At 64.1% G+C, this 115,343-nt stretch carries 63 protein-coding genes (2 of these 63 cut by a window edge); 37 read left to right on the forward strand and 26 right to left on the reverse strand.

Annotation, left to right across the window (positions count from 1 at the left end):
* Together P7C00_RS14900 and rnhA are read left to right on the forward strand one after the other, a co-directional pair.
* Positions 1–481: the 3' portion of a methyltransferase domain-containing protein gene (locus tag P7C00_RS14900; RefSeq protein WP_404939703.1), read on the forward strand. It extends 278 nt beyond the left edge of the window; only the last 481 of its 759 coding nucleotides appear in the window; the start codon falls outside the window, past its left edge; its stop codon occupies positions 479–481.
* Between the two features lie 108 nt (positions 482–589).
* Positions 590–1,039 (forward strand): ribonuclease HI, encoded by a 450-nt coding sequence (rnhA, locus tag P7C00_RS14905; RefSeq protein WP_346632771.1) that lies wholly within the window; start codon positions 590–592, stop codon positions 1,037–1,039.
* A 5-nt stretch (positions 1,040–1,044) separates the two neighbouring features.
* Here the strand turns inward: rnhA and P7C00_RS14910 are convergent, their stop codons facing one another.
* Positions 1,045–1,368, reverse strand: coding sequence for a DUF2388 domain-containing protein (locus P7C00_RS14910; RefSeq protein WP_404939705.1), 324 nt, complete (start codon positions 1,366–1,368; stop codon positions 1,045–1,047).
* 180 nt (positions 1,369–1,548) lie between these two features.
* On the opposite strand from P7C00_RS14910, the gene dnaQ reads away from it, so the two are divergent.
* From dnaQ to P7C00_RS14925, 3 genes are all read left to right on the forward strand, one after another.
* Positions 1,549–2,298, forward strand: a complete 750-nt coding sequence (gene dnaQ, locus P7C00_RS14915; protein WP_346632773.1) for a DNA polymerase III subunit epsilon — start codon at positions 1,549–1,551, stop codon at positions 2,296–2,298.
* A gap of 172 nt (positions 2,299–2,470) precedes the next feature.
* Complete coding sequence (locus P7C00_RS14920) at positions 2,471–4,726, forward strand: Orn/Lys/Arg decarboxylase N-terminal domain-containing protein (protein WP_404939707.1); 2,256 nt, start codon at positions 2,471–2,473, stop codon at positions 4,724–4,726.
* A 14-nt stretch (positions 4,727–4,740) separates the two neighbouring features.
* Complete coding sequence (locus P7C00_RS14925) at positions 4,741–5,319, forward strand: GNAT family N-acetyltransferase (RefSeq protein WP_346632775.1); 579 nt, start codon at positions 4,741–4,743, stop codon at positions 5,317–5,319.
* 5 nt (positions 5,320–5,324) lie between these two features.
* Here P7C00_RS14925 and P7C00_RS14930 read toward each other — a convergent pair whose 3' ends face one another.
* Both P7C00_RS14930 and P7C00_RS14935 read right to left on the reverse strand, forming a co-directional pair.
* A complete protein-coding gene (locus tag P7C00_RS14930) occupies positions 5,325–6,218 on the reverse strand; it encodes a LysR family transcriptional regulator (RefSeq protein WP_346632776.1) in 894 nt (297 codons plus the stop codon).
* A 74-nt stretch (positions 6,219–6,292) separates the two neighbouring features.
* Positions 6,293–6,529, reverse strand: coding sequence for a hypothetical protein (locus P7C00_RS14935; protein ID WP_346632777.1), 237 nt, complete (start codon positions 6,527–6,529; stop codon positions 6,293–6,295).
* Positions 6,530–6,744: 215 nt separating this feature from the next.
* Here P7C00_RS14935 and P7C00_RS14940 point away from each other — a divergent pair, with 215 nt between their 5' ends.
* Entirely contained in the window at positions 6,745–7,302 is a 558-nt protein-coding gene (locus tag P7C00_RS14940) for an NADPH-dependent FMN reductase (RefSeq protein ID WP_296410717.1), read from the forward strand.
* 124 nt (positions 7,303–7,426) lie between these two features.
* Positions 7,427–8,713 (forward strand): arsenic transporter, encoded by a 1,287-nt coding sequence (locus tag P7C00_RS14945; RefSeq protein WP_404939709.1) that lies wholly within the window; start codon positions 7,427–7,429, stop codon positions 8,711–8,713.
* An 87-nt stretch (positions 8,714–8,800) separates the two neighbouring features.
* On the opposite strand, the gene P7C00_RS14950 is transcribed toward P7C00_RS14945, so the two are convergent.
* The gene (locus P7C00_RS14950) at positions 8,801–9,754 is read right to left on the reverse strand and encodes a DUF1853 family protein (RefSeq protein WP_404939711.1); all 954 of its coding nucleotides are present in this window, start codon (positions 9,752–9,754) and stop codon (positions 8,801–8,803) included.
* A gap of 162 nt (positions 9,755–9,916) precedes the next feature.
* Between P7C00_RS14950 and P7C00_RS14955 the strand changes: the two genes are divergently transcribed.
* From P7C00_RS14955 to pepN, 6 genes are read left to right on the forward strand one after another with little or no spacing between them, the layout of a single operon-like run.
* Positions 9,917–10,807 carry an NAD(+) kinase gene (locus tag P7C00_RS14955; RefSeq protein WP_007920913.1) on the forward strand — a complete coding sequence of 297 codons (891 nt, stop codon included), beginning with the start codon at positions 9,917–9,919 and terminating at the stop codon, positions 10,805–10,807.
* A complete protein-coding gene (locus P7C00_RS14960; protein WP_185073803.1) occupies positions 10,804–11,778 on the forward strand; it encodes a metallophosphoesterase in 975 nt (324 codons plus the stop codon). The genes P7C00_RS14955 and P7C00_RS14960 overlap by 4 nt, the downstream gene beginning before the upstream one ends.
* Entirely contained in the window at positions 11,775–12,644 is an 870-nt protein-coding gene (locus P7C00_RS14965; RefSeq protein WP_346632780.1) for a rhomboid family intramembrane serine protease, read from the forward strand. The genes P7C00_RS14960 and P7C00_RS14965 overlap by 4 nt, the downstream gene beginning before the upstream one ends.
* 15 nt (positions 12,645–12,659) lie before the next feature.
* Positions 12,660–12,920: a DUF1315 family protein gene (locus tag P7C00_RS14970; RefSeq protein WP_346632781.1), complete on the forward strand. Its 261-nt coding sequence runs from the start codon at positions 12,660–12,662 to the stop codon at positions 12,918–12,920.
* Positions 12,917–13,747, forward strand: a complete 831-nt coding sequence (locus P7C00_RS14975) for a DUF2797 domain-containing protein (RefSeq protein ID WP_346632782.1) — start codon at positions 12,917–12,919, stop codon at positions 13,745–13,747. The genes P7C00_RS14970 and P7C00_RS14975 overlap by 4 nt, the downstream gene beginning before the upstream one ends.
* 12 nt (positions 13,748–13,759) lie before the next feature.
* Complete coding sequence (gene pepN, locus P7C00_RS14980; RefSeq protein ID WP_404939713.1) at positions 13,760–16,417, forward strand: aminopeptidase N; 2,658 nt, start codon at positions 13,760–13,762, stop codon at positions 16,415–16,417.
* A 260-nt stretch (positions 16,418–16,677) separates the two neighbouring features.
* On the opposite strand, the gene P7C00_RS14985 is transcribed toward pepN, so the two are convergent.
* On the reverse strand, positions 16,678–18,342 hold the full coding sequence (locus P7C00_RS14985; RefSeq protein ID WP_404939715.1) for a SulP family inorganic anion transporter: 1,665 nt from the start codon (positions 18,340–18,342) through the stop codon (positions 16,678–16,680).
* Positions 18,343–18,753: 411 nt separating this feature from the next.
* On the opposite strand from P7C00_RS14985, the gene P7C00_RS14990 reads away from it, so the two are divergent.
* The 6 genes from P7C00_RS14990 (at position 18,754) to P7C00_RS15015 (ending at position 24,691) form a co-directional block, all read left to right on the forward strand.
* Positions 18,754–19,803 carry a YCF48-related protein gene (locus P7C00_RS14990; RefSeq protein WP_346632785.1) on the forward strand — a complete coding sequence of 350 codons (1,050 nt, stop codon included), beginning with the start codon at positions 18,754–18,756 and terminating at the stop codon, positions 19,801–19,803.
* 32 nt (positions 19,804–19,835) lie between these two features.
* Positions 19,836–22,211, forward strand: coding sequence for an RND family transporter (locus tag P7C00_RS14995; RefSeq protein ID WP_346632786.1), 2,376 nt, complete (start codon positions 19,836–19,838; stop codon positions 22,209–22,211).
* A gap of 204 nt (positions 22,212–22,415) precedes the next feature.
* Positions 22,416–22,709, forward strand: coding sequence for a DUF5629 family protein (locus P7C00_RS15000; protein WP_346632787.1), 294 nt, complete (start codon positions 22,416–22,418; stop codon positions 22,707–22,709).
* Entirely contained in the window at positions 22,696–23,871 is a 1,176-nt protein-coding gene (locus tag P7C00_RS15005) for a lactonase family protein (protein ID WP_346632788.1), read from the forward strand. Before P7C00_RS15000 ends, P7C00_RS15005 begins: the two co-directional genes overlap by 14 nt.
* 155 nt (positions 23,872–24,026) lie before the next feature.
* A complete protein-coding gene (locus tag P7C00_RS15010; protein WP_123727238.1) occupies positions 24,027–24,206 on the forward strand; it encodes a hypothetical protein in 180 nt (59 codons plus the stop codon).
* A gap of 359 nt (positions 24,207–24,565) precedes the next feature.
* The gene (locus tag P7C00_RS15015) at positions 24,566–24,691 is read left to right on the forward strand and encodes a hypothetical protein (protein ID WP_256674552.1); all 126 of its coding nucleotides are present in this window, start codon (positions 24,566–24,568) and stop codon (positions 24,689–24,691) included.
* A gap of 72 nt (positions 24,692–24,763) precedes the next feature.
* On the opposite strand, the gene P7C00_RS15020 is transcribed toward P7C00_RS15015, so the two are convergent.
* Positions 24,764–27,862: an efflux RND transporter permease subunit gene (locus P7C00_RS15020; protein WP_346632793.1), complete on the reverse strand. Its 3,099-nt coding sequence runs from the start codon at positions 27,860–27,862 to the stop codon at positions 24,764–24,766.
* Between the two features lie 10 nt (positions 27,863–27,872).
* Positions 27,873–29,027 (reverse strand): efflux RND transporter periplasmic adaptor subunit, encoded by a 1,155-nt coding sequence (locus tag P7C00_RS15025; protein WP_404939717.1) that lies wholly within the window; start codon positions 29,025–29,027, stop codon positions 27,873–27,875.
* Between the two features lie 202 nt (positions 29,028–29,229).
* Between P7C00_RS15025 and P7C00_RS15030 the strand changes: the two genes are divergently transcribed.
* The 4 genes from P7C00_RS15030 to nudC all read left to right on the forward strand — a co-directional run bounded on the left by P7C00_RS15030 (position 29,230) and on the right by nudC (position 33,207).
* Positions 29,230–29,931 carry a response regulator transcription factor gene (locus P7C00_RS15030; RefSeq protein WP_221808158.1) on the forward strand — a complete coding sequence of 234 codons (702 nt, stop codon included), beginning with the start codon at positions 29,230–29,232 and terminating at the stop codon, positions 29,929–29,931.
* Between the two features lie 4 nt (positions 29,932–29,935).
* On the forward strand, positions 29,936–31,240 hold the full coding sequence (locus P7C00_RS15035; protein WP_346632795.1) for an ATP-binding protein: 1,305 nt from the start codon (positions 29,936–29,938) through the stop codon (positions 31,238–31,240).
* Between the two features lie 317 nt (positions 31,241–31,557).
* On the forward strand, positions 31,558–32,370 hold the full coding sequence (locus P7C00_RS15040; protein WP_346632797.1) for a crotonase/enoyl-CoA hydratase family protein: 813 nt from the start codon (positions 31,558–31,560) through the stop codon (positions 32,368–32,370).
* Positions 32,371–32,376: 6 nt separating this feature from the next.
* Positions 32,377–33,207, forward strand: coding sequence for an NAD(+) diphosphatase (gene nudC, locus P7C00_RS15045; RefSeq protein ID WP_346632798.1), 831 nt, complete (start codon positions 32,377–32,379; stop codon positions 33,205–33,207).
* Here nudC and P7C00_RS15050 read toward each other — a convergent pair.
* Together P7C00_RS15050 and P7C00_RS15055 are read right to left on the reverse strand one after the other, a co-directional pair.
* Complete coding sequence (locus P7C00_RS15050) at positions 33,175–33,954, reverse strand: TSUP family transporter (protein WP_346632799.1); 780 nt, start codon at positions 33,952–33,954, stop codon at positions 33,175–33,177. The two genes, nudC and P7C00_RS15050, sit on opposite strands and share 33 nt — an antisense overlap.
* Before the next feature lie 206 nt (positions 33,955–34,160).
* A complete protein-coding gene (locus tag P7C00_RS15055; protein WP_346632800.1) occupies positions 34,161–35,396 on the reverse strand; it encodes an acyl-CoA dehydrogenase family protein in 1,236 nt (411 codons plus the stop codon).
* A 391-nt stretch (positions 35,397–35,787) separates the two neighbouring features.
* On the opposite strand from P7C00_RS15055, the gene sfnG reads away from it, so the two are divergent.
* Positions 35,788–36,882: a dimethylsulfone monooxygenase SfnG gene (gene sfnG / locus P7C00_RS15060; RefSeq protein ID WP_404939719.1), complete on the forward strand. Its 1,095-nt coding sequence runs from the start codon at positions 35,788–35,790 to the stop codon at positions 36,880–36,882.
* A 406-nt stretch (positions 36,883–37,288) separates the two neighbouring features.
* Here the strand turns inward: sfnG and P7C00_RS15065 are convergent, their stop codons facing one another.
* Positions 37,289–37,768 (reverse strand): nuclear transport factor 2 family protein, encoded by a 480-nt coding sequence (locus P7C00_RS15065; protein WP_346632802.1) that lies wholly within the window; start codon positions 37,766–37,768, stop codon positions 37,289–37,291.
* 58 nt (positions 37,769–37,826) lie between these two features.
* Positions 37,827–38,390 (reverse strand): TetR/AcrR family transcriptional regulator, encoded by a 564-nt coding sequence (locus P7C00_RS15070; RefSeq protein WP_346633058.1) that lies wholly within the window; start codon positions 38,388–38,390, stop codon positions 37,827–37,829.
* Positions 38,391–38,625: 235 nt separating this feature from the next.
* On the opposite strand from P7C00_RS15070, the gene pssA reads away from it, so the two are divergent.
* Complete coding sequence (gene pssA, locus P7C00_RS15075) at positions 38,626–39,969, forward strand: CDP-diacylglycerol--serine O-phosphatidyltransferase (RefSeq protein ID WP_346632803.1); 1,344 nt, start codon at positions 38,626–38,628, stop codon at positions 39,967–39,969.
* A 79-nt stretch (positions 39,970–40,048) separates the two neighbouring features.
* Here pssA and P7C00_RS15080 read toward each other — a convergent pair whose 3' ends face one another.
* The 8 genes from P7C00_RS15080 to P7C00_RS15115 form a co-directional block, all read right to left on the reverse strand.
* The gene (locus P7C00_RS15080) at positions 40,049–41,254 is read right to left on the reverse strand and encodes an MFS transporter (protein WP_346632804.1); all 1,206 of its coding nucleotides are present in this window, start codon (positions 41,252–41,254) and stop codon (positions 40,049–40,051) included.
* Positions 41,255–41,563: 309 nt separating this feature from the next.
* Complete coding sequence (gene efeO / locus P7C00_RS15085; protein ID WP_346632805.1) at positions 41,564–42,388, reverse strand: iron uptake system protein EfeO; 825 nt, start codon at positions 42,386–42,388, stop codon at positions 41,564–41,566.
* Between the two features lie 35 nt (positions 42,389–42,423).
* Positions 42,424–43,737 carry an iron uptake transporter deferrochelatase/peroxidase subunit gene (gene efeB / locus P7C00_RS15090; RefSeq protein WP_346632806.1) on the reverse strand — a complete coding sequence of 438 codons (1,314 nt, stop codon included), beginning with the start codon at positions 43,735–43,737 and terminating at the stop codon, positions 42,424–42,426.
* 15 nt (positions 43,738–43,752) lie between these two features.
* Positions 43,753–44,952 carry an iron uptake system protein EfeO gene (gene efeO, locus P7C00_RS15095; RefSeq protein ID WP_346632807.1) on the reverse strand — a complete coding sequence of 400 codons (1,200 nt, stop codon included), beginning with the start codon at positions 44,950–44,952 and terminating at the stop codon, positions 43,753–43,755.
* A gap of 9 nt (positions 44,953–44,961) precedes the next feature.
* The gene (efeU, locus tag P7C00_RS15100; protein ID WP_346632808.1) at positions 44,962–45,810 is read right to left on the reverse strand and encodes an iron uptake transporter permease EfeU; all 849 of its coding nucleotides are present in this window, start codon (positions 45,808–45,810) and stop codon (positions 44,962–44,964) included.
* 221 nt (positions 45,811–46,031) lie between these two features.
* Positions 46,032–46,937: an AraC family transcriptional regulator gene (locus tag P7C00_RS15105; RefSeq protein WP_346632809.1), complete on the reverse strand. Its 906-nt coding sequence runs from the start codon at positions 46,935–46,937 to the stop codon at positions 46,032–46,034.
* A 180-nt stretch (positions 46,938–47,117) separates the two neighbouring features.
* The gene (locus P7C00_RS15110; RefSeq protein WP_404939721.1) at positions 47,118–48,416 is read right to left on the reverse strand and encodes a glycosyltransferase; all 1,299 of its coding nucleotides are present in this window, start codon (positions 48,414–48,416) and stop codon (positions 47,118–47,120) included.
* 85 nt (positions 48,417–48,501) lie between these two features.
* Positions 48,502–48,861, reverse strand: a complete 360-nt coding sequence (locus P7C00_RS15115; RefSeq protein ID WP_346632811.1) for a response regulator — start codon at positions 48,859–48,861, stop codon at positions 48,502–48,504.
* A 254-nt stretch (positions 48,862–49,115) separates the two neighbouring features.
* Between P7C00_RS15115 and P7C00_RS15120 the strand changes: the two genes are divergently transcribed.
* The 5 genes from P7C00_RS15120 (at position 49,116) to P7C00_RS15140 (ending at position 55,689) form a co-directional block, all read left to right on the forward strand.
* Entirely contained in the window at positions 49,116–52,610 is a 3,495-nt protein-coding gene (locus P7C00_RS15120; protein WP_346632812.1) for a response regulator, read from the forward strand.
* Complete coding sequence (locus P7C00_RS15125; protein WP_011061533.1) at positions 52,610–53,425, forward strand: protein-glutamate O-methyltransferase CheR; 816 nt, start codon at positions 52,610–52,612, stop codon at positions 53,423–53,425. The genes P7C00_RS15120 and P7C00_RS15125 overlap by 1 nt, the downstream gene beginning before the upstream one ends.
* A complete protein-coding gene (locus P7C00_RS15130) occupies positions 53,422–54,027 on the forward strand; it encodes a chemotaxis protein CheB (RefSeq protein WP_404939723.1) in 606 nt (201 codons plus the stop codon). The genes P7C00_RS15125 and P7C00_RS15130 overlap by 4 nt, the downstream gene beginning before the upstream one ends.
* Positions 54,021–55,205, forward strand: a complete 1,185-nt coding sequence (locus P7C00_RS15135) for a hybrid sensor histidine kinase/response regulator (protein WP_346632814.1) — start codon at positions 54,021–54,023, stop codon at positions 55,203–55,205. Before P7C00_RS15130 ends, P7C00_RS15135 begins: the two co-directional genes overlap by 7 nt.
* 106 nt (positions 55,206–55,311) lie before the next feature.
* A complete protein-coding gene (locus tag P7C00_RS15140; RefSeq protein ID WP_011061530.1) occupies positions 55,312–55,689 on the forward strand; it encodes a response regulator in 378 nt (125 codons plus the stop codon).
* A gap of 8 nt (positions 55,690–55,697) precedes the next feature.
* On the opposite strand, the gene P7C00_RS15145 is transcribed toward P7C00_RS15140, so the two are convergent.
* The 7 genes from P7C00_RS15145 to mexE form a co-directional block, all read right to left on the reverse strand.
* A complete protein-coding gene (locus tag P7C00_RS15145; protein ID WP_404939725.1) occupies positions 55,698–57,368 on the reverse strand; it encodes an ATP-binding protein in 1,671 nt (556 codons plus the stop codon).
* Positions 57,365–58,867 carry an ATPase domain-containing protein gene (locus P7C00_RS15150; protein WP_346632816.1) on the reverse strand — a complete coding sequence of 501 codons (1,503 nt, stop codon included), beginning with the start codon at positions 58,865–58,867 and terminating at the stop codon, positions 57,365–57,367. Before P7C00_RS15150 ends, P7C00_RS15145 begins: the two co-directional genes overlap by 4 nt.
* A 131-nt stretch (positions 58,868–58,998) precedes the next feature.
* On the reverse strand, positions 58,999–60,054 hold the full coding sequence (locus P7C00_RS15155; protein ID WP_346632817.1) for a tetratricopeptide repeat protein: 1,056 nt from the start codon (positions 60,052–60,054) through the stop codon (positions 58,999–59,001).
* 74 nt (positions 60,055–60,128) lie between these two features.
* Positions 60,129–61,028, reverse strand: a complete 900-nt coding sequence (locus P7C00_RS15160) for a bestrophin family protein (RefSeq protein WP_346632818.1) — start codon at positions 61,026–61,028, stop codon at positions 60,129–60,131.
* 332 nt (positions 61,029–61,360) lie between these two features.
* Positions 61,361–62,782, reverse strand: coding sequence for an efflux transporter outer membrane subunit (locus tag P7C00_RS15165; protein ID WP_404939727.1), 1,422 nt, complete (start codon positions 62,780–62,782; stop codon positions 61,361–61,363).
* Complete coding sequence (locus tag P7C00_RS15170; RefSeq protein WP_346632820.1) at positions 62,779–65,958, reverse strand: efflux RND transporter permease subunit; 3,180 nt, start codon at positions 65,956–65,958, stop codon at positions 62,779–62,781. Before P7C00_RS15170 ends, P7C00_RS15165 begins: the two co-directional genes overlap by 4 nt.
* 15 nt (positions 65,959–65,973) lie before the next feature.
* Positions 65,974–67,221 carry a multidrug efflux RND transporter periplasmic adaptor subunit MexE gene (mexE, locus tag P7C00_RS15175; RefSeq protein ID WP_404939729.1) on the reverse strand — a complete coding sequence of 416 codons (1,248 nt, stop codon included), beginning with the start codon at positions 67,219–67,221 and terminating at the stop codon, positions 65,974–65,976.
* Between the two features lie 833 nt (positions 67,222–68,054).
* Between mexE and fabD the strand changes: the two genes are divergently transcribed.
* The 7 genes in view from fabD to P7C00_RS15210 are tightly spaced (at most 55 nt apart) and all read left to right on the forward strand, a layout consistent with a single transcriptional unit that may run on beyond the window.
* Positions 68,055–69,935 (forward strand): ACP S-malonyltransferase, encoded by a 1,881-nt coding sequence (gene fabD, locus P7C00_RS15180; RefSeq protein ID WP_346632822.1) that lies wholly within the window; start codon positions 68,055–68,057, stop codon positions 69,933–69,935.
* 3 nt (positions 69,936–69,938) lie between these two features.
* Entirely contained in the window at positions 69,939–75,308 is a 5,370-nt protein-coding gene (locus P7C00_RS15185; RefSeq protein WP_404939731.1) for an amino acid adenylation domain-containing protein, read from the forward strand.
* Positions 75,308–79,222, forward strand: a complete 3,915-nt coding sequence (locus tag P7C00_RS15190; protein WP_404939733.1) for a beta-ketoacyl synthase N-terminal-like domain-containing protein — start codon at positions 75,308–75,310, stop codon at positions 79,220–79,222. Before P7C00_RS15185 ends, P7C00_RS15190 begins: the two co-directional genes overlap by 1 nt.
* A 55-nt stretch (positions 79,223–79,277) precedes the next feature.
* Positions 79,278–87,647, forward strand: coding sequence for an amino acid adenylation domain-containing protein (locus P7C00_RS15195; protein ID WP_404939735.1), 8,370 nt, complete (start codon positions 79,278–79,280; stop codon positions 87,645–87,647).
* Entirely contained in the window at positions 87,644–105,889 is an 18,246-nt protein-coding gene (locus P7C00_RS15200) for an SDR family NAD(P)-dependent oxidoreductase (protein WP_404939737.1), read from the forward strand. The genes P7C00_RS15195 and P7C00_RS15200 overlap by 4 nt, the downstream gene beginning before the upstream one ends.
* Positions 105,873–113,012, forward strand: coding sequence for a beta-ketoacyl synthase N-terminal-like domain-containing protein (locus P7C00_RS15205; RefSeq protein WP_404939739.1), 7,140 nt, complete (start codon positions 105,873–105,875; stop codon positions 113,010–113,012). Before P7C00_RS15200 ends, P7C00_RS15205 begins: the two co-directional genes overlap by 17 nt.
* Positions 113,012–115,343: the beginning of a beta-ketoacyl synthase N-terminal-like domain-containing protein gene (locus P7C00_RS15210; RefSeq protein ID WP_404939741.1), read on the forward strand. The gene runs 9,158 nt beyond the window's last position; 2,332 of the gene's 11,490 nt are visible here — the first part of the coding sequence; its start codon is at positions 113,012–113,014; its stop codon lies beyond the right edge, outside the window. The genes P7C00_RS15205 and P7C00_RS15210 overlap by 1 nt, the downstream gene beginning before the upstream one ends.

Consider the following 115,343-nt stretch of genomic DNA (forward strand, 5'->3'; position numbering starts at 1 on the left):
CGAACATGCTGCCGATGTGGTGGTGCTGCAGCACGGTCTGGATTTCTGCCTGTCACCCCACGGTCTGCTGCGAGAGGCGGCCAGCAGCGTAAGGCCCGGTGGCCACTTGCTGATTATCGGTATCAACCCCTGGAGCACCTGGGGCCTGCGTCATGTTTTCGCCCATGACGCCTTGCGCCAGGCCCGTTGCATCTCGCCGTCGCGGGTGGGCGACTGGCTCAACCTGCTGGGGTTCGCGCTGGAGAAACGCCGCTTCGGGTGCTATCGTCCGCCGCTTGCGTCGGCAGCATGGCAGGCACGACTGGCGGGCTGGGAGCGCAAGGCCGGGCAGTGGCAACTGTCTGGGGGCGGCTTCTATCTATTGGTGGCTCGCAAGATCGTCGTAGGCCTGCGCCCGGTGCGCCAGGTCCGGCGCGAACCGATGGGCAAGCTGGTACCGCTGCCCATGGCCAAGGTCAATCGCCGTAACAGCGAACCTTGATGACCTGTTGATACCTTCTTTTTATATGGACCGGCCGGGTTTTCCCGGCCCTGGGCATTGTCGATTCCAAGCGGCGGGCCACTGGCAATTTTCTGATGGAAGGCGTGGATGAGCGATAGCGTAGAAATCTTTACCGACGGTGCCTGCAAGGGCAATCCAGGCCCGGGTGGCTGGGGCGCTTTGTTGGTATGCAAGGGTGTCGAGAAGGAACTCTGGGGCGGCGAAGCCAACACCACCAACAATCGCATGGAACTGATGGCGGCGATTCGTGGCCTGGAAGAACTCAAGCGTGAATGCGATGTGTTGCTGGTCACCGACTCGCAGTATGTGATGAAGGGCATCAACGAGTGGATGGCCAACTGGAAGAAGCGCGGCTGGAAGACCGCGGCCAAGGAGCCGGTGAAGAACGCCGACCTGTGGCAGCAACTGGATGAACAGGTCAACCGCCACAACGTGAGCTGGAAATGGGTGCGCGGTCACACCGGCCATCACGGCAACGAGCGTGCCGACCAGTTGGCCAACCGTGGTGTGGACGAGGTCCGCGGCTACAAGGGCTGACGGCGTTACAGGGTGAGGATCGCCGCAGCCAGTTGGGTGTCGCTGTAGGGCGGGTTGTGCAGCACCTGGCGGATCCGCTGTAGCGCCGATGTCAGGCGCGCGCCGTGAATTGCCCCGTCGCTGGCGACAAAGGTCGCGGCATCGCTGCGGGCCTCCAGCACCAGTTTGTCGTCCTTGAAGGAACTACTGATTTTCGCTGTCCGCTCGCTGCTGGTCAGCAGGCCGCTCATGCTCAGATCGGTGCTGATCACCAGGCCGGTGGCGTGGCTGGCGCTGCTGAACAGGGCGATACACAGCAGGCATTGCAGGCGGCGAAGACCAGTCGACATGAGGCAGCGCGTCCAGAAGAAAGAAGGCCGGCACCCTAGCAGCCGGCCCCTGGGCGATCCTCATGAGCTTTGCAAACAACTGTTAAAAAGTGCGTGGCAGCGACATGACCGGTGCGCACACAGTCCATGGGTTGGGCATGCTAAAATCCCGCCCTTTGCCAGATTGAGAACGGACCACTGATGGCCAACAGATCTGTTGTACTCGATACCGAAACCACCGGTATGCCGGTGACCGACGGTCACCGGATCATTGAAATCGGTTGCGTCGAGTTGATCGGTCGGCGCCTGACCGGGCGGCACTTCCACGTTTACCTGCAACCGGATCGCGAGAGCGATGAAGGCGCCATCGGCGTCCACGGCATCACCAACGAATTCCTGGTGGGCAAGCCGCGTTTCGCCGAAGTCGCCGACGAGTTCTTCGACTTTATCCAGGGCGCGCAGCTGATCATCCACAACGCGGCGTTCGACGTTGGCTTCATCAACAACGAATTCGCCTTGATGGGTCAGCACGAGCGGGCCGACATCACCCAGCACTGCACCATCCTCGACACCCTGATGATGGCCCGTGAGCGGCACCCGGGGCAGCGCAACAGCCTCGACGCCCTGTGCAAACGCTACGGTGTCGACAACTCCGGCCGTGAATTGCACGGCGCCTTGCTCGACTCGGAGATCCTGGCCGACGTCTACCTGACCATGACCGGTGGCCAGACCAGCCTGTCCCTGGCGGGCAACGCCTCGGACGGCAACGGCTCCGGCGAGGGTGCCGGCCGGGCCTCGGAGATCCGCCGCTTGCCGGCCGATCGTCCGCGGGGGCGGATCATCCAGGCCAGCGAAGCCGAGTTGGCCGAGCACCAGACGCGCCTGGAGATCATCGCCAAGTCTGCCGGCGGCCCGGCACTGTGGACCCAATTGCTCGAAGCCCAGCAGTAAACCCCGCACCCCTGGCCTCTGCTGCAGGCTGTTGCGCTGCAGCCAGGGGCCAATTGTTCCAGTGCGACGTTTTGTTACACCGTGCCCCTGCCTGGGATGACACGAAGCGGCAGGAGCTTCTACCCTGAGTCCATTGGCGGGACCCATCCGCCGTCTCAGGACAGCCTGCCCCATGTATAAAGACCTGCAGTTTCCGATCCTGATCGTGCACCGCGATATCAAGGCCGACACGGTGGCGGGAGACCGGGTGCGGGGCATTGCCCGGGAGCTGGAAAAGGATGGATTCAGCATCTTTTCCGCGGTCAACTACGCCGAAGGGCGGCTAGTGGCCTCTACCCATCATGGCCTCGCCTGTATGCTGATCGCTGCCGAGGGCGCTGGGGAAAACACCCATCTTCTGCAAAACATGGTGGAGCTGATCCGCCTGGCCCGGGTGCGCGCGCCCTTGTTGCCGATCTTCGCCCTGGGGGAGCAGATGACCCTGGAAAACGCCCCCGCCGATGCCATGAGCGAACTCAATCAGCTACGAGGCATTCTCTACCTGTTCGAGGACACGGTGCCCTTCCTGGCCCGGCAAGTGGCCCGGGCCGCGCGCAATTATCTCGACGGCCTGCTGCCACCCTTCTTCAAGGCCCTGGTGCAGCACACCGCCGACTCCAACTATTCCTGGCACACCCCGGGGCACGGCGGTGGCGTGGCCTATCGCAAGAGCCCGGTGGGTCAGGCGTTCCACCAGTTCTTCGGAGAGAACACTTTGCGTTCGGACCTCTCGGTGTCCGTGCCGGAGCTGGGCTCGCTGCTGGACCACACCGGGCCCCTGGCGGAAGCCGAGGCCCGGGCGGCGCGCAATTTCGGCGCCGACCACACCTTCTTCGTGATCAATGGCACCTCCACCGCCAACAAGATCGTCTGGCATTCCATGGTGGGGCGCGATGACCTGGTGCTGGTGGATCGCAACTGTCACAAGTCGGTGCTGCACTCGATCATCATGACCGGGGCCATCCCCCTGTACCTGTGTCCCGAACGCAATGAACTGGGGATCATCGGGCCGATTCCCCTGAGCGAGTTCAGCCCCGAGTCGATCCAGGCCAAGATCGACGCCAGCCCGCTGACCCGCGGTCGGCCACCGAAGGTCAAGCTGGCGGTGGTTACCAACTCCACCTATGACGGGCTCTGCTACAACGCCGAGCTGATCAAGCAAAGCCTGGGCAACAGCGTCGAGGTGCTGCATTTCGACGAGGCCTGGTATGCCTATGCGGCCTTCCACGAATTCTTCGCCGGGCGCTACGGCATGGGCACCTCGCGCTCCGCTGACAGTCCGCTGGTGTTCACCACCCATTCCACCCACAAGCTGCTGGCGGCTTTCAGCCAGGCGTCGATGATCCATGTGCAGGACGGCGGTGCCCGGCAACTGGATCGGGACCGCTTCAACGAAGCCTTCATGATGCATATCTCGACGTCGCCCCAGTACAGCATCATCGCGTCCCTGGATGTGGCCTCGGCGATGATGGAAGGGCCGGCGGGACGTTCGCTGTTGCAGGAGATGTTCGATGAGGCCCTGAGCTTTCGCCGGGCCCTGGCCAATCTGCGGCAGAACATCGCCGCCGATGACTGGTGGTTCTCGATCTGGCAGCCGGAGCGGGTTGAAGGCATCGATCAGGTGCGCACCGGTGACTGGTTGCTGGAGCCGGAAGGCGAGTGGCACGGTTTTACCGGAGTCACCGACGATTATGTGCTGCTCGATCCGATCAAGGTGACCCTGGTAATGCCTGGTCTGACCGCCGGCGGGGCCTTGAGCGAACACGGGATTCCCGCTGCGGTGGTCAGCAAGTTCCTCTGGGAGCGCGGACTGGTGGTGGAAAAGACCGGGCTCTATTCGTTCCTGGTGCTGTTCTCCATGGGCATCACCAAGGGCAAGTGGAGCACGCTGCTCACCGAACTCCTGGAGTTCAAGCGCAACTACGACGCCAATGTCAGTCTGGCCAGCTGCCTGCCCAGCGTGGCCGGGCAGGACCCGCAGCGCTATCAGGGCATGGGGTTGCAGGATCTGTGCGACCAGTTGCACGCCTGCTACCGCAGCAACGCCACGGCCAAGCACCTCAAACGCATGTACACGGTGCTGCCGGAGGTGGCGATGAAGCCCGCCGACGCCTATGACCATCTGGTGCGCGGTGAAGTGGAGGCGGTGTCCATCGATCAACTGCAGGGGCGTATCGCGGCGGTGATGCTGGTGCCATACCCGCCGGGCATCCCGCTGATCATGCCCGGTGAGCGGTTCACCGAATCGACCCGCTCGATCATCGACTACCTGACCTTTGCCCGAGCCTTCGACAGCAGTTTCCCGGGGTTCGTCGCCGATGTGCATGGCCTGCAGCATGACGATCAGGGCAATGGACGGCAGTACACCGTCGATTGCGTCAAGGCATGAGGAGTTTTCCCGCTATGCAGCCTGTTGTGAATCCCAAGTATCCGGGGCTGGCGATCCGTGTGGCCGACGAGGGTTTCGCCGCCTACATCTGGGGCAGCGACTTCAGCTTCGAAGTCAGCGCCTACGCCGAGGCCGGGCGGGGCATGCCGGTGGCGGACTGGCCGCTGCGCAGGATAGTGCCTTACCGCAAGTGCTACGGCATCGATCCCGAAGAGTTCAGCAGTTACCGCAACGCCGCGGACAGCGAAATTTTCATGGCCTACCTTGACGACCAGCCCGTGGGGCATGTGGTGGTCAGCACCAATTGGAACGGCTACGGGCATATCGACGAGTTGGCGGTGCATGCGCCGGCCCGACGGCATGGCGTCGCCAAGGCGCTGCTGGAGGTGGCGCAGTTCTGGAGTCGCAAGAAGCAGTTGCCGGGGGTGATGCTGGAAACCCAGAACAACAATCTTGGGGCCTGTCGCCTGTATGAGCGCTGCGGCTACGTGGTGGGCGGGGTGGATCACCTGCGTTATCGCGGCATCGATCCGAACACTTGCGAAGTGGCGATCTTCTGGTACCGGCTGTTTGCCGATGAGCCTCAGGGGTAACGGTCCTAGCCGGCCAGCAGCGCCTCGGCCTGTTCAGTCAGCAGTTCCAGCAGGGCGCTGAGCAGGGGCGAGACCTCGCCGGCACTGCGGCGCAAGGCGTACAGCGTGACACTGATGGGGGGCGATAAGGGGCAGGCATCGAGCCCGGCGCTACGGGCGCCCACGGCTGTGAAAGGGTCGACGATGGCCAGGCCTTCACCGGCTTCCACCAGGCTGCGCATCATCTGATAGGTCTGTACCCGGGTCTGGATCACCGGGCTTGGCCGCAGATTCTGCAGCTTGCTGGCAAGTATCACGCTCAGCGGGTCCTGGCCCTCCAGGCCAACCATGGCCTGGCCGGCCAGTTCCTGCAGGGCCACGTACTTCTGTTTGGGTTGCAGCCAGCCATGGGGCGCCAGCAGGAACAGCTTGCCCTGAGCCAGGGCCTGGCTGTGGATGTCCGGGTGTTCGGGGTCATGCAGGCTCAGGCCCAGGTCACAGTCGTGCAGCAGCAGGCTGCGGACCATGTCGCGGGTGCTTTGACTGAGGAGGCTGCAGGGCGTATCGGCGAAGCGCCGGCGCAGGGCCGCGATGCACTGGGGCAACAGTTGCTGGACCAGAGGGGGCGTGCCGACGATGCGCAAAGGTGGAGCCTGATGAAACCTCAGGCTGTCGGCCAGGCGTTGTACCGGCTCGAAAGCGTCGTACACCCGGTTGATTGCCGGTTGCAGTTCCCGGGCTTCGCGGGTGGCCTGCAAGCGCCCGCGAACACTGGCGAACAGCATGAACCCCAACTGGCTTTCGGCATCGCGCAGCAAGGCCTCGACTTCAGCCACCGAGAGTTGCAGCAGTTCGGCGGCGGTGCCCAGGTGGGCGGTTTGCAGGAGCGCCTGAATCACTTCGATATGACGTAAACGCATGCTTGAAGTCCATGTCCAGCCGGTTAGGGAGTCAAGCGTTGAATCCTACCCCAAGTCCGGGCCGGCGGGCATGATCACTCACTTACATAGGTTTCCGGCTCCCGCACGATGGTGACGTCCGATTGCACCAGCAGGAACTGATTGTCATCGAGTTTCTTGACCCGGTCGCCAATGGCCAGGCGGTAGGTGGTAACGGGCTCCGAGCTGGCCAGGTCGCCCTCTGCGGGCATGGATTCCTGGAACTCGTGCACTGAGTACACCCGTCCCTCGGCATCTCTTGCATGGAATTGTCCGACAAGTACTGCAGCCATCTTTAGAGCCTCTGGAGATAAAACACGCAAATTCGGTGCTGTAGACCCGACGTGTGCAAGGTAAGTTTTGCTGGCCGGAAAAAATAATCCGCCTTCGCGGCAGACGGCGCCTCAGGTCCCGCAGGTTATGCCGGGAAATGGCGGGTGTGGGGTAGCAGGCGACCCCCAGGCTCATCTATAACTAACACCTTCTTCAAGCCAAGGGTTGGAATGCAATGAGCAATGTCTACAAAGTCGCAGTGCTGGTCGGCAGTCTGAGAAAACAATCCCTGAATCGCAAGGTGGCCCTGGCGCTGGCCGAGCTGGCGCCGGCGAACCTGCAGTTGAGCATCGTCGAGATTGGCGATCTGGCGCTGTACAACGAAGACATCGACGTGACGCCTCCTGCGGCCTACACCCGCTTTCGCGAGCAGATCGGCGCTGCCGATGCCGTACTGTTCGTCACCCCGGAATACAACCGCTCGGTACCGGCAGCCCTGAAGAACGCCATTGACGTCGGTTCGCGTCCCTATGGCAAAAGTGCCTGGAGCGGCAAGCCGGGAGCGGTGATCAGCGTTTCCCCGGGGGCCATCGGCGGCTTCGGTGCCAACCACCATCTGCGCCAGTCTCTGGTGTTCCTCAATGTGCCGTGCATGCAGCAGCCTGAAGCTTACCTGGGCGGTGCCGGCTCGGCATTCGACGAAGCGGGCAAGCTGTCGGACGCTACCCGGCCGTTCCTGCAGAACTTCATCACGGCCTACGGCCAATGGGTCGAGCAGCACAAGAAAGCCTGACACCCCAACATCCCCCAGCTGTCGTAGGAGCCGGCTTGCCGGCGAACAGGCCCTTGAGTCTGGTGGCGCCCTGTGGGGCGCCTTCGCCGGCAAGCCGGCTCCTGCATAATCAAGAACCGCGCTCATGTTGATTGCAGTATCGATTTTCTTGCTGACCATTACCCTGGTGATCTGGCAGCCCAAAGGCCTGGGCGTCGGCTGGAGTGCGATGTTCGGCGCGCTCCTGGCGCTGCTCTGCGGCGTGGTGCAACTGGCCGATATCCCGGTGGTGTGGCAGATCATCTGGAACGCTACCGGCACCTTCGTCGCGCTGATCATCATCAGTCTGCTGCTGGATGAAGCCGGATTCTTCGCCTGGGCGGCCCTGCATGTGGCGCGCTGGGGCCGGGGCAGGGGGCGACGCCTGTTTGCCTTCATGGTGCTGCTGGGAGCCCTGGTGTCGGCACTGTTCGCCAACGACGGCGCGGCGCTGATCCTCACGCCCATCGTCATCTCCATGCTTCTGGCCTTGCGCTTTTCTGCCGCCACCACTCTGGCTTTCGTCATGGGTGCCGGATTCATCGCCGACACCGCGAGCTTGCCGCTGGTGGTATCGAACCTGGTGAACATCGTCTCGGCGGATTTTTTCAAGATAGGTTTCAACCGGTATGCGGCGGTGATGCTGCCGGTCAATCTGGTGAGCGTCGCCGCGACCCTTGCGGTGCTGCTGTGGTTTTTTCGCCGGGACATCCCCGAACAATACGATCCGCATCAATTGGCCGAACCCGACAGCGCCATCCATGACCGGGCAACCTTCATCGCCGGCTGGTGGGTGCTGCTGATCCTGCTGCTGGGCTGTTTTGCCCTGGAGCCTCTGGGGATTCCCATCAGCGCCATTTCTGCCGTTTGTGCGACCTTGCTGCTGGTGATTGCGGCTCGCGGACAGCGGATTTCCACCCGCAAGGTGCTCAAGGAGGCACCGTGGCAGATCGTGATTTTCTCCCTGGGCATGTATCTGGTGGTTTATGGCTTGCGTAATGCCGGGCTGACCGGGCACTTGGCAGGATGGCTCGACGGCTTTGCTGCTGGCGGGGTCTGGGGGGCGGCGCTGGGCACCGGATTGCTCACGGCGGGGCTGTCGTCGGTGATGAACAATTTGCCCACGGTGCTGATCGCTGCCTTGTCCATCGATGCCAGCCAGGCCACGGGGGTGGTCAAGGAGGCGATGATCTACGCCAATGTGATCGGCAGCGACCTGGGACCGAAGATCACCCCCATCGGCAGCCTGGCAACCTTGCTCTGGCTGCATGTGCTGGAGCGCAAGGGCATTCATATCGGCTGGGGGTATTACTTCCGGGTCGGCATCGTGCTGACACTGCCAGTGCTGCTGGTCACCTTGGCGGCGCTGGCGCTGCGCCTGTCTCTGATGTAGGAGCCGGCTTGCCGGCGAAGAGGCCTTCACGCCTTGTGCCGCCCCCGGCATCGCCTTCGCTGGCAAGCCAGCTCCTACCGTAGCTTGTCAGGGCTGCTGCGCGGGGACATGGGGCCAGAGATCGGCCACCAGAAACAGCCGCTCGACTTCTTCCCAGCCACCTTCAGGGGTTTCCTCGAGCCGCACCAGCAACTGCGCCGGTGCCTGGGGATCAAGCTCCGCCAGCCATTGCTGCAATTGCACGGCGGTCCAGGCCTGCTCCACCGAGTAGTGGGCGGGCGCCAGCCAGGCGTGGCGGGGCAGGGGCTGCCAGCGTCCGAGTGCGCTCTGGGCGATGAAGGCGGGCCAGTCCCGCTGATGCAGCCAGCGCCCCTGCAGGTGTTGTGGATGAGCGCCTTGGGGCGGTTCGGCGTGGCCCGGCCAGGGATAAAGCAGGTAGCCCCCCAGCCACAGGTGGGCGCTGAACTGCTGGATATCCAGCGCTGCCAGGGCTTCGCGGCTTTCGGCCCGGGCGGAAATCGGCAGTTGGTGCTCGTCCAGGTGCGCCAGCTTGCGGTCCAGGCGGTCGTGGCAACCCGGGCCAAGCCATTGTGCGCTGTCGCTGCCGTCGCCGTGCTGCGGGCCCAGGTACAGCTTGATCGCCAGTTCCAGGTGATGCACGCCTTCGCGGTCGCGCAGCAGCATGTCCAGTTCACCGAGGGTGTGCCCCTCACGGCGGATCGGCAGATTGGCCGCCAGCAGCTCCACTCCCGGCGCATGCTGCACGGCAAATTGCCAGAGGCGTTCGTAGTACAGGCCCAGGCGCCGGGTCCGACCCTGAGTCAGCCAATGGCGCAAGGCGCGGCTGTCCAGATCCTGGCATCGCAGCCAGTGGGCCAGCAGTTGCGGCGCCTGCACCCAGTCGCTGCCGGCCAGGGGGTGGCGCTGTGGCCAGGGCGTCTGGCTGAGCATCGGCGGCGCGAGGATGACCCAGGCGAGGTCGCGGACTTCAGGTTGACGCAACTGGCGGGGGAGGCTGAGCAAATCCGGGAACAGGAGCATCTTGCGAGCATAGACGCAAACCTGTGCCGTTCGCGATAAATGCGTGCCACTCGCAGTTGCGTCGGCTGCTCCCAAGCGCCCGTGGCTGAAAGGATTTTGTCTAACGCCGGGTTTCGCCCATAATCCTCCGTTTCGCCCGTACCCGAATTCCGCAGGAGCCCCATGGAGCAGTTTCGCAATATCGGCATTATCGGTCGCCTGGGCAGTTCCCAGGTGCTGGACACAGTTCGCCGACTGAAGAAGTTTCTGCTGGCGCGCCACCTGCACGTGATCCTTGAAGACACCATCGCCGAAGTCCTGCCGGGCCACGGTCTGCAGACCTCCTCGCGCAAGCTGCTGGGCGAGGTCTGCGACATGGTGATCGTGGTGGGCGGCGACGGTAGCCTGCTGGGCGCCGCGCGGGCCCTGGCCCGGCACAATATTCCGGTGCTGGGGATCAACCGCGGCAGCCTGGGCTTTCTCACCGACATCCGCCCCGATGAGCTGGAAGTCAAGGTCGCCGAGGTGCTCGACGGCCACTACCTGGTGGAAAACCGCTTCCTGCTGCAGGCCGAAGTCCGGCGCCATGCCGAGGCCATCGGTCAGGGCGACGCGCTGAACGACGTGGTGCTGCACCCGGGCAAGTCGACGCGGATGATCGAGTTCGAGATCTACATCGACGGCCAGTTCGTCTGCAGCCAGAAGGCCGACGGCCTGATCGTCGCCACGCCCACCGGTTCCACGGCCTATGCGCTGTCCGCCGGCGGACCGATCATGCATCCCAAGCTCGATGCCATTGTGATTGTGCCGATGTACCCCCATACCTTGTCTGGAAGGCCGATCGTGGTCGATGGCAATAGTGAGCTGAAAATCGTCGTGTCCAAAGATATGCAGATCTATCCGCAAGTCTCCTGTGACGGGCAGAACCACTTCACCTGTGCCCCGGGCGACACCATCACGGTCAGCAAGAAGGCGCAGAAGCTGCGCCTGATCCATCCGCTGGACCACAACTACTACGAGGTCTGCCGGACCAAACTCGGCTGGGGCAGCCGACTGGGTGGTGGAGGCGACTGATGCTCGATCCCGCGCGTAGCTACGACCTGATCGGTGACGTGCACGGTTGCGCCCTGACCCTGGAGCACTTGCTGGATCGGCTCGGTTATCACAAGCAGGGCGGCGTCTGGCGGCACCCGTCGCGCATGGCCGTGTTCCTTGGCGATATCATCGACCGCGGCCCGCGAATCCGTGAATCTCTGCATATCGTCCACGACATGGTCGTGGCCGGCCAGGCGTTGTGCATCATGGGCAACCATGAGTTCAACGCCCTGGGCTGGAGCACCCCGGCGGCGGCTGGCAGTGGCAAGCAGTTCGTGCGCGAACATACTCCGCGCCATGCCCGGCTGATCCACGAAACCCTGACCCAGTTCGAACAGCACCCCGGCGACTGGCACGACTTCCTCGAGTGGTTCTATGAACTGCCGCTGTTCGTCGACGCCGGCCGTTTCCGTGTGGTGCACGCTTGCTGGGATGCCGGCCTGATCGCGCCCCTGCGCCAGCAGTATCCGGACGGTTGCATCGATCGAGCCTTCCTCCAGGCTTCGGCGCTGCCCGACAGTTTTGCCAGCACGGCTTTCGATCGCCTGCTGCGGGGCACGGACATGCGTTTGCCCCATGGCCTGACCATGACCAGTGGCGACGGCCTGACCCGGGCGTTCTTCCGCACCAAGTTCTGGGAAGACGACCCGCAGACCTACGGCGACATCGTCTTTCAGCCCGATGCCTTGCCCGATCCGGTGGCGCGCACGCCGTTGTCCCCGGCCGAGAAAAACAGCCTGCTGCGCTACGGCGCCGACGAACCGATGTTGTTCGTCGGTCACTATTGGCGCAGCGGCAAGCCGGCGCCGATCCGTCCCAACCTGGCGTGCCTGGATTACAGTGCGGTGCTCTACGGCAAGCTAGCCGCGTATCGGCTGGACCAGGAAACCCGCCTGGACCCGAATAAATTTGTCTGGGTCGACGTTGAGCGCCCCGAGGTATTGCGATGAGCGCGGTAGCGGTTTTGCGTCTGCCCCTGGCCACGGATCTGAGTGGTTTCGTCAAGCTGCTGCAACGGATGCAGGTGCCCCACCGGGTCAGTGAAGAGGCCGGCGAGCAGGTGCTCTGGGTGCCGGAATCCATCAGTGAGGATGTGCGGGGCCTGTACCAGCGCTTTCCCCAGGGCGATCCCGAACAGCAACTGGACATCCCGCAACCTGCGACCCCGGCCCGCGTCGGTCTGGGGCAACAGTTGCGCCGCAGCCCGATTACCGCGCTGATCCTGCTGCTGAGCCTGGCGGTGTGCGGCATCACCCTGCTGGGGGACAACCTGCAAACCCTGAGCTGGTTCACCTTCCTCGAGTTTCGCGTGGTCGGCGACTACATCCAGTTCAGCTCCCTGGCCGACAGCCTGGCGGCGGGGCAGTGGTGGCGCCTGGTGACACCGATGCTGATCCACTTCGGCATCCTGCATATCGCCATGAACGGCATGTGGTACTGGGAACTGGGGCGGCGCATCGAGTTGCGCCAGGGCAGCATCAACCTGCTGGGCTTGACCCTGCTGTTCAGCCTGGTGTCCAACTACGCCCAATACTATTTCAGTGGCCCGACCCTGTTCGGCGGCCTGTCCGGGGTGCTCTACGGTCTGCTCGGGCATTGCTGGATCTACCAATTATTGTCCCCCAACCCCATCTACCGCCTGCCTCGGGGCGTGCTGGTGATGATGCTGGTGTGGCTGCTGCTGTGCCTGTCCGGGCTGGTGTCGATGATCGGTTTCGGCGAAATCGCCAACGCCGCCCACGTCGGCGGGTTGCTCGTCGGTTGCCTCACCGGCTTGTTGGGCGGCTTGTACAGTCGCCGTAAACTGACCCTTTAAATGCTGGAGTCTTGTATGTCGTCCTTTGTCGAAATGATCGAAAACATCACCCCCGAGATCTACCAGAGCCTGAAACTGGCGGTAGAGATCGGCAAATGGTCCGATGGCCGCAAGCTCACCGCCGAGCAGCGCGAACTGTCCCTGCAGGCGATGATCGCCTGGGAAATGCACAACCTGCCCGAGGAACAACGTACCGGCTACATGGGCCCGCAGGAATGCGCCTCGAAGTCGGCGCCTGTGCCGAACATCCTGTTCAAGTCGGATGCCATCCATTGATCGAGATTGGCCGCGGTTCCATCAGCAAAATGTCGGCACGCCTGGACGGGCCGAATGTTCAGTACGCTTTTCGCCTGGGTGACACCGAGGTGCCGGTCAATCCCATGATCGGCACCCAGGTGCGCCTGGAATACCTGGGGGCGATCCACTGCACCCACTGCGGACGCAAGACCAAGACCAGTTTCAGCCAAGGCTACTGCTATCCCTGCATGACCAAGCTGGCCCAGTGCGATATCTGCATCATGAGTCCGGAACGCTGCCACTACGACGCCGGCACCTGCCGCGAGCCGTCCTGGGGCGAGCAGTTCTGCATGACCGATCATGTGGTCTATTTGGCCAACTCCTCGGGGATCAAGGTCGGCATCACCCGTGCCACCCAGTTGCCCACCCGCTGGCTTGACCAGGGCGCCAGCCAGGCGCTGCCAATCATGCGCGTGGCGACCCGCCAGCAATCGGGCTTCGTCGAGGACCTGTTCCGTTCCCAGGTGGCCGACAAGACCAACTGGCGCGCCTTGCTCAAGGGCGATGCGGTGGCGGTGGACCTGGTCCAGGTGCGCGAGCAACTGTTCGAATCCTGCGCCGAGGGCCTGCTGGCCCTGCAGGAACGTTTTGGCCTGCAGGCCATCCAGCCGGTGCGTGATATCGAGCCTCTGGAGATGCGTTATCCGGTCGAGCAGTACCCGGCCAAGATCGTCAGCTTCAACCTGGACAAGAACCCGATTGCCGAAGGCACGCTGCTGGGGATCAAGGGCCAGTACCTGATCTTCGACACCGGCGTGATCAACATTCGTAAGTACACGGCCTACCAGCTCGCCGTGCATCAGTAGAAGGAATTCGTCATGCGCACCGATCAACCGAAGATGATCTACCTGAAGGACTATCAGGCCCCCGAGTACCTGATCGACGAGACCCACCTGACCTTCGAGTTGTTCGAGGACCACAGCCTGGTCCATGCGCAGCTGGTGATGCGGCGCAATCCGGCTCGTGGCGCCGGGCTGCCACCGCTGGTGCTGGATGGCCAGCAGCTGGAACTGCTGTCGGTGAGCCTCGCCGATCAGCAACTGAGTGCTGATGACTACCAGCTCGACGACAGCCACCTGACCCTGCACCCCACCAGTGCCAGCTTCACCCTGGATACCAGTGTGAAGATCCACCCGGAAAGCAACACCGCCCTGGAAGGCCTGTACAAGTCCAGCGGCATGTTCTGCACCCAGTGCGAGGCCGAAGGCTTTCGCAAGATCACCTATTACCTCGATCGCCCGGATGTGATGAGCAAGTTCACCACCACCGTGGTGGCCGAGCAGCACAGCTATCCGGTATTGCTCTCCAACGGTAACCCGATCGCCAGCGGCCCCGGTGAAGACGGCCGGCACTGGGCGACCTGGGAAGACCCGTTCATGAAGCCGGCCTACCTGTTCGCCCTGGTGGCCGGTGACCTGTGGTGCGTCGAAGACAGCTTCCGCACCCAGAGCGGCCGCGATGTGGCGCTGCGCATCTATGTCGAGCCGGAAAACATCGACAAGTGCCAGCACGCCATGAACAGCCTGAAGAAGTCCATGCGCTGGGACGAAGAAACCTACGGCCGCGAGTACGACCTGGACATCTTCATGATCGTCGCGGTGAACGACTTCAACATGGGCGCCATGGAAAACAAGGGCCTGAACATCTTCAACTCCAGCGCCGTGCTGGCCCGCGCCGAAACCGCCACCGACGCCGCCCACCAGCGGGTCGAGGCCATTGTCGCCCACGAATACTTCCACAACTGGTCGGGCAACCGCGTGACCTGCCGCGACTGGTTCCAGCTGTCGCTCAAGGAAGGTTTCACGGTGTTTCGCGATGCCGGTTTCTCCTCGGACATGAACTCGCGCACCGTCAAGCGCATTCAGGACGTGGCCTACCTGCGGACCCACCAGTTCGCCGAAGACGGCGGGCCCATGGCCCATGCCGTGCGCCCGGAAAGCTTTATCGAGATTTCCAACTTCTACACCCTGACCGTGTACGAAAAGGGTTCGGAAGTGGTGGGCATGATCCACACCTTGCTCGGGGCTGAAGGTTTCCGTAAGGGCAGTGACCTGTACTTCGAACGCCATGACGGTCAGGCCGTGACCTGTGACGACTTCGTCAAGGCCATGGAAGACGCCAACGGTGTCGACCTGACCCAGTTCAAACGCTGGTACAGCCAGGCCGGGACCCCGCGCCTGGTGGTCAGCGAGTCCTACGACGCCGCCGCCAAAACCTACAGCCTGACCTTCCGCCAGAGCTGCCCGCAGACCCCGGACAAGGTGGAGAAACTGCCGTTCGTGATCCCGGTGGAGCTGGGCCTGCTGGACTCCAAAGGGGCAGGCATCGCCTTGCGCCTGTCCGGCGAAAACGCCGCCCAGGGGACTTCCCGGGTGATCTCGGTGACCGAGGCCGAGCAGACCTTCACCTTCGTCGATATTGCCGAACATCCGTTGCCATCGCTGCTGCGGGGCTTCTCGGCGCCGGTGAAGCTGAGCTTCCCCTACAACCGCGACCAACTGATGTTCCTCATGCAGCACGACAGCGACGGTTTCAACCGTTGGGACGCCGGCCAGCAGTTGGCCGTGCAAGTGCTGCAAGAACTGATTGCCCAGCATCAGCAGGGTCAGGCACTGGTGATGGACAAACGTCTGGTGACCGCCCTGGGCACCGTGCTGGCGGATGACAGCCTGGACCAGGCCATGGTCGCGGAGATGCTGTCCCTGCCGGGCGAGGCCTATCTGAGCGAAATCAGCGAAGTGGCGGATGTCGAGGCGATCCACGCGGCTCGCGAGTTTGCCCGTCAGCAACTGGCTGACAGCCTGTTTGACGCGCTATGGAAGCGTTATCAGGCCAACCGGGCAGTGTCCAAGGCCACGGCCTATGTGGCCGAGTCCGAGCACTTCGCCCGTCGTGCGTTGCAGAACATTGCCCTGTCGTACCTGATGTTGACCCGCAAGCCCGAAGTGCTGGCGGTGGCCATCGAACAGTTCGACAGCGCCGACAACATGACCGAGCGTCTCACCGCCCTGGCGGTCCTGGTCAACTCGCCGTTCGAGGCCGAGAAGGCCCAGGCCCTGGCAGTGTTCGCCGAGAACTTCAAGGACAATGCCCTGGTCATGGATCAGTGGTTCAGCGTCCAGGCCGGCAGCCCGTTGCCGGGCGGCCTGGAGCGGGTCAAGGCGCTGATGCAGCACCCGGCGTTCAACCTCAAGAACCCGAACAAGGTGCGAGCGTTGGTGGGGGCGTTTGCCGGGCAGAACCTGATCAACTTCCACGCGGCCGACGGCTCGGGTTATCGCTTCCTGGCGGATCTGGTGATCCAGCTCAACGGCTTCAACCCGCAGATTGCCTCGCGGCAACTGGCGCCGCTGACTCGCTGGCGCAAATACGACAGCGCCCGCCAGGCGTTGATGAAGGGCGAACTGGAGCGCATCCGCGCCTCCGGCGAGCTCTCCAGCGATGTCTTTGAAGTGGTGAGCAAAAGCCTCGCCTGAGGCTTGTACCGCCCCCGGCATCGCCTTCGCTGGCAAGCCAGCTCCTACGGTGGCCCAAACCACCGCACACCCCGTGTAGGAGCCGGCTTGCCGGCGAAGCGGCCCTCAAGCCTTGTACCGCACCGGCATCGCCTTCGCTGGCAAGCCAGCTCCTACGGTGGCCCAAACCACCGCGCATCCCGTGTAGGAGCCGGCTTGCCGGCGAAGAGGCCCTCAAGCCTTGCACCGCCCTCGGCATGCCTTTGCTGGCAAGCCAGCTCCTACGAGAACGGTGGTGGTGTGGGGGCGGGGGGGATTTCGCTCTGTAGCGCTTCGCTCAAGTCGCGGTGATAGTTCTGCGCGCCAATGGCGTGCAGGATGCCCACTCGCTCAAGCTTGGCGTGAACCTTCAGGTTGGCTTCGCACAGTTTCACCACGATGCTGCGCTTGTGCAGCTGGCCTATCACTTCCTCCAGGGTCTGCAGCCCAGTGATGTCCATGAACGGCACATGCTTGAGGCGGATGACCAGCAGCCTCGGATCGCTGTGGGTCTGGGCCAGGGCCCGTTCAAAGGTTTCTGCCGCGCCAAAGAACAGAGGGCCTTCGATGGTGTAGATCAGCACCCCCGGTGGCAGGTGCCCGCGCCCTTTGTCGCGCAGTTCGTTTTCCAGATCCTCTCCCACCACCTGCTGCACCTCCACCGAGGAGGCCATGCGCCGCAGGAAATGCAGCATCGCCAGGATCACTCCGATGTTCACCGCGATCACCAGATCACTGAACACCGTCAACACAAAGGTACACAGCAGGATCGCCACATCCGCCCGGGGCGCACGTTGCACCATGCGCTTGAAGTGGTGCAGTTCACTCATGTTGTAGGCCACCACGAACAGGATCGCTGCCAGGGCGCATAACGGGATATCTGCCGCCAGTGGCGCAAGAAACAGAATGATCAGCACCAGCACCGCGGCGTGGGTGATGCCGGCCAGCGGGCTGCTGCCGCCGTTGCGGATGTTGGTGGCGGTGCGGGCAATGGCGCCGGTGGCGGCGAACCCGCCAAACAGCGGCGTGGCCAGGTTGGCGATGCCCTGGCCGATCAGTTCCTGGTTGGAGTCATGGCGGGTGCCGGCCATGCCGTCGGCCACCACCGCCGACAACAGCGATTCGATGGCTCCGAGCATGGCGATGGCGAAGGCCGGGCCTATCAGGTCGAGTATTCGTGGCAGGCTGATGTCGGGCAGTTGCAGGGTCGGCAAGCCCTGGGGAATACCGCCAAAGGCACTGCCGATGGTGGCCACGCCCTGGAACTGGAACAGTGACTGCAAGGCGGTGGCCAGGATCATGGCCACCAGCGGCGCCGGCAGGCGCTTGAGCGCCGGGATTTTCGGTACCCACAACAGCAGCGCCAGGCTGAGCAGGGCCAGCAAGGTGGTGGCCAGATGCAGGTCGGGCAGGGCTTGCAGCAGGTGCCAGAGCTTCTGGTGGAAGTGTTCGCCCTGGACGGCGGGCAGGCCAAAGAAGTCTTTCCACTGGCTGACCCAGATGATCACGCCGATCCCGGCGGTGAAGCCGAGAATCACCGGGTCGGGAATGAACTTGATCAAGGCGCCCAGGCGGCTGATGCCCAGCAGGAACAGGATGATCCCGGCCATCATGGTGGCCAGTTGCAGGCCGTCGACTCCGTACTTGGCGGTGACCCCGGCGAGAATCACGATAAAGGCCCCGGTGGGTCCGGCGATCTGCAAGCGGCTGCCGCCGAACAGCGACACCAGCAGGCCACCGACGATGGCGGTGTAGATGCCCTGTTCCGGCTTGACCCCGGAGGCAATGGCAAACGCCATGGCCAGGGGCAGCGCCACCACGCCGACAATGACCCCGGCCACCAGATTGCGGCCCCAGTGCCGGGGGCCGAGCAGGCCAGCCTTCCACGCCTCGCGTATGGCAATCATGCGTCACTCCTGAAGGTCATCGGGCTCGCCACCCACGCCGCTCATCATAGTCAACGGCGGGTAGCGGCGGCCTATGCCCTGGATCAGTCTTTGGTCGTGTGCCGGCGGCATTCAGCTAAATCGGCGAGGTTTTCGTACCCGTCTCAACGACTCACGGCCCGCTGCATACGAGTATCGATCAGCCCAGCGAATGCCCGGGCATTCAGGGGCTTCGCTGTGGGCGGTGATTAACAAAAGATAACGTGGCGTTGATTGTCAGACCTTTCGAAAGCCCGATAGGATAGCCCGCAGCCGAAGGGGCTCTAGATTGCAGGTTTCAGGACGATCGTCGCGATCGATCCAGGCATCGCAAACCCCTGAAGGCGCCCTGAGAGGTCAAGTGACCTGACAATAATAATGGGGGAATGGTCTATGAGTGAGCCTGTCATGGGTGTGGTTGTTGGCCGCCCGCCGGCACTGCGCACGTTCGCATTGCTGGCTACAGCGCTCTCGCTGTTGGGTGTCGTGACGCTGTCGACACCGGTACTGGCCGCTGCCACCGCAGCGGATACTGTCTATTCCATCGAATCGCCCAAGGCGGCGAAAAGCCTGATGCTCGATGTAGTCCACGCCGGCAAGCGCCTGGTCGCGGTGGGCGATCGCGGGCACATTCTCTATTCCGACGATCAGGGAGCATCCTGGGTCCAGGCCAAGGTGCCGACCCGGCAGTTGCTGACCGCGGTGTATTTCGTCGATGACCAGCACGGCTGGGCGGTGGGGCATGATGCCCAGGTCCTGGCCAGCACCGATGGCGGCGTCACCTGGAGCCAGCAGTTCCAGGACCTCAAGCGTGAAGCGCCCTTGCTCGATGTGTGGTTCAAGGACACCCGCAGCGGCTTCGCCGTCGGTGCCTATGGTGCCTTGCTGGAAACCACCGACGCTGGCCAGCACTGGGAGGATGTCAGCGACCGCCTGGACAACGAAGACCAGTTCCACCTCAACGCCATTGCCGAGGTCAAGGGTTCCGGGTTGTTCATCGTCGGCGAGCAGGGCAGCATGTTCCGCTCCACCGATGACGGGCAGACCTGGGAGCGCCTCGAAGGCCCCTATGAAGGCTCGCTGTTCGGCGTGATCGCTACCGGCCAGCCGGCGACCCTGCTGGTCTACGGCCTGCGGGGCAATCTCTATCGTTCCACGGATTTCGGCAGCACCTGGGAGCAGGTGGAGTTGAACGCTGCCCGCGGCGCCCTGGAGTTCGGTCTGTCCGGTGCCACCTTGCTCGATGACGGCTCGTTGGTGATTGTCGGCAACGGCGGCAGCGTGATCCGCAGCAGCGATCACGGCCAGACGTTCAGCGTGTTCAACCGCCAGGACCGCATCTCGCTGTCGTCGGTGGCCGCTGCCGGCAATGGCAACCTGATCCTGGCCGGGCAGGGCGGGGTACGGGTCTCTGCGGCAACCGGCGCTGAAGTCGGCAAATAAGCCGGGCACATAATAAGAAGGTGGGGAATTCCATGAGCAGTCATCACCAGGACAAGGCGAACTTTCTCGAACGCCTGATTTTCAACAACCGCCCGGCAGTGATCTTCATCTGCCTCTTGGTCAGCGCTTTCCTGTTCTGGCAAGCAACCCTGATCCGCCCGTCCACCAGTTTCGAAAAGATGATCCCGCTCAAGCACCCGTTCATCGAACGGATGATGGAGCACCGCAACGACCTGGCCAACCTGGGCAATACCGTGCGCATCTCGGTGGAGGCCCGCGACGGCGACATCTTCACCCAGGAGTACATGGAGACCCTGCGGCAGATCAACGACGAGGTGTTCTACATCTCCGGCGTCGATCGCTCCGGGCTCAAGTCGCTGTGGAGCCCCAGCGTGCGCTGGACCGAGGTGACCGAAGAAGGCTTCGCCGGTGGCGAGGTGATCCCCCAGAGCTACAACGGCTCTGCCGAAAGCCTCGACAAGTTGCGCAACAACGTCCTCAAGTCCGGCCAGGTCGGGCGTCTGGTGGCCAACGATTTCAAATCCAGCATCGTCGACATCCCGTTGCTGGAGTCCTACCCGGACCCTCAGGACCAGGGCAAGCTGCTGGCCCTGGACTACCAGAAGTTCTCCCACCAGCTGGAAGAGAAGATCCGCGACAAGTTCGAGGCGCAGAACCCCAATGTGAAGATCCACATTGTCGGCTTCGCCAAGAAGGTCGGCGACCTGATCGATGGCCTGATCATGGTGGTGATGTTCTTCGGCGTGGCCTTCATCATCACCCTGGTGCTGCTGTACTGGTTCACCTGGTGCATCCGCAGCACCATCGCGGTGCTGATCACCACCCTGGTGGCGGTGGTCTGGCAGTTGGGGCTGATGCACGCCTTCGGCTTTGGCCTGGACCCGTATTCGATGCTGGTGCCGTTCCTGATCTTCGCCATCGGCATCTCCCACGGGGTGCAGAAGATCAACGGTATCGCCCTGCAGTCCAGTGATGCCGACAACGCCCTGACCGCGGCGCGGCGTACCTTCCGCCAACTGTTCCTGCCGGGGATGATCGCGATCCTCGCCGACGCCGTGGGTTTCATCACCTTGCTGATCATCGATATCGGGGTGATCCGCGAGCTGGCCATCGGTGCCTCCATCGGCGTGGCGGTGATCGTGTTCACCAACCTGATCCTGCTGCCGGTAGCGATTTCCTACGTCGGTATCAGCAAGCGCGCCGTGGAGCGCAGCAAGAAGGACGCGTCCCGCGAGCATCCGTTCTGGCGCCTGCTGTCCAACTTCGCCAGTCCCAAAGTGGCACCGATCTCCATCGCCCTGGCCCTGGTAGCCTTTGGCGGCGGCCTCTGGTACAGCCAGAACCTGAAGATCGGCGACCTCGACCAGGGCGCACCGGAGCTGCGTCCCGACTCGCGCTACAACAAGGACAACAACTTCATCATCAGCAATTATTCCACCAGCTCCGACGTGCTGGTGGTGATGGTCAAGACCGCGTCCGAAGGCTGCTCGCGCTATGAAGCCATGGCCCCCATCGACGAGCTGATGTGGAAGATGCAGAACACCGAGGGCGTGCAGTCGGCGATCTCCCTGGTGACCGTGTCCAAGCAGATGATCAAGGGCATGAACGAGGGCAACCTGAAATGGGAAACCCTGTCGCGCAACCCCGACGTGCTCAACAACTCCATCGCCCGGGCCGACGGCCTGTACAACAACAACTGCTCCCTGGCGCCGGTGCTGGTGTTCCTCAACGACCACAAGGCCGCGACCCTGGACCGTGCGGTACATGCAGTGCAGGAGTTCGCCACCGAACACAACAAGGACGGCCTGGAGTTCATCCTCGCCGCCGGTAACGCCGGGATCGAGGCGGCCACCAACGAAGTGATCAAGGAGTCCGAGCTGACCATCCTGATCCTGGTGTACATCTGTGTGGCCGGCATGTGCATGATCACCTTCCGCTCCTGGGCGGCGACCCTGTGCATTGTCCTGCCGCTGGTGCTGACTTCGGTGCTGGGCAACGCGCTGATGGCCTTCATGGGTATCGGCGTCAAGGTCGCGACCTTGCCGGTGGTAGCGCTGGGGGTGGGGATCGGTGTCGACTACGGCATCTATATCTACAGCCGCCTGGAAAGCTTCCTGCGGGCCGGACTGCCATTGCAGGAGGCCTACTACCAGACCCTGCGTTCCACCGGTAAGGCGGTGCTGTTCACCGGCCTGTGCCTGGCCATCGGCGTGTGCACCTGGATCTTCTCGGCGATCAAGTTCCAGGCCGACATGGGGTTGATGCTGACCTTCATGCTGCTGTGGAACATGTTCGGCGCTCTGTGGCTGCTGCCGGCTCTGGCGCGGTTCCTGATCAAGCCGGAGAAGCTGGCGGGGCAGAAGGGCAACTCGCTGTTCGCTCACTGATCCCGTTGCGTGAATACCCAGCCGCACCCTCGGGTGCGGCTTTTTCATGCCCGGCGTGCAGAGGGAAAAGCCGGTGGTGCTGAAGAACCGGGCGGCCCCGGCGGAGGGTGTACTTGGGACAGTCGCCTGCGCGGCGCAATGCTGGCCCAACCCGCTTGCGCCAATCAGCTATCATTGCGCCTTTCCAATTGATGATTGATCGCTATGACCGCTGCTACCGACACCTTGCTCACTGCCCTTGAAGCCTGCGACATGCTGGAAATCGACGGCCTGCACGCCTTCGATTTCGCCCTCGACGAGCAGCGCCTGCTGATCGAGTGCATGGATGGTCGCGCCGCCAAGCGCTGGAGCTTCACCCTGGCCCAGGTGCAGGCCGCGACTTTTGATCAGGCGCTGCAGAGCTGGACCCTGGTCGGTGACTCCGGTGAGCACCGCCTGGTATGCATGAGCGCGTTCAGTGCCCGTGACGAAGAGGAGAGTGAGCATGAAGATGCGTAATTTCTGGCCGCTGTTGATGGCCGGCAGTGTCGGCGCCATGGCGGTCCAGGCCGCTCCGGCGGATACCCAGGAACTGCTGGTGGGCTCCTACACCCAGGGGCAGAGTCAGGGCCTGTATCGCCTGCATTTCAACGAGCGTACCGGGCAGATCGATGCCAAGCCGCTGCAAGTGGTGAAGAGCTCCAACCCGTCCTGGCTGACCCTGTCCAAGGACCAGAAATTCGTCTTCGCGGTGAATGAAAACAGCCCGGGGCAGGTTGACCCCATCGGTCGGGTTAGCAGCTACAGCCTGGCGCCCAAGACCCATCAACTGAACCTGATCAACCAGGTACAGAGCCAGGGCAACGAGCCCACTCACTCCAGCCTGAGCGCCGACGGCAACTACCTGTTCGTCAGCAACTATTCGGTGGATGTGGACCCGGGCGGTAGCCTGGCGGTGGTGCCGGTCAGCGCCGACGGTCACCTGTCGCCGGTGGTGCAACTCACCAGCCATCCGGCCAGCCGGGTCGATCCCGAGCGCCAGCAGTCGGCCCACGTGCATTCGTCGGTGTCGTCCCCGGACGGCCGGTTCGTGTTCGCCAACGACCTGGGGGCGGACAAGATCTTTGTCTACCGCTATGACCCCAAGGCCAATCCGGAGCACCCGCTGGTACCGGCTGACCCGGCCTTCGTCCAGTTGCCTGCGGGCAGCGGTCCGCGCCACTTGCTGTTCAGTGCCGATGGCAAACATGCCTACCTGACCATGGAAATGAGCGCCCAGGTGGCGGTCTTCGACTATCAGGACGGCAAGCTGACCCAGCGTCAGCTGGTGGATCTGGCGGCCAACGGCTCCAGGGAGAAAAAGGCCGCTGCGGCCCTGCATGCCTCCAAGGACGGTCAGTACCTCTATGTCAGCAACCGTGGCACCGCCAACCAGTTGCTGGTGTTCGCCATCGATCAGAGCAATGGCCAGCTCAAGGAGATCCAGCGCCGTTCCGTGGAGGGCGATCACCCCCGAGAGTTCAGCCTGGACCCGAGCAACCGCTACGTGCTGATCGGCAACCAGAAAAGCAATGAAATCGTGGTGATCGAACGCGACGCCAAGACCGGTTTCCTGGGCAAGACGGTGCAGAAACTGCCCTTCGAAGCCCCCAGCGACATCAAGTTCCTGGTGCGTCAATAAGCCACAGGCCCCGTCGTTCGGGGCCTGACTGCTTCTATCAATGACGCTGATAATGGCTACTGCCGCAAAGAATTTTTTCCCGCCAACCCTCGGGAGTAAGTTTGCTTCACGGCCCACACGGGCAAGCAAGCCAACTGAATCCGAGGGTTATACCGATGAACTTCAATCTCTTCTCCGTGATCGCAGCCTCAGCCATTTCCGCCAGCGTGGTTCTGCCAGCCAGTGCCAACGTGGAAATCAGCCAGAAGAAATCCTCCACCAACACCTACACCCAGAAATACCTGCAACAAAGCGCCAACTTCTACGCCGCCCTGGACCATAAGGCCCAGCACTGAACCCGTAATAGCCGGCCGGGCGGCATTGCGCCAGCCGGCGAAAGGGCCCCTGGCCTTCTATCGGCCATGACGCCGCCTTCGCTGGCAAGCCAGCTCCTATGGTCCGCCTGAGATATCGCCAGGCTGTAGGAGCCGGCTTGCCGGCGAAGAGGCCCCTGAGTCTTGCGCCAGGCCAGTCAGTTCCAGCGCAGGGGAGGTGTTCGCGCGCGAGCGGCTTCTGCGCGGGAGATGTCGTTGCTGCGTTGTCTGTTTGCGACGCAATCCACACACCAGGCAAATTTTACTTGGTAGTGTCACATAGCCATGTGTTTAAATTTGACGCTGAATTATTGACTCTTTCCCGAGCAAGGATCGATAGCATGGTGATGCGTCTGGCCGTGGTTCTGCTGTTGCTCTATTCCACCCCCATCCTGTCTTCTGCGCAGCCTGTCGAAGGTGAGCCAGAGACCTCTCGTGAGCGTTTGACCAGCCTGTTGCAGGACTGACGCTCGAGGCTGGATTCAGCGTGGCAAGCAAGGAAGGAACGGGCCCCGGAACCGGGGCCCGTGTGCCTGGGTTCAGTTCTTGGACGAACCGCGTCTTACCAGTTTCATGACTACAACGAAGAACACCGGGACGAAGATCACCGCCAGGGTCGCTGTGATCATGCCGCCGATCACGCCGGTACCGATGGCCTGCTGGCTGGCGGAACTGGCACCGGTGGCAATGGCCAGGGGCACCACGCCGAGGATGAAGGCCAGGGACGTCATGACGATCGGTCGCAGACGCAGGCGTGCTGCCTGCACCGTGGCGTCGATCAGGTCGTGGCCTTCGTCGTACAGGCTCTTGGCGAACTCGATGATCAGGATCGCGTTCTTCGCCGACAGGCCGATGATGGTGATCAGGCCCACCTTGAAGAACACGTCGTTGGGCATTCCGCGCAAGCTCACCGCCAGCACCGCACCCAGCACCCCGAGGGGCACCACCAGCAGCACCGAGGTCGGAATCGACCAGCTCTCGTAGAGCGCCGCCAGGCACAGGAACACGATCAGCAGCGACAGGCCCAGCAACAGCGGCGCCTGACTGCCCGAGAGGCGTTCCTGCAAGGACAGACCGGTCCACTCCAGGCCCAGGCCGGCCGGCAATTGGCTCACCAGGCGCTCGACTTCCTGCATCGCTTCACCGGTGCTGTGGCCCGGAGCCGGCTCGCCGGAAATGGCGATCGCCGGGTAGCCGTTGTAGCGGGTCAGCTGGGCCGGCCCCAGGCTCCAGGTGGCGCGGACGAAGGCTGACAGCGGCACCATCTTGCCGGCGCTGTTGCGCACGTTCATCCGCAGCAGGTCCTCGACCTGGCTGCGTTGATCGCCTTCAGCCTGGACCACCACCCGCTGCATACGTCCCTGGTTGGGGAAGTCGTTGATATAGGCCGAGCCCAGGGCGGTGGACAGCAGGTTGCCAATGTCGGCGAAGGACACGCCCAGGGCGTTGGCCTGCTTGCGGTCAACTTCCAGCTGTACCTGGGGTGCCTCGGCCAGGGCGCTCTCGCGGACGTTGGCCAGGATCGGGCTCTTCTCTGCATTCTTCAGCAGCTCGGTTCGGGCTTGCATCAGGGCCGCGTGGCCGACGCCACCACGGTCCTGCAGGCGGAACTCGAAGCCGCTGGAGGTGCCCAGGCCATCGATCGGCGGCGGCAGTACGGCGTACACCACGGCGTCCTTGATCGCACTCAGGGCGCCGTTGGCGCGGTCGGCGATGGCCATGGCCGAGTCGTCGCTGCCCCGTTGCGACCAGTCCTTGAGGGTGGTGAAGGCCAGGGCGGCGTTCTGTCCACTGCCGGAGAAGCTGAAGCCGAGGATGATAGTGCTGTCGCCCACCCCCGGTTCGCCGGCGTTGTGTGCCTCGATCTGCTCCACCACCTTGATCGTGCGGTTCTGGCTGGCCCCGGGTGGCAGCTGGATATCGGTGATGGTGTAGCCCTGGTCCTCCACCGGCAGGAACGAGGAGGGCAGGCGGCTGAACAGCAGCGCCATGATCGCCAGCAGTGCGGCGTAGATCAGCAAGTAGCGACCGGTGCGTTTGAGGGCATAGCTCACGCCACCCTCGTAGCGGTTGCTCAGGCTTTCGAAACGCCGGTTGAACCAGCCGAAGAAACCTGTGCGCTCATGGTGCTCGCCCTTGGCAATGGGCTTGAGCAGGGTGGCGCACAGGGCCGGGGTCAGGGTCAGGGCGAGGAACGCCGAGAACAGGATCGAGGTGGCCATGGACAGCGAGAACTGCTGGTAGATCACCCCCACCGAACCGGGCATGAAGGCCATGGGAATGAACACGGCGACCAGCACCAGGGTGATGCCGATGATGGCCCCGGTGATCTGCTTCATGGCCTTGCGCGTGGCCTCCTTGGGCGACAGGCCCTCGGTGGCCATGATCCGCTCGACGTTCTCCACTACCACAATGGCATCGTCCACCAGGATGCCGATGGCCAGCACCATGCCGAACATGGTCAGCACGTTGATGGAGAAACCCAGGGCCAGCATGGTGGCGAAGGTCCCCATCAGCGCCACCGGCACCACCAGGGTCGGGATCAGGGTGTAACGGATGTTCTGCAGGAACAGGAACATCACCAGGAACACCAGGGCCATGGCTTCCAGCAGGGTGTAGATCACTTTGGTGATCGAGACCTTGACGAAGGGCGAGGTGTCATAGGGGATCTTGTATTCCACGCCGGCGGGGAAGTAGCGCGACAGCTCGTCCATCTTCGCTCGGATCAGGGTCGCGGTATTCAGCGCGTTGGCCCCGGGGGACAGCTGCACGCCGACCGCGGTGGAGGGCTTGCCGTTCAGGCGTGTGCCGAACTGGTATTCCTGGCTGCCGACTTCGACCCGCGCCACATCGCCGATGCGCACCGTGGAGCCGTCGGGATTGGCCCGCAGGACAATGTCGGCGAACTCTTCGGGGGTGGTCAGCTGGCCCTTGACCAGGATGGTGGCGGTGATTTCCTGGCTGGACGGATTGGGCAGATCGCCGATGCTGCCTGCCGGCACCTGGGCGTTCTGCGCGCTGATGGCAGCATTGACGTCCGCCGGGGTCAGGTTGAAACCGATCAGCTTCTGCGGGTCGAGCCAGATGCGCATGGCCCGCTCGGCGCCATACAGCTGGGCCTTGCCGACCCCGTCCACGCGGCGGATCTCGTTCATCACGTTGCGCGCCAGGTAGTCGCTTAGGGCCACATCGTTGAGGCGCCCGTCATTGGAGGTCAGGGTGATCAGCAGCAGGAAGCCGGCGGAGACTTTCTCCACCTGCAGGCCTTGCTGGGTCACGGCCTGGGGCAGGCGCGGCTCCACCGCCTTGAGGCGGTTTTGCACGTCCACCTGGGCCAGCTCCGGGTTGGTGCCGGGCTGGAAAGTGGCGGTGATGGTCGCGCTGCCCAGGCTGCTCTGGGAGGAGAAGTACAGCAGGTGGTCGGCACCGTTGAGTTCCTGCTCGATCAGGCTGACCACCGACTCGTCCAGGGTCTGCGCCGAGGCGCCCGGATAGACCGCGTAGATCTCGATCTGCGGCGGCGCCACGGTGGGGTACTGCGCCACCGGCAGTTGGGGAATCGCCAGGGCGCCACCCAACAGGATGAAGAAGGCGACCACCCAGGCGAATACCGGGCGGTCAATAAAGAATTGCGGCATGTCGTACTACCTACTGGCCAGGATTCTGGGCGAGCGGAAGGGGAGTGTCGTCGATTTCCACTGGCTCGCCCGGACGGGCGTGCTGCAGACCTTCGACGATGATGCGATCACCGGGCTTGAGCCCTTCGGTCACGATCCAGCGGTCTTTCTGTACCCCACCCAGTTGCACCGGGTGTTGCACCACAAGGTTTTCGGCATTCACCAGCAACACCTGGGCGATACCGGCGCTGTCACGCGCGATGGCTCGCTGCGGCACGCTGATGCCCTGCTGGTTGACCGCCTGCTCCAGGCGCACGCGCACGAAGCTGCCGGGCAAGAGGTCGAGATCCGGGTTGGGGAACTCGCTGCGCAGGATGATCTGCCCGGTGCCCGGATCGACGCTGATATCGGCGAACAGCAGTTTGCCCGGCAACGGATAGAGGCTGCCGTCGTCCTGGATCAGGGTGGCCTTGGCCTGGTCCTTGCCCACCTGTTGCAACTGTCCGGCCCGGAAGGCGCGGCGCAGTTCATTGAGCTCACGGGTGGACTGGGTCAGGTCGGCGTGGATCGGGTTCAGTTGCTGGATCAGCGCCAGGGGCGTGGTTTCGTTCTGACCCACCAGGGCGCCTTCGGTCACCAGGGCGCGGCCGACGCGGCCGGAAATCGGCGCGGTAACCGTGGCATAACCGAGGTTGAGCTTGGCCCGCTGTACCGCGGCCTGGTTGGCGGCGACGTCGGCGCTGGCCTGGCGTGCGGCGGCCCGGGCATTGTCGTATTCCTGGCCACTGATGGCCTGGTCGGCGATCAGCTTGGAATAGCGCTGTTCCTGCAGCTGGGCCTGGAAGGCAGTGGCCTCGGCCTTGCGCAGACTGGCCTGGGCACTGTCCAGGTCAGCCTTGAACGGCGCCGGGTCAATGCGGAACAGCACGTCGCCCTGCTTGACGTCGGAGCCTTCGCGGAAGGTCCGTTGCAGCACCACCCCGGCCACCCGGGCACGGACTTCGGCGATCCGCGGTGCGGCGATGCGCCCGCTGAGTTCGCTGGTGATGGACAGGGCCTGGCTCTGGATCGTCTCGATCCGCACCTTGGCGGTCGGTGGTGTCTGTTCGCCTTCGGTTTTGCCGCAGGCGCTCAGCGCCGCTGCCAGAACCATCAGGCAGAGTGGCGCAAAGAGTTTATTCGACATGCTGATACCCCAATAATGACCTCGGCATGCTAAGGGCATGGGTCAAGGCCCGCTGTGAAGCTGTGTAGGTGCTGTGTGAAAAAGTGTGAAGCAGGCGCGCCCGGGCTGCCGCTGTTGTATATCCTTGGCGCCTTGCTGGTTGTGCCCGGTGCTCTATAAGGAACGCCGGTACTCTGTATTTCTTCAATAAAGACCTCAGCTCATGCCCAATATTCTTCTCGTCGAAGACGACTCCGCGCTCTCGGAACTGATTGCCAGTTATCTGGAACGCAATGGCTATCAAGTCAGTGTGATCAGTCGTGGCGATCAGGTGCGGGAGCGGGCCAAGGCCAATCCGCCGGACCTGGTGATCCTCGACCTGATGTTGCCGGGGCTGGACGGTTTGCAGGTCTGCCGTTTGTTGCGCGCCGACTCGGCGACTTTGCCGATCCTGATGCTGACCGCGCGCGATGATAGCCATGATCAGGTCCTGGGTCTGGAAATGGGCGCCGACGACTATGTGACAAAACCTTGCGAACCGCGAGTGCTGTTGGCGCGGGTGCGAACCTTGTTGCGCCGCAGCAGCCTGAGTGAACCCCAGACCGCCAGCGACCAGATCCTCATGGGCAACCTGTGCATCGACCTCTCCGAGCGCACCGTGACCTGGCGCGAGCAGTTGGTGGAACTGTCCAGCGGTGAGTACAACCTGCTGGTGGTGCTGGCCCGACATGCCGGTGAAGTGCTGAGTCGCGATCAGATCCTTCAGCGCCTGCGGGGCATCGAGTTCAACGGCACCGATCGCTCGGTGGACGTGGCCATCTCCAAGCTGCGACGCAAGTTCGACGACCACGCCGGCGAGGCGCGCAAGATCAAGACCGTGTGGGGCAAGGGCTATCTGTTCAGCCGTTCCGAGTGGGAATGCTGACCCCATGCTGCGCATCCTGATCCGGCTGTACCTGATCACCATCGTCGCCTTCAGTGCGGCGATCTACCTGATTCCCGATCTGGTGATCAAGGTCTTCCACGAGCGTTTCCTGGACTACAACCTGGATCAGTCCCGGGGCCTCCAGAGCTTGATCGTCAAGCAGTTCCGCGCCTTGCCGCCGGCCCAGTGGCCGACCCTGGTCAAGGAAATGGACGAGGAGTTCCACCCGCTGCAGGTGGCCCTGGTGCGTATCGACGACCCGGACTTCAGCCTTTACGAGCGTGAGCGCCTGGAACGTGGCGAGAAGGTCGTGCGCCTGGGGGATTGGGGCTGGCGCACCCTGGCGGTGTCGCCGCTGGATGACCAGCTGGCCGTGAAGCTGGTGGTGCCCCCGGACCCCCTGGACGTCAACCTGCTGTACTGGAGCATCAACGTGCTGATCGTCGCGGTGCTGCTGGCCTGCCTGCTGCTTTGGGTCAGGCCCCACTGGCGTGACCTGGAGCGCTTGAAGCGCACCGCCGAACGCTTCGGCAAGGGTCACTTGAGTGAGCGCACGCAACTGCCCGGCAGCTCCAACATCGGTAGCCTGGCCCATGTGTTCGACACCATGGCCGGGGATATCGAGAAACTCCTCAACCAGCAGCGGGACTTGCTCAATGCGGTGTCCCACGAGTTGCGCACGCCGTTGACCCGACTGGATTTCGGCCTGGCCCTGGTGCTCTCCGACGACTTGCCTGCCGCCAGCCGCGAGCGTCTGCAGGGGCTGGTGGCGCATATTCGTGAACTGGATGAACTGGTGCTGGAACTGCTGTCCTACAGCCGTCTGCAGAACCCGGCCTGCCTGCCGGAGCAGATCGAAGTGTCCCTGGACGAGTTCATCGACAGCATCCTCGGCAGCGTCGACGATGAACTGGAATCGGACATTGTCATCGATGTCCTGCTGCACGGCGCCCTGGAGCGTTTCACCCTGGACCCGCGGCTGACCGCCCGTGCCCTGCAGAACCTGCTGCGCAATGCCACCCGTTACTGCGAGAAGCGCATTCAGGTGGGCGTGCTGGTGAGCGAGCAGGGTTGTGAAATCTGGGTCGACGACGACGGCATCGGCATTCCCGATGATGAGCGCGAACGGGTGTTCGAGCCTTTCTATCGCCTGGACCGCAGCCGCGATCGTGCCACGGGTGGTTTTGGCCTGGGCCTGGCCATCAGCCGCCGCGCCCTGGAAGCCCAGGACGGCACCCTGACGGTCGAGGCCTCGCCACTGGGCGGCGCGCGCTTCCGTCTGAGCCTGCCGCCCCCGCCCAGGGCCTGAATCCACGGCACACGCCCGTAGGAGCCGGCTTGTCGACGAAGAGGCCCTTGAGTCTTGCACCGAACCTGCGGATGTCTTCGCTGGCAAGCCAGCTCCTACAGTTTCCCTCCGAGCTTGTGGCCTGACCCGTAGGAGCCGGCTTGCCGGCGAAGAGGCCCTCAATCCGGCAAAGGACCAGGGCCCTGTGCGCCCGCCAGCCGGCTCCCGCCGGGACCGGTGCTCCAGTCCCGCTTTTGGCCAATGCGCTGCCTTACGGGGCGGCGCCGCCACTTGCTATAGTTCGGCCCTCATTTTTCGCCCAGTAAAGGATCACTGCCATGTCCGAATACCAAGCCTTTCGCGTCGAACTCGCTGACAACATCGCCCATGTGCAGATCAATCGTCCGGAAAAGATCAATGCCATGAACGCCGCGTTCTGGAGCGAGATCGTCGAGATCTTCCGCTGGATCGATGACACCGATGCGGTGCGGGTGGTGGTGCTCAGCGGCGCCGGCAAGCATTTCTCTTCGGGCATCGACCTGATGCTGCTGGCCGGCGTGGCCAACGAACTGGGCAAGGATGTGGGCCGTAACGCCCGTCTGCTGCGGCGCAAGATTCTCCAGCTGCAATCCTCCTTCACTGCCGTGGACAACTGCCGCAAGCCGGTGCTGGCGGCGATCCAGGGCTACTGCCTGGGGGGCGCCATCGACCTGATCAGTGCCTGCGACATGCGCTATGCCGCTGACGATGCCCAGTTCTCCATCAAGGAAATCGATATCGGCATGGCGGCGGATGTCGGCACATTGCAACGTTTGCCACGTATCATCGGCGACGGCATGCTGCGTGAGCTGGCCTACACTGGGCGCACCTTCGGTGCCGAGGAAGCGCGCAGCATCGGCCTGGTCAATCGCACTTACAGTGACGCCTCCAGCCTGCTGGACGGGGTCATGGAGATTGCCCGGGAGATTGCCGCCAAATCGCCGATCGCGATCAGCGGAACCAAGGAAATGCTCAGCTACATGCGCGACCACCGGATCGATGACGGCCTGGAATATGTCGCTACCTGGAACGCCGCCATGCTGCAGTCCAACGACTTGCGTGTGGCCATCGCCGCCCATATGAGCAAACAGAAACCCGAATTTCTGGATTGATTGAAGATGATTGCACGCTGGACCACCGCAGTACTGGATACCGAACTTCCCGGCGGCTGGGCCGTGGCACGCGGCCCGGACGGTTTTCTCTATGACGACAACGGCGCGCTGTTTCCCCGGCACTGGCTCAAGGGCCAGGACCTGCCGCTGCTGGCCGAGCACGGCATTGGCCACCTCGATGGTGAGCCGGTGTACCTGCTGGAGCTGAGTGGCCGCGCCGAGGTGCCGGGCTGCGGCTGGAAAGGCCTGCGGGCCTTCATGCTGGAGGGCGATCACACCCTGTACAAGGTGCTGGGCTATGCCGCACAGATCGGCACCTGGGCCCGGGAGCATCGTTTCTGTGGCAGTTGCGGTCGGGCCATGGTGCAAGTGCCGGGGGAGCGAGCGATGTATTGCGAACCCTGCGATCTGCGGGCCTATCCGCGCATTTCACCAAGCATGATCGTACTAATCACCCGGGGCGACGAGATTCTCCTGGCCCGTTCACCGCGCTTCGTCACCGGGGTCTACAGCACCCTGGCGGGTTTTGCCGAGCCGGGCGAGTCGGCGGAGGATTGCCTGATCCGCGAAGTGCGGGAGGAGGTGAGCATCGAGGTCAGGAACATCCAGTACGTGGGCAGTCAGTGCTGGCCGTTCCCGCACTCGATGATGCTGGGCTTCCATGCCGAATACGCCGGCGGCGAGATCATCCCCCAGGAGGACGAGATCGAGGATGCCCAGTGGTTCAACGTGCACGCACTGCCGCCGTTGCCGGCCTCGCGCTCGATTGCCCGCTACCTGATCGACCTCTACGTGGCGCGCCGCTTAGGTCACGCTGAACCAGTGCTGCCAGGCTAGGCGCACCGTCAACCCCAGGACCACGGTGATGAACACCGGGCGAATGAACTTGGCACCACCGCTGATGGCGGTGCGTGCGCCGAAGAACGCCCCGACCATCACCGACAGGCCCATGCTCAGGCCGATGATCCAGTCCACCTGCCCGGAGAACACGAACACCGACAGCGCCGCAATGTTGCTGACGAAGTTCATGCTGCGGGCCACACCGCTGGCCTTGACCAGGTCGATGGGGTAGAGCAGCAGGCTGCTTACGGTCCAGAACGCTCCGGTACCCGGCCCGGCCACGCCGTCGTAGAAGCCCAGGCTGAAGCCCTGGCTCGATTGCCACTTCTTCTTGATCGGTGCATCGCTGTCCAGGGGAGCCTTGGGGGTGCCACCGAACAGCAGGTACAGGCCACAGGCGAAGACGATCACCGGGAGCATCTTGTTCAGCCATTCCGCCGGCAGGTAATGGGCGACGATGGCCCCGGTCAGTGCCCCCACCAGCGTGCCGACAATGGCGTGTGTCCATTGCCGGGGGTGGAACAGCTTGCGGCGATAGAAGGTGAAGCTGGCAGTGGCGGAACCGAAGGTCGAACTGAGCTTGTTGGTGCCCAGCACCAAGTGCGGCGGCAGTCCGGCGGTCAGCAGGGCCGGAGTGGTGAGCAGCCCGCCGCCGCCGGCGATGGCGTCGATGAAACCGGCGACGAAAGCCACGAGGGCGAGAATGGCGAGGGTGGTCAGGTCTACGCTGAGTTCGAAAGGCATGGATTCGGCTTATTGTTCGGCGGGAAGCGCAAAGGGGGCTGCGCGAAAGACCGCCATCTTACCCGTAACCCCGCCCGCTGCGCGACCGCCTCGACCTTGGTCTGATGCCGCTTGAGCCGAGCGCCCGTGCGGAAAACGCCTTCGCTGGCAAGCCAGCTCCTACAGAACGGTACAGCGCAGATTCATTGCAGGAGCCGGGCCTGAGGTCAGCGCCGGGGGCCGTTGCCGATCTGCCAGACAAAAGGCGGTTCGCTGCCGTTGATACGCCAGTCACCGACAATCCGTGCCTTGTAGATCACCGGGTTGTGCGACGACACGGTCCGCGCATTGCGCCAATGCCGGTCCAGGGCCTTGCCCTGGCGTATGTCCGAAGCCCCCAGGGCATTGAACAGTTCGCTGGTGGCGCGCTGGATCAGTTCAGTCACCGCGACCTGGGCTGTGGCCGATTCGATTTCCGCGGCCACATTGGCTTCACGCTCCTGCACCTCATCGCCGGCAAAGCGTGCCAGGTATGCCCGTTGCGCCGGCGCCGCAGCTCGTACAGTCGCCGCCTCGGCGGCATACACCAGAGCCGCAATCTCGCCCACCACCTGCTGCACCTGGGCGTCGGCACTGACCTGCTGCGCGTTGCCATGGCTGTAGATGCGCTTGCGCACCCGCACTTCGTGAGCCACGTCGCGTAGCGCAGCGCGGCCGATCCCGGCCAGGGTCGCCAGCAGCACCAGTTGGTAGAACGCGGTCTGGTACTTGAAGCGGGTGGCGAAGTCGATGAGGTTCTCGGCCTCCACTTCGGCGTCGGTAAAACGCGAAGTGCCACTGCCGGTGGTGCGTTGGCCGAAACCGTCCCAGTCATCGCTCTGCTGGATGCCGCTCTGGCGAGTACGAACGGCGGCGATCACATCGCCGCCGGTATCGCTGCGCTGGGCGTAGACATCGATCCAGTCGGAAAAAATGCTGCCGGTGCTGTAGAACTTCTCGCCGTTGAGGCGCCATTTTTCGCCGTCCGGCGTCACCTTGGTAATGACCTGGCCAATCTCCACCGCGCCGATTTCAGTCCAGGCGCAGCCGACGATATCGCCCTCGACAAAGCGCTTGAACCACAGGTCCCGGGCCGGGCCGGGGGGAGCATTGAGGCGATCCTCGGCAAAGGCGAAGTGCCCGCGCAAGGCCTGGGGCACATTGGCATCGGCTTCGGCCAGCTCGATCAGCAGTTGAAACAATTGGGGCAGGGAGGCGCCGCCGCCGCCGTATTCCACCGGCACCCGCAGCGCGCCGAACCCCGACTCCTTGAGCCACTGGATAGGTTCATAGGGCAGGCTGCGGCTGTGCTCGCGCTCCACGGCACCGGCGGCGATCTTCTGGAAGATCGGCCGGAACCGTTCGGCCAGGGCCTCGTAGTCGACGCCTACGGACAGCGGATTGATTACCTGATGTTCGGTCATGGTGTTGCTCCTGGGGTCGGCATAAAAACAGTCGGCAGAAAAAACAGTCAGTGCCGAGGCTGATTGCACACAGCATGCCGAAGTCCCGAGTGCCGGTTTGCCTGGGCATGGGCGGGGGCGAGCGTCTGGCAACTGTTGTCCGGGCAACAGTTCATCAACAAATCGCCTGATTGCGGAGTTTTCGAGCCCCCTGTAACCGCTGTTGCAAGCGGCGCTCGCGGGGGGCAGGGAGGCAACCCTTGCGACCCCGGCAAGCGGCTGCGAGCCCGGCCCAGCGCTGCCGGCCAGTACCTTGCCCAGCCGTCGGTGCGAGGTTTGCGCCGAGGGTGCCGGGCGCTGGCACGCTTGCTGCTCTGGTCCTTGCACCTTTACCTGTCCCGAGGACCGAACCATGAGTCAGCAAGCCGTCAAATTTGCTTATTGGGTGCCTAACGTCAGCGGCGGGCTGGTGGTGAGCAAGATCGAACAGCGCACCCACTGGGGCATCGACTACAACCGTAAGCTGGCGCAGATCGCCGAAGCGGCGGGCTTTGAATATGCCCTGACGCAGATCCGCTTCACCGCCGGCTACGGCGCCGAATACCAGCATGAATCGGTGGCCTTCAGTCACGCGTTGTTGGCGGCTACCGACAAGCTCAAGGTGATCGCAGCGATCCTGCCCGGGCCCTGGCAACCCGCCCTGGCGGCCAAGCAGCTGGCGACCATCGATCAACTGACTAATGGCCGCATCGCGGTGAACATTGTCAGCGGCTGGTTCAAGGGTGAGTTCCAGGCCATCGGTGAGCACTGGCTCGAACACGATGAGCGCTATCGCCGCTCCGAGGAGTTCATCCGGTCCCTGCGCGGGATCTGGAGTCAGGACCACTTCACCTTCAAGGGTGACTTCTATCGCTTCGACCACTACAGCCTCAAACCCAAGCCCCTGGGGCAACCGGAAATCTTCCAGGGCGGCAGCTCGCGGGCGGCCCGGGACATGGCCGCCAGGGTGTCGGACTGGTACTTCACCAATGGCAACAGCGTGGAGGGCATCAAGGCCCAGGTTGACGATATCCGTGCCAAGGCCGCTGCCAACCAGCATTCGGTGAAAGTTGGGGTGAATGCCTTTGTGATCGCCCGGGATACCGAGGAAGAAGCCCGGGCGGTGCTGGCAGAAATCATCGACAAGGCCGATCCGGAGGCGGTGAATGCCTTTGGCGATGCGGCCAAGCAGGCCGGCAAGGCCTCACCGGAGGGTGAGGGCAACTGGGCCAAGTCCAGCTTCGAGGATCTGGTGCAATACAACGACGGCTTCAAGACCAACCTGATCGGCACCCCGCAGCAGATTGCCCAACGGATTGTCGACTTGAAGGCAGTGGGGGTGGACCTGGTCCTGGCGGGCTTCCTGCATTTCCAGGAAGAGGTGGAGTATTTCGGCAAGCGCGTACTGCCCTTGGTGCGCGAACTGGAAGCCCAGGCCCGGCTCAAGGAGCAAGACGCCGCGGCTTGAACGGCGCGTTGCTTGCCGGCGAAGAAGCCCACAAGCCTTGCATCGCCCTCAAGGACGCCTTCGCTGGCAAGCCAGCTCCTACAGGCAGACAGACGAATTCCATGTAGGAGCCGGCTTGCCGGCGAAGAAGCCCACAAGCCTTGCATCGCCCTCAAGGACGCCTTCGCTGGCAAGCCAGCTCCTACAGGCAGACAGACGAATTCCATGTAGGAGCCGGCTTGCCGGCGAAGAGGCCCGCAAGCCTTGCATCGCCCTCGAAGACGCTTTCGCTGGCAAGCCAGCTCCTACAGGCAGGCAGACGAATTCCATGTAGGAGCCGGCTTGCCGGCGAAGAGGCCGGCAAGCCTTGCATCGCCCTCGAGGACGCCTTCGCTGGCAAGCCAGCCACTACGGTGGGGCGGGTGGGTTACAGGCCCAGGTCACTGAGGCCCGGATGATCATCCGGGCGCCGGCCCAGGGGCCAGTGGAATTTGCGCTCGGTTTCCTTGATCGGCATGTCGTTGACGCAGGCAAAACGCCGGGCCATCAGTCCCTGCTCGTCGAACTCCCAGTTCTCATTGCCGTAGGAGCGGTACCAGTTGCCCGAGTCGTCATGCCATTCATAGGCGTAGCGCACGGCGATGCGGTTGTCGGTAAAAGCCCAGAGCTCCTTGATCAGGCGGTAATCCAGTTCCTTGGCCCATTTGCGGGCGAGGAAGGCCTTGGCTTCTTCGCGGTTGTGGGCGAACTCGGCGCGGTTGCGCCATTGGGTATCCAGGGTATACGCCAGGGATACCCGCTCCGGGTCCCGGGAGTTCCAGCCATCTTCGGCCAGCCGGATCTTTTCAATCGCCGACTCGCGAGTGAAAGGCGGAAGAGGCGGGCGCACTTGAGCGTTAGACGACATGATCTGTCTCCAATGAAAGTTGCTGTTCAAACAAAGAAGTTGCTCTTGTTTAAAACAATCAGAGGTCCAATAACTTTCGCGCCATGCATTGCGCATTATCAGCAGCACTGTGATCGCCCATGACAAGGGCAACGGTAATGGCGCCATCGATCAGGATCAGCAGTTGCGCTGCCCGTTCCTCGGGATGTTGCACGCCATGTTCCTGGCAAAGCTCGGTCACGTAGTCGAGCAGTTTCTGTTTATGTTGTTTCGCCACCTGGCGCACCGGATCCTGAGCATCGCCGGTCTCGCCGCTGGTGTTGATAAAGGCGCAGCCGCGGAAACCTTCAGACCCGAACCAGTCCTTGAGTACGCTGAACAGCGCCAGCAATCGCTGGGCAGTACCTTCGGCCTTGCTCACTTCGGTCCTGTACCAGTGCATCCAGCGCTGGTCGCGACGTTCCAGGGCGGCTACCACCAGTTCGTCCTTGTTGCTGAAATAGCGATAGACGCTCTTTCTCGATACCCCGGCGGTCTTCACCAACAGATCCATGCCCGTGGCGGCAATGCCGCTCTTGTAGATCAGCTTCTCGGTGACGTCGAGGATGATGTCGCGTGTTTCAGAGGGAGTGATTTCGTTCATGGGGCAAAGAGTAGAACGATCGTTCTCCTTGGTCAATCCTGTTGTTCGGATTTTTATATTCAGCGGTATTTCTCGTAGGTGCTGGCTTGCCGGCCAAGGTGATTTCCAGGGCAACGCAAGACTCAAGGTGCTTTTCGCCAGCCAGCCGGTTACTCCAGAGTGGGCTGACAGGGGACTCAGCCTGTTCCATGGTGTAAGCTCTTGCGCTCTTTGGATTTGAGCCACTGCGAGCCCTATGCCGTCGCTTTTCAAACGTTCCTTGCTGCCCAAACTGCGCAGCTTCCCCCTGGCTGCCGAAGCCTTCACCACTCTGACTGGCGCTGCGGAATTTCGTCGCACTCTGCTGGAGCAAATTGCCCAGGCCAGCCGGCGCATCTATATCGTCGCGCTGTACCTGCAGCAGGATGAAGCCGGTCAGGAAATCCTCGATGCCCTGCATGCCGCCAAGGCCGCCCGACCGGAACTCGAGGTGGTTGTGGTGGTGGACTGGCTGCGGGCCCAGCGCGGCCTGATCGGTGCCGGCAAGCAGCCGGGCAACTCGGCCTGGTATCAGGAAATGACCCGTACCCACGCCAGCGAAGTGCCGATCTACGGCGTGCCGGTGCAGACCCGGGAGCTGTTCGGGGTCCTGCACCTCAAGGGCTTCGTGATCGACGATTGCGTACTCTACAGCGGCGCCAGCCTGAACAACGTGTACTTGCACAAGTTCGACAAGTACCGATTCGACCGTTACCACCTGCTGCACAACCGCGCCCTGGCCGACTCCATGCACCATCTGGTGCAGCATGGTCTGGTGGAGTCGCGGGCGGTCCATCGCCTGGACCTGCCGAACCTGCCGACCACCCGTAGCCTGCGCAACGACATCGGCGACCTGCGCAGTCGCCTCAAGCACGCCACCTATGACACCACCGCCGGTGGCCTGGACAAGAGCGGGCTGTCGGTCAGTCCGTTGCTCGGGGTCGGCAAGGGCAACCCGCTGAACCGGGTGATCTGCGAGCTGATCGCCGGGGCCCAGCAGCAACTGACCATTTGCACCCCGTATTTCAACCTGCCCTTGATGGTGACCCGGGAAATCAACCGGGCCCTGGAGCGCGGGGTGAAGATCGACATCATTGTCGGCGACAAGACCGCCAACGACTTCTACATCCCGCCCAGCGAGCCGTTCAAGGTCATCGCGGCCCTGCCTTACCTGTACGAGATCAGCCTGCGACGCTTTGCCAAGCGTCACCAGAAAGTCATCGACAGTGGCCTGCTGAACCTGCACCTGTGGCGTGATGGCGACAACACCTATCACCTCAAGGGCATGTGGGTGGATGAACGCTACACCTTGCTCACCGGCAACAACCTCAATCCCCGGGCCTTCCGCCTGGACCTGGAGAACGCCCTGTTGCTGGACGACCCCAAGGGCGAGTTGCTGCAGGCGCGCAGCGCCGAACAGGCCGAGATCTACCGGCATACCCGGCGTATCGAGCATTTCCAGTACCTGGACAGCCTGGTGGACTACCCCGAGGCAGTGGGCAAGTTCCTGCGCCGGGTCAGCCGTGTGCGCATCGAGCGTCTGCTCTATCGCATGCTGTAAACCGCTGCCCTGAACTGCTGCCTGGATCGGCTGCGAGCCATGAGGCCCCTTAGGGGCCTGTCGCAGCCTGCGGCAGTGGCTACAGGTCTTTGGGCTGAGGGTTTGGCCAGATGGCGATCAGCACCAGCAGCACCGCCGCCAGCAGGTAGGGCAGGCGCGGTTCGATGGCGTAGATCAGGCTGCCGGCCATGGGCCCGATGACCACGCCCAGGCCCTGGGCGGCGCCGATGCTGCCGGCAGTCGCGCCCTGTTCCGAGGCCTTTACGGCATTCGCCGCCAGGGCCGAGAACGATGGAAACACTCCACCCATGCCCGCCGCCGAGACAAAGAACGCCAGCCACAGGCCCCAGGCGCTGTCCACCAGCATGCTGCCGGCATAGCCCAGCGCCGAGAGCAGAGCGCCGTAGCGGATCATCCGTAGCGGCGGCCATTCCAGCTTGCGCACCACCAACTGCGCGCAGATCAGCGCCACGCCGACCATGGCCAGGGCCACCCCGGCCGTCTGGGCGGCATCGGCGGGGCTCATGCGCAGCCGGTCCAGGGCATAGAAGCTGACGGTGATCTGGGCAATCGACACGCACAGCATGGCAACAAAGGCCACCACCATGGGCCGGCGCAGCCGTGGGTCGCCCAGGCGCACTCGGGTCGGGGCCTGGGCCAGGTGCAGTTCCTGGCGGGGCAGTTGGTAGCGCAGCACCAGGAATGCCAGCAACGGCAGTACCGCCATGGCGTAGAACGGCAGGCTCAGGCTGTAGCGGGCCAGCAAGGCGGCCACTGCGGGACCCAGTACCAGGCCCACGGCATTGGCGGCGCCCAGGGTGGCCATGGCGCGGGCGCGATGCTGGGGCTCGACGTTATCGGCGATCAGGGCGAAGCCGCCCACCGGGATCGCCGCATAGAAGGCGCCGATCAGGCCGCGGCCGAGCATCAGGCCGAGAAAGGCCATGGCGACGCTCGGCAGCGACTGCAGCGACAGGTCGATGAACAGGCACAGGGCCCAGTAGGCGAGGGTGAAGCCGGCGGTGCCCAGCAACAGCACCCGGCGTCGACCGAAACGGTCGCTGGCCTGGCCCCAGGGGCGTGCCAGGAGCATCCAGATCACCCCGGAAACGGTGACGGCGGCGCCGGCGTGCCAGGTTTGCAGATGCAGGGCCCGAGAGATCGGGCCGATCAGCGAGACGAAGGCCATCATCGACATGGTGCAGGCCATGTAGGCGGCCATCAGAGGAACCAGGGAGAAGGGTCTGGCGGTCAGCGGCGCGCTGGCGGCTGTGGAGCGAGGCATGAAGGGTCTTCCATGAAAGCCGATGGGCCGTGAACGTTAACGGTATAACGGGCAACAGCCCAGCCTTATCTGCACCCGTGATGGCAACACCCTGTATCAGCCGGCTTGCCGGCCAAGAGGGCCTTGAGGCGAGGGTTGAGTTCAAGATCGCTTTCGCTGGCAAGCCAGCTCCTACAGGTGCAACGGCTGTTGTTCTGCTTGCGTAGGAGCCGGCTTGCCGGCGAAGAGGGGCTTGAGGCGGGGGTTGAGCTCAAGATCGCTTTCGCTGGCAAGCCAGCTCCTACAGTGGGGGCGGGTTGGGTTTTGGGATCAGTTAAGGCCCAGTTTGCCGCGCAGGGTGGAGAGGTCTTCGGCCAGGGTGTTGACCGGACCGACCAGGGCCTTGCGGTCGTTTTCCTTGACCTTGTCGTAGGTCATGAAGCCGCCGTCAGGAGTTTTGTACTTGGCGAGGATCTTGTTCACCGCGGCGAAGTTCTTGTCCACCTTGGCAACAAAGGCCTTGTCCTGTTTCTCGATCTGCCCACGGAACAGGTCGACGATTTTCTTCGCACCGTCGATGTTGCCCTGGAAGTCGTAGAGGTCGGTGTGGCTGTAGCGGTCCTCTTCACCGGAGATCTTGGTCGCGGCCACTTCTTCCAGCAGCGCAGCAGCGCCACCCACGACTTTTTCCGGCGGGAAGGTCAGGCCGGCGACGCGGGTCTGCAGGTCCTTGACGTCCTTGTTCAAGCCATCGGCCAGCTCGCCCAGGCCTTCGCTGCTGTTTTCCGAGAACAGCGAGTATTCCAGGCGGTGGAAGCCGGTGAAGTCTTCGGCCTTGACGCCTTTCTCGTGGTCGTCGACTCGGGAGTCGATGGAGGCATCGAGGTCGCTAAAGAGTTCGGCAATCGGTTCGATCGACTCGTAGTAGACCCGGGTCGGCGCGTAGAGCTTCCTGGCGCTGGCCAGGTCGCCCTTTTTCACCGCATCGGTGAACTGCTGGGTGTGGCTGGCCAGCTCATCGAGTTGCTCGGTGACGTAGATCTTGTAGTCGGAGATCGGCCCCACCAGCTCCAGGGGCGCAGTGGCGGCGAACGCCGAAAGCGGTGCGTGGAGCAAGCCAAGGGTCAGCAACACAGCGAGAGGCGACTTTTTCATGGGACTTTTCCGTGGGGGTTGGGGTGTCATGGGGGTTAGGCCGTGGTGTTCGGTCGGGTGGCTTCGAGCAACGAGCGACCAATGAAATCCCCGGCGCCGGTAACGCCCGGCAAGGTGAAGAAGTAACCGCCGCCGGTAGGCTTGAGGTACTCCTCCAGAGGCTCGCCGTTGAGGCGGGTCTGGACCGCGATAAAGCCTTTTTCCAGGTCCGCCTGGTAGCAGATGAACAGCAGGCCCATGTCCAGCTGGCCGTTCTTGTTGACCCCGTTGGAGTAGTTGAACGGCCGGCGCAGGATCAGGTTCTGCCGGGTCTGTGGGGTGCGCGGGTTGGCCAGGCGGATGTGGGCATCGAGCTTGGTCAGCTTGCCGTGGGGGTCACGGGCGTAGTCGGGCACCTGGGTTTCCTTCTGGCCATCCATGGGCGCGCCCGTGGTCTTGATTCGGCCGATGATGCTTTCCTGCTCCTGCAGCGGGGTGCGGTCCCAGCGCTCGACAAAATTGCGGATGATCCGCACCGCCTGATAGCTGCCATGGGCCGCCCAGGCCGGTTCGTCGCTGCCGGGCTGGACCCAGACGATCTGCTGCATGGCCTGCTGGTCATTGGAATCGGGGTTGGCCGAGCCATCGCGAAAGCCCAGGAAGTTGCGCGCGCTTTGTGCCGGCTGCCCGGGCTTGGCCGGGGCCTGGGGCGGCACGCTGCCTTCCTGCTTCCAGCGCACCAGCAGCAGGTCGGGGAGGTTCTTCACGATGTCGCGCAGGGCGTGGATATTGGTGTCGGCGGTGTTGGAGCAGAACTGCAGGCTCAGGTCGCCATGGCAGCAGGCCGGCTCCAGGGCATCGTTGGGAAAACCCACCATGCGCATCAGGCGCTTGGGTTTGGCGGCTTCCAGGCCAAAGCGTTCGTCGAACAGCGATTCGCCCACCGACACGGTGATGGTCAGGTTGTCCGGGGTGACCACCGGGCCGAGGATGCCGGAATCCAGGGGCGGCAGTTTAGGGTCGACCTGGGCCACCGGGCCGCCGCTCATGAGAAAGGCGATGCGTTCGTTGAGGGTGCGGAACAGTCGCTCCAGGTCGTCGCGGTCGCTGGCCAGCACATCGAAGGACACCAGCATGCCCGAGGCCGGGCGCGGGGTGACGATGCCGCTCTGGTGCTGGCCATGGAAGTCATGGCGGTCCTGGGTCTTGTCGCTGCTGGGGGCCTCGGTGACCTGGGCCGCGGCGCCGGCGGCCATGGCCGGGCCACTCAGGCTGCTGCCGGCCAGGGCCACCCCGGCGGCGCCCATGCCCAGCAGCACGCGCCGGCGCTGGGCGGAAAAGGACGGGTTGGACTGATCTGAATCGTTCATTGGAAACTCGTCTGGTTACAGGCCGGAAAGGCCGAGTGCGGGATCGATGGCGTCGAGGGCGTCGGCCAGGGCCTTGGCCTTGTCGGCGATCTCTTTGCGTTGTTCGGCACTGACCTTGTCGTAGTCCAGGTAACCGAAGCCGTCGCGCAGGCTGGCGAGACGGGTGTCCAGGGCATTCGCGGCGTTGTCGACCTGGGGCAGCAACTGGGCGGCGGACTTGGCCAGCAAGGGGCGCAGCAGGTCGATGACCTTGCGAGTGGTCGCCAGGTTGGCGGCAAAACCGTTGAGGTCGCTGTGGCTGTAGCGTTCTTCCTCGCCGCTGCTGGCCCGCAGGTCGGCAAGGCTGCGGATGGAGCGTGCGACCACGCTGACCAGTTGTTCCGGCGGCAGGGTTTGGGCCAGCAACTGCTCCTTGAGGCGCGAGACGTCGCTGGACAGGCGCTGGGCTACCGGAGCCAGGCCGGCCAGGTCGCGTTTCTGGAACAGGCCGTATTCCAGGCGATGGAAGCCGCTGAAGCCCGGGTCCTGTTCCCGCTGTTCGAAATAGTCGGCGCGGGCGTTGATGGCGTTGTCCAGCTCGGCCAGGCGCTGGGCGGCCGGGGCCAGTTGCTGGTAGGCGGCGCGGGCCGGCAGGTACAGGGCCTGGGCCTGTTTCAGGTCACCGGCATCGATGGCCTGTTGCAGGGCGCTCACCGCCTTGATCAGGGCACTGCCCTGGGTGCTCAGGTAGACCCGGAACTCCGACAGCGGGCCGATGAAGGCCACCATCGACGGCCGCGCCTTGGCCTGGGCGTCGGACTCGGCGGTGGGGTTCACGTGCAGGGTGCCGCGAGGGTTGCTCAGCAGGCCGCAGGTGATGGCGTAGTCCCCGGGCGCCAGGTTGGCATTGATCACCTGGCTCAGGCCGGGGGCAATGTTCTCCCGTTCCTCGACCACCAGCACGCCATCGAGGATTTCCCATTCCACGGCGCGGTCCGAGCGGTTGACGATGCGAAAGCTGGCGTGGCCTGCCGGCACCGTCAGCGCGTTGGGCTCACAGCTGTGGGGATGGATGGTCACGGTGATTTCGCCCTGGTGGGCCTGGCGCTTGCTGGCGGCCAATTGCGAGGCGTAATAGAACAGCCCGCCGGCGGCGATCATGACGATCACCGAACCGGCAACCGCCCAGCGCAAGGCGCGGGGAGGCGAGGCCTGAGGAGAGGCTTGCTGGGTCATTGGGGAGCCTTACTGACTGGAAACGGAAGACGCTGAGCCGGGCGCCTTGGCCGGGGCGCCGCCGGGCAGGAAGAACAGCGCCAGGGTCACGGCCAGGTACAGCACATAGGCGCCGAGGGTGCTGAGGGTGGGTGCGTCCTGGTAACCGAACATGCCAGCCAGCACCGAGCCCAGTGGGCCATCCATGGGCAGGCTGGCGCTGAAGTCGAAGAGCACGGTCTGCAGATGGTTCCAGACCCCGGCTTCATGCAGGGCCTGCACCGAATTGGCGAGGATGCCGGCGGCCACCACCAGGATGAACAGCCCGGTCCAGCGAAAGAACGCGCCGAGGTTCAGGCGCATGCTGCCGGTATAGATCAGGAAACCGACGATGATCGCCACGATCAGCCCCAGCAGGGCGCCAATCGGCGCGCCGGGACCTTCGCTCTGCTGGAACACCGCCAGCAGGAAGAACACGGTTTCCAGGCCTTCCCGGGCTACGGCGAAGAACACCATGGCGATCAGCGCCGTGACCTGATGCCGGGAGCCGGCCAGGGCCTGGTCCAGGGACGCTTGCAGGGAGTGCTTGATCGAGCGCGCGACCTTGCGCATCCAGAACACCATGGAACTGAGAATGCCTACGGCCACCAGGCCGACGATGCCCTCGAAGAGTTCCTGCTGCTTTTGCGGGAATTCGGCGCTCATCAGTTCCAGGCCGCCGCCCACCAGCAGGGCCAGGGCCGCGGCGAGAAACACCCCGATCCACACCGCAGGCATCCACTGGCCACGGCCGGTCTGCTTCAGGTAGCTGGCAATGATGCCAACGATAAGCGCGGCTTCAATCCCTTCGCGCAGCATGATCAGAAATGGAACGAGCATTCAGCACCGGCGGGCAAATGAGACAAGGAATCAATTTGTAACATAATGATACTCATTGCCAAATGAAGATTATTGACAACTGCTGAACGTAAGCTGAACGAGATTTGTTTACCAATGTTCGCGCTATGTAGGAGCCGGCTTGCCGGCGAAGAGGCCCGCGAGCCCTGCCCAGGGCATTGGAACGCCTTCGCTGGCAAGCCAGCTCCTACGGGGCGGGGCGATCAGCCCAGGTTCTGTTCGGTCAGGCGTTGCACCGCCAGGCGGCGGTAGTGGGAAGGGGTCATGCCTTTGAGTTGCTGGAAGCGTCGATTGAAGTTGGAGATGTTGTTGAATCCCGACTCGAAGCACACGTCGGTCACCGGTTTGTCGCCATCGGCCAGCAGTTCGCAGGATTTGCTGATCCGCAGGCGATTGACGAACTCGATGAAGCAGCGCCCCGTGGCCTGTTTGAACACCCGGGAGAAGTAGGTGGGCTTCATCCCCAGGTACTCGGCCACTTCCTCCAGGGGCAGCTCTCGGGCGTAGTGGGCAAAGATGTAGTCCACGGCACGGTTGGTGCGGTCGACACTGTGTTCATCCGCCAGTTGCGCGCGGGTGGCGCCGGACAACAGTTGGTAGTCGTCGCAGGCCGCCAGCAGTTCCATGAGGATGAAAAAGTGGCCGAGGCGGGTGATGCCGCTGGAATCGGCAATGCGCTGCATCAAGGGCAGCGCCTGGGCGATGGTGTGCTTGCAGCGGAACTCGATGCCGTATTGCGCCCGCTCCAGCAGCGGGGCGAGGTTCTTCAACTCGGTGAACACCTGGCTGCCGCTGTCGAACAGTTCGTCGGTGAAGTTCACCAGCATGTCGCGCTTGGCCACGACCTCGTCCTCGGCCACCTGGCTGATCCAGTTGTGGGGCAGGTTGGGGCCGGTCAGGAACAGCGTCTGCGGATAGAAGTTGCCAATGTAGTCGCCGATGAACACCTTGCCGGAGCTGGCGACGATCAGGTGCAGTTCGTATTCCTTGTGGAAGTGCCAGCGCACCAGGGGGCAGGGGAAGCCGTGCTGGCGATAGATGATCGACAGACCGTTGTGGTCGTCCATCAACTCGTAGGAGGGGTCAGTGATCTTGCCGGTTCGACTCATGGCGCGGGTCTGTTCTTGTTGTTGGCCCCGCTGATAATGCCTCGTGCCCTGCTAACGCACCAGTAGGAGCTGGCTTGCCAGCGAAGGTGTCCTCAAGGGCGATGCAGGGCTTGTGGGCCTCTTCGCCGGCAAGCCGGCTCCTACATGGAATTCGTCTGTCTGCCCCGTTGGGGCGGGGGATTATGGGGCGGGGCGGTTTTTCGCTTCGATCCATTGCGCCATGTATTGGGTGCTCTTGTGATGGTGGTGTCGCAGCATTGCGCCAGTGAAGTTGTCCCGGCGCAACTGTTCCAGGTGCTGGCGGCAGTCTTGCAGGCGCTGGATCAGCGCCGGGCCGTGGACTTGCTGGCGGTAGCGCGCCTCAAGCAACCGCCGGCCATCCGTCTGGGCCTGTTCCCACAACTGTTGGTCCTGATACAGGCGCACTGCCGCGGCCGCCAGGTCGCCGGCCGACTCGGCCACCGCGCCCGGCCAGGGCAGCCCATCCTGGGACATGGATTCGCTGCCGATCGGCGTGGTGACGCTGGGCGTGCCGCAGAGCATGGCGTCCAGCAGCTTGCCCTTGATCCCGGCACCAAAACGCAGCGGCGCCAGGCAGAGGCGTGCGGCGCTCATCACCTGCAGCGCGTCTTCAGCCCAGTTCATGATGTGGAAACCCTGGGCCGGGTTGTGCAGCGCTGCCGCCTTGGGCGGGGTGTAGGCGCCATACAGGTGCAACTGGGCGCCGGGCAGTTGCTGGCGGATCAGCGGCCACACGCGGTTCTTCATCCAGAGCACCGCGTCCCAGTTCGGCGCGTGGCGGAAATTGCCGATGCTGAGAAAGTGCGCCCGCTGTTCGAAGGGCACGAAGTCCTGTGGCAGTTGTTCCAGCATCAGGGGGCACCAGTGCAGCAGGGCCGGGGGCAGGCGGAACTGCTGCACCAGCAGCTCGATCTCCACCTGGGAGATCATCAGGCTCAGGTCGCAGCGGTAGATGGCGGCGATCTCGCGCTTGGCCAGATCGGTGTCGGCCATGTGCTGGAACTCTTGCGCCGCGGCCTGGGTGAACAGGGCGCTGAAGTCATCTTCGTCGGCGCAGGCCTTGAGGTGGTCCTTGAGGCGCTGGTGGCGGGCATGGCGCAGGCATTGCAAGTCCGAGGTTTCCAGGACACGCAGGGCATTCGGGCAGTGTTGTTCGACCCGCCAGCCGAACTGTTCCTCCATCATGAACTGGTCGAACAGCACGATGTCCGGTGCCAGCTCGGCGACAAAGCGGTCAAAACTGCTGTTGTTGAGCTCGATCGGGCATTCGCGGATGCCCAGGGCCGCCAGGTCTTCCTTGTGTTCACCCTCGTTGGCCGGGCTGCTGAAGGTCAGCTCCCAGCCCTGGTCGAGGAAACTCTGGAGGATCTGCATCATGTGCCCGCCGGCGGCGGACGAACGGGGTTCGGGCCAGACGTAACCAATGATCAGGACTTTGGTTGCGGCGGTGGGACTCATGAGGGGCGGTTCCTGGCAGGCAAGGGCAAAAAAAGGCCGCCATTAAACCACAGCGCGCAAGCGGCGGATCAGGCCGCCGCCGGGCTCAACCGAGGATGCTGCGTACCTTGTCCCGCAACTGGTCGATGGAGAACGGCTTGCCGATCACTGACATGCCGGCGGGCACGTCGATGGACTCGGCATAACCACTGGCAAACAGCACCGGCAGTTGCGGGCGCAGTTGCCGCGCACGCTCCGCCAGTTCACGGCCGTTCATGCCGGGCAGGCCGACATCGGTCATCAACAGGTCGATGGTCTGTCCCGGGTTTTCCAGCAGGCTCAGCGCGGCGTCACTGCCATCAGCCTCCAGGACGCTGAATTCGAGCTCTTCGAGAACATCGACAATCAGCATGCGCACGATGGCATCGTCTTCGACGACTAGGATGGTGGAGGCGCTGGCGGGCATAGGGTCTCTCTCAAGAAATGGATAGTACGGGGCGCTGCGACAGGCGGCCCTGTGCATCAGTAAGTGGCGCCTGGCCACAAGTTCCCGAAGCTGTACAGAAAAATGCTGTTGTACAAGCGCCGGCAAGAATAACCGCTTCCTTTGTCCCAGGGCAGGTCAAATCGCAGTTGTGAACCCATGGGTTATAAAAAATAGCTGCGATGGCCGAATGTGGGGCAAACTTCGTTTTTTTTACCAGCGCCTAGGTCCATCAAATGATCCGTCCGTCCTCGGTTGATGAACAGAGTTTTCGCAAGCTGCTGACCCGCAACATCAGCCTGCCCCTTGGTGTAGGCGTGCTCAGCGCCGTTTTTTTCGTGTCCCTGATCACCTACTTGCTCTCGGTCATCCAGTGGGTGCAGCACACTGACCGGGTGATCAACAATCTCAACGAGGCAGCGCGCCTGACCATCGACCTGGAAACCGGCATGCGCGGCTTCCTGATCACCGGCGATGAGCATTTCCTCGACCCTTATGAGGTGGCCAAGCCACGCATCCTCAGCGAGCTCAATGGTTTGCGCGATCTGGTCGCCGACAACCCGCAGCAGGTGGACCGCCTCAAGCGCCTGGAAGCCCTGCAGGTGGAGTGGAACAACTTCGCCCAGAGCATGATCGAGCTGCGCCGGCAGAACGGCGACTACCGGGGTGCGGTGCAGGCCGGGCGGGGCAAGCGCCTGACCGACGAGATCCGCAAGGAGTACGAGGACGCGGTGGTCATGGAGCAGCAGTTGCGCCTGGAGCGTAATGAAAGCGTCAGCCGCACCACGATTTTCAGCGTGGCCCTGTACCTGCTGTTCGTGGTGGGCATCAGCGCGTTGCTGGCCTATGTCGGGCGTCGGGATCTGCTGGCGCTGTCCAAAAGCTACAGCGACAACCTCGAGGCCCAGGAAAAAAGCGCCCGGCGCCTGGAGCAGCAGGCCTGGCTGCGCAACGGCCAGACTGAACTGGCCGAACAGATGCTCGGCCAACTGACCCTGAACCTGCTGGGGCGCAATATCCTCCAGTTCTGCGCCCACTACCTGGGGACGCCGGTGGCGGCCTTGTATGTCCGCGAAGACCACGGCGGCCTCAAGCGTGTGGCCTCTTATGGTTTTTCCCGGGAGCAGGAACAGCAAGAACAGGCGCTGTACGGCGATGAGGGCCTGGTGGGCCAGGCCGCGCAGCACAAGCGCCTGATCCGCCTGGACGATGTGCCGGCGGACTACTTCAAGGTCAGCTCCGGCCTGGGCGAAGGCGCGCCTCGCAGTGTGCTGGTGGTGCCGACCCGCGATGACGACCGGGTCAATGGCGTGATCGAACTGGGCTTCCTGCGGGCCTTGAGCGACCGCGATGTGGAGTTGCTGGAACTGATTGCCGGCAATATCGGTACGTCCATCGAAGCCGCGCGCTATCGCCAGCGCCTCCAGGAAGTGCTGGCCGAAACCCAGCAACTCAACGAAGAGTTGCAGGTGCAGCAGGAAGAACTGAAAACCGCCAACGAAGAGTTGGAGGAGCAGTCGCGGATTCTCAAGGAGTCCCAGGTGCACCTGGAGGCACAGCAGGTCGAACTGGAGCAGACCAACGAACAGTTGGCCGAGCAGGCGCAGATCCTGGCCGAGCAGCGCGACGCCATGGACCGCAAGAACAACGAGCTGAACGAGGCGCAGACCCAGCTCGAAGAGCGTGCCGAAGAACTGCAGCGCTCGAGCAAGTACAAGTCCGAATTCCTCGCCAACATGTCCCACGAACTGCGCACGCCGCTCAACAGTTCGTTGATCCTGGCCAAGTTGCTGGCGGAAAACCCCCAGGAGAACCTCAGTGCCGAGCAGGTCAAGTTCGCCGAGTCGATCTACTCCGCCGGCAACGACCTGCTGAACCTGATCAACGACATCCTGGATATCTCCAAGGTCGAGGCGGGCAAGCTCGAAGTGCGCCCGGAAAATGCCAGCGTGCCGCGTCTGGTGGACGGCCTGCGCAGCCTGTTCCAGCCGTTGACCACGGACAAGGGCCTGGAATTCAAGGTGGAGCTGCAGCCGGGGGCGCCACAGAGGCTGTTCACGGATCGCCAACGGGTCGAGCAGATACTCAAGAACCTGCTGTCCAACGCGGTCAAGTTCACCGAAAAGGGCCAGGTCAGCCTGACCGTTTCCGCTCAGCCGGGGGCCGGTATCGCCTTCGCCGTGCAGGATTCGGGGATTGGCATCGCCCAGGACCAGCAGGACAGCATTTTCGAAGCCTTCCGCCAGGCCGACGGCACCACCAACCGGCGTTATGGCGGTACCGGCCTGGGGCTGTCGATTTCCCGGGATCTGGCGACCTTGCTGGGAGGCTCCATCAGCGTCAGCAGCGAACCGGGACGGGGCAGCATTTTCACCCTGGTGCTGCCGGAGCAGTACAGCGAAGCGGCCCAGCCAGTGCTGGCGCCAGTGCCGGCGGTGATGCCAGTGGCGGCACCCCCTGCGCCCAGTGCACCGCTGCCGGTGGCCGAGGTGCCAGGCGTTGAGATCCCGCGCTTCGCCGATGACCGGGACAAGGCCCCGTTCAGCAGCCGCTGCATCCTGGTGGTGGAAGATGAGGCTAACTTTGCGCATATCCTCTTCGATCTGGCCCACGAACTGGGTTACCACTGCCTGGTAGCCCATGGCGCCGACGAGGGTTACAGCCTGGCCGCCCAGTACATGCCGGACGCCATCCTGCTGGACATGCGCCTGCCCGATCATTCCGGCCTGACCGTGCTGCAGCGCCTCAAGGAAAATGCCCAGACCCGGCACATCCCGGTGCACGTGATCTCGGTGGAAGACCGGGTGGAAGCGGCCATGCACATGGGCGCCGTGGGCTACGCGGTCAAACCCACCACCCGCGAGGAACTCAAGGACGTCTTCGCCCGCCTGGAAGCCAAGCTGACGCAGAAGGTCAAGCGCGTGCTGCTGGTGGAGGACGATGACCTGCAACGCGACAGCATTGCCCGGCTGATCGGCGACGACGATATCGAGATCACGGCCGTGGGCCTGGCCCAGGATGCCCTGGACCTGCTGCGCGAGAATGTCTACGACTGCATGGTCATCGACCTCAAGTTGCCGGACATGCTGGGCAACGACCTGCTCAAGCGCATGTCCACCGAAGACATCTGCTCCTTCCCGCCGGTGATCGTCTATACCGGGCGCAACCTGACCCGGGATGAAGAGGCCGAGCTGCGCAAGTATTCCCGCTCGATCATCATCAAGGGCGCCCGCTCGCCGGAGCGCCTGCTGGATGAAGTGACGCTTTTTCTGCACAAAGTCGAATCCCAGTTGTCCCATGAGCGGCAGAAGATGCTCAAGACCGCCCGCAGCCGCGACAAGGTCTTCGAGGGGCGCAAGATCCTCCTGGTGGATGATGACGTGCGCAACATCTTTGCCCTGACCAGTGCCCTGGAACACAAGGGTGCGGTGGTGGTGATCGGCCGTAACGGCCATGAGGCCATCGCCAGACTCAATGAAGTCGAGGATATCGACCTGGTGCTGATGGACGTGATGATGCCGGAGATGGACGGTTTCGAAGCCACGGTGCAGATCCGCAAGGACCCGCGCTGGCGCAAGCTGCCCATCATCGCCGTAACCGCCAAGGCCATGAAGGATGACCAGGAGCGCTGCCTCCAGGCCGGCTCCAATGACTACCTGGCCAAGCCCATTGACCTCGACCGCCTGTTTTCGCTTATCCGCGTGTGGCTACCCAAGATGGAAAGAATTTAGTGGAGCGTAATACCGAGATCGAACTGCGTTTGCTGATCGAAGCTATTTACCTCAAATACAGCTACGACTTCCGCGACTACTCCGGTGCTTCGATCAAGCGTCGGGTCAACCATGCCTTGCGTCAGTTCGAGTGCAAGACCATTTCCGCGCTGCAGGAGCGGGTGCTGCACGACCCGACGGCGTTCATGCAGTTGCTGCAGTTCCTGACCATTCCGGTGAGCGAGATGTTTCGCGATCCGTCGCACTTCCTGGCGATCCGCCAGGAAGTGGTGCCGTTGCTCAAGACCTACCCGTCGATCAAGATCTGGATCGCCGGCTGCAGCACCGGGGAAGAGGTCTATTCCATGGCCATCCTGTTGCGCGAAGAGGGGCTGCTGGAGCGCACCATCATCTATGCCACGGACATCAACCCCAGCTCCCTGGAGAAGGCCAAACAAGGCATCTTCTCCCTGGAGAACGTGCGGGCCTACACCCACAACTACCAGCAGGCCGGCGGCCAGCGTTCCTTTGCCGACTACTACACTGCGGCCTACGACTACGCGATTTTCGACAAGAGCCTGCGGGAGAACGTGACCTTCGCCGATCACAGCCTGGCGACCGACAGCGTATTCTCAGAAACTCAATTAATTTCATGTCGTAACGTATTGATTTATTTCAATAAAAAATTGCAGGATCGAGCCTTCGGACTGTTCCACGAGTCGCTTTGCCATCGGGGCTTCCTGGTGCTGGGCAGTAAGGAGACCCTGGATTTTTCCGCCTATGGCAAACACTTCGAACCCTTGGTCAAACAAGAACGGATCTACCGCAAGACATGAATCAGCAGATTGCCGGGCACAACCTCTGGCCACGGGTCGAGGCCGTTGTGGTGGGCGCATCCGCCGGTGGCGTGGAGGCCCTGTTGAGTCTGTTCAGTGACTTTCCCCAGGACTTTCGCCTGCCGGTGATCGTGGTCCTGCACCTGCCGGACGAACGCCGCAGCCAGTTGGCGGAGGTCTTCGACAGGCGCCTGGCGCTGCCGGTGAAGGAGGCTGACGACAAGGAGCAGATCGTCCCTGGCACCTTGTATTTCGCTGCCCCCGGTTATCACTTGTCGGTGGAGCAGGACCGTAGCCTGTCCCTGAGCCAGGAGGAGCGGCTGCACCATTCTCGGCCCGCCATCGACTACCTGTTCGAATCCGCAGCCGATGCCTACGGCGAGAACCTGGCCGCAGTGCTCCTGACCGGTGCCAATCGGGACGGCGCCCAGGGGTTGGCGGAGGTCAAGCGCCAGGGCGGCCTGACCATTGTCCAGGACCCCCGTGAAGCCCATGTCGCGACCATGCCGGAAGCGGCCCTGGCCCTGCAGCAACCGGATTACATTCTCACCTTGCGCGGCATCAGCCGTCTGCTTGCCGAGCTGGAACGACCCCCATGTTAAGTACTATTCAAGCCAAGCTGCTGATCGTCGACGATCTGCCGGAGAACCTGCTGGCCCTGGAAGCGCTGATCAAGCGCGAGGACCGCATGGTGTACAAGGCACTGTCGGCCGATGAAGCCTTGTCGCTGCTGCTCCAGCATGAGTTCGCCATGGCCATCCTTGATGTACAGATGCCGGGCATGAACGGCTTCGAGTTGGCCGAGCTGATGCGCGGCACCGAGAAGACCAAGAACATCCCCATCGTTTTCGTCAGTGCCGCCGGGCGCGAGCTCAACTACGCCTTCAAGGGCTACGAGAGCGGGGCGGTGGACTTCCTGCACAAGCCCCTGGACATCCACGCGGTGAAGAGCAAGGTCAATGTGTTCGTTGACCTGTATCGCCAGAGCAAGGCCATGAAACAGCAGGTCGAGGCCCTGGAGCAGAGCCGGCGTGAGCAGGAGGCGTTGCTCAATAAGCTTCAGGCCACCCAGAACGAGCTGGAGCAAGCGGTGCGCATGCGCGATGACTTCATGTCCATCGTCGCCCATGAAGTGCGCACGCCGCTCAATGGCCTGATCCTGGAAACCCAACTGCGCAAGATGCACCTGGCCCGGGAGAACGCAGCGGCCTTCAGCCTGGACAAGATGCACGCCATGGTCGATCGCGACGAGCGCCAGATCAAAAGCCTGATCCGCCTGATCGAGGACATGCTGGACATCTCGCGGATTCGCACCGGCAAGCTGTCGATCCGCCCGTCACAGTTTGACCTGGCGCAACTGGTACGCGGGTTGGTGGAGAACTTCGCGCCCCAGGTGGAAGCCGCGCAATCATCCCTGAGCCTGGAGGTCGAGCAGCCGTTGCAAGGCCACTGGGATGAATTCCGCATCGAACAGGTGATTTCCAACCTGCTGACCAATGCCTTGCGCTACGGCGCCAAGAGCCCCATCGAAGTCCGGGTCTATGCCCAGGACGGCGAGGCGCGGGTCGAGGTGCGGGATCACGGGATCGGCATCAGCGAAGACAACCAGAAGCGGATTTTCCAGCAGTTCGAGCGGGTCAGCGCCAGTCACGTAGCAGCGGGCCTCGGGCTTGGGCTGTTCATTTCCGAGCAGATCGTCACTGCCCACGGCGGCACCATCAGTGTCGAAAGTCGCATTGGCGAAGGCGCATTGTTTCGCGTCAGCCTGCCCCTGGCCTGACTGTAGGAGCCGGTTTGCCGGCGAATCGCGAAAAGCGTCACGCAGACGCAACCTCTGCGTGACCCAATGGTCGTAACAGCAGAAATTGATCGAGCAAAGGTTTTCCATGAGTGAAGATGCACAAGACGTCGTACTGATCGTCGAAGATGAACCCGTCATCCTGATGCTGCTGGCCGACTACCTGTCGGGCCTGGGCTACCGGGTACTCCAGGCCGAAAATGGCGAGCAGGCGTTCGAGATCCTGGCCAGCAAGCCGCACCTGGATGTGATGATCACCGACTACCGGCTGCCTGGCGGCATTACCGGGGTGATGATCGCCGAACCGGCCGTAAAGCTGCGCCCGGACCTCAAGGTGATTTTCATCAGCGGCTACCCCAACGAAATCCTCGAATGCGGCAGCCCCATCACCCGCAAGGCACCGATCCTGGCCAAGCCCTTCGACCTCAACAGCCTGCAGGAGCAGATCCAGCAACTGCTGGCCTGAGCCGGGCCTCAGTCGCGGATCATCTCCCGCACCTTGGCCGTCAGCAGGTCGAAGGTGAAGGGCTTGGTGATCAGTTGCATGCCGGGCTCGAGGAAGCCGCCACGGGCGGCGGCGTGCTCGGCGTAGCCGGTGATGAACAGGACTTTCAATTGCGGGCGGATCTGCCGCCCGATCTCCGCCAGTTGCCGGCCGTTCATGCCCGGCAAGCCCACATCGCTGATCAATAGATCGATGCGTTGCCCCGAATCGAGGATCGGCATGGCGCTACGAGCGTCGCCGGCTTCAACAAAGGCATAGCCCAGCTCGCCGAGTACCGCGCTGACCAGCACCCGTACCGCGGGATCATCCTCGACGATCAGCACCGTCTCGCCGTTCTGCGCGGTTTCCGACTGTTGCTCCAGCGGCTGTTCATCCTGCTCCGCACTGCCCCGAAAGCGCGGCAGGTACAGGCTGACCTCGGTGCCCCGGCCCAGGGTGCTGTTGAGGGACACGTGGCCGTGGGACTGCTTGCTGAAGCCATAGATCATCGACAGACCGAGCCCGGTGCCCTGGCCGATGGGCTTGGTGGTGAAGAAGGGGTCGAACACCCGATGGATGATGGCGTCGGGCATGCCGCAACCATTGTCGCTGACTCGCAGCTGCACGTAGTCGCCGGGTTCGAGGTTGTCGTGGGCCTGGGTGAAGTCCGGGCCCAGGTGCTGATTGAGGGTTTCCACCAGCAGCCGGCCGCCATTGGGCATGGCGTCCCGGGCGTTGAGGACCAGATTGAGCAGGGCACTTTCCAGCTGGTTGGGGTCGGCCTCGGCGACCCACAGTTGCGGGCACAGGTGCATGTCCAGCTGGATGCTTTCGCTGAGGCTGCGTTGCAGCAGTTCGCCCATGGACGTCACCAGGGCATTCATTTCCACTGGCTTGGAGTCCAGCGACTGGCGTCGCGAGAAGGCCAGCAGGCGATGGGTCAGGCCGGCGGCGCGATTGGCCGAGGTGACCCCCAGGTCGATCAGTCGGTCCAGGTCCTCGGTGCGACCCCGGGCCAGGCGCCGGCGCAGCAGCTCCAGGCTGCCGATGATGCCGGTGAGCATGTTGTTGAAGTCATGGGCGATGCCTCCGGTGAGCTGGCCCACGGCTTCCATCTTTTGCGACTGGCGCAGGGCTTCCTCGTTGTGTCGCAGTTGCGCGGTGCGTTCTTGCACCTGCTGCTCCAGGGTTTCCAGGGTGCGTTGCAGGCGCAGCTCGCTCTGGCTCAGGTCGATCAACCGGTCCCGGGCTTCGTATTGCCGGCGTCGGCCACGCAGGGCGGCGCTCACCAGGCTGATCAGGGTGGCCGGATGGAAAGGGCGTTCAAGGAAGCTGACGTTGCCCAGGGGGGCGCTGAAGCGTGAGGCCGGATTCTGCTCCGGACCGCCGTGCTGGGTCAGCAGCACGATGGGCAGGTCGGACCAGGCCGGTTGCTGCTCCAGATGACGCAACAGGGGTTCCAGGTCGGCCCCGCGCAAAGCCTCGGCGGCGATGATCACCAGCCCGGCGCCGTGCTCCAGCTCTGCGCACAGGGCCGGCAGGTGAGGGCTGATCAGGCTGCTGAATCCCGCCTCGTTGAGCATCATCTGCGCCAGCTGGCTGTCACGGCCGTGGGGCGTGAGCACCAGGGCGCGCTCGGAAAATGCCAGGCCCTGGGTCATCGTCCCTCTTCCCGAAGCAGCGGTGTGCTTTCGCCCAGGTAGGTGGGCACGCCCCGCAGTACGCCCTGGAAGGCTTCCAGGGGTTCGCCGATGGTCAAGCCGCGCGCGCTGATGCGGTACTCACGGATGGTGGATTCGTGGCTGCCGGTGCGTTTCTTGATGATGGAGATGGCTCGGCGCACCTTGCCCAGGGCCTCGAAGTAGCGCAGCAGGACCACGGTGTCCGCCAGATAGGTGATGTCCACCGGGGCCTGCATGTCGCCCACCAGGCCATGCTGGGCCACGGTCATGAAGGTCGCGGCGCCCTGGCGATTGAGGTACAGCAGCAGCTCGTGCATGTGCAGCACCAGGGCATTTTCCTCGGGCATGGCCGCCTGGTAGCCGTTGATGCTGTCGATCACCACGGTCTTGATCCGTTGCTGGTCGACACAGCGCCGGACCCGGTAGGACAGCTCCCCCGGGGACAGTTCTGCAGCGTCCACTTGTTCGATCACCAGGTTGCCGGTGGCTTGCAGGGCCTCCAGGTCGATACCCATGTTGCGCATGCGTTCCAACAGCAGCCCCAGTTCTTCGTCGAAGATGAACAGCGCGGCCTTCTCGCCCCGGGCCACGGCGGCCGCGGCGAAGATCATCGAAATAAGCGACTTGCCGGTACCGGCGGGGCCGAGGATCAGGGTGCTGGAGCCGCTTTCGATGCCGCCTCCCAGGAGCGCGTCCATCTCCTTGATGCCGCAGGTCAAGGTCAGGCGCTCGTAGCGGCCTCGGTGTTCGGCAGCCACCAGCCTGGGGAATACATGGACGCCGTCGCCCATGATGGTGAAGTCATGAAAGCCGCCGCGGTACTTCTGGCCCCGGTATTTCACCACCCGGATGCGCCGGCGTTCGGCGCCGTAGCTGGGGGTCAGCTCCTCCAGACGAATCACCCCATGGGCCACGCTGTGCACGGTCTTGTCCAGGGATTCGGTGGTCAGGTCGTCCAGTAACAGCACGGTGGCGTCATAACGCACGAAGTAGTGCTTGATCGCCAGGATCTGCCGCCGGTAGCGCAGGGAGCTCTGGGCCAGCAGGCGGATTTCCGAGAGGCTGTCGAGCACCACCCGCGTCGGCTTGAAGCGTTCCACCACTTCGAAGATCTGCCGGGTGGCTTCCCCCAGCTCCAGGTCCGAGGAATACAGCAGGCTTTGCTGGTGCTCGGCATTGAGCAGGCTTTCCGGCGGGGTCAGCTCGAAGATGTGGATGTTGTCGTCGAGCGTCCAGCCATGGGAGGTTGCGCCCTGACGCAGTTCGCGCTCGGTTTCCGAGAGCGTGATGTACAGGCAGCGCTCGCCGGCCAGGGCGCCGGCACGCAGGAAATGCAAGGCCACGGTGGTCTTGCCGGTTCCGGGTTCACCTTCCAGCAGGAACACATGGCTGCGTGACAATCCTCCGGAGAGGATGTTGTCCAGGCCTTCGATTCCGGTGGCGGCTTTTTCGTTGAGCAACGCAGTTGAGGTCGACAAACAATGCCCTCGCACAATGGGTCCAGGTAGCCGGCGATGGCGCGAACGCCTTGATATCGCAGCTTATTGTCTTGACCGTTCGGTGCGGGCGCGGTTCAACCTTTTGTCGCCAGGGGGATGGGGTGGGGGCCTTACAGGCCCTGCTGCAATGCCGGATCGTCGGGGTTCTGCTGTTCCAGCTGGGCCAGCAACACCTGGACGTTCTGCAACTGGCCGCTCTCTTTCCAGTAGTTGATAAGGAGCACCCGCGCCTTGCGGTTGTAGGGCTGGCGCTGGACGATTTCCTCCAGCTGCTTCTGCGCCGCTTCCTGCTCCTGTTCGCTGTGCAGGGTGGTGGCCAGGTCGTAGCGGTAGGCGGCGTTGTTGGGTTCCAGCTCCACGGCCCGGGACAGGCCGAGCAGGGCGAATTCGCCCTGGCCGTGGTGCAGCAGCCAGAGCCCCAGGGCATGTTGCAGGTAGGCGGAGTCTTGCTGGGCCTGCAGTTGCTTGGCCAGTAACTGGCGGGCGGCGTCGCTCTGGCCTTGCTTGTCCAGCACTTCGATCTGCAGCACCACCGCTTGCAGGTTGTCCGGTGCCAGGCGCAGGGCCTGCTCCAGAGTCTGCTGGGCCTTGCTCAGGTCGGCGTTGTGCAGGTACAGGCGGGCCAGCTGGTACTGGGCCTCGACGTCGTCACCCCGGGTCTTGAGCACCTGGGTGTATTCGTCGATCACCTGTTGCAGCGGGCCGAAGTACAGCCCCTGGTCATCCGGGCTCAGGCCCAGCAGGGCATCTACCGCGGCAAAGCGCACGCTTTGCTCGTGATCGTCGAGCAAGGGACCGAGCAGCAGGCTGCGCTGGCCACTGGGAACCAGGCCCAGCACGCTCTTGATCGCCGCTTTGCGCACCTCGGCCGAGGGGTGATAGAGGTCGGCATCCGCCAGCTTCAGGGCCTGGGGGCTGGGGTAGTTGGGCAACACTGCCAGCAGGCGGGTGCGCCGCTGATCATTGAGGTCGGGGCGCGCCAGTTGCTGGTACAGCACCCGTGCCGCGCCCGGCTGGCCGTTGCGGGCCTTCTCCAGGGCCTGGCCGTAGCCATGCTTGATCGCCTCCGGAACCGCTGGCGGGCTGCTGCGCAGAAAGGTCCAGGCCAGGGCCAGGGCGATAACGAGCAACAGGCTGATCAGCAGGTAGCGACGGGGCAGGGGCATGCAGGAATCCGGAAGCTGGCGACTTTTGGAAGGCGCAAGCTTCGGTCAGGAACCGGCCCGAGTCAAACCCGGGATCAGGTCAGTACGTATTCCTGGGGTTCCAGTGGCGGCGGCAGGTCCCGTTGCCCCAGCGCTGCCAGGACTTCACGCTCCAGGCCGCGCAACAGAGCGTTGCAGGGCAGATCGTTGTCGTCGTAGCCAAAGGGGTCTTCGAGGTCATTGCCGATCTCGTCGAGGCCCAGGAAGGTGTAGCTGACGATGGCGGTGAAGATCGGCGTCAGCCAGCCCAGGGGCTCGGCCATGGCAAACGGCAGGAGGATGCAGAACAGGTAGATGGTGCGGTGCAGCAGCAAGGTGTAGGGGAAGGGCAGCGGGGTGTTCTGGATGCGTTCGCAGGCGGCCTGGACCAGGCTCAGGCTGACCAGGCGGGTTTCCATCTGGGTGTAGCGCCACTCACTGACCAGCCCCTGTTGCGCCCACTGCGAGCAGCGGTGGCCGATGCGTTGCAGCTGGGCATCGGTGAGGTTGGGGTGTTGTGGGTCGATGTCGGCCTGGGCCCAAGGTTGCAGGGCGCAGGCTTCGTCCTCGTGGCGCAGGCGGGCAATCAGGCTGTGGGCGAAGCCGCAGAGATCGCGCAGCAGGCCCTCGCGTTCGGGGTGCGGGTCGATGATCAGGCTTTCGCGGATCAGCGAGCGGACCTCGATGATCAACTGCCCCAATTGTTTGCGGCCTTCCCACCAGCGGTCGTAGCAGGCGTTGTTGCGAAAGCTCATGAAGATCGACAGCGACAGGCCCAGCAGGGTGAAGGGCGTGGCGTTGACCTTGGAGAAATAGGTCGGTTGCAGGGTTTCCACCAGCACGATGACCGACGCCAGCAGGGTGATCAGCACGCAGCGCAAGGCAATGCGCTTGGCGATCGAGCCCTTGAGGGCAAAGAGGATGCTGATCAGGTTGGGCTTGGGGCGGACAATCATGTGGAAGCAGGCCAGGGCGATTACGCGGCGAGTGAAGATTAGGAGCGCGCCGGCGGGCTGTCCAATCGCAATGGCCAACCGCATGATCGACGCCCTCTATCATCGCGTCACCTTGTAGGAGCCGGCTTGCCGGCGAATAGGGCCTTGGGCCGTGTAGCGTTCTGGCGGGCGCCTTCGCTGGCAAGCCAGCTCCTACGGTTGGCAGGGAATGCGTGGATATTTGCCGGCGAAGGCGTCCCTGAGACGAGCATAAAAAAAGCCCCGCGACCGAATGATCCACGGGGCCAAACATTGGTTGGTTGCGGCCAACCAAAGGAGCTCGTTGCAAATCCTTACTGGCTGGCGACCGTCTCTGGCTGCCAGCCACCACCCAGGGCCTTATAGATGGCGACGATGCCACGGTACAGGTCGACTTCGGCCTGGGCCTGGGAATCTTCGGCCGCCAGGCGTTCACGCTGGGCGTCCAGCAGCACCAGGAAGTCCACGGTGCCTTCGCGGTAGCGGATCTCGGCCAGGTCCGCCGCGGCACGACTGGACTCGCTCTGGCGGATCAGCGAGATCAGCCGTTGCTGGCGCTTGCCGTAGTCGCTGAAGGCATTTTCCGATTCCTCCAGGGCCAGCAGCACTTGCTGCTCGTAGCTGGCCAGGGCGCCTTCGGCATTGGCGTCGGCACCCCGCAGGCGAGCCCGTACGCTGTCCAGATCAAAGGCCGCCCAGGTGATGCTCGGGCCCAGGGCCCAGGCGCTGGCTGCCGATGAGCCGATCTGTGAACCGCGTCCGGCGGTGAAGCCGAGGAAGCCGCTGAGGCTGACCCGCGGGAACAGGTCGGCCTTGGCCACGCCAATCCGTGCGGTGGCCGCCGCCAGCTTGCGTTCAGCGCTGAGGATGTCGGGACGGCGCTGCAGCAGCTCGCCCGGATCACCAATCGGCAGGGCCTTGGCAATCGCCGGCAACTGCGCCGGCGACAGGTCGACGCTGAGTTTGTCCGGCCGTTCACCCAGCAGGGTGGCGATACGGTTGCGCTGGCGGGTCTGCTCCGCCTGCAGTTGCGGCACGCTGGCTTCCACCGAAGCCAGGCGGGCATCGGCGCGGACCACATCGAGCTGGTCGCCAACCCCGGCATCACGCAGGCTTTCGGTGATCTTGCGCGAGGCCTGCTGGTTGTTCAGGTTGGCCAGGGCGATCTTTTCCCGCAGTTGTGCGCCGCGCAGTTGGCCGTAGGCGTCCACCAGCTCGGCGATCATGGTCACCTGCAGCTGGTACAGGTCGGCCTCGGCCGCTTGCTGGTCGGCGTCGGTGGCTTCCAGGTTGCGCTGGATGCGGCCGAACAGGTCCAGCTCCCAGGCCATGTCCAGACCCAGGTCGTAGCGCTCGCTGTTGACCCGCTTGGTGGTCTGGCCCGGGATCTGCCCCTTGGCCAGGTCGCTGCTGGCGCGGCTGGTGATGGTGGGCATGGCGTCATTGCTGGCGTCATCACGAATCGCCCGGGCGGCCCGCAGGCGGGCGAAGGCCACCCGCAGTTCACGGTTGCCCTGCAACGACTGGCTCACCAGCTGGTTGAGGGTCGGGTCATCGAACTGCTGCCACCAGATGCCTTCGAAGCGTGCGCGGTCGAAGTTCTTCTGGCCCGCAGCGCCATCGGTGGCGGCGCTGATGTGCGCCGCCTCGGTGGTTGGCGTCTGGTAGTCCGGGCCGACGGCGCAGGCACTCAGGGCCAGCACCAGCAGGCTCGGCAGGAAGACTTTGGCACTCATTGTTGCGTCTCCAGTTGCAGGGCGCGGGCGGCCTTGCGGGCCTCGCTGCGCTCCACGTAATTGCGGATCAGGACATAGAACACTGGGGTCAGCAGCAAGCCGAAGAAGGTCACCCCGAGCATCCCGGCGAACACCGCGACCCCCATGGCATGACGCATTTCCGCACCGGCGCCGCTGGAGATCACCAGGGGGACCACGCCCATGATGAAGGCGAAGGAGGTCATCAGGATCGGCCGCAGACGCAGGCGGCAGGCTTCCAGTACCGCAGCCAGCGGATCGAGGCCTTCCTCTTGCTTGTCCTTGGCGAACTCGACGATCAGGATCGCGTTCTTGCAGGCCAGGCCCACCAGTACGATCAGGCCGATCTGGGTGAAGATGTTGTTGTCGCCACCGGAGATGATCACCCCGGTAATCGCCGACAGCAGGGTCATCGGCACGATCAGGATCACCGCCAGGGGCAGGCTCCAGCTCTCGTATTGCGCGGCCAGTACCAGGAAGGCCAGCAGTACGCAGAGCGGGAAGACGAACAGCGCAGTGTTACCGGCGAGGATCTGCTGGTAGGTCAGCTCGGTCCATTCGTAGGTCATGCCGTTGGGCAGTTCTTCCTTGAGCAGTTTCTCGATCGCCGCTTCCGCCTGCCCGGAGCTGTAGCCCGGAGCGGCCGCACCGTTGATTTCCGCGGTGACAAAGCCGTTGTAGTGCATCACGCGGTCGGGACCGGCGGTATCGCTGACCTTGATGAAGGTCGCCAGGGGAATCATCTCGCCCTTGTTGTTGCGCACTTTCAGCTGGCCAATCTGCTCGGGCTCGAGACGGAACTGCTGCTCGGCCTGGACGTTGACCTGATAGGTGCGGCCAAAGCGGTTGAAGTCGTTGGCATACAACGAACCCAGGTAGATCTGCAGGGTGTCGAAGATGTCGGAAATCGCCACGCCGTGGGTCTTGGCCTTTTCCCGGTCGATGGCCGCGTCCACCTGGGGCACGTTGACCTGATAGCTGGTGAACAGCCCGGCCAGTTCCGGCACGCTGCGGCTCTTGGTGATGACGTTCTGCACTTCTTTATACAACTCGTCGTAACCCAGGCCGCTACGGTCCTCTACCTGCAGGCGGAAGCCGCCAATGGTTCCCAGGCCCTGTACCGGCGGCGGTGGGAAGATCGCCATGTAGGCGTCCTGGATATCGGCGTACTTGCCGTTCAGGGCACCGGCGATGGCACCGGCGGACATGCTCGGGTCCTTGCGCTCATCAAAGGGCTTCAAGGTGACGAAGACGATGCCGTTGTTCGGGCTGTTGGTGAAGCCGTTGATCGACAGGCCAGGGAAGGCCACCGCGCTTTCCACGCCGGGCTGCTTGAGGGCGATGTCGGACATGCGCTTGATCACGTCTTCGGTGCGGTCCAGGCTCGCGGCGTCCGGCAGTTGGGCGAAGGCCACCAGGTATTGCTTGTCCTGGGCCGGAACGAAACCGGTCGGGGTGTGGGCGAAGCCGAACCAGGTCAGCACCATCAGGCCGGCATAGAGGAACAGGGCGATGCCGCTGCCGCGGATGACTCGGCGCACCGTGCCGACGTAACCATGGCTGGCGCGGTCGAAGAAGCGGTTGAACGGCTTGAACAGCCAGCCCCCCAGCAACTTGTCGAGGATCTTCGAGAAGCGGTCCTTGGGTGCATGGTGTTCCTTGAGCAATACCGCGGCCAGGGCCGGCGACAGGGTCAGGGAGTTGAAGGCCGAGATCACTGTGGAAATGGCGATGGTCAGGGCGAACTGCTTGTAGAACTGCCCGGTCAGGCCGCTGATAAAGGCCGCCGGTACGAACACCGCGCACAGCACCAGGGCGGTGGCGATGATCGGGCCGGTCACTTCACGCATGGCGCGCTTGGTGGCCTCCACCGGGTTCAGCCCCAGGCCGATGTTTCGTTCGACGTTCTCCACCACCACGATGGCGTCGTCCACCACGATACCGATGGCCAGCACCAGGCCGAACAGCGACAGGGCATTGAGCGAGAAACCGAACAGGTGCATCACCGCGAAGGTGCCGATCAGCGACACCGGTACGGCCACCAGCGGGATGATCGAGGCGCGCCAGGTCTGCAAGAACAGGATCACCACCAGCACCACCAGGATCAGGGCTTCGAACAGGGTGTGCACCACGGCCTCAATGGAGCCACGGACGAAGATGGTCGGGTCGTAGACGATGCTGAAGTCCATGCCTTGCGGGAAGCTCTGCTTGAGTTCGGCCATCTTGGCCCGCACTTCATTGGAGATCTCGATGGCGTTGGAACCCGGACGCTGGAAGATCGGGATCGCCACCGCCGGCTGGTTGTTGAGCAGGGAACGCAGGGCGTACTGGCTCGACCCCAGCTCGATGCGGGCGATGTCTTTCAGGCGGGTGATTTCACCGTCACTACCTGCACGGATGATGATGTTCTCGAACTCTTCCTCGGTCACCAGGCGGCCCTGGGTATTGACCGACAGCTGGAAGCTGGTGGCGCTGGGTGCAGGCGGCGCGCCCAGGGCACCGGCGGCGACCTGGCGGTTCTGTTCACGGATGGCGGTGACCACATCGGTGGCGGTCAGGTTGCGCGAGGCGGTCTTGTTCGGATCGAGCCAGACCCGCAGCGAGTAGTCGCCCATGCCGAACAGCTGCACATCCCCGACGCCGCCCAGGCGCGCCAGCTCATCCTTGATGTTGAGCAGGGCGTAGTTGGACAGGTAGAGCATGTCGTAGCGTTTGTCCGGCGAAGTCAGGTGGACCACCATGGTCAGGTCCGGAGAGGCCTTGTCCACGGTGATACCAATGCGCGTCACTTCTTCGGGCAGCTTGGGCTGGGTGCGGGTCACGCGGTTCTGTACCTGCACCTGGGCGTTGTCCAGGTCGGTGCCCAGGGCGAAGGTGATGGTCAGGGTGATCTTGCCGTCAGCGGTGGATTGCGAGGACATGTAGAGCATGTTCTCGACCCCGGTAATCGCCTGTTCCAGGGGCGCGGCCACGGTTTCACCGATGACTTTCGGGTTGGCCCCGGGGAAGTTGGCGCGCACCACCACGGTGGGCGGCACCACTTCCGGGTATTCGCTGATGGGCAGCTGGAACAGCGAGATGGCGCCGGCGATCAGGATCAGCAGCGACAGCACCGCGGCGAAGATCGGCCTTGAAATGAAGAACTGGGAAAAATTCATCTTGAGAGTCGTCCCTTAACCGCGCGGTGTCGCAGCGGCGAGTTTCACAGCCGGAGCCGCCTTGGCAGGGGTGACCTGCGGCAGGTTGCTGGCTTCCAGTGCTTGGCGTTGTTGGGCCAGGGCGGCGAGGGTTTCCTTGCTGGCCATGGGGATCACTTCAGGCGCTACCGGGGCGCCGGGACGCGCCCGTTGCAAGCCCTTGACGATGATGGTGTCGTCCTTGCTCAGCCCGTTGCGCACGATGCGCAGGCCTTCGATCTTCGGCCCCAGTTCCACGGCGCGGTAGGCCGGCTTGTTGTCGGCGTCCATCACCAGCACGAACTTCTTGCCCAGGTCGGTGCCCACGGCTTCATCGCTGATCAGCATCGCCGAGTAGGTGCCGCTGCCCACCAGTTTCAGGCGTGCGTAGAGGCCCGGGGTGTAGCTGCCGTCGCTGTTGTCGAACACCGCGCGGCCACGGATGGTGCCGGTCTTGGGGTTGACCTGGTTGTCGACGAAGTTCATCTGCCCCAGGTGCGGGTGACCGTCTTCATTGGACAGGCCCAGGTACACCGGGGTGGCCTGGCCGCGCTGACCCTGGCGGGCGAGCTGGGTGTACTTGAGGTACACACGCTCGTCAGCGTCGAAGTAGGCGTAGACCTTGTCGGTGGAGACCAGGCTGGTGAGCGGGGTGACATCGGCGCTCACCAGGTTGCCGGCGGTGATCTGCGCGCGGCTGACCCGGCCGCTGATGGGCGCCACGACCCGGGTAAAGCTCAGGTTGAGCTTGGCCACATCCAGTTGTGCCTGGATCGCATCGACCCCGGCTCGGGCTTCCTGGGCGGCGCTGGTGCGGGTGTCGGCCAGCTCGGTGGAAATCGCGTTGCTGGTCAGCAGGCGCTGACCGCGCTGGGCTTCATTGGCACTGCGGGTGGCGGTAGCCCGGGCTTGTTGCAACTGGGCTTCGAGGCGGCGTACTTCAGCCTGGAAGGGGCGCGGGTCGATCTGGAACAGCAGGTCGCCTTTCTTTACCAGGGCGCCTTCGGTGAAGGCCACCTGATCGATCTGGCCCGAGACCCGTGGGCGAATCTCTACAGTTTCCGGGGCTTCCAGGCGCCCGGTGAACTCATCCCATTCGTTGACCGGCTGTTCCAGCACCTTGGCCACGCTGACTTTGGCAGCGGGCGGGGCGGAGGCGGTTTCCGGGGCCTTGCCGCAGGCACTCATGACCAGTACGGCGAGGGCGGCTAAGGGGTAACGCAAGAATTTGACTGACTGGTCCATGGTTCATCCGCCAAGGTAATTTGAGATGGGCGGATGATGCTCGGCAGGGTGGTATCTCACGAATCGAATGAAGCGAAGGTAACTATCATTCGGAATGATATAAGCCCCAGGCAAGCCCTCTAGCCTGCACCTTTCGTTAGGGGGCTATCAATCCCCTGGCGTGCAATTCAGTCTTGCCGTCGGTGCAACATTGCGGCGCGAGTCGAACTTGAGTCCTGACCTCCGGTCTGCCCGATATAACAGACCAAGAATGGTATCGAGGACAACCAAGGTAATGGCATTGGCTTCATCATTTGAATGGCGACAGTCTTTTATCAACTAACCACCTGAATAGTTAATCGTTTGAATAGTATGTTGATGTCAATTTAAGTTATTGAGTGGCCTTTTGCTGCTAGTTGCTCGTTTTCTGTGTTGTTCAGATATCAAATTTATATATTAAATTCTGTCCCTGCTTTTCAGGTCATTTTATTTTTGTTGCGCTATGGTTTTTCTATTTGGCTATATAAGCTATTGTTTTTGTTGATAAAAATATTTATGTTTCAGTGATGTTTCTAGATGATTTATTTTCTCTTCCAAGGTGAATGTCTTTCCTGAAATTTATTTCACACCTTTTCACAATAGCCTTTAAAAAACCTGTGCTAGGTTTCACCACCGATGCTTTTCGGTTGTTGTGTCTGCTGTGTCGGCTGCGCCTGAAAGCTCCTCTATAACCGCTTGGCGCTAATCAATCTTTCCTATATAGGCTACGGCAGTCTGCTGTAGGCCGAGTGTTCGGGAATGCCTGAATCAAATAGATCTTTGAGGCGCGACTGTACCTGCTAAAAGGTGAATTAATGCAGAAGATCTATGTTTTCCCCGGTCAAGGGGCGCAATTCAAGGGCATGGGCAATGAGGTGTTCGACAAGTTCAAAGCCTATACAAATCTGGCCAGCGACATTCTTGGTTACTCCATCGTCGACCTGTGTCTGGAAGATCGGGATCAGCGCCTGAACCAGACCCAGTACACCCAGCCAGCGCTTTATACGGTCAGTGTTCTGATGTACCTGGATCGCTTGCAGAGCGCCTCCGGCACAGGGCAGGTGGCCTATTTCGCCGGCCATTCGCTGGGTGAGTACTGCGCGCTTTTTGCTGCCGAAGGTTTTGATTTCGCCACCGGGCTGCAACTGGTCCAGCGCCGCGGCTACTTGATGAGCCAGGCTCCCAGGGGCGGCATGGCCGCCGTGCTCGGATTGAGCGAGGCGACCGTCCGTTCCATCCTGCGCGATAAAGGCTTGGACGCTATCGACCTGGCCAATATCAACTCGCCCGATCAGATCATCCTTTCCGGCCTGCACGACGATATTGCCAGTGAGCGTACCCGGGCTTTTTTCGAGCAGGCCGGGGCCAGCTATTTCCCGCTGAACGTCAGTGCCGCCTTTCACTCGCGTTACATGAAGGAGGTTGAGCACCAGTTCGCCGATTACCTGAAGGGGTTCGCGCTGCAACCCCTGAAGACCCCCGTCATCTCGAACATGACGGCGCGTCCTTATCCGCAGCGCGATTACGCTGCCATCCTCAGTGGGCAGATCAGTCACCCGGTGAAGTGGTACGAGAGTGTTTCATGGCTGCTGACCCAGGATGTCCACCCGATCGAGGAGATTGGGCCGGGCAATGTCCTGACCAAGCTGACCGACAAGATTCTCAAGTCTGCGATGCTCATCCCGCCGCCTGCTGTGACCTCCGTCCCGGTTACCCCAGTGCAGCAGGACACGATCTTCATGTATGGCGGGCAGGGCACCCAGTACTTTCAGATGGGGCGCGAGCTGTACCAGCACAACCCGGCCTTTCGCCAACAGATGGATGAGTGCAGTGCCCTGGTGGAAGCGCAGGCGGGGTTTTCCCTGGTCAAGGTGCTCTACGATGAGTCGCGCCGAGTGTACGAGCCGTTCGACAAGATTGTGCACACCCATCCGGCGCTGTTCGCCATCGGCTATAGCCTGACCGCCATGCTGCGGGCCGAAGGCGTAGCGCCCAAGGCCGTCCTGGGCTACAGCCTGGGCGAGTACATCGCCCTGGCGGTCAGTGGCTGCCTGTCCTGGCAGGACGGGCTGCGTCTGACCTTGCGCCAATCACAGGTGCTGGCCGATCACTGCCCCGAAGGGGGGATGCTCAGCGTCCTGGCGCCCGTGGAGCACCTGCAGCAACACCCTGAACTCTATCGTCAGGTGGAACTGGCGGGTGTCAACTTTGCTGACAACTTCTGTGTTTCCGGCGCCCAGGCGGAGTTGGCCCTGGTCAAGCGCAGCCTGGATGCCATGGGGGTCATTTCCATGGAACTCCCTGTCCGCTATCCGTTTCACTCCAGTCATATCGAGCCGATTCACACCCGGATGCTGTCGATCCTGGAAGGCATCGAGTTCCGGGCACCGAGCATTCCCTGCTACTCCTGCACGTTGGCCCGTGCCGTCCACGCCGGTGATCTGGCGAATGCCCCGGACTACCTGTGGCGCATCATCCGCCAGGCCGTCGATTTCCATGGCCTGCTCAAACACCTGTCGGGCAGTGACAGCCAGGCGTTGCTGGTGGATCTGAGTGCAACGGGCTCGCTGGCCAACTTCATCAAATACACCCGTCCCAACAGCCTCAAGTACAGCCATTCGATCAATCAGTTCGGCAAGGACCTGAGCAACGTTCAAATCCTTCTCAACGAAATCACCGGCCGTTCAGGGGAGTAACCCATGTCAGTCAATCCTGTTCCATTGGAATGGCGCGTCAACGTGCGCGCTTTCAACCACGAAGTGGGTTTCCATCAACTGTTTGATGCCAGGTCACAGGCGACTCCAGACGCGATTGCACTGGTGGATGCAGAGCACAGCCTGAGCTATCGCCAATTGGCGGAAAAGAGCACTCAACTGGCGGCTTATCTGGTCGGCCAGGGGGTGGAGGCCGGTTCGCGTGTCGCGATTTTCATGAACCGCTCCCTGGACCTGGTGGTGGCGATGCTCGCCATCGCCCGTGCCGGTGCGACCTATGTTCCGCTGGACCCGGCGTATCCCGAACAGCGCTTGCGCTACATGCTCGAGGACAGCGACAGCCGTTGGGTGCTGACCCAGGCCGCGGTTGAGCCGATGCTTGCGGCACTGTTGGGCGAACACTGCACCAGCCTCGCCCTGGACCGCCAATGGCCGCTGGTTGCCGGGTTCCAGGAACCCCTGCCGGCGTTGGCGACGGCTGCCGACAGCCTGGCCTACGTCATCTATACCTCCGGCAGCACGGGCCAACCCAAAGGGGTGATGATCAGTCATCGCGCCCTGAGCAACTTCCTCCTGTCGATGGCCGAAGAGCCCGGCATGTCTGCCGATGACACCTTGCTCGCCGTCACCACCCATTGTTTCGATATCTCCGGTCTGGAATTGCTCCTGCCGTTGATCGTCGGTGGCTGCTGTCACCTGTGTCCGGCTGAGGCTGTGAGCGATGCCGGGCAACTGAAGGCGCTGATGGCCCAGGTCCGGCCGACCCTCATGCAAGCAACCCCGGCGACCTGGATGATGCTGTTCCACTCCGGTTGGCAACCCTCGGCGCAGTTGCGCATTCTGTGTGGCGGCGAGCCGTTGTCGGAGGCCTTGAAAGGCTGTTTCGAACAGGCCGGGTGCGCCGTCTGGAACATGTTCGGACCAACCGAAACCACCATCTGGTCGACCCTGCAAAAGCTGCAGCCCGGCCAGCCGGTATCCATTGGCCGTCCCATCGCCAACACTCGGCTTTACCTGCTGCGCGACGATGACAGTCATTGTGCCATCGGTGAGCCGGGGGAGTTGTGCATCGCGGGCCTCGGGTTGGCCGACGGCTATTTGAACCGTCCCGACCTGAGCGCCGAAAAATTCATCGACCATCCCCTCGAAACCACCGGCAAGCTCTACCGCACCGGCGACCTTGCCTGCTGGCGGGCCGATGGTCTGTTGCAGCACTTGGGGCGAATCGACAATCAGGTGAAAATTCGCGGCTACCGGGTTGAAGTGGGTGATATCGAAACTCACCTGGACAGTCACCCCGAGGTCCTGCAAGCGGTGGTCGTGGCTCGGCAACAGGCCGGTTCCAATCAACTGGTGGGCTACTTCGTCCCGCGTGATCCGAACGCGGCCGACGCCTCCCTGGCCGGGCGCTTGAAAACCTGGCTAAGCGGGCAGTTGCCCGGCTTCATGGTGCCGGGTTTTCTCCTGCCCCTGGACAGCATTCCGCTGACGCCCAATGGCAAGGTCGACCGCAAGCTGCTGGCACAGCGGCCCATTTCCGTGAGCGCGGCCACCCGCACCGCAGGGCAGGGGGAGGTGGAACGCTACATCATCGATCAATGGCAAACCTTGCTCGGGGTGGAGGACATCCAGCCTGACAGCCTGTTTGCCGAGATGGGCGGCAATTCCATTTCGGCCAATGCCTTTCTGGTCCACCTCAACCAGCGTTTCGGCAGGCAATTGACCTTGGTCGACCTGGCCAGTCACGCCAGCCCGACGGCCATCGCCCAACTGATTCTTTCCGGTCCAGAAACATCGCCGCAGGTGATTGCCCCCGCACCTGGACGCCGCGAGCCGCGGGTCAATCACCGCGACGATTCGCACCAGGACATCGCCATTGTCGGCCTGGCTTGCAGCTTCGCGCAGGCGCCGTGCGCGCAGGCCTTTTGGGACAACGTCCTGGCCGGGCGCAACTGCATCACTTCCTCGGCCCAGGAACGCCCGCACCTGGGCCCGGCCGATGCGCCGTTGTGGGGTGGGTTCATCCCGGGTGCGTTCGATTTCGACCCGGGCTTTTTCCGTGTGGCGCCCAAGGAGGCGCAACTGATCGACCCTCAGCAGCGACTGATGCTCACCTGCACCTGGCGGGCACTGGAAGACGCCGGCATCAGTGCCCAGGCGTTCAGCCAGCGGCGCAGCGGGGTGTTCATCGCCGCTTCACAGAACGATTACGCCGTGGTGGCGTCGCAAGATGAAGAAAACCAGGGCTATCTGGTCACAGGGCATCTGGCGTCCATGGTCGCCAATCGGCTGTCCTACACCCTGGACCTCGTCGGTCCCAGCGAGTGCATCGAGACCACCTGTTCGTCTTCGCTGGTGGCCCTGCATCGGGCGATTCGGGCGATCCGGCATCACGAGTGCGAGCAAGCGGTGGTCGGTGGGGTCAACCTGTTGCTGTCCCCCGAACACTTCCACAGTTACCAGGCCATGGGCTTGCTCAGCCCCGACCAGAGCACCCGTTCCTTCCAGGCCGGGGCCAATGGCTACGTGCGTTCCGAAGGCGTCGCGGTGGTGATTCTCAAGCCGCTGGCCCAGGCGTTGGCCGACAATGACCGGATCGCCGCCGTCATCAAGGGCAGCAGCGTGAGTCACGGTGGGCGTTCTTCTTCGCTGACGGCTCCGAACCGGGAAGGCATCAGCGGCGCCATGCTCGATGCACTGGCGGATGCCCAGGTAACGCCGCAGTCGCTGGGCTACATCGAAACCCATGGCACCGGCTCCTTGTTGGGCGACAGCGTTGAAGTGAGCGCCCTGGCAGCAGCGTTCGCCGAACATGACGCCGATGGATCGGTCGCCCAGGGCTGCACCTTGGGCAGCTTGAAACCGTGCATCGGCCATAGCGAAGTGGCCTCTGGAATGGCGGCGCTGATCAAGGTGGTGTTCGCCTTGCAGCAGGGGATCAAGCCGGGCGTGCCGGGCGTGACCCAAGAGGACATCGCCCGGTTGTGGGCTGACAGCGCGTTCCGGATCAGTGCGCAGAACCAGCCCTGGATCGCCAGCCCCCAGGCCGGCTCGCCCCGGCGCGCGGCCATCAACAGCTATGGCTTTGGGGTCAACGCCCACCTGATCGTCGAGCAATATTGCCCGCCGGACACCGTTCGCCCCGAGGATGACGCCGCACAATGGCTGGTGTTTTCCGCCAGAACCCCGGCGCAACTGGCGAGCGTCCTGGAGCAGCAATTGAATCACCTGCAGGGCCAGCCACAGGTGCGGCTGCGGGATCTGGCCTACACCCTGCAAGTGGGCCGCGAAGCGCTCAAGGTGCGCCTGGCGTTTGCCGCGGCCTCTATCGCCGAGGTGTGCGAGCAGTTGACCCTGGCCTTGCAAGCCCTGGCCGAAGACTCAGCGGATACAGCGTGGCCAAGTCGCATTTTTTACAGCGGCCAGCCGCATGCAGCTGATCGCGAACCGGACGCCGTGGGCGCGCAATGGGTCGCCGGCGCGGTGATCGACTGGCAGGCCGTGCATCCCCGGGGCAGCGCGAAGAAACTGGCGCTGCCCGGTTATCCGTTCCAGTTCAAGACCTACAACGCCCTGAACCCGGAGCAACCGACGGTGGCGGCCAGCCCCGGCGGGCGGCGGATTTGCGTGATCGGTGCCGGCCCCGGCGGTCTGGTGATGGCCAAATCGCTGCTCGAAGAAGGGCATCAGCCGGTGGTGTACGAGGCCCAGGAGACTCTGGGCGGGGTGTGGAATCTCAAGCGCGACAAGCAGGTGGGCACCTACACCACCACCCGGTTCCAGAACTCCAGGGACACCAGTTTCTTTTCCGACTTCTATCCCGAAGACGTCAGCGACACCTTTCCCAATGTCCACGATGTGCGGCGCTACCTCGATGCCTATGCCGCGCGTTTTGACCTGGCGCGCCACATTCACTGCCGCTCCCGGGTGGTTTCGGTCCAGTCCCGGGACGGCGGCTGGGAGGTGGAAATCGAATCCTCAGGAACCCGTCGCCGGGAAATGTTCGATGGGGTCGCACTGTGCCACGGGCGCTATCAGATTCCTCAGCATGCGCGCATTCCCGGTCTGGATACCTTCACCGGCCAAGTGCTGCATTCGGGACAGTATTTCGACAATGCACCACTGGCGGGCAAGCGCGTCCTGGTGATCGGCAACGGCGTCAGCGGCATGGACATCGCCGGGGAAGCCAGCAAGGTCGCCGCCAAAGTCTATTGGAGTCAGCGTTCGCGCAAGTTCATCCTGCCGCGCATGGTCGGCTTTGTGCCCAATGACTTTGTGTCGCCTGCCAACCTGTTGATCCCCGACATTCTGCGGGCACAACGCAATATCGATCGTCTGCAGCTGGCGCTGCCGGCCTTCAGCGAGGCCCTGCAGCGCAGTGGGTTGCAGCCGAGCCTGACTGAGTTCCGTCAGCACCCGTTCATTCATATCAATGATGAAGTCGTGGATCTGGTCAACGCCGGGAAGATCGAAACGATCTTCGGCCAGGTGGAGAAGTTTGCCGGCGCCCGATGCTTCCACGTCGGCCATGAGCAGGTCCTTGAAGACATCGATGTGGTGGTGCTGTGCACCGGCTACCGCACCGGAGCGCTGTATGACTATGTGCAAGGTCTGGAGCCGGTTCGGGACTTGGCCATGGGCCTGTTCTACCGGGACGACCCGCGGTTGTTCAACCAGTACGGGCTGCAGGAAATCGGTGTGATCGGCACCTTCCCGTACCTGGAAATGGCGTCGCGCTGGTACGCCCAGGTGGTCTCCGGCAACTACCGTCTGAGCCAGCAGGAGCTGGCGCAAACCGCCGACACCGACAAGATCATCATGGCGCCCCTGGCCAGTGTGGTGATCGGCATGAAGCTGGGCCTGGTGCCGGACCCGGCGCGGGAATTCAAGGCCTTCTGGAGCCTGCTCAATACCCCGTGTTTCCCCGCCCAGTACCGCCAGCGAGGCCCCCACGCCAATGCCGGGGCGGCGGCCATCGTCGCCCGGAGCCGCAAGCGGGCCTTCATCCAGGACGAGAGCGGCGACCCTGAAATCAGCAAGGTCAAGGCCCGTCTGCTGGCCGGCTTGGGCAGCGAGGTGCTGGCCAGCCTGGCGACCGAGCAACAGATCAGCGCCCAGGAGCATCAGGCGGCCTTGGCTGAGCTCGACGATCCGTTGCACATCGATTGGGACAGCCAGTTCCTGATCCCCCTCAGTGACCGCGCGCGGGTGCTCGACCAGGCCACTGAAGTCCTGGATCAGGTGACCGCCGAGCACGATGGCGTGTACCTGAGCCTGATTCGCAAGATCCAGAACAAAGAAATCAACGCAGACAATTTTCTGTCGGAACTGCAGAAAATCTCGAGGGCCTCGTGATGCCGTACCTGAACGCTTTTATCGACAAGGTTTCCAGCCAGAGCATTTCCGAAGCCCAGGCGCTGGATGTGATCCGGCAACTCCATGGGGCTGTGCATCAGCCCGTAGCGGCCCAGGCACCGGGTTCAGTTTCCGAGGCACAGGTGCTGGCCGAGCTGATCGGGTTTCTGGCCACCACCCTGCACCTGGATCGCAGCGATATCGACCCGCAGCGTGACCTGGCCGACTACGGCTTCAGTTCCATTTCCCTGATGGAGTTCTCCCAGCGCATCGCCAGCCACTTTCGCGGTTTGCACCTGGCACCGTCGACCTTCATGGAGCATGCCTCGCTGGCGGCCCTGGCGCTTCACATCGCGCCCAGGGTCAGCCTTGAAGCAGTCCCCGCGGTGGCGCCCGGGCACCTCGAACATCTGGTCGCCGATCGCTTGCAGCGCTACTTTGACGAGCACGGCCATATGGCCGGGGCCACGGTCCAGCCGATTACCCGGGCCGTGCGCGCAGCGAGCGGGCAGGGGCCTCGGCCAGTTGCCGCCACAGGGACGGACAGGCACGGCGATACCTCGGCCCTGACCGACGATATTGCGATTATCGGCATGTCCGCTCGCCTGCCAAAGTCCACTGGCCTGGATGACTTCTGGCAGCGTCTGGTGGCCGATGAAACCTTCATTTCCGAGGTGCCGGCCGACCGCTGGGATTGGCGGGCGATCTTTGGCGGCATTGACAGCCCGGACAAGACCGACTGCTACCACGGCGCCTTTATCGACGGCGTGGGTGATTTCGATCCGCTGCATTTCAATATTTCCCCTCGCGAAGCCCTGTTGATCGACCCGCAGCATCGACTGATGCTGCAAGCCGTCTGGGAAACCCTGGAAACCGCCGGCTATCAGCGTGATCAATTGCGCCAACAGAAAGTCGGGGTGTTCCTGGGCATCGAACGCAAGGACTATGCCGACCTGATCCGTGCCAGCCAGGTGGAGATCGACGGCCACCTGAACACCGGCAACGCCCATGCCATGCTGGTCAACCGCATCGCTCATTACTTTGACTGGAAGGGCCCGGTGTCGACGGTTGACGCGGCCTGCACCAGCTCCTTTGTCGCCATCGACAGGGCCATCACGGCGCTGCGTCTCGGTCAGGCCCAGGTGGCTATCGCCGGGGGCGTCAACCTGGTGTTGAGCCCGGAAGTGAATGTCTACAACCGCAAGCTGGGCCTGTTTACCGGCGACGGCGTCGTCCGTCCCTTCGACAAGCAGGCCAACGGGCACTTTTTCAGTGATGGCCTGGGCGTGGTCATGCTCAAGCGGCTGTCGGTGGCCGAGCGCGACAACGATACGATCCTCGGTGTCATCAAGGGCATGTCGGTGCGTCATGGCGGCAAGAGTCTCTACCTCACCGCGCCCAATGCCGAAATCCATTGCGAAACCATCATCGAGGCACTGCAGCAGGCGGGCCTGCAAGCCCAGGACATCGACTACATCGAAGCCCAGGGCACTGCCAACCCGATGGCCGACGATGTGGAGCTCAACGCCTTCGACAAGGTCTTCAAAGGCTGCGCCAGCAAGCCGGCCCTGGGTACGCTCAAAGGCCAGTTGGGGCATTTCTCCGGGGCTTCCGGGGTGATCTCGCTGATCAAGAGCCTGTTGGCGTTCAAGCACGACACCTTGATCAAGATCGCCAACCTGCAGCACTTCAACTGGGACCCGCAACGGGGCGACTTTGCCTGCGAACCGGTGCGCCAGACCGCTCCCTGGGCGCACAAGGCGCTGGAGAACCAGCGCCAGGCCCGGCATATCGGCATCCACAACTACGGCTTCGGCGGTGTCACGGGCCATATGGTGCTCGGCGAGTACCTCGACCCTCAGGCCAACCGCGTGCCGCCACAGGTCGCGGGCGAACAGGCGATCCTGCTGTCCGCGCGCACCGCGGATCAGCTTGAGCAGATAGCCAAACGTTTGCTTGCCCATCTGCAATCCCCCGAGGCCGGGCAGTTGACCCTGCAGGGCGTTGCCAACACCTTGCAGACCGGCCGCGAACACTTCGATTATCGCGCCGTGGTATTTGCCGATTCGCTGGCGGTATTGGCCGAGCGCCTGGCGCTGCTGTTGTCCGGCAAGGAAGAGGCGGGCGCCTTTCTCAAGTGCGATCTGGAAACCGGCAAGGACGTGCGTCAACTGTTTGCCAGCAGCGAGATGCACGCCATCGTCAATCAGTGGCTCGATGAGGGTAACCAGCGTGGCCTGGGCCGCGTCTGGGTGGCTGGGGTCACGGTGGATTGGCCGCGTTTGTATGCCGGCCAGCCAGCGCTGAAAAAGGTCCAGCTGCCCACCTATCCCTTTGCCCGGCATTGGTTGTGGGTGCCCCAGGCAGGTGCCGGCCGTCCGGCTGCCGGCTCGGGCGCCGCGCCGCTCTCGGCGATCCTGCAGCGCAACGTTTCAACCTTCATGGCGCAAAAGTACCGTTCGGACTTCACCGGGCAGGAGCCCTGGTTTGTCGAGCGCAGTGCTGACCAGTCCCGGCGTTTTGTCGAGCTGGCGCATCTGCACATGCTGATCCAGGCCGCGCAGCAGGCCGCCGAAGTGGCGGCCGACGAGCCGCTGGATCTGTTGCTGCACGACCTCATTTTTCCCCACCCGCTGTGGGTGAATCAGCAGCCGGTGACGGTGGAGTTGACCCTGGTGCCTGGTGCCAACGACGTGATCGATTACCGCATCAGTACTCTGGGCGAGGTCGACGCCGTGCTCAATATCTGCGGTCAGGCGCTGTTCGAGCGGCGTCAGGCCCCGGCCGCGCGGCGCCTCGTCATTCACTCGGGCGAGCCCGGCTGGTACCCGGTGCTGCAGCCTGAGACGGTGCTGGTGCAACTGACTCGATTGCTGGCCCAGGCCCAGGCCTGCGAGGTCGCGGCCCTCACGCTGCTGTCGGTGGATGAGGTGATCGTGCAGGGCGCCCTGGAAGGGGCCGCCTGGCTATGGCTGCGCGCCTCCGAAAATGACTTTGCCCAAGTGGAGATGCCCTCCACGGTTTCTCGCCTGGACATCGATATCTGTGACGCCCAGGGTGCAGTCCTGATGCAGCTGCGGGACCTGGTGTGCAGTCATGCCGAACCTCTGATTGCGCAGGCTGTGCCCGCCGTGGTGAGCATGCCCGAGCAGATCAAGGGCATGATCCCGACGCTCAATGGCACCGGCGCCATGACCACGGTGCTACCGGCTTGCTCGCAAATGTTTGTCGACTGTGCTGCCACCGCGACCGGCGAGGTGATGGACATGGGCTGCGCCTATGGCGTGGCGACGGTTGCGGCCCTGGAGCAGGGGGCGCGGGTGTTGGCCGTGGATATTGAAGAGCAGCACCTGACGATTCTCGCCAACAGCGTGGCGCCACGCTTGCGGGGCCGCCTGAGTACCCAGGCCGGTGCATTGCCGGACCTGGATTTTGCAGCGAATCGATTCCAGGCCATCCATGCCGCCCGGGTCCTGCATTTCCTGGCGCCCGAGGCTTTTCGCCAATCGATCCGCAAGATGGCCCAGTGGCTGGCGCCGGGCGGTCGCTTGTTCCTGATCTGCGACACCCCGTACTTCCCGCACTGGGCGGCCCGGGTCGAGGAATACGAACGGCTGAACGCCGCGGGTGAGGAGTGGCCGGGTTACATCGCCGACATCGCCGGCTACTTCCGCAGCCGGGCCCAGGCCAGTGCCTCCAACGCCATCGACAGCGCCAGCCACGCCAGCGATGCCCTCAACGGCACCCCGCTGATCAATCTGGTGGACCCCGAGATCCTGATCCGTGAATGCCAACTCGCCGGGTTGCAGGTGGAAGAGGCCGGGTATGAAGGATTGGCCATCGACTATGCCGGCCAGGCCGCCAGCGGCGGTGTCGAGCATGCCAGCGTGATCGCGATCAAACCTCTCGCTTGAGCCCTTGCGCCTGAACCCTGCGCAGCCCGCGCCCCACTTTCTGGATGGAACTCAGATGTCTGTCAACGACTTGCAATCGGTCAAGAAAACCATTCGTCGCCTGTTAGCCGATGCCCTGGGCGTCAGCGCCAAGGACATCAGCGAAAGTCGAACCTTTTTCGAGCTGGGCCTGACGTCGCGTATCGGTGTGATGTGGATGGCCGAGGTCAATCAGACCTATCGGCTGAGCATTCCGGCGGTGCGCGCCTATAACTACCCGACGCTGGCCCGAATGGCCGAACTGGTGCATCAGGAGCTGGCCGCCCAGGGCGTCGAGGGCGATGTCCAGCGCCCGGCGCGCACGATGTTCGGACGCCGCCTGGTGCCCGCCGCCGTGACGCCGCCAGCCACCGACACCGCATCGCCGGTTGTCCTGGAGCAGGCCGCTACCGCCCCGGCCCCACGAAAGAAGCTGAGGTCATTTCGCGAGGCCTCGCCAAGCCATTCTCAGCCTGCCCAGGCAGTCCCGCTGAGTGCCTCCCCAGCGCCTGTGGGCCGGCCTGCATCGTCCAAGGCCGACGCTGGCGCCATCGCCATTATCGGCATGTCCGGGCGCTTTCCCCAGGCGCGCAACGTGGAGGCGTTCTGGGCCGCCGTGGCCGAAGGCCGCGACTGCATCAGCCGCGTTTCCCGGGACTACTGGCGCATGGACCAGGCCTATAGCCCGACGCGCCAGGCCGGCAAGAGCTACTCCGACGCCATTGGCGCGGTCGACGATATCGACCGCTTCGATCCGCTGTTCTTCAATATTTCCCCGGCCGATGCCGACGCCATGGACCCCCAGCAGCGGCTGTTTCTGCAAGAAGCGTGGAATTGCCTGGAAGATGCCGGCCTGCATCCGCAGCAACTGGCCGGCAGCCAATGCGGGGTGTTCGTCGGTTGCGGCAACTATGGCCAGAGCCAGAATGGCAATGCCCTGAGCGCTGCCGGTTTCCTCGGTTCCAGCACCTCGATCCTGGCGGCGCGCATCGCCTACCTGCTGGACCTGCGCGGCCCCTGCCTGACCATCGACACCGCCTGTTCCGCCTCCCTGGTGGCCATCGCCCAGGCTTGTGACAGCCTGGTCATGGGCAACAGCGACCTGGCACTGGCCGGTGGCGTGTCGATCCTCAGCGATCCATCGATTCACATCATGGCCAGCCAGGCCGGCATGTTGTCTGCCGATGGCCGTTGCTACAGCTTCGACCAGCGGGCCAATGGTTTTGTCCCGGCCGAAGGGGTAGGGGTGGTGGCCCTCAAGCGCCTGGCGGATGCGCAGCGCGACAACGATCCGATCTACGCCACGCTGATCGGTTGGGGGGTCAACCAGGACGGCAAGACCAACGGCATCACCGCGCCGAGCCAGACCTCCCAGGCCGAGTTGCAGCAGGCGGTGTTCAAGCAGTTCAACATCGATCCGCGCACCCTGGGGCTGATGGAAGCCCACGGCTCGGGCACGTCCCTGGGGGACCCGATCGAAGTGGAGGCCCTGGTCAATGCGTTCAAGCCGTTCTCCAGCGATAGCGGTTTCTGCGCCCTGGGCTCGGTGAAAAGCAACATGGGGCACATGTTGGCGGCGGCGGGGGTGGCGGGGTTGTTCAAGGCGCTTCTGGCGATCCGCCATCGACGACTGCCGCCTTCGGCGCAGTTCCAGACCCTGAACCCACTGATCCAGCTCGAACAAACGCCTTTCTACATCCATACCGACAACCGCGACTGGAGCGTGCCCGCCGGCACTCGGCGCCGGGCAGGGGTCAGTTCGTTCGGCTTCAGCGGAACCAACGCCTACGTCGTGCTGGAGGAATACCTGCAGCCAACGCCAGAGCCTGCCACCGCGCCAAGCCCACAGATCATTGTGCTGAGCGCCCGCAATGAGGAAGGTTTGCGGGCTTATGCCGACGCGCTGCTGAGCTTTTTGCGCGCCGCGGCAGCGCCGCTGCGTCTTGAGGACCTGGCTTACACCCTGCAAGTCGGGCGCCTGGCCATGGAGGAGCGCCTGGCCCTGGTGGCCGACTCCGTGGAAGCGCTGGCAGAGGCCTTGGCCGCTTACCTGGCGGGGGCGACGGGCGATGAACAGGACGCCACAACGTTTCATGGTCAGCCGGCGGTCGAGCAGGACGCTGTGCTCGATGCCGACGAGGTCTCGGCCATGGCCTTGCGCTGGGCGCGGGAGGGCCAGTGGACGGCGCTGGCCCGGTTGTGGGTACGCCGCGGCGGTTTCGACTGGCAGCCCCTGTGGGCCCAGCGTGGAGAACCACGGCCGCAACGCCTGAGCCTGCCGACCTATCCGTTTGCCCAGCGCCTGTGCCAGATGCCGGTGTTTCAGGCCGACCGAGCCTCGCAGGCAGCGCAAGGGCTTTCGCAACTGCTGCAGCGCAACGTTTCCACGTTCGAGCACGTGGCGTTTCGTTCGGTGTTCAACGGCGACGAATTCTACTTTGCCGACCATGTGATTGCCGGGCGCAAAACCCTGCCCGGTGTCGCCTATCTGGAAATGGCCTGCATCGCCGGCTACCTGGCCTCGGGCCAGACGATTTCCCAGCTGCGCAATATTGTCTGGCTGCAACCTTTCCTGGTGGACCGCGAGCCGGCCACCCTGGAGCTGCGCCTGAAGCACAAAAACACCAAGACCCGCTTTGAAATCCATGACCTGCGCCAGGCTGGCGAACACCTTTGCGCTCAGGGCGAGATAGTCATGGACCCCCAGCTTCCCGCCATGCCGGCGCTGCCGGACCTTGCCGGGTTGCTGGCCAATGCCCAGGTGCTGGACGAGCAGGCCGGGTGTTATGCGCGTTTCGATGCCCAGGGTTTCGCCTATGGCGCGACCTTTCGCGGGATCAAGACCCTGTCTCGCAGTGGGTCCTACCTGATCGCCGATATCCAGCGCCAGCCGGCCGGCCGCCGGGGTGAACCGGCGGTGCCCGAGGGGCTGGGCCAGCTGTACCCGCTGGTGGATGGTTTCATCCTCAACCCGGCGCTGCTCGACAGTGCATTCCAGCCGTGCATTCGTTTTTGCGAGAGTGAAAACCCCAGCAGCACCTACATCCCCTATGCCCTGGACCAGATCACCGTGTTCAAGGCCTTGCCCGAGCGCTTCTACAGCATTGCGCAACTGCGTGAAATCGACGCTGAAAGCGCCCAATGCTCGGTGTACATCCTCAGCGACAGCGGCGAACTGCTGGTGCATATCGACAACCTGACGTTGCGCCCCATCAAGCAGCAGGCATCGGCGCCGAGCCTGCGCTATCGCATGGAGTGGCTGCCCGCTGCGCCGGCGCCAAGCATGGCTGGTGCAGCGTTACAGGCCCCGCGCCTGTTGTTTGTCGCCGACGCGCAAATGGCCGCCCATCTGGCACGGCCCCAGGACACCCTGGTGTATCCCGGCGCCGAATTTCGCTGCGTGGCGGCCCGGCACTACGAAGTGGCGCCCGGTAACCCGGAGCATTACGCGAGGCTGTGGGACGCCTGTGGCACCCAGGAGATGACCATTGTCCATGCCTGGGCACTGGGCGCGCCTTCGGCGTTGCAGCAGGCCCTGACGGTGAATCTGTACTCGCTGCTGTTCATCAGCCAGCAGCTGCTGCACCACGGCGCCGCCAAGGGCACGACGCTGCTGCATTTCTATCCCCATGAGGTGCCGGCGGGTGTCGCCGTGGGCGGGTTGATGCGCAGTCTGGCGGCTGAACAGCCGTTGTGGGTGGCGCGTTCCGTCGGTTTGCCCGGCTATCCGGTCCAGCGTCTGGCCGAACAGATGGAACGGGAAATCGCTGTCCAGCAGGCCCCCGGCCAAGGTGTCGAAGTGCGGCTTGAGCAGGACCAGCGCCTACTGTTGACGGCCGCGCTCGACACGCAAGTCGCCACGGGAACGACGGGATTGCGCGAGGGCGGGGTGTACCTGATCAGCGGTGGGGCGGGTGGCTTGGGGCTGATTCTGGCCCAGGCGCTGGTACAGGGTTATCAGGCGCGGGTGATCCTGACCGGGCGGACGCCGCAGGCGCAATTGTCGGCGGCGACCCGCGAGCGTCTTCAAGCGCTGAATCAGAACCCCCAGGGCGGGCAGGTGGAATACCAGGCCGTGGACATCACCGACGGGCCCGGCATTACCCAACTGGTGGCCTCGATCAGGCAGCGAGCCGGGCGTATCCACGGCGTGTTCCATTGCGCCGGAACCCTGGAAAACGGAGTCCTGGCGAGCAAAAGCGCCGAACAGATCGCCGCCATCGTCAACCCCAAGGTCATGGGTGTGACCCTGCTGGATCAGGCCCTGGAACACGAAGCGCTGGACCTGTTCGTGGTCTATTCGTCGATTTCGGCGGTCATGGGTTTTGTCGGTCAGACCGACTACGCCTATGCCAATCGTTTCCTCGATGGCTTTGTGGCCCAACGGCAACGCCGGGTCCAGCAAGGCATGCGCCAGGGCCGTAGCCTGTCGATCAACTGGACCTTGTGGCGCGACGGCGGCATGCAGCTCGATGAGCAGAGTACGGTGTTCCTGGAGCGCAGTCGTGGCTTGGTGGCCCTCGACACTGACGCCGGCGTGGCTGCCCTCAAGGGCTGCCTGGGCGCTGAAGGGGGCACGCAACGGGTAGTGGTTCAGGGGCAGGCCAGTGCCATCCAGGCGGCCTGGAATGAATTTCCCAAGACGTCGGGCCGCGCCGCGCCGGCGCCCCGTCCGCCAGCCGCCAGCCCGATGGGACAAGACCTGTCGGCGGTGGGGGAACGCACCCTGACTGAACTGGCGGACCTGCTCAAGCTGGCGCCCGGCGATATCGACCCCGACCAGGACCTGATGAAGTACGGCCTGGACTCCATTGGCGCGATGATGCTGATCAACAAGATCAACGACGCCTTTGACATCAACGTGCAACCGGCGGCGTTGCTGCGCCATACCAGTCTCAGGGCCTTCACCGCCCATATCTGCGGGGAGCATCTGCCCGAGGCCGTCAGCGCCGTGCCGGCGCAACCACAACTGCAACCTGAACCGAAAGCGCCAGCGGCGCCTGTCGCCGAACCCGCGATTGCGCTGAGCTATCCCGATCCGTACCTGGCTCCTGTGCCCAAGGTCGACTGGATCGATAGCATCGCGCCGCAGGGCAATGCCCAGGTCTGGCCCATGAGCCACGGCCAGCAATCGTTGTGGTTTATCCATAAGCTCAACGAGCACAGCGCGGCGTATCACATCGCCATGACCTTGCGCTTGCGCTCGCCCCTGGATCGCTCTGCCCTGGAGCGCAGCTACAGCCTGCTGGTGCAGCGCCATCCGGCATTGCGTACGCGGTTCAGCGAACGCCAAGGGCAACCGGTTCAGGAAATTGCGCCCTCGATGGTTCCCGACATCGGCGTGAGCAACCTGATCGGCCAGTCGCCGGAGCAGGTTCAAGCCGCGCTGCAAGCGGCCCATCGCCAGCCGTTCGACCTGCAACACGGCGCGCTCAGCCGGTTGCGTCTGTTCATCTGCGGTGAGCACGACACCCTGGTGCTGTGGACCGTCCACCATCTGGTCTCGGACGCCTGGAGCCAGTGGCTGTTGCTCGATGAACTGCTCAGCGGCTACCAGGCCCTGCGCCGTGGCGAGGAGCCGGCACTGACCCCGTTGACCGCCACGTTCGCCGATTTCGTGCGTGAGGAAGAGGCTTTTCTGCTCAGCAGCGCCGGACAACAGCAGCGCGACTTCTGGAAGCAGCGGCTGGCCGACCGCGACGTGCGGTTGAACCTGCCGCTGGACTTTCCGCGGCCCACTGCCCAGACCTTCAATGGTGCCTCTGTGGCGATCCAGTGCAGCCGCGAACTGAGCGACGGCATCAAGGCCCTGGCGCAGCGTGAAGGCGTCACGGTGTTCACCGTGCTCTTGGCCGCCTATCAATGCCTGCTCGGGCGCTACTCCTCGGACCGTCAGGTATGGATAGGTTCGCCGGTTTCGGGGCGCATCAATCAGCGTTTCAACCCGTTGGTGGGCTATTTCGTCAACTCGGTGGTGCTGACCGCCGATCTGCGTGCCAATCCGTCCTTCAGCGAGTTGCTGCAACAGCAGAAACAGGTGGTGCTGGAGGCCCTGGAAAACCAGCGCGTGCCGTTCGCCAAACTGGTGCAAGAACTCAACCCCAGCCGCGAAGCCGGGCGTACGCCGCTGTTCCAGGCCGAGTTCGTTTATCAGAAACCGCACCAGAGCAGCGAACTGATCCGCATCCTGTCGCCCCGTGAAGGGGTACCGATCCAGCACCAGGGACTGCACCTGGAGTCCGTGCCTTTTGCCCAGCAAGAGGGCCAGTTCGAGATTGGCCTGGAAATGATGGATATCGATGGGCAACTGGCCGGCGCCCTGAAGTTCAATGCCGACCTGTTTGCCGCGCCGACCATGGCGCGCATGCGGGACAGTTTGCTGATCCTGTTGCAGCACTGCGTCAGCCAACCGGGGACTCCGGTCTGGTCGCTGCCGGTGGTTGCCCAGCAGGACCTCGCGCGTTCGTCCACCTACTTGCAGGGCCGGCAGATCACCGTGGCGCCCTTGACCACGGCCCAGCTGTTCGAGCAGCAAGTGGCGCGACACGCCACGCAGGCTGCGTTGATCGACGCCCAGCGGACCTGGACCTACGAGGCCTTGAATCAGCGGGCCAATCGCATGGCCCAGCAGTTGCGAGCCAGCGGTCTGCGACCCGGGCAGGGTGTGGCCTTGTGCATGCAGCGCTCGGGGGACTTGGTCGCCGCGTTGCTCGCGGTATTCAAAGCCGGTGGCTTCTATATTCCGATGGACCCGGGCTTTCCCGCCCAGCGCCTGCAACACATGCTCGATGACGCCCGGCCGGCCTTCATGCTGGTCGACAGCCTGAGTCAATTGCCCCAGGGCTTGACCCTGGGCACTACGCAGTTGCTCGATCTGGCTGCGCAAGCCGCCGCCATCGAAGCGCGCCCGGCGGACAACCTGCCTGGCCCATCGGGCATGGAAGACTGCGCCTACGTGATTTACACCTCGGGCTCCACCGGGCGCCCCAAGGGCGTGCAGATCGGCCATCAGGCCTTGAGCAACTTCCTCCAGTCCATGGCCCGGGAACCGGGGATTTCGGCGCAGGACCGTTTGCTGGCGGTGACCACCATTTCTTTCGACATCGCCGCGCTCGAACTGTATCTGCCGCTGGTCAACGGCGCCTGCGTAGTTCTGGCCTCCCGCGAGGCGGCCATGGACGGCCTGCACTTGCAGCGCCTGCTTGAGGAACAGCGCATCACGCTGATGCAAGCCACCCCGACCACCTGGCAGATGCTGGTGAGCACTGGCTGGGCCGGCAAGCCGGACTTGCGCATTCTGTGCGGTGGCGAACCCTTGCCCCGCAGCCTGGCGCGTGAGCTGCGTTCGCGCAGCCGTGAACTGTGGAACCTCTACGGACCCACGGAAACCACGATCTGGTCCTGTGTCGAGCAGGTCGATGACCAGGGCGATTCAGCCATCGTGCCGATTGGCAAACCGATCGACAACACCCGCCTCTACATCCTCGATGGGGCCCAGTCGCCAGTGCCGCCCGGGGTGGCCGGTGAGCTGTGCATTGGCGGCGAAGGTGTGGCCATCGGCTACCTCAATCGCCCGGACTTGAATGCCGAAAAATTCCTCCAGACCCCCACCGGCCGGGTGTACCGCACCGGTGATCAGGCGCGCCTCACGCTCCAGGGACAGCTGGAGTTCCTGGGCCGCGAGGACGGCCAATTGAAAGTCCGGGGCTTTCGCATCGAGGCGGGGGAAATCGAAAACATCCTGCGCGGCCATCCCCAGGTGCGCGATTGCGTGGTCACCCTGCGCCAGCGCGGCGCTGGCGGCGATAGCGAAGGGGTGTTGACCGCCTATGTGGTCATCAGCGCCCCGGCGGTCCTGGACGAAGCCTTCAAGTCAGACCTGCGCCAACGCGTGGCGCGGGACTTGCCGGGGTACATGGTGCCGTCGTTGTTCGTGCGCCTCGACACGCTGCCGCTGACCCCCAACAACAAGATCGACCGCAAGGCGCTGCCCGAGCCGCAGAGCGAAGGCGCGCATTCCTCGGCGCCAGTGCCGGGCGGGGCAGAGCAGGTGGCGCGGATCTGGGCGGCCACTCTGGGCCTGTCAGAGGCGCGTGACGACAGCCACTTTTTCAACGCCGGGGGGACCTCGTTCACTGCGACCCGCTTGATCTACCAGATCCAGCAGGAGCTGGGCGTCACCCTGCCGGTCAGCCTGTTGTTCGAGCATCCGACCCTGGGTGGCTTTGCCGGCGCGCTGGCGCAGCGCATCCGCAACAGCGCCCCGGCAACCCCCGTCACGCCACAGCAGCCGGCCGAGCGTGCGAGCCACGACTCGGACCAGGCCTTGCTCGACATCCTTGCGCAATTGCAGAGCGGTCGACTCAGCGTCGATCAGGCCAATCGTTTAATGAGTGATTTCCAATGACTGCGTGCATTACCACCACCGACATCCTCAATCTGGTCAAGGACGGTCATATCTCCCTGATCCAGGGCCGTGATCTGCTGCGCCTGGTAACCGGCGTCAGCCAGCCCGCCAAGGATCAGCCTGCGGGCGCGATAGACATCGCGATCATCGGCATGTCCGGGCGCTTTCCCGGTGCCGACAGCACCGCCCGTTTCTGGGACAACCTCAAGGCCGGGCACAACAGCGTGACCGAGATCCCCCTCAGTCGCTGGGGCAGCCACGACTACTTCGACCCCGAGCGCAGCGCCAGCAACAAGAGTTACAGCAAGTGGGCCGGCCTGGTGGACGACATCAAGGGCTTCGATGCCGACTTCTTCAACATCAGCCCCCGTGAAGCCCTGCTGATGGACCCCCAGCAGCGGCTGTTTTTCCAGGAAGCCTGGGGCGCCATCGAAGACGCCGGTTACGCGCCGGGCAGTTGGTCCGACAGCAAGTGCGGGGTGTTTGTCGGCTGTGTTTCCGGTGACTATCTGCAACACCTGCGCGAGCAGCAGATGCCGGCCGACGCCTACAGCCTGACCGGCAACGCCTCATCGATACTCGCGGCGCGGCTGTCGTACTTCCTCAACCTGAAGGGCCCGGCGGTGGCGGTGGACACCGCCTGTTCATCGTCCCTGGTGTCGGTGCACATGGCCTGTGAAAGCCTGATCAGCGGCACCTGCGAGGTTGCCCTGGCCGGCGGCGTGATGCTGTACAACACCCCGGAAATGTTCGTCCTGGCCTCGCAGTTGGGCATGTTGTCGCCGGACGGGGTGTGCAAGACCTTTGACGAGCGGGCCAACGGCATCGTGATTTCCGAAGCGGTCGGCGCGGTGGTGCTCAAGCCACTGGCCGCCGCCGAACGCGATGGCGACACGGTGCACGCGGTGATTCGCGCCTCGGGCATCAATCAGGATGGCAAGACCCCAGGCATTACCGTGCCCAGTGCCTATGCCCAGACCCAGTTGCTCAGCGATGTCTATGCCCGCGCCGGGATCGACCCGCGCACCATCGGTTATGTCGAAGCTCATGGCACCGGCACCCGTCTGGGCGACCCCATCGAGTTTGAAGCCCTGACCGCAGCGTTTCGCCAGCACACGGACCACAACCAGTTCTGCGCCATCGGCTCGGTCAAGACCAACATTGGCCACGCCCAGGTCGGCGCGGGCATTACCAGCCTGATCAAGACCGTGTTGTGCCTGCGTCATCAGGCGTTGCCGCCGTCCTTGCACCTGGAACAGCCCAACCAGCACATCGACTTTGCCAACAGCCCGTTCTTCACCCTCGAGCGCCTGCAACCCTGGGTGTCCCAGGCCGAGCATCCACGGCGCGCGTGTGTCAGCTCCCTGGGCTTTAGCGGCACCAATGCCCATATCGTGCTGGAAGAGTACGTACCCGCTGCGCCATTGCCTGCCGCGCCATTGCCGGTCGACCAGACCGGCTTCCCCGGCGCCGCTGTCGCGGTGCTGTCGGCGCGCACCCCCGAGCGCTTGCGGGTCATGGCCGGGCGTCTGCTGCATTGGCTGGACAGCGAGGCGTCGCTGCCGGCTTTTCGCGATGTGCTGCACACCTTGCAGAACGGACGCGACCCGATGCCGGCGCGGCTGGCCCTGGTGTGTGAGTCCCTTCAAACCCTGGCCCAGGGGCTGCGCGGCTTCCTGGCGGACAACCTCGATCCGCAGCGAGTGTTTGTCGGCGACGAACCCAGCGAACAGCAGCAACAGCGGGCCCAGGCCGAGCTTGCCGCGCTGCCACGGCCCCTGGCTGGCGACCTGGCCCGGCTGTGGGCGGCCGGTGCGCTGCTGCAATGGCCGCTGTTCTCGCCCCAGGACGGTGTCCGGCGCGTTTCGCTGCCGACCTATGCCTTTGCCTCGACGCCCTACTGGGCTGCGGGTACGCCCGAGGCCTGCGACACAGTGCCGGCCTTGCACCCGATCCTCTCCCGTCGGCTGAGCGGTACTGCCCAGCCCAGCTTCAGCCACCGTTTCGACGGCGACGAGGTGTACCTCAAGGACCACCTGGTGTCCGGGGCGCCGACTCTGCTCGGCGTCTCCCATCTGGAAATGGCCATCACCGCGCAGCGCCTGGCCGGGGAAGGGGGGCTGGACGGCCAATTGCAGCAAGTGCAGAACGTGGCCTGGATCAAGCCGGTGATCGTCACCGATCAGCCTCGGCAGGTGCAGGTCGACCTGCAGGAAACCGAGCGTGGCACCGCCTACCGGGTCAGTGACGGGGCCGGGCAGCTGTATTCCCAGGGCCGGGTACGTCGGCTGCCGGCGCCGGCGCAGACGCCGCGCATGGACCTGGCCGCGATCAAGGCGCGCTGCGCCGAGGTCTGGCCTGCGCTGGAGTGCTATCGGATCTTCGATCGCAACGATCTGGTCTACGGGCCGGGTTTGCGCACCCTGGAAACCTTGTATTTCAACGCCAGCGAATCCCTGGCCCGCCTGGTCCTGCCCCAGTCCCTGCGCCACGACCTGACGGCCTACACCTTGCACCCGTCGTTGATGGACGGTGCCTTGCAAAGCCTGTTGGGCCTGCTCGGCGATCCCAGCCAAGACAACACCTTGTACATCCCCTATGCCCTCAGCGAGATCACGGTTTATGCACCGCTCACGGCGACCTGCTACGCCTATGCCCGGGTGGCTGGCAACCACGGTTCGGCGCAGTTCGCCGAAAAACGTTTCGACATCGACCTGCTGAGCGACGACGGACAGGTACTGGCGGCCATGCGCAGCCTGTCTTACCGGCCTTACTCGTTGCGCAAGCAGGACGACCTGCAACTCTTTACCCCCCACTGGCAGGCGCAAGACTTCAACCTGCCGCTGGCGGCTCAGCCGTCGACCGCCCACAGCGTGCTGTTCACGGCGGCTCCAGGCGGCTGGCCGGCGCTGGAACAGGCCCTGGGTTTCAAACCCTGGTGCGTGTCGCCAACCCTGGCCGGCGAGGCTGCAGTGCAGGTCAGCGACGGCGGCAAGACCCTGGGCATCGACCCGCGCTCGACCGGACATTGGCAGCAACTGCTGGACGCACTGCCTGCCACCGGCGACCTCGATTGGCTGTTCCGGCTGGAAGAGGGGCTGCAAGGCGAGGCGCTGTTGCAACTGTTGTATCAATTGCTGCCGGTACTGGTGGCGCGCCAGCGTACTCAGGGGCGGTTGCTGTTTGTCAGTCGCTCGGGGCACTTCGCGCATCGCGCCCTGGCCGGGTTTGCCCGGGTCCTGGGTCATGAACATCCCGGGTTGCAGGCCTGTGTCCTGGAGGTGGCCGAGGGCTCCGAAGCCGAGGCCGTGCACCACGTGGCGCAAGAACTGCGGCATGCGCCGGGGGCCGCTCAGGTGTTGCTGCGCTACCGGCAACAGGCGCGTCAGGTGCAACGGCTCAAGGGCCTGGAGCGCTCGGCGGCGCTCGCATCCCAGGGCCTGTTTCGCCAGGGCGGTGTCTACCTGATCAGCGGCGGTGCCGGGGCACTGGGCCTGCAGATTGCCCGCCAGCTGCGTCAGCGCTTCGCTGCCCGGGTGATTGTCTGCGGTCGTTCCGCGCCGGACAGCGTGGCGCACGCCCTGGCCCAGGCCGAAGCACCCGGCTTGCCGGGCGTGACCCGTTATCTGCAGGCCGATGTCAGCCATCAGGCGGACGTCGCCGCGCTGCACCGGGCGATCAAGGCCGAGTTCGGTGCCCTCAATGGCGTCCTGCATGCCGCCGGGGCCATTCGCGACAGCCTGATCGTCAAGCAGGACCTGGCCAACCTGGGGCCGGTCATCGCGCCCAAGGTCGCGGGCGTCCAGCACCTGGATGAGGTGACTCGCGGGGATGGGCTGGACCTGTTCCTGGTGTTTTCGTCCATCTCGTCCCTGGCGGGCACTGTCGGCCAGTCGGCTTACGCCTATGCCAATGAATACCTCGATCATTTCGTCCAGTGGCGCGACGAGCAGGTGCAGGCCGGGCAGCGCCAGGGCAAATCCCTGTCGGTCAACTGGCCGTACTGGCGCGATGGCGGAATGCGCATCAGCGAGCAGAGCGAAACCCTGATGCGCAACGTGATGGGGGTACTGCCTCTGTCGCTGGATCAGGGCCTGGAGGTTGTGCTGGGGCTGTCAACGACGAGCCCCACCACGCTCTGCGTCGCGGTGGGGGATCGGGCGAAGATCGAAAAGGTCCTTGGCATGGCCTCCGCACAGCCCGTACCGAGCATGGCGGTGCGGCCAAACCCGGTGGCCGCGCAGGAGGGGCTGATCCAGGCGTTGGGCCGGCTGGCCGCCGACATTCTGCGCCGCGAGGCCAACAGTTTGCGTCCTCAGGTTGCCCTGACTGATTACGGTTTTGACTCCATCACCTATGTCGAGCTGGCCAACCGGATCAACCGCGACTACGCCCTGGACATTACCCCGGCGCTGTTCTTCGAGCACAAGACCTTGAGTGCCGTGGCCCAGTGCCTGGCCAGTGAATATGCGCTGGCCAGCGCTGATGCGCCGCTGATGGCCACGGCGCCGACGGCCACCACTCAGGACGCTGACTTGATGGCCACCCTCAAGGACCTGGCGGGTCAGGTGCTGCACAAGAGCGCAACCGGGTTCAACCTCGACACCGAACTGGGCAGCTACGGATTCGACTCCATCACCTATGTCGAACTGGCCAACAAGCTCAACGGTCATTACGCCATCGACATCACCCCGGCGCTGTTCTTCGAACACAAGACCCTGGCCACGGTGGGGGCCTTCCTCTCGGCCCAGTACCCGCAGATCGTTGCGCCGCCAGCGTCCATGCCGGAGCCTGCGACCGCTGCAGCCGTTGCCTCACCCGTTGCCACAACCACGCCACAGCCTGAGACCGGCGCGATGCCGATCGCCATCATCGGCATGGCCGGGGTGCTGCCCGGGTCGAAGGACCTGGACAGCTTCTGGGAGCACTTGCAGGCGGGCGACGACATGATCACCACGGTTCCGCCGCAGCGCTGGAGCTGGGAGGCGATCTACGGCGACCCGGCCGAAGGTGGCAAGACCCGCGCCAAATGGGGTGGTTTCATCGACGATGTCGACAAGTTCGACAGCCTGTACTTCAACATCTCGCCCCATGAAGCGAAGCTGATGGACCCGTCCCAGCGCTTGATCCTGGAGACGGTGTTCAGCGCCATTGGCAACGCCGGCTATGCCAGCGCCGATTTCGCCGGCAGCCAGACCTCGGTGTTTATCGGCGTCGGCGCCATTGACTACCTCAACCTGCTGGTGGAATCCGGGCAGCCGATCAGCGCCTATTCCTCCACCGGGTTGTCCCACTCGGTGTTGGCCAACCGCATTTCCTATCTACTGGGCAGCCATGGCCCGAGCCAGCCGGTGGACACCGCCTGCTCCAGTTCGCTGGTGGCCCTGCACCGAGCGGTGGAATCGATTCGCAATGGCTGCGAAATGGCGATTGCCGGTGGCGTGAACCTGATCCTCAGTCCGTACCTCACCTTGTCGTTCAGTGACGCCGGGATGTTGAGCGAGGATGGCCGTTGCATGACCTTCAGCGACCAGGCCAATGGCTATGTACGCAGCGAAGGGGCCGGCGCGGTGTTGCTCAAGCCGCTGCACCGGGCCATCGCCGATGGCGACACCATCCACGCGGTGATCCGCGCCACGGCGGAGAACCATGGCGGGCGGGCGAGCTCCCTGACGGCGCCGAACCCGGTGGCGCAATCGATGCTGCTGGTGGACGCCTACACCCGCGCCGGGGTCGATCCCTCGACCATCACCTACATCGAAACCCACGGTACTGGCACGCCCTTGGGCGACCCGATCGAAATCAATGGCCTGAAAGATGCCTTCGCCACGCTGTCTCGCCACTACGGGGTCACTATTCCCGAGGGCCGCTGCGGCCTGGGGGCGGTCAAGACCCATATCGGCCATCTGGAAGCCGCCGCCGGCATGGCCGGGCTGTTCAAGATCATTCTGTCGATGCAGCACGGCACCTTGCCGGGCAACCTGCATTTTTCTCGGCAGAACCCTTACATCAAACTCGCCGACAGCCCGTTCTATGTGGTTGATCAGCGCCAGCCTTGGACGGTCTTGAGCGATCCGCAAGGTCAGCCGATTCCACGCCGGGCCGGGGTCAGCAGCCTGAGTTTTTCCGGGGCCAATGCCCACGTGGTGCTGGAAGAGTACGTGGCGCCGGCCGCGGTGCCTCGCGAGGACGGCGAGCAACTGGTGGTGCTCTCGGCCAAGACCCGCGAACGCTTGCTGGAAAGTGCCCGACGCCTGGCGCGCCATCTTGAGCAACACCCGGATGTTTCCTTGGCCAACCTGGCCTACACCCTGCAGGTGGGCCGCGATCCGCTGGCCGAGCGCCTGGCGCTGGTGGTGGCCAGCGTGGCTGAACTGCAGCAACGCTTGCGTGAGCTGGACGAACCGTCTACGGCCGCCGATTGGCTGTACTGGAGTTCGACGGACGCCGCCAGCGAGGAGTGGCACGAACCCGCTTGGCAACAGGCTCTGGCAGCCGGCGACCTGAAAGCGCTGGCGCGCCTGTGGACCGCCCAGCGCGACGGCGCCGCGGATTGGCGCGGGCTGCCGCGTCCGGCCGGTGTAGCACGGGTGACCCTGCCGAGCTATCCGTTTGCCCGAATTCGCCATTGGGCCATCGACGAACGCCCCACGCCGCCCGAACCGTCCAACCGCCATTCGCTGCTGACCTTTGCCGAACACTGGCAACCGGCGCTCGGTGAGGTCGCCAGTGCGGCGCCGGAGCAGCCACGGCTGGTGCTGTGCTGCCTGTCCGAGCCGATTCATCAGGCCCAGTTGCGTGAGCTGGCAGCCCAGCAACTGCCGGGCTGCCGCCTGGTGTTTCTGTCCCGTCAGGGCCAGGCGGGCGCCGACAGTTTCGCCCTCAATCCGCAGCGCGCCCATGAGGTCAGCGAGGTGCTGGGGGCGATGGTTCAAGGTTACGGCGCCATCGACGGCCTGCTGTACCTGTGGCCGGTGGAAGCGCCGGAACTGAGCCTGCAGCCGGAGCTGCTGGTGAACCTGCTCCAGGCCTTGTCGCGGTTGCAGCAGCCGCTGCAGCGGGTGTTGCTGGCCGGGCTCTGCCGCGACGGGCTGGACCGTTGTCAGCTGGAATCCTGGATCGGCCTGGAGCGCTCCATGCCGCGCATCCTGGCGCACACCGCCTGGCAAACGGTGCTGCTGGAAAGCACCGAGTCCTGCGACTTTGCCCTGGCAGGTTCAGGGCAGGCGAGCGCCTGTTTCACGCCGCTGTTGCGGCAATGGCGCGGCGGCGAAGGTGGCAGCACCCTGTATGTGGGGCCGCAGCGTTATCAGCTGTCGAGCCGACCTCTGGCACTGGAAACCGGCGCGGCGCCAGCGTTGCAGAGCTTGCCGTCGGCCCGGGCCAACACTTGGCTGATCACCGGTGGCAGCGGCCATCTGGCGCTGCTGTTCGCCGATTACCTGGCCCGCACCCAGGGCGCCGCATTGCGTCTGGCGCTGGTGGGACGCTCAGCGCCGACTCAGGCCCTGGAGCAGCGCGTGCAAGCCTTGGCAGCTCTGGGGGCTCAGGTGCGTTACTTCCAGGCCGATGTAACGGACTTCGGCTCCATGGAGCAGGCGCTGATCCAGGTCCGCACGGCCTTTGGCCCGCTGCAAGGCTTCATTCACGCGGCGGGGGTCGAGGAGGGCGCGGGGCTGTTGCAGGCCTCGGCCAATGGGTTCCAGACGGTGTTGGCGCCCAAGGTGTCCGGCACCGAGGTACTCGATGCCCTGACCGCCGGCGACCCGCTGGTCCATGCCTGCTATTTCTCCTCCACCGCCGCCTTGCTCGGCGACATGGGCGCGGGCAGTTACGCCATGGGCAATCGCTTCCTGATGGCCCACGCCACCTATCGCAACCAGCGGGTCGCCCGTGGCGAACGGCACGGGCAAACCATCGCCATCAACTGGCCGCTGTGGAAGGACGGCGGCATGGGCCCGGTGCGGGCCGCGGCGGACTCGGAGCCGGGGCGCGCCCTGGCGTCGTACCTGCACGGCAGCGGGCAGGCCTTGCTCCTCGCGGACCAGGGCCTGGCGGCTTTCGAAGCGATTCTGCACAGCGGTCTGGAGCACGTGGCCGTGGCCTATGGCGACACCTCACGCTTGGCGCAACTGTTCGACCTGGAGACCCAGGCTCAGGTGGCACCGGCACCGGCACCGGCACCCGTGAGCGAAGCGCTGGCGCCTGAAGAGGTCATGGATTTGCCCGCCTGGGTCCTGTCGCAGCTGCAGGACCTGTGCAGCGACGTGGCGCAGATCCCGGCCACCGAGTTGCCCGGCGATGCCACCTTGAGCAGTTTCGGTTTTGATTCGATCAATCTGGCGCGGCTGGCAAAAAAGATCCAGCAACGGTTCGGCTTCGCCGTGAGCCCGGCGCTGTTTTTCTCCTATCCGACCCTGGCGCGCCTGGCCGAACATTTGGCGCAACAACAGGCAACGGCATTGACCCGGCACTATCGTGCGCAGGCCACGCCCAAGGCGGCCTTGGCCCAAGCGTCACAGCCCTCGGTGGCGCCGCTGGGAGTGGTTGCCGGGCCCGAGTCGGCCCCGGGCCATGAGGTCACGCGCCCGCTGCTGGCTGAACCCATCGCGATCATTGGCGCCAGCGGTCGTTTCCCGCAATGCGATTCGGTCGATGAAATGTGGCAGCTCTTGCTGGACGGGCGCAGTGCAGTGAGTTCGGCGCAAGCCCCTGAGGGCTACAGCTGCGGGTCGTTGCGGGGTGTGGACGAGTTCGACCCGCTGTTCTTCGGCATTTCTCCGCGTGCGGCGCAAGAGATGGACCCGCGCCAGCGGCTGTTGCTCGAGGAATCCTGGCGTGCCCTGGAAACGGCCGGTATCGGCCCCCGTCACTTGGCCAGCCAACGGGTCGGTGTGTTTGTCGGCCTGGAGGAGGGCGAGTACTTCCTACTGGGCGGCGGCGGTTCCATCACCGCTAACCACAGTGCTATTGCCGCCTCGCACCTGGCGTATTTCCTCGACCTCGATGGCCCGGTGATGACACTCAACACCGCCTGCTCCTCGGGCTTGGTGGCGTTGCACCAGGCCTGTCAGAGCCTGCGTCTGGGGGAGTGCGAGATGGCCCTGGTCAGCAGCGCCAACCTGATGCTCACGCCGCAGTCGTTCAGCCGCATGGACGAGGCCGGCATGCTTTCGCCGGACGGCCGCTGCCACACCTTCGATCAGCGGGCCAACGGCATGGTCCCGGGCGAGGCGGTGGTGGCGCTGGTGATCAAGCCGTTGTCGGCGGCCCTGGCGGATGGCGATCCGATTGTCTCGGTGATCGCCGCCAGCAAGATCAACTATGACGGCAAGACCAACGGCATCACCGCCCCCAACGGAGCGGCGCAGGCCCGCTTGCTGACCTCGACCTACGAGGCTTGCAACCTGGCGCCACGGCAGATCGATTACGTGGTGACCCACGGCACCGGCACGGCCCTGGGCGATGCGGTGGAAGTCAACGCACTGGCGCAAGTCTTCGGCCAGTCGCAGGAGGGCGCCCATTGCGCGCTGACCTCCACCAAGACCAACTTCGGCCATTGTCTGGCCGCGTCGGGCCTGGTCAGCACCTTGTGCCTGGCCTCGGCGCTGCGCCACGAAACGATCCCGCCGAGCCTGAACTTCACCACTCACAATGACTTTGTCGACTGGCAGGCGAGTGCTTTTTTCGTCAACACCCGGCCGCGCCCCTGGCCGCTCAAGGCTGATGGCGCGCGTCACGGTGCGGTCAGTGCCTTTGGCATGAGCGGCACCAACGCCCATGTGGTGCTGCGGGATCTCGCGGCGGATGAGCGACGCCAGCCACAACGCTTCAAGGTTTCTCCGGCCTACCTGCTGGTGCTGTCGGCGCGTTCGATCCTCTCGCTATGCGACCGGATCGAGCAACTGATCGACCTCCTGGCCGGCGATCCACAACTGGACCTGGCCGCTGTCAGCCACACCCTGCTGGAGGGCCGTCATCACTTTGCATACCGCTGTGCGCTGGTGGTGCAGGACCAGGCTTCGGCGCAGAGTCTGCTGCAACGACTGGCCAGTGAACACCTGCCACAGCTCAGGCGCCGGGCGAGCAGCGAGGACGCCTTGCCGGCGCAAGTGTTCGCGGAGCGGGTGTTGCTTGGCAAGGGCGACCAACACCAGGCGCCGCAAGCGTCGATTGTGTGCACCATCGAGCAATGGACACGGCAACTGGGGGATGACCTGGGCAGCGAAGTCCAGGTTGAGGGCTACGAGGAAACCCTGCGCGGGTTGGCCGAGTTCTACTGCCAGGGGTACACGCTGCCCTGGCACTTGCGTTACCCACGACAGGCTCCAGTGCGCCTGCAACTGCCGACCTATCCCTTTGAGCACGGGCGCTACTGGGTCGATCCCCAGGGGCCCGGTGGTCACCAGCAGCCGTCGGTGCCGCCGTTGCAAACGCTGGCGCAACCCTTGGTCCAGCACCAGGCTTCGCTGGCCAGTGGCGAGCGTTTCGTGTCGGCGTTTACCGGGCAAGAGTTCTTCCTGGCCGACCATGTGGTGCAGGGGCATCACGTATTGCCAGGGGTGGCCTACCTGGAAATGGCCCTGCAGGCTGCCACGACACTGCGACCCGACTGGCGCCATGCGCACTTGGCCAAGGTCGGCTGGATGGCGCCGCTGATCTGGGACCGCCGCGAGCAGCGGCAGGTGGAGACCTGGCTGACAGCGCTGGCCGGGGCCGACAGCTTTGCCTACCGCATCGTCAGCCGCCTGGCCGACCAGCCAGCGGCCGAGCCGACCGTGCATGGCCAAGGCGTGGTGTCGCTGTTCGATACGGTTCAGGCCGGGGACCCGGCGGCCAGCGCGGTGCTGGATATCCGGGCGCTGCAGGCCGGCAGCACGCATGTCTTGTCGGGCGCCGACTGCTACGCCGCGTTTCACGCCGCAGGGCTGGCTTACGGGCCGACCTGTCGGGTGATCGAGGCGATCTACTGTGATGCGCGCCAGTGCCTGGTGCGCCTGGTACTGCCCCAGGTGCCAGGCAGCCAGGCCAGCACCGGCTGGACCTTGCATGCGGCCTTGCTGGACGGCGCGTTGCAAGGGGTGGCGGGGTTCTTCCTGGGCGCAGACGGCAGTGGCAGCCTGCCGCAGAAGGTGCCATTCGCCCTGGATCAGGTGGATGTCCACGGTCCTCTGGATACAACGATGTGGGCACTTTTGACCCTCGATAGCCACGGTACGCTGAGCAAACTCAACGCTCGGCTGTATGACGACCTGGGCCAGTTGCGGGTCAGCCTGCGCGGGCTGGCGGCCCGGGAAATCACCCTGGCCGAGGACGCCGCGGTCACGCCGATCCGCCTGCAGCGCCAGTGGCAAGCCGTGCCGGCGGCGCACGCAACGTCGGCGCCCCAGGGCCAGCATCAAGTGCTGTTGCTGGCGGCAGATGATCCGCTGCCGGCGTTGAATCGCCTGGGCCGGTTGTTTCCTCAGGCCCAGGTGCAGGCCCTGGCGGTGGGCTCCAGTGGCCAGGACAACCCGGCCCTGGCCCGGGATTATCAGGCGGCGGCCGAGGCCCTGTTCAGCCACCTCAAGACCTGCCTGGGGGCCGGTGCCGGTCAGCAGCCGTTGTTTATCCAGGTGCTGCTGCTCGGCTGGCCGGTGGCCCCGGTCATGCTCGGCCTTGAAGGCCTGCTGAAAACCGCGAGCCTGGAAAACCCGAGGCTGCGTGGGCAACTGCTGGCCATGCAGTCCCTGGACGCGCTCGAACAAGGGCCGGTCAGCGCCGAACATCACGCGGTCTGGCTCGACGCTGGCGAGCAGCGGGTGCCGGTCTGGAGCCACCTGGCGGCGACAGCCGCGCAACCCCCGGTCTGGAAAGACGCCGGTTGCTACCTGATCACCGGTGGCGCGGGCGGGCTGGGACGTATCTTTGCCCGCGACATCATCGAGCACACCCATGGCGCGTGCATTGTGCTGGTGGGCCGCTCGCTGCTGAACCCGGCTGAACAACAGCAATTGGCCGCCCTTGAACGGCGCGGGGCCCGGGTCGAGTACTGCCAGGCGGACATCGGCCAACCGGCGGAAATCGAAGCCCTGCTGGCCTCGGTGCAACAGACCCATGGCCCCCTCAGCGGGGTGATCCATAACGCCGGCATCAACGCCGACGAGTTCATCGTCAACAAGACCCTGGCGCAGTTCGCCGCTGTGCTGGAGCCCAAGGTGCGGGGCACCGCCAACCTCGATCACGCGACCCGTCACCTGGACCTGGAGTGCTTTGTGCTCTGCGCCTCGGCCAGCGGCGTGACCGGCAATGTCGGTCAGGCCGACTACGCAGCGGCCAATGCCTTTCTCGATGGCTTTGCCCATGAGCGTAACCGGCAGGTGGCGCGGGGCGAACGCCGTGGGCAGACCCTGTCGCTGGACTGGTCGCTGTGGGCCGAAGGGCGCATGCGCCCCGACGCCTCCACCGAGCAGCGCCTGTGGACCCAGTCGGGCATTCGCCCGCTGAGCACGGCGGTGGCGCTGTCGGCGTTGCACGGCGCACTGGCCGCAGGCGCGACCCAGGTGCTGGTGGCCGAGGGTGATGCGTCCCGGGCCTTGCAGCCTTTTGGCTTGAGCCCAGCGGGACGCGCGCCGCTCGAGCCACCCCAGGCCGCGCCGGCCTCATCTCTGGGTTCGCTTGCGAGCCAAGCGCTGAGCGCGGCGCAGGTCCAGCACTACTTCAAGCAGTTGCTCGCCGATGTGTTCGCGTTGCCCGCCCATCGGATCGATGTCCAGGCGCCCCTGGAAGACTATGGCATCGACTCGATTATGGTCGGCCGCTTGAACGCCCGGCTCGAAGAGGTCTTCGGGCCATTGTCGAAAACCCTGTTCTTCGAATTCCAGACCCTGGAGAAACTCTGCGGCTATTTCCTTGAGCAGCATGGGCCAAAACTGAGCCAACTGATCACGCCGGCCGCGACCGCGAACGTTGCCGCAGCGGTCGGATTGCCGGTCACCGCGAGCGTCGCCCCTGAACCGGCGTTGCAGCCAGCGCCCGCCGTAGCCGGGCCGATGGAGTTCGCCATCGTCGGGCTCAGCGGCCAATACCCGTTGGCGGCGGATCTGCAGCAGTTCTGGGACAACCTGCAACAGGGGCGCGACTGCATCACGCCGATCCCGGCACAGCGCTGGAACCACCAACGCTTTTATGCCGAGCAGAAAAACCTGCCGGGCACCACTTATGGTCAATGGGGCGGTTTCATCGACGACGTGGACTGCTTCGACACCCTGTTTTTCAACATCTCGGCCCGTGAAGCGCAAATACTCGATCCCCAGGAGCGGCTGTTCCTGCAGTGTGCGTATCACCTGTTGGAAGACGCCGGCTATACCCGTGCGACCCTGGCCGCCACGGCTCGCCAATACAGCCCTGAACACAGCGCTGCCCATAGCCTGGACAGCGCCGCCGTCGGGGTGTTTGTCGGCGCCATGTACAACGAGTACCAGCTCTACGGTCCTGAGGAGACGGCCCTGGGCCATCCGCTGGCGATTCCCGGCAATGTTGCCTCGATTGCCAACCGGGTCTCGTACTTCTGCAACTTGCATGGCCCCAGCGTGACCCTGGACACCATGTGTTCCTCTTCGCTGACGGCCATCCATATGGCTTGCCAGAGCCTGTTGGCCGGCGAGTGCGCGGTGGCGATCGCCGGCGGCGTGAACGTCACCGTGCACCCCAACAAATACCTGGTGCTGGGGCAGGGGCGCTTTCTCTCCGACGACGGTCGTTGCCGCAGTTTCGGTGAAGGGGGCACGGGCTACGTGCCGGGCGAAGGGGTCGGCGCAGTGTTGATCCGTCCGCTGGCGGATGCCCTGGCCCAGGGCGATCGCATCTATGGGGTGATCCAGGCTTCGGCCATCAACCACGGTGGCAAGACCAACGGGTATTCGGTGCCCAACCCCAATGCCCAGGCGGCGCTGATTCAGGCCGCCCTGCACCAGGGCCGGGTGGAGCCCCGCGCCATCAGTTACATCGAGGCTCACGGCACCGGCACCGCCCTGGGCGATCCGATCGAGATCGCCGGGCTGAACAAGGCCCTGGGCACGGCTGGCGAACAGGACCGGCACTGCGCCATCGGCTCGGTCAAATCCAATATCGGCCACTGTGAAAGCGCCGCCGGTATCGCTGGGGTGACCAAGATCCTGTTGCAATTCCAGCACCGGCAATTGGTGCCTTCGCTGCATTCGGCCGTGCTCAACGGCAACATCGACTTTGCCGACGGTGGGTTGCGGGTGCAGCAAACCCTGACGGACTGGACGGTGGCCGCGGGTGAAACCCGGGTGGCGGCGGTGTCGTCGTTTGGCGCCGGTGGCGCCAATGCCCACCTGATTCTGCGTGAACCCACTGAGCGTGAATCCGCCCGCGGGGCGCCAGGGCATGACGGCCAGGCCTGGGCGATCCCGCTGTCGGCTCGCACGGCGGGGCAACTGCGCGACAAGGTTGAACAATTGCGCCAGGCCCTGGCCGATGGCCAACCACGGACCTTGGCGGACATTGCCCATACCTTGCAGGTCGGGCGTGAAGCCATGCGCGAGCGCTTGGTGTTCATGGCCGACTCGCTGGACACCCTCGCTCGGCACTTGCAGACCTTGAGCCTGAACTGGACCCAGGTCGAGGCAGCGTCCGGGGCGGGTCTGTGGCGGGAGCCGAGCGGAGCAGGGCTGTTCTACCGTGCCAAGGCCGGCGCTGCATCCGCTGCCGTGGCTGCCGAGGCTAGCCTGGAGGCACACCTGCAGAGCTGGGTGGCGGGGGGCTCGCTGGACTGGGCCCACCTGCAGCCTCGCACTACGGCTCGGCGCATCAGCCTGCCGCTGTACCCGTTCGCCAAGGAGCGCTACTGGGCGCCACTGGGCCGGGATGCTATTGCCCCCGCGTTGCCCCAGGTGGCGGACCAGCCGATTCTGACTCGCAGCTGGCACGCCGCGCCCCTCCCATCCGTGGCATCACCTGCGGCCCAGGGGGCGCTGCTGATCCTGTGCACCGAGCCGACCCTCGGGCTCGCCCAGGGCTTGTTTGCGTCCGGCGCTCAAAGCCTGGATCGGCATTACCTGGTGCACCAAGGCCCGGGCGCGGTTGATTTGCATGATCCCGACAGCACCCTGGCCGCCTATCGGCGCTGCCCGGGCGCGTTGACGGGGCTGATCGACCTGACCGCCCTGGACCCGGTCTATGAAGCCAGCACCGCCCTTGAACGAGGCAAGCTGGCGCTGCTCCAGGCCTTTGTCGCCGAGCAGCGCCAACAAGCGCCGCGGCTGTTGCTGGTGACCCGGGGCCTGCAGCCCTGGAAGCTTCAGCCGACCCTGCAAGGGGCGCGCAGCGTGGGCCTGTATCGGATGCTCAATGCCGAATATCGCAGCGTGCAGGCGGGGGTACTGGACAGCGATTTGGACCTGTCGCAACCGACCGCGCTGATGGCGCAGATCGAAGCCGAGTTTAACGCCGGGCCCCAGGCTGAGTGCTGCTATCGCCAGGGTGAGCGCTTCGTCGCGACCTTCACGCCGCTGGCCACGAGCAACACCGCCGCCGCGACGTACCGGGCGGACGATGTGCTGCTGGTGACCGGCGGCACTGGTGGTATCGGTGCGGCCCTGGTGGATCATTTGATTCAGGCGGGGGTGCGGTCCCTGGCGATCATGGGCCGTGAAACCTTGCCCGACGCCGAGCAGTGGCCAGGGATACTGGCCGATGGCGCCGGCCTGGACGGCCGGGTCCTGGGCAGGATTCGCCGGCTGCAAGCTTGGTTGGAGCAGGGTGTACGGCTTGCCTATCAGTCGTGCGACCTGCAGACGCCAAGCGCCATCGACCAGGCCATCGAGCGCTTCGAGGGGGCGTTGGGCCCGATCACCGGGGTGTTCCACTGCGCCGGATCGGTGAGCACCGCGCCGGCCTTCATCAAGAAGTCCCTGGATGAAATGGCCGCGGTATGCACCCCGAAAATCAACGGTCTGGTGGCGCTGTACCAGCGTCTGAACAGTCAGCGGCTACGCTTTTTCCTGATGTTCTCCTCGGTCTCGGCGAGCGTGCCGGCCCTGGCAGCAGGGCAGAGCGACTACGCCATGGCCAATGCCTATATGGATCAATTCGCGCTGGCCCACGGGCGGGTGGGATTGTGTTCGGTGCAATGGCCGGCCTGGGCCGAGGTGGGCATGGCGGTGGACAACACCGGGCCGTTGGCTCTGCAGTTGGGGCTCAAGCCGCTGAGCACGGCGATTGGCCTGGGGTTGCTGGATCGGGTGCTCGCCCTGGCGCTGTCGCCGGACAATCCGCGGCTGTGCCTGCCGTGTCATGTCGACCTCGAACGCTTCAACCCGGCGCAACTGACCCAGCGTCCCGCCGCTGTTACTGCGCCGGCACCGGCACCAGCCCCGGTCGCGCCCGCAACGCTTGCTCCCGCGCCTTTGCTGGCGGCGGTGGAGGAAGCGTTGCGCCAACTGTTGATGGAGGAACTGAAGTTCACCGCCGAGCAACTGACGGATCGGGACATGGCGTTTGCCGACTACGGCATTGAGTCGATCATGGTCCTGCAACTGATGGAGAGCCTCAGCGCCTGGGTGGGCAGCCGCCTGGACCCGTCGCTGATGTTCGAGTTCACCACCCTGGGCAGCCTCTGTGAGCATCTGGTCAGCACCTATCCCGAGGCCCTGAGGCAGCACCTGGGCACCCCCGATCAAAGCTCGGCGCCGGTCCTGCCGGCGCCACCGATAGGGCCGAATCCGGCCCCTGCTGTGGCGCCGAATCCGGCCCCTGCCGTGGCGCCGAACCCGGCTCCTGCCGTGGTGCCGGCGACGACGTCCCGGCCAGCGGAGGAGATCGCCATTATCGGTCTGGCCGTGCGCCTGCCCGGCGCGGCCGATGCCGAGGCCTTCTGGACCCTGCAAAGCAGCGGTCAATCGGCCATCGGGCCGATGCGCGATCAACGCTGGCCGGGTGGACAGGGCCAGGCCCATGGCGGTTGGCTGGACGGTATCGATCAGTTCGATCCTGTGTTCTTCGGCCTCAACCCCAAGGATGCAGCGGTGATGGACCCCCAGGCCCGGCTGATGCTGGAACAAAGTGTCACGGCGCTGTTCGATGCCGGTTATTCGCTGCGCGAGCTGTCGGCCCGGCCGGTGGGGGTGTATGTCGGTGGCCGCCTGCGGGTGACTGCCGATGCCCAGTCACTGGCTCAGGCCAGCAACCCGATTCTGGGGGTGGGGCAGAATTACCTGGCGAGCAACCTGTCGCGCTTCCTCAACCTGACCGGCCCCAGCATGGTGGTGGATACCGCCTGCTCCTCGGGCCTGACCGCGATGTCCCTGGCGTTCGATGCCCTGCGCAACGGCAGCATCGACATGGCCCTGGTGGGCGCTACCAGTCTGTTGACCTCATCGGAGGCCCATGACCTGTTTTCGGCGCGCAATATCCTCAGCCCGGACGGCGCGTTCAACATCTTCGACGACCGCGCCGCCGGCGATGTGCTGGGCGAGGGCGTGGTGGCCCTGGTCTGCAAGACCCTGAGCGCAGCGCAGGCTGACGGCGACCGCATCTACTGCGTGGTCAAGGGCCTGGCGTTGAACAATGACGGTCGCACCCTGGGGCCGGGCTCGCCCAACCTCAAGGCGCAGCAAGAGGTGATGCACAAAGCCTTGCAGCAGGCCGGCAAGAGCCCGCGGGATGTGGGTTACATCGAGGTCAATGGCGGTGGTTCGGCAGTGGTCGATGCGGTGGAGATCAAGGCCCTGGCCCAGGTCTATGAACTGGATGACAGCACCCTGGACGCCTGTTGCCTGGGTTCGGTCAAACCCAGTGTCGGTCATCTGTTGCTGACTTCGGGGCTGGCCGGTTTCGTGCGCTGTGCCCTGAGCCTGCACCATCGGCAGATCGTTCCCAGCGCCTGTGGCCTGGAGCCGTTCGAGCATTTTGATTTCGACAGCTCACGGGTGCATTTCAACCGTCGGACCCTGGACTGGAAAGCCACCGATGGCCGTCCTCGGGTGGCCGCCCAGAGTTGCTTCCCGGACGGTGGCACCAACTGCCATGTGATTCTCGAAGAGTTCGTCGCCGCCGCTGATTACGTGCCTGTGCGCCAGCCGTTGCCCGCCCCGGTGTTCGACCGCCGGCGCTTTTCTCTCAATCGCGATAACACGCCGGCCCCCGTTGCCCAGGTTGCAGCTGCACCCCTGGCAGCGGCTGTTGCGCCTTCTTCTATCCCGTCAAGCTGGGGTGTGATTCATGAACAAGTACTTTGATTTGACGATTGGCGCCGACCATCCACTGGTGGCTCATCATCGCGTCCAGGGCCAGGCCATTCTGCCGGGCCTGGCGTATATCGATCTGCTCCTGCGAGTGGCCCGCGACGGCCTGGGGCTCGATTGCCTGCGCACCGAAGTGCGCGATCTGGTGATCTATCAGCCGTTGATTGTCCAGGCCGCTTCGGCGCTGCGCCTGACCCTGACGATGCAGCCTCGGGACGGTGTCTGGCTGATCGATGTCGATGGCGTGGAACTGCAAGACGCTGTGGCCGTGGGGGCCAAGGTGAAGTACTGCACGGCGCAGTTGCACCCGGCGGTCGAGGGGGCAGGGGCCAAGCCTGATCTGGACTTGGCCGCCCTCAGGGCCGAGGCCGACAGCCTGGTGCCGTTGCAGGCGTTGTATGCCCAGGCGCGGGAGCGGGCGTTGGTGCATGACGGGCTGTTGATGGCCGAAGGCAACATCCAGCGTTTTGCCTGGGGCTGTCTGATCGAGCTCAGCGTGGCGCCGCAGTGGCGGCAGTTGATGCCCGATGCGCTGTTCCACCCGACCCTGATCGATGGCGCGGCGGTGGCCAGCGCGGTACTCGAAGACTCTTTGCCCCCCGGCGATGACGGCCTGTACCTGCCTTTGCACTACGGCCGCTTCCACGCCAGGGCGCTGTTGCAGGAGGCTTGCGTGGCCCGCGTCGAGCTGGCGCGGATCGTCACCGCCAATGACATCCGCAAGCTGGACATCGATTTCTATGACGGCGCCGGTCGCTGGGTGGCCAGCCTGGGCGAGTTGACCGGCAAGCGCGTCAGGGAACCGCTGCAGGCGACTGCGCCCCAGGCGCCGCAGAGCCCTCGGCCGGTCCAGGCGGCGCATGCCCAAGACGTGGCTCCCGAGGTGCTGGCGGTGTTCGCCCGGCATCTGCAGGTTCGCGTCGATCAGCTCGATCCGCAACGCGGCTTTTTCGATATGGGCCTGAGTTCGGCGCAGATGCTCACCATCCTCAAGGATATCGAGCAACTGCTGTCCCGGCGCTTGAACCCGACCTTGCTGTTTGAATACAACACCGTCGAGGAGCTGCTGGGGCATCTGCGCCAGTGGACCCCCAAGGCCGCTCCCTTGGCGCTGGCGCCAACCCCCGTGCGCCAGCCTGCTTCGGCGTCTTACCGTTTCGCGGCCGATGAGGCCTACCTGCTGGATCATCGGGTGGATGGCCAGCCGGCCCTGATGGGCATCACCTATCCGAGCCTGGTGCTGCAAACCGCGCTGGCAGGCGCGGCGGGCAGGCCGGTCAGCCTGCAGGACATTCGCTTTCACGGCGGCCCGCTGAAGCTCCAGACGGGGCAGGTTGCCGAGATCGAGGTGCGCCTGGAAGCCGAGGACAGCGCAGGCTTCAGCGTGTATCAAAGCTTGGTTGGGGAGGGCGCGAGCCTGTGCTGCGAAGGCCGACTGCAAACGCTGGAGCAGCGCGAACCGGCCGCGCTCGATCTTCCGGCGTTGATCAGCGCAGCGCGCCCATGCAGTGCGCAGCAGATCGACAGTTGGTACCGTGCCGTGCCGGCCTTTGCCCTGGGCCCGATGCTCAAGACCCTCGTTGCCGCCTATGAAGGCGCCGATGGCAGCTTGATCTGTGAGGTGCAGTTGAGCGACACCGAGCGTTCCTTTACCCACGGCCTGGCCCTGGACCCGCTGTTGCTCAACAGTTGCTACCTGTTTCCAGCGCCGTCCCGCTCTGCAGAGACCTTTGTGCCACTGTTGATCGAACGCCTGACGCTGTGGCGCAACGCGGGCAGCAAGGCCTTTGTGGTGACCGGACCGAAGCGGGTCAAGGACGGTTTCATTGCCTTTGATGCCCAGATCGTCGATGCCCAGGGGCGGCCCCTGGCGTCACTGTTGAATGCCTCGTTGCGCCGGTTGGAGCCCGGCGTTGCGGCGCAACCCGCTGCTGCCACGCTTCAGTCCCAGTCCCAGTCCCAGCCCGGTCACCGGGTGGCGGTGATCGGCATGGCCGGGCGTTTCCCCCAGGCCTATGACCTGAATGGGTTCTGGGAGAACTTGCAGGCGGGCAAGGATTGCATCAGCGAGATCCCGGCCAACCGCTGGGATTGGCGCGACTATTACAGCGACAGCGGCGAGCCGGGGACCATTTCCAGCAAATGGGGCGGCTTTATCGACGATGCCGACACCTTCGACCCGCTGTTCTTTCAGATTTCTCCTCGAGAAGCCGAAGTGATGGACCCTCTGGAGCGGCTGTTCCTGCAGCACGCCTGGATGGCCATGGAGGACGCCGGTTACACCCGCGAGGCCTTGCAGCGCAGCGCCGCCGGAGACAGCGCGGCGAATGTCGGTATTTACGCCGGGGTCATGGGCCAGGAGTACCCGCTGTTCGCCGCGCAATCCGCGGCCCCCATGGGGCTGGGTGGCGGCACCTCTTCGGTGGCCACGCGCATGGCCTATGTCGGCAACTTCAATGGCCCGGCCATGGCCATCGATACCATGTGTTCAAGCTCCCTCGTGGCCCTCGACATGGCATGCCAGGCCCTGCGTTCGGGGGCGGTCAACGCGGCCTTCGCCGGCGGCGTCAACTTGAGCCTGCACCCGAGCAAATACCTGATGCTGTCCCAGGGGCAGTTCATTTCCTCCAAGGGCCATTGCGAGAGTTTCGGTGAGGGGGGCGACGGTTACATTCCCGGCGAAGGCGTGGGGGTGCTGTTGCTCAAGCGCCTGGAGGATGCCGAGCGTGACGGCGACTTCATCTACGGGGTGATTCGTGGCACCGCGGTCAATCATGGTGGCCGTGCCAGTGGCTACACCGTGCCCAACCCCGCGGCGCAGACCCAGGTGATCGCTCAGGCCTTGCGCCGGGCGGCGGTTGATCCGGGCGATATCAGCTACATCGAGGCCCATGGCACCGGCACCCGATTGGGCGACCCTATCGAAATCAGCGGCCTGACCAAGGCGTTCGGCCATGATCCCGAGCAGCCCCGCGATACGCCGTGCCTGATGGGGTCGGTGAAATCCAACATCGGCCATTGCGAAGGCGCCGCCGGGGTCGCGGGAGTGATCAAGGTACTGCTGCAAATGCAGCATCAGGTCATAGTGCCGTCGCTGCATTCCCGGACCTTGAATCCCAACATCGACTTTTCCCTGACCCCGTTCCAGGTCAATCAGCAGTTGGTGCCGTGGCCGGGCAAGGGCGCGCGGGATCGGCGCATTGCCGGGATCAGCAGCTTTGGTGCCGGTGGGGTCAATGCCCATGCCGTCGTCGAGGACTATCCGGCGGCTGTGACCCAGGCTCGACCTTTGGCCGCCGCGCTGATTCTGCTGTCAGCCCGCGACGTTTCCCGACTGCCGCTGATGGCCGGCAACCTGCTGGCGGCCATCGAGCGTCTGCACCTGACGGACGACGCGCTACCCAGCCTGGCCTACACCCTGCAAGTGGGGCGTGAAGCTATGGAGCATCGCGCCGCCACCGTGGTCGCGTCCCTGGATGAACTCAAAGAACGCCTGCACAGCCTGGCCACCTCGGCGGACGCTGCGCACTGGCTGCGGGGCGCGGCCAGCCAGGGCAAGGACACTCAGGCGCTGTACCGGGATCAAGACGCCCAAGCGCTACTCCATACCTGGCTGGACAAGGCCAACCTGCCGGCATTGGCGCGGGTCTGGGTGATGGGCGTGGCGGCGCCCTGGCTGCGCCTGTACGGGGCTCACCAGGGTTTTGCCCAGCCGCCCCGACGCCTGCCGTTGCCGAGCTATCCGTTCAAGACCGAGCGCTATTGGCTGGCTGAACTGGCGGCGAAGGTGGCGCGCCCGGCAGCGCTTGAGCAGATGCCGCCCGCGGCGCAAAGCGCGCTGTTTGCCCAGCACTGGCTGCCGCGCCCCGCAGCGGCAACCCCGGCGGCCCCGGGGCATGAACAGGGTTTCGTGCTGATTATCTGCACCGCCGCTACCCAGGCGCTGGCGCAACGTCTGGCGGCGCGTCTGGAGGCCGCACGCATCGTGCCGATCAATGAATTGGCGCAACGCGCCGAGCTGTTGTGCAAGCCCAACGGGCATGTGTTGCACGGGGTGCTGGACATCACCGGCTACGACAGCGCCTTTGTCGAGGGCTGCGCCAGCGAGGTGAGTGGCTGGTTCGAGGGCCTGCAACGGCTGGTGGAGCAGACGCGCTTGCGCGATATCTGTCTGCTGTACGTCTCCCAGTACCTGGAGGCGTTCCAGCGTCCGGCGTCCCTGGCGCCCGCGCCCCAGGCAGCGGTCCCGGCCTGCTTGTACCGTTGCCTGGGGGCCGAATATCAGCGCTTGCGCAGTGGCCACATGGACACTGACCTGGCGGCCGACGATCCGCAGCTGGTGCCGCAGATCATCGAGCAACTGTATCGCCTGCCGCACGAACGGCATGTCTGCTACCGCGCCGGGCGGGCGTATTGGCCCGCGCTGCAGGCAGTGGCCCCCGATTGCGCAGGGTCAAGGTTCAGCCTGCCCGCGGAACAGGTGCTGTGGATCACCGGTGGCACCCGGGGCTTGGGGCTGTTGTGCGCGCAGCACCTGGTCAGTGGCCATGGCGTGCGCAAGCTGGTGCTCAGCGGGCGCGAAGCCTTGCCGCCCGCGGCTCAGTGGCCGGCGTTGCTGGCGGGCCCGGCCAGCCCGCTGCAGGCGAAGGTGCGCGCCTTGTCGGCACTGCAGCAGCAGGGTGTCGAGGTGTTGACCCTGGCGGTGGACATGAACGATGCCCGGGCGCTGCAACAGGCCGTGGCGCAGATCGGCCGCGATTTGGGCCCGGTGGGCGGGGTGATTCACTGCGCGGGCCTGGGGGATTACAACAACCCGGCGTTGATCCGCAAACAGATCGCCGATGTGCACAACGTCCTGGCGCCCAAGACCCGCGGACTGGACAACCTCTACCGCGCGCTGAAGGGCTCGCCGCTGTCGTTGTTTGTCCTTTACTCCTCGGTCAGCGCGCAATTGCCCGAGCTGGCGGCGGGGCAGGTCGACTACGCCATGGCCAACGCCTATATGGATGCCTTTGCCGCGCAGCATCAGGCCGACAAGGTGCTCAGCCTGCAATGGCCGAGCTGGTCCGACACCGGCATGGGGGCCATGGACAGCGAACTGTATCGCGGCACCGGGCTGCTGGGGCTGAGCGATGAGGACGGTCTGGCGCTGCTGGACCAGGCGCTGGCCAGCGGACGTTCGGGGGTGTTGTTGCCGGCGCGCTTCAACCCTCAACTGTGGTTGCAGGGTCCGGCGCACAAGGCGCTCAACCCTGTGTTCAGTGCGGTGCCCAGTGCGGCGCCCGTGGCAGCGCGTCCTGCGGCAGAGCTTTGTGCCGCAGTGCTTCCCGCCATGGCGGGGAGCGCCCTCAAGGATCAGGTACAGCAATGGTTGAGCGGCTTGTTTACCGGCGAGCTGCGCATCGCCCCGGCGGATTTCGATCCACTGCTGGATTTTGCCCACTACGGTCTGGACTCGATTCTGATGGCGCAGATCCTGCGGACCATCAATCGGCGACTGAAGGTCGACCTGGCGCCGTCGTTGATTCTCGAACACCCGAACCTCACGGACTTGAGCCAATGGTTGCTGGCCCAGCAGGGACCGGCCCTGGCCCAGGCATTTGCCCTCAACGCCGAGACAGAGACTGCGGTGCCAGCAGCGCCAGCGGTGCAGCCCCTCCCATTATTGGCGACCGCACCCGCGCTTGAGGTGCCAGCGGCAACGGTCGGCGAGCCGGGCGTCGAGGCCGATGAAATTGTCGTGGTCGGCCTGTCGGCGCGTTTTCCCGGGGCCTCGAATCTCGACGACTACTGGCGCCTGCTCAAGGAGGGACGCAGCGCCCTGGCGCCGGTGCCTGCCGAGCGCTGGCAGGGTGGCGCGCATTACCAGGCCGGCCTGCTGGATAACCCCCATCACTTTGATCGCCAGACCTTTCATATTCCAGAGGAAGACTTCCATGCCATGGACCCCCAGGCCCTGATAGTGCTGGAAGAGTGCCTGAACCTATGGGCCCACGCGGGTTATCGGGTCGAGGAAACCAAGGGCAGTGCGATTGGCGTCTATCTGGGCGGTCGCGCCCGCAGCAGCCTGGACCCCGAAGCCCTGGGCAAGGCGCGGAATCCGATTGTAGTGGCCGGGCAGAATTACCTGGCGGCCAACCTTTCGCACTTTTTCGACTTCAGTGGCCCGAGCATGGTGATCGATACCGCCTGCTCTTCAGCGCTGGTGGGCATGAGCCTGGCCGCCCAGGCCCTGCGCAGCGGCGAGATCAGCGCGGCGGTGGTCGGCGGGGTCAGCCTGCTGGACGGCGAGCGTACCCACGGGGTGTTCCAGCAGCGCGGTCTGCTCAGTGCGGGGGGGCATTTCCACCTGTTCGATGAACGGGCCGACGGCATCGTGCTGGCCGAAGGTGTTGGCCTGGTGCTGCTCAAGACCGCCGCCCAGGCTCGCCGCGACGGCGACACCGTGTACGCGCGCATCAGTGCCCTGGCCAGCAACAACGACGGGCGCACCGCTGGCCCGGCCACGCCCAATGTGCAGCGCCAGAAGGCGGTGATGGGCAAGGCCTTGGAGCAGTCGGGGCTGACGCCCGGGCAGATCGACTACATCGAGGTCAATGGTTCCGGCTCCCAGGTCACCGACCTGCTGGAACTCAAGGCCATCGACGCGGTGTATGGCCATGGCGAGGGGGCCGGGCGTGCGCCCGAGAACCCCTGCGGGCTGGGCTCGATCAAGCCCAACATCGGCCATCCACTGTGCGCCGAAGGCATCGCCAGCTTTATCAAGGCGGTGCTGATGATCCAGCACCACAGCCTGGTGCCGTTCCTGTCGGGACAGCAGCCCCTACGCCATTTCGACCTTGAACAGTCGGCGTTCTACTTTCCACGCAACGCGGTGGCGTTGCCCGAGGGGCGGCCACTGCGGATCGCCCTCAACTGCTTTGCCGACGGTGGCAATAACGTCCACGTCATTGTGCAAAGCCCGCACGCGTCCACCCCCCCTGCAAGGCGCCAGCCTCTGGCGGCACCTGCCTTGCACCGTCAACGCCAGGGGCATGCCCCGGTCGCGACGATGGAACCGACATTGCCGGCCCGCGATTACGCGCACGCCACCTCCATGATTTGGGAGCAACTCTGATGCGCACTCTATTGGCCGAGAGCAAGATTTCGCTGTCTTGCACCAACCCTGTCATCGGCGCCCATTGGGTGCACGGGCGCCCGGTGTTTCCGGGACTGGCCTATATCGATCTGATTTATCAGGTCTGCCAACAGCAGGGCCTGGGGTGGGCCGAACACCGTTTGCAGACCTTGCGTATCCACCGGCCCCTGGCCCTCGAAGGGGCCGACAGCAGCCTGGTGGTGCGGGTTGCGCTGTTTCGCGAGCACCCGGGGCATTACACCCTGGTGGTCGAAGACCTGAACACTGGCGACCCGGCCCGGCCGTACGCTACGGCGGAGCTCGAGCAGACCGAGCCTGCGGCGTTTGCCCCGGGCGAGCGGTTGCAGCCCTGGGCCGCCGGCAGTGCTCGGCAGGTGACCCTGGAGGCGCTGTATGGGCAGTGCCGCGACCAGCAGTTGGTGCATGACGATTACATGCAGGTACGCGGACAGATCAGCACCGGGCCCGATGGGTTGCAGGCCAGTCTGAGCGTGGGGCCACAGGCGTTGCCCGAGGTCGGGCGGTTTTTGTTTCACCCGGCGCTTCTCGACGGTGCGGCCATCAGTTCCCAGGCGTTGGAACTGCGCAGCGGCGAGCAGGGCGCACCGGCCGAAGGTCTGTACCTGCCGCTGCTGTTCCAGGGGTTCAGCGCGGTGGCGCCCATCACCGGGCAATGTCGGGTACGGATCAAGGCTGACTCGGTCAGTGTCCATCAAGAGTTGGTGGTCTTTACCCTGGAGCTGTTTGCCGACAGCGGTGAAAAAGTCGCGCAGATCGAGCGCTTCACCGCCAAGCGGGTGCGGGCCGAGCGCGGCCTGCACCAACCGACGCTGGCGCCCCCGCGGCCCGCCCGAGTGGCCTGCGATCCGGCGCCGATTGACGCCAGCGAACACCCGGTGATGCTGGGGTTGCGGCGCCTGATTGCGGACAAACTGGGCACCAGCGCGGCCCAGGTGGCCCTGGATAAAGGCTATTACGAGCTGGGGCTGGATTCGGCGGATTTGCTCGACCTGGTGGCCAATGCCAGTCAGGCCCTGGGGCTGGAGCTGTCGCCGACCCTGTTGTTCGAGCACACCACGCTGCGCGAGCTGGGGCTGTTCTTTCAGCAGCACCATGGCGTGGAGCAAGGGGCCACGAAGGCGTCCACGCCTGCGCAGCAGGAGGGCGCGGCCTGGACCCAGCGCTTCGAGGCCCACGAGGCCTATCTGCAAGACCACCGGGTTCTGGGCACGCCGGCCTTGATGGGGGTGACCCATCCGTGCCTGGCCATTGAGGCCTGCGTGCAGCAGTGGGGCGCCGAGAGCTTTCCGCTGAGCCTGAGCCATGTACGTTTCCTGGGCGGTCCGATCACCTTGCAAACCGGCGAGTCGGTGGACGTGACGGTGACCCTGGAGCCACAGCGTGAGGCGTTCAGTGTCGGCTTTCGCCGCGACCCTGCGAGCGCTGTCGAGCCGTGCTGTGTGGGGCAGTTGCGCCTCAAGGAGCGCTTTGCAGCCCAGCCTCAAGCGCTGGACAGCCTGTTGGCCGGCTTGACGCGGCTGTCCGCTGCGGACATCGGCCAGTCCTACCGGCGTATTGCGCAGTTCAGCGTGGGGCCGCTGTTGCAGAACATCCAGGAGGCTTACACCGACGGTGACCGACTGCTGGTGAGCAAGGTCAGCCTTGATCCTGCCCAGGCCAAGGGCGGTCACCTGCAATACGGGTTCGATCCGCTGTTGCTCAATGGCTGTTTTTTCTTCCGCGATCCGGACTTCGGCCAGCCTCAGTCGCGCATGTACGTGCCGCTGCTGATCGAACGGATCGTCCAGGCCAGGCCTTTGCCGTCCACGGTCTATCTGGTCAATCGCCTGCGTACGGCCAAGGCCGGGTATGCCGCGTTCGACGTCGATGTGCTGTCGCTTGAGGGCGAACACCTGGCCAGCGTCATCAATGCTTCGGTCAGGGAAGTGAGCGAGCCGGCGCGCTTGAGCAATGCTGATTTCTCCGCCCCGGTGGCCGCTACCACGCCCACGCCGGCGACCGATGAGATCGCCATTATCGGCCTGGCCGGACGCTATCCGGGGGCCGACAACCTGGAGCAGTTCTGGCACAACCTGAGTCAGGGCGTGGACAGCATCACCACGATTCCCGCCGCGCGCTGGGATCATGACCTGTACTTCGACGCGGACAAGGATCGCCCCGGCAAGACCTATGGCCGTTGGGGCGGTTTTCTCGACAACATTGATCAGTTCGACCCGTTCTACTTCGCCATCACCCCCCGCGAAGCGGGTTTCCTCGACCCTCAGGAACGCTTGTTCCTGCAATGCGCCG

It is taken from the genome of Pseudomonas sp. JDS08PS003 (assembly GCF_045013505.1).
In the GTDB taxonomy this organism is placed as follows: domain Bacteria; phylum Pseudomonadota; class Gammaproteobacteria; order Pseudomonadales; family Pseudomonadaceae; genus Aquipseudomonas; species Aquipseudomonas protegens_B.

Bases quoted from the DNA above. Each gene is read 5' to 3' on its own strand.
- rnhA (WP_346632771.1), top strand. From the start codon at position 590: ATGAGCGATAGCGTAGAAATCTTTACCGACGGTGCCTGCAAGGGCAAT.
- P7C00_RS14910 (WP_404939705.1), bottom strand. From the start codon at position 1,368: ATGTCGACTGGTCTTCGCCGCCTGCAATGCCTGCTGTGTATCGCCCTG.
- dnaQ (WP_346632773.1), top strand. From the start codon at position 1,549: ATGGCCAACAGATCTGTTGTACTCGATACCGAAACCACCGGTATGCCG.
- P7C00_RS14920 (WP_404939707.1), top strand. From the start codon at position 2,471: ATGTATAAAGACCTGCAGTTTCCGATCCTGATCGTGCACCGCGATATC.
- P7C00_RS14925 (WP_346632775.1), top strand. From the start codon at position 4,741: ATGCAGCCTGTTGTGAATCCCAAGTATCCGGGGCTGGCGATCCGTGTG.
- P7C00_RS14930 (WP_346632776.1), bottom strand. From the start codon at position 6,218: ATGCGTTTACGTCATATCGAAGTGATTCAGGCGCTCCTGCAAACCGCC.
- P7C00_RS14935 (WP_346632777.1), bottom strand. From the start codon at position 6,529: ATGGCTGCAGTACTTGTCGGACAATTCCATGCAAGAGATGCCGAGGGA.
- P7C00_RS14940 (WP_296410717.1), top strand. From the start codon at position 6,745: ATGAGCAATGTCTACAAAGTCGCAGTGCTGGTCGGCAGTCTGAGAAAA.
- P7C00_RS14945 (WP_404939709.1), top strand. From the start codon at position 7,427: ATGTTGATTGCAGTATCGATTTTCTTGCTGACCATTACCCTGGTGATC.
- P7C00_RS14950 (WP_404939711.1), bottom strand. From the start codon at position 9,754: ATGCTCCTGTTCCCGGATTTGCTCAGCCTCCCCCGCCAGTTGCGTCAA.
- P7C00_RS14955 (WP_007920913.1), top strand. From the start codon at position 9,917: ATGGAGCAGTTTCGCAATATCGGCATTATCGGTCGCCTGGGCAGTTCC.
- P7C00_RS14965 (WP_346632780.1), top strand. From the start codon at position 11,775: ATGAGCGCGGTAGCGGTTTTGCGTCTGCCCCTGGCCACGGATCTGAGT.
- P7C00_RS14970 (WP_346632781.1), top strand. From the start codon at position 12,660: ATGTCGTCCTTTGTCGAAATGATCGAAAACATCACCCCCGAGATCTAC.
- pepN (WP_404939713.1), top strand. From the start codon at position 13,760: ATGCGCACCGATCAACCGAAGATGATCTACCTGAAGGACTATCAGGCC.
- P7C00_RS14985 (WP_404939715.1), bottom strand. From the start codon at position 18,342: ATGATTGCCATACGCGAGGCGTGGAAGGCTGGCCTGCTCGGCCCCCGG.
- P7C00_RS14990 (WP_346632785.1), top strand. From the start codon at position 18,754: ATGAGTGAGCCTGTCATGGGTGTGGTTGTTGGCCGCCCGCCGGCACTG.
- P7C00_RS14995 (WP_346632786.1), top strand. From the start codon at position 19,836: ATGAGCAGTCATCACCAGGACAAGGCGAACTTTCTCGAACGCCTGATT.
- P7C00_RS15000 (WP_346632787.1), top strand. From the start codon at position 22,416: ATGACCGCTGCTACCGACACCTTGCTCACTGCCCTTGAAGCCTGCGAC.
- P7C00_RS15005 (WP_346632788.1), top strand. From the start codon at position 22,696: ATGAAGATGCGTAATTTCTGGCCGCTGTTGATGGCCGGCAGTGTCGGC.
- P7C00_RS15010 (WP_123727238.1), top strand. From the start codon at position 24,027: ATGAACTTCAATCTCTTCTCCGTGATCGCAGCCTCAGCCATTTCCGCC.
- P7C00_RS15015 (WP_256674552.1), top strand. From the start codon at position 24,566: ATGGTGATGCGTCTGGCCGTGGTTCTGCTGTTGCTCTATTCCACCCCC.
- P7C00_RS15020 (WP_346632793.1), bottom strand. From the start codon at position 27,862: ATGCCGCAATTCTTTATTGACCGCCCGGTATTCGCCTGGGTGGTCGCC.
- P7C00_RS15025 (WP_404939717.1), bottom strand. From the start codon at position 29,027: ATGTCGAATAAACTCTTTGCGCCACTCTGCCTGATGGTTCTGGCAGCG.
- P7C00_RS15030 (WP_221808158.1), top strand. From the start codon at position 29,230: ATGCCCAATATTCTTCTCGTCGAAGACGACTCCGCGCTCTCGGAACTG.
- P7C00_RS15035 (WP_346632795.1), top strand. From the start codon at position 29,936: ATGCTGCGCATCCTGATCCGGCTGTACCTGATCACCATCGTCGCCTTC.
- P7C00_RS15040 (WP_346632797.1), top strand. From the start codon at position 31,558: ATGTCCGAATACCAAGCCTTTCGCGTCGAACTCGCTGACAACATCGCC.
- nudC (WP_346632798.1), top strand. From the start codon at position 32,377: ATGATTGCACGCTGGACCACCGCAGTACTGGATACCGAACTTCCCGGC.
- P7C00_RS15050 (WP_346632799.1), bottom strand. From the start codon at position 33,954: ATGCCTTTCGAACTCAGCGTAGACCTGACCACCCTCGCCATTCTCGCC.
- P7C00_RS15055 (WP_346632800.1), bottom strand. From the start codon at position 35,396: ATGACCGAACATCAGGTAATCAATCCGCTGTCCGTAGGCGTCGACTAC.
- sfnG (WP_404939719.1), top strand. From the start codon at position 35,788: ATGAGTCAGCAAGCCGTCAAATTTGCTTATTGGGTGCCTAACGTCAGC.
- P7C00_RS15065 (WP_346632802.1), bottom strand. From the start codon at position 37,768: ATGTCGTCTAACGCTCAAGTGCGCCCGCCTCTTCCGCCTTTCACTCGC.
- P7C00_RS15070 (WP_346633058.1), bottom strand. From the start codon at position 38,390: ATGAACGAAATCACTCCCTCTGAAACACGCGACATCATCCTCGACGTC.
- pssA (WP_346632803.1), top strand. From the start codon at position 38,626: ATGCCGTCGCTTTTCAAACGTTCCTTGCTGCCCAAACTGCGCAGCTTC.
- P7C00_RS15080 (WP_346632804.1), bottom strand. From the start codon at position 41,254: ATGCCTCGCTCCACAGCCGCCAGCGCGCCGCTGACCGCCAGACCCTTC.
- efeO (WP_346632805.1), bottom strand. From the start codon at position 42,388: ATGAAAAAGTCGCCTCTCGCTGTGTTGCTGACCCTTGGCTTGCTCCAC.
- efeB (WP_346632806.1), bottom strand. From the start codon at position 43,737: ATGAACGATTCAGATCAGTCCAACCCGTCCTTTTCCGCCCAGCGCCGG.
- efeO (WP_346632807.1), bottom strand. From the start codon at position 44,952: ATGACCCAGCAAGCCTCTCCTCAGGCCTCGCCTCCCCGCGCCTTGCGC.
- efeU (WP_346632808.1), bottom strand. From the start codon at position 45,810: ATGCTCGTTCCATTTCTGATCATGCTGCGCGAAGGGATTGAAGCCGCG.
- P7C00_RS15105 (WP_346632809.1), bottom strand. From the start codon at position 46,937: ATGAGTCGAACCGGCAAGATCACTGACCCCTCCTACGAGTTGATGGAC.
- P7C00_RS15110 (WP_404939721.1), bottom strand. From the start codon at position 48,416: ATGAGTCCCACCGCCGCAACCAAAGTCCTGATCATTGGTTACGTCTGG.
- P7C00_RS15115 (WP_346632811.1), bottom strand. From the start codon at position 48,861: ATGCCCGCCAGCGCCTCCACCATCCTAGTCGTCGAAGACGATGCCATC.
- P7C00_RS15120 (WP_346632812.1), top strand. From the start codon at position 49,116: ATGATCCGTCCGTCCTCGGTTGATGAACAGAGTTTTCGCAAGCTGCTG.
- P7C00_RS15130 (WP_404939723.1), top strand. From the start codon at position 53,422: ATGAATCAGCAGATTGCCGGGCACAACCTCTGGCCACGGGTCGAGGCC.
- P7C00_RS15135 (WP_346632814.1), top strand. From the start codon at position 54,021: ATGTTAAGTACTATTCAAGCCAAGCTGCTGATCGTCGACGATCTGCCG.
- P7C00_RS15140 (WP_011061530.1), top strand. From the start codon at position 55,312: ATGAGTGAAGATGCACAAGACGTCGTACTGATCGTCGAAGATGAACCC.
- P7C00_RS15145 (WP_404939725.1), bottom strand. From the start codon at position 57,368: ATGACCCAGGGCCTGGCATTTTCCGAGCGCGCCCTGGTGCTCACGCCC.
- P7C00_RS15155 (WP_346632817.1), bottom strand. From the start codon at position 60,054: ATGCCCCTGCCCCGTCGCTACCTGCTGATCAGCCTGTTGCTCGTTATC.
- P7C00_RS15160 (WP_346632818.1), bottom strand. From the start codon at position 61,028: ATGATTGTCCGCCCCAAGCCCAACCTGATCAGCATCCTCTTTGCCCTC.
- P7C00_RS15165 (WP_404939727.1), bottom strand. From the start codon at position 62,782: ATGAGTGCCAAAGTCTTCCTGCCGAGCCTGCTGGTGCTGGCCCTGAGT.
- P7C00_RS15170 (WP_346632820.1), bottom strand. From the start codon at position 65,958: ATGAATTTTTCCCAGTTCTTCATTTCAAGGCCGATCTTCGCCGCGGTG.
- mexE (WP_404939729.1), bottom strand. From the start codon at position 67,221: ATGGACCAGTCAGTCAAATTCTTGCGTTACCCCTTAGCCGCCCTCGCC.
- fabD (WP_346632822.1), top strand. From the start codon at position 68,055: ATGCAGAAGATCTATGTTTTCCCCGGTCAAGGGGCGCAATTCAAGGGC.
- P7C00_RS15185 (WP_404939731.1), top strand. From the start codon at position 69,939: ATGTCAGTCAATCCTGTTCCATTGGAATGGCGCGTCAACGTGCGCGCT.
- P7C00_RS15190 (WP_404939733.1), top strand. From the start codon at position 75,308: ATGCCGTACCTGAACGCTTTTATCGACAAGGTTTCCAGCCAGAGCATT.
- P7C00_RS15195 (WP_404939735.1), top strand. From the start codon at position 79,278: ATGTCTGTCAACGACTTGCAATCGGTCAAGAAAACCATTCGTCGCCTG.
- P7C00_RS15200 (WP_404939737.1), top strand. From the start codon at position 87,644: ATGACTGCGTGCATTACCACCACCGACATCCTCAATCTGGTCAAGGAC.
- P7C00_RS15205 (WP_404939739.1), top strand. From the start codon at position 105,873: ATGAACAAGTACTTTGATTTGACGATTGGCGCCGACCATCCACTGGTG.